Raw genomic sequence first — 115343 nt, 5'->3', positions numbered from 1 at the left:
AACTACGCGGCGGCCAACACCTTCCTCGACGCGCTGGCCGAGAAGCGGCGCCTGCGGGGCGAGGTCGCGACCTCACTGGCCTGGGGCGTCTGGGCCGGTGGCGGTATGGCCGAGGCCGACGCCACCGTGCGCAACCGGGTCAGCCGGGGCCCGCTGAAGGCGATGGAGCCGGAACCGGCGCTGCGGGTGATGGGCCAGATCCTGACCGAGGACCAGACCACCGCGGGCGACTTCGGGGTGATGGACGTCGACTGGATCCAGATCGCCCAGCAGCTGGGTGACCTGACCCAGGTGCCGATGATGCGCGAGCTGACCGACGTGCACGCCCTGGTCCCGGCCAGCGCCGGACCGGACACCAACGCCATCGCCGAGCTGCTGCAGCTGCTGTCCGAGCAGACCCCGCTGGAGCAGGAGCGGTTCCTCACCGACCGGGTGCGGGGCGAGGTCGCGGCGGTACTCGGCCACGAGTCACCGGACGCGGTGGAGGCCGGGGCCTCGTTCTCCGACCTCGGTTTCGACTCGCTGACCGCGGTCGAGCTGCGCAACCGGCTCTCGATCGCGCTGGCCCGGCAGCTTCCGGCCACGCTGGTCTTCGACTACCCCACGCCCCTGGCGGTGGCGAAGTACCTGCGCTCGGAACTGGTTCCGGACGCGGCCGAGGTGACCCCGCAGGACGCCGAGGAGGCCGAGGTGCGGGCCGTGCTGGCCAATGTGCCGATCGGCCTGCTGCGCAGTGCCGGGTTGCTGCAGTCCATCCTCGAGCTGGCCGAGCCGGCCGCCGAGCGGGCCGAGCCGCAGGAGGAGGCCGTGAGCATCGAGGAGATGGACGTGGCCGACCTGATCCGGATGGCCCGCGGCGTCGACGACCAGTTCTGACCGCCCCCAACACACTTCCGCAGCAGACGATCCATCCGGATCCCCGCGGCGAACGCACGGATATCAGGAGATCACGATGACCTCGTCCACCGAAGACCTCGTCGCCGCACTCAGGGGCTCGCTGCTGGACAACGAGCGCCTGCGCAAGCAGAACAAGCGCTTCATGGCCTCGCTCAGCGAGCCGATCGCGATCGTGGGTATGGGCTGCCGGTTCCCCGGCGGCGTGCGCAACCCCGAACAGCTGTGGGAGCTTCTGGACGCCGGGGTGGACACCGTTGCCGGTTTCCCCACCGACCGGGGCTGGGACACGGCCATGCTGGGCCAGCTCGGCCTGGATGCCAGCACCTCCGCCCAGGGTGGTTTCCTCTACGACGCGGCGGAGTTCGACCCGGCGTTCTTCGGGATCAGCCCGCGTGAGGCGCTGGCCATGGACCCGCAGCAGCGGCTGCTGCTGGAGACCTCGTGGGAAGCCCTGGAGCACGCCGGGATCGAGCCGAAGTCGTTGCGGGGCAGCAAGTCCGGCGTGTTCGTGGGCGGTGGGTTCCTGGGCTACGGCACCGGCCTGGAGGGCAGCGGCTCGGAGGGCTACCTGCTCACCGGCACGGCCTCCAGCGTGATCTCCGGCCGCGTCTCGTACACGCTGGGGCTGGAGGGCCCGGCCGTGACGGTGGACACGGCCTGCTCCTCCTCGCTGGTCGCGCTGCACCTGGCCGCCCAGGCGCTGCGCTCGGGGGAGGTCTCGCTGGCGCTGGCCGGTGGTGTGACGGTGATGGCCACGCCCGGTTCCTTCGCGGGCTTCGCGTTGCAGCAGGGCCTGGCCGGCGACGGGCGGTGCAAGTCGTTCGGGGCGGGCGCCGACGGCACCGGCTGGGGCGAGGGCGCGGCCGTCCTGGTGCTGGAAAGGCTGTCCGACGCGCGCAAGAACGGTCACGAGGTGCTGGCCGTGGTGCGGGGCAGCGCGGTCAACCAGGACGGTGCGTCCAACGGGCTCACCGCGCCCAACGGCCCCTCGCAGCAGCGGGTGATCCGGGCCGCCCTGTCCAGCGCCCGGCTGAGCACCGCGGACGTGGACGTGGTGGAGGCACACGGCACCGGCACGGTGCTGGGCGACCCGATCGAGGCCCAGGCGCTGCTGGCCACCTACGGCCAGGACCGGCCGGAGGACAAGCCGCTGTGGCTGGGCTCGGTGAAGTCCAACCTCGCACACACGCAGGCCTCGGCCGGTATCGCCGGCGTGATGAAGATGGTGCTCTCGATGCACCACGACCGCCTGCCCAAGACCCTGCACGCCGACGAGCCCACGCCGCACGTGGACTGGACGGCGGGCAACATCAGACTGCTCGCCTCGCCGGTCGACTGGACGAGGGCCGAGAACCCGCGCCGGGCGGGCGTTTCTGCTTTTGGGATCAGCGGCACCAACGCGCACGTGATCATCGAGGAAGCCCCGGCCGCGGTGGCCGAGGACAAGCCGGTCGAGCGGGGCCCGCAGGTCCTGACCGGGCAGGCTCCGGTGTGGCTGGTCTCCGGTCACACGCCCGAGGCTCTGGCCGCGCAGGCCGGCCGGCTGGTGGGGCGCCTGCGTTCCTGCCCCGACCTGGACCCGGCCGATGTCGCCTGGTCGCTGGCCACCAGCCGATCCACCTTCGAGCAGCGCGCGGTGGTCTTCGGTGACCTGCCCTCCGGTCTGGCCGGGCTTGCCGCGGGAACCACGGGCGCCGACGTGGTGGCCGGAGAGGTTCCGGCCGGGCGTCCCGCCCGGGTCGGGTTCGTCTTCGCCGGTCAGGGCGCTCAGCGGGCCGGGATGGGCCGTGAGCTGTACGCCGCCTCGCCGGTGTTCGCCGAGGCGTTCGACCGGGCCTGCGCCGTGCTGGAGGCCGAGCTCGGCGTGCCGGTGAAGGACGTGGTGCTCAGCCCGGCCGAGGACCCGCGGGCCGACCAGACGCTGTACGCCCAGACCGGCCTGTTCGCCGTCGAGGTGGGCCTGGTGGCGCTGCTGGCCGCAGCCGGGATCACCCCGGACGCGGTGGCGGGCCACTCGGTCGGCGAGATCGCGGCCGCCCACGCCGCCGGGGTGCTCAGCCTCGAAGGTGCCGCCCGGCTGGTGGCCAACCGGGCCCGGCTCATGCAGGCCCTGCCCGAGGGCGGGGCCATGGGCGCGGTCGGGGTGAGCGAGGATGCGATGCTCACCGCCCTCGGCGACGTCGAGGGCGTCTCGATCGCAGCCGTGAACGGCCCGGAGTCGGTGGTGGTCTCCGGCGATGCGCAGGCCGTGGACGGGCTGCTGGAGGACTTCCGCGCCCGCGGCAGCCGGGTGCGCCGGCTGCGGGTCTCGCACGCCTTCCACTCGGCCCGGATGGACGCGGCCCTGGAGCCGCTGACCGCCGTGGCCAACGGCCTGGAGCACAACCGGCCCAGCGTGCGCTGGATCGGCGCGCTCACCGGTGAGGCGGTCAACGAGCCCGACGCCACCTACTGGGCCTCTGCGGCCCGGCAGGCGGTGCGCTACGCCGACGCCGTGACGAGCATGGCCAAGCAGGGCATCTCGGTGTTCATCGAGATCGGCCCCGACGCAACCCTTTCGGGAATGGGTGCGCCGCTCGTGGAAGGTGCCCCGTTCGTCCCCTTGTTGAGCCCGAAACTGCCTGCTGGCGAAGCGGTTCTGCAGGCCCTGGCCGGGGCCCACGTGCGGGGCATCCGGGTGGAGTGGACGTCGGTGCTGGCCCCGGCGCGGCGCGTCGCCCTGCCGACCTACGCCTTCCAGCACGAGCGCTTCTGGCCGCAGGGTTCCGCGGCCTCGGCGGTGCCCACCAGCCGGGGCGCCTCGCAGGCCGAGAACGCCTTCTGGGCCGCGATCGAGGCCGGTGACCTGGCCAGCCTGTCCGGTGCCCTGCAAGTGGACGGCGAGCAGCCGTTCAGCCAGATCCTGCCGGTGCTGTCGGCCTGGCGTCAGAAGGACCGCGAGGAGTCGGCCGTGGCCGACTGGCGCTACCGGATCAGCTGGAGCCCGCTGTCCGAGAGCGAGGCGCCCGCGCTGAGCGGGACCTGGCTCGTGGTGCACACCGAGGCCGGTCGCGAACTGGCCGAGGCCGCCGTCGCCGCGCTGCCCACGGCCACCATCACGGTGAGCGCCGACGGGGCCCGCGAGGTCGTGGCCGCCCGGCTGCTGGAGGCCCTGGGCGGGCAGAAGCCCGTCGGCGTGCTGTCGTTCCTGGCGGCCGACGAGACTCCGCTGGCCGAGCACCCCGACGTTGCCGCCGGTGCCGCCGCAACCGTCGCGCTCATCCAGGGCCTGGCCGACGCCCGGATCGACGCGCCGCTGTGGGTCGTCACCCAGGGGGCAGTGTCCGCGCGTTCCGGCGAGAGCCTCTCCAACCCCGTGCAGGCCCAGGTCATCGGCCTGGCCCGGGTGGTCGCGGTCGAGCAGCCCGACCGTTACGGCGGCATCGTCGACCTGCCGCTCGAGGTCGACGCCCGCGCCTGGGAACGGGTCGGGACAGTCCTGGCCGGGCTCGGTGAGGACCAGGTGGCGATCCGCTCGGTGGGCATCCTCGGACGCCGCCTGACCCGGATGCGCCGGGGCATGCGCCCGGCCGGGGTCTCCGAGATGCCGGTGGCCGACAGCTTCCGCCACGGCAGCGTGCTGATCACCGGTGGTACCGGCGCGATCGGCAGCAACCTCGCCCTCTATCTGGCCTCTCGCGGCGCGGCCCGGGTGGTCCTGCAGAGCCGCTCCGGCGCCCGCGCCGGGCACGTCGCCCGGCTCGCCGCCCAGATCGCCTCGGAGGGCACCGCGGTCAGCGTGGTCGCCGCCGACGTGGCCGTGCGCGACCAGGTGGCCGGGCTGCTCGACTGGATCGGGGCCGACCTGACCGGGGTGATGCACACCGCCGGCGTGCTCGACGACGGCGTGCTCGACCGGATGACCGCAGCCCGGCTGGCCGGCGTGCTCTCACCCAAGGCGGGCGGTGCCCGTCACCTCGACGAGCTGACCGCCGACCGTGACCTGACCGCGTTCGTCCTCTTCTCCTCGGCCACCGCCACCTTCGGCGGCGGTGGGCAGGCCAACTACGCCGCCGCCAACGCCTACCTCGACGCCCTGGCCGAGAACCGTCGCTCGCGCGGTCTGGCCGGCACCTCGCTGGCCTGGGGTGTATGGGGTGGCGGCGGTATGGCTGCCTCGGGCGATGCCGTGCAGCAGCGCCTGGGTGGTGGCCCGTTCCGGCCGATGGCTCCCGACCTGGCCCTGCCGGTGCTCGGCCAGGCGATCGAGTCCGGCCAGCCCGCTGCGCTGACCGTGATGGACATGGACTGGGCGATGGCCGCCGCCGGAATGGGCGACCTGCGCCAGGTTCCGCTGCTGCGCGAGCTGCCCGACGCGGCCGAGACCGCCCCGATCGCCGCTGCCGTCGCCCCCGGCGCAGCAGCCGCTGGCGGGGTGGCCGCCCAGCTGTTCGGGCGCAGCTCCGCCGAGCAGGACGAGATCCTGGTCGAGCTGGTGCGTTCCGAGGCCGCGAACGTGCTGCACCACGCCTCGCCGGAGGCGATCGAGGCGGGACGGGCGTTCAGCGACCTCGGCTTCGACTCCTTGACCGCGGTCGAACTGCGCAATCGCCTGTCCGCGGTCAGCGGGCTCACCCTGCCCGCCACCCTGATCTTCGACTACCCCAACCCTTCGGTGCTCGCCGGATACCTGAAGGCCGAGCTGCTCGGGCAGGCCGACCCGGCCGAGACGGCGCTCGCCGTGCGCGCGGTCGACGACGACCCGATCGCCATCGTCGGCCTGGGCTGCCGCTACCCGGGTGGGGTGCGGAGCCCTGAAGATCTGTGGGAACTGCTGGTTTCGCAAACGGACGCGGTGGCTGGGTTCCCGGCCGACCGCGGCTGGGGAAACGGGGGCGTGGAGTCGGAGTCGGCCCAGCAGGGCGGGTTCCTCTACGACGCGGCCGAGTTCGACCCCGGGTTCTTCGGGATCAGCCCGCGTGAGGCGCTGGCGATGGACCCGCAGCAGCGCCTGCTGCTCGAGACCTCTTGGGAAGCGCTCGAGTACGCAGGCATTCTGCCCGGCACCCTGCGCGGCAGCCGCACCGGTGTGTTCTCCGGCGGCGCCGCCCTCGGCTACGGCGGCGGGCTGGAGGGCAGCGGCTCGGAAGGGTTCCTGCTCACCGGCACCGCCGGCGCCGTGCTGTCCGGTCGCGTCTCGTACGTGCTCGGCCTCGAGGGCCCGTCGGTCACCGTCGACACCGCCTGCTCGTCCTCGCTGGTCACGCTGCACCTGGCCGCCCAGGCCCTGCGCACCGGCGAGTGCGACCTGGCCCTGGCCAGCGGCGTCACCGTGATGGCGACGCCGGTCGCGTTCGCCGGGTTCGCCCTGCAGCAGGGCCTGGCCGGCGACGGGCGCTGCAAGTCCTTCTCGGCCGATGCGGACGGCACCGGCTGGGGTGAGGGCGCCGGCGTGATCGTGCTGGAGCGTCTGTCCGACGCCCGCCGCAACGGTCACCGGGTGCTGGCCGTTGTGGCCGGCTCGGCGGTCAACCAGGACGGCGCCTCCAACGGCCTGACCGCCCCCAACGGCCCCTCCCAGCAGCGGGTGATCCGGCAGGCCCTGGCCTCGGCCGGGCTCACCCCGGCCGACGTGGACGCGGTCGAGGCGCACGGCACCGGCACGGTGCTCGGCGACCCGATCGAGGCCCAGGCCCTCCTGGCCACCTACGGCCAGGGGCGATCCGAGGACCAGCCGCTGCGGCTGGGCTCGGTCAAGTCGAACCTGGCCCACACCCAGGCGGCGGCCGGTGCGGCCGGGGTGATGAAGATGGTCCTGGCCCTGCAGCACGGCCTGCTCCCGGCCTCGCTGCACGCCGGTGAGCCCTCGCCGCACGTGGACTGGAACGCCGGCCGGATCCGGCTGCTGGCCGAGCCCGAGCAGTGGCCCGCCGCGGTCGGCCGCCCCCGCCGGGCGGGCATCTCCGCCTTCGGCATCAGCGGCACCAACGCCCACGTCGTCATCCAGGAACCGCCCGCCCTGACCGAAAGCGAAGGCGAGCCGCCCGCTGCGTCGCCGCGAGCGTCCTCAAAGGTGTTGAAGGATGCCCCTCGCGTCTGGCTGGTCTCCGGCCGCACCCCCACCGGGCTCGCCGCCCAGGCCGGGCGTCTGCTGCACCACGTGGCCGCGCGTCCGGAACTGGACAAGCGCGACGTCGCCTGGTCGCTGGTGCACACCCGTTCCACCTACGAACACCGCGCCGCCGTGCTCGGCGGTTCCACCCCCGAACTGATGACCGGCCTGGAGGCGCTCTCCGACCTCAGGCCGGCCAAGCGCGTCATCACCGGCGCCGGTCGCAGCGGCCGGGTCGGATTCCTGTTCGCCGGCCAGGGCGCCCAGCGCGCCGGTATGGCCCGTGACCTGCACGCCGCCAGCCCGGTCTTCGCGGCCGCCTTCGACCACGCCGTCGACCTGCTGGAGATCGAGCTCGGCCTACCGGTGCGGGACGTGTTCCTGGGGGAGGTCGGCGACGAGCGTGCCGATGCGACCCTGTATGCCCAGACCGGGCTGTTCGCCGTCGAGATCGGCCTGCTGGCCCTGCTCGCGGCCGCCGGGGTGCGCCCGGACGTGGTGGCGGGGCACTCGGTCGGTGAGATCGCGGCCGCCCACGCGGCCGGGGTCCTGCGGCTCGAGGACGCCTGCCGTCTGGTGGCCGCGCGGGCCCGGCTGATGCAGGACCTGCCGGCCGGCGGGGCGATGGCGGCGATCGAGGCGACCGAGGACGAGATCACCCCGGCTCTGGGTGCCTCGCTCTCCCTGGCCGCGGTGAACGGGCCGAAGTCGGTCGTCGTCTCGGGTGATTCGGCGGCGGTCGAGGCGGTCGTCGAACAGTGGCGGGCCCGGGGACGCCGGGTGCGTCGCCTGCGGGTCTCGCACGCCTTCCACTCGGCCCGGATGGAGCCGGTTCTGGCCGAGCTGGCGGCCGTGGCCGAGGAGCTTCCGCACGCCGCGCCCACGGCTACCTGGGTGGGTGCGCTGAACGGGTCGGTGGTCTCGGCGCCGGAGCCGGCCTACTGGCCCGCCCAGGCCCGGGAAGCGGTGCGCTTCGCCGACTCGGTGAGCGAGATGGCCGGCCTGGGCGTGACGCTCTTCGTCGAGATCGGACCGGACGGCACGCTCACCGCGATGGGTGAGAACGCGCTGTCCGGTGAGGGACTGGGCTTCGTCACGCTGCTGAACCCGGTGCTGCCCACCCCCGAGTCGGTGTTGACCGCCCTGGCCCGGATGCACGTGCAGGGTGTGGACGTGGCCTGGCCCGCCGTGCTCGAGCCGGGCAGCCCGGTGGACCTGCCCACCTACGCCTTCCAGCGCCAGCGTTTCTGGCCCGAGGTGAACCTGTCCGGCTCTGCCGCTGTGGGTGGCGGCTCGGTGGGCACGGTGGGCACGGTGGCCGAGGAACAGTTCTGGTCGGCGGTGGAGTCCGGCGACCTGGCCGCGCTCGCCGGCGCCCTGGACCTGGACGGCGACCGGCCGCTCAGCGAGGTGCTGCCGCTGCTGGCCTCCTGGCGGGTCAAGGACCGCGCCGAGGCCGCGGTGGCCGGCTGGCGCTACCGGGTGACCTGGTCGCCGGTGGCCGAGCCAGAGGCCGCGCGCCTGTCCGGGACCTGGCTGCTGGTTGTCGGCGGTGCGCAGGAGATGGCCGAAGGAACCGCGAAGGCCCTCCGAACCGCTGGGGCCGACGTTGTGCTGGTCTCCGTCGCGGACCCCTCTCGTGAGGCCCTGGTAGCGCGGCTGGCCGAGGTGAGCCAGGCCCCGGTCTCCGGTGTGCTCAGCCTGCTGGCCCTGGAGGAGTCCCCGCTGCCCGGCCACGCCGAGGTCAGCACCGGTCTGGCCGCGTCACTGGCCCTGCTGCAGGCGCTGGGAGAGGCCCGGATCGGGGCGCCGGTGTGGCTGCTCACCCAGCAGGCGGTCGCGGCCACCCGGCACGACCTCGGCACCGAAGGACTGCCCCACGCGGTGCAGAGCCAGGTGTGGGGGCTCGGGCGCTCGGCGGCGATGGAGTACCCCGACCGCTGGGGCGGCCTGATCGACCTGCCCGCAGTGCTCGACGAGCGCGCGGGTGCGCGACTGGCCGCCCTCCTGACCGGCACCTGCGGCGAGGACCAGGCCGTCATCCGTCCCTCGGGCATCTTCGGCCGCCGCCTGGTGCGGGCCACCCGCCCGGCCGGCGCGCCCGAAGGTGGGGCCGCCACGGTCGAGGGCACAGCCCTGATCACCGGCGGCACCGGCGCCCTCGGCGGCCGTCTCGCCACCTGGCTGGCCGAGCGCGGAGCCACCCGGATCGTCCTGCTCAGCCGCTCCGGTGCCCGGGCCGCAGGCGTGGCCCGGACCGTGGCCGCCCTGGCCGAGGCCGGCGCCGGCGTGCAGGTCGTGGCGGCCGACGTCTCCCACCGCGAGCACCTGGCCACCGTGCTGGGCGGCATCCCCGACCTCACCACGGTGATCCACACCGCCGGTGTGCTGGACGACGGTGTGCTGGACCGGATGACGCCCGAGCGCCTGGACAACGTCCTGGCCGTGAAGGCGGGCGGGGCCCGGCTCCTGGACGAGCTGACGGCCGGGCTGGACCTGACCTCGTTCGTGCTGTTCTCCTCCGCCGCAGCGACCTTCGGCGGCGGAGGGCAGGGCAACTACGCCGCGGCCAACGCCTACCTCGACGCGCTGGCCGAGAACCGGCGCTCGCGGGGTCTGCCCGCGACCGCGCTGGCCTGGGGCCCGTGGGCGGGCGGCGGTATGGCCCAGTCCGACACCACGGTGCGCGAGCGCCTGGGCAGCGGCCCGTTCAAGGCGATGGACCCGGACCGGGCGCTGCAGGTGCTGGGGCAGTCGCTGAACGACGGTGACACCACGCTGACCGTCTCGGACGTGGACTGGGCGCAGATCGCTGCTGCGGTGGGCGACATCAGCCAGGCCCCCTTCCTGCGTGAGCTCACCGACGTGCACACGCTGATGCCGGTCTCGGCATCGGGCGCCGCCGAGGTCGTGGGCACCCAGGAACTGGCGCGACGCCTGAACGGGCGGCCCGCCGAGGAGCAGGACTCGATCCTGACCGACCTGGTCCGCGCCGAGGCCGCCGCGATCCTGCGGCACGACTCGGCCGACGCCGTCGAGGCCGAACGAGCCTTCAGCGAGATGGGTTTCGACTCGCTCACCGCGATCGAGCTGCGCAACCGGCTGTCCGAGCTGGCCGGCGTACCGCTGCCCTCCACCCTGATCTTCGACTACCCCACCCCGGCCGGTCTGGCCCGCTACCTGCGTGAGGAGCTGCTCGGCGCCGACGTCTCGGCCTCGACGGTCCAGCCGGTGCGGGTCTCCGCCGCCGTGGACGACGACCCGATCGCGATCGTCGGTCTGGGCTGCCGTTACCCCGGTGGTGTGCGTAGCCCCGAAGACCTGTGGGAGCTGCTGGTCACCGGGACCGACGCGGTCTCGGGCTTCCCCAGCGACCGCGGCTGGGGCGACCTGACCGCGGGCGGGGTGGACGCTCCGGCCCAGCAGGGCGGTTTCGTCCACGACGCCGGCTACTTCGACCCCGGCTTCTTCGGGATCAGCCCGCGTGAGGCGCTGGCGATGGACCCGCAGCAGCGCCTGCTGCTCGAGACGTCCTGGGAAGCACTGGAGCACGCGGGGATCCGCCCCGGCTCGCTGCGCGGCAGCCTGACCGGTGTGTACGCCGGCGGCGGCCCGACCGGTTACGGCGTCGGGCTCGAAGGCAGCGGTTCCGAGAGCTTCCTGATGACGGGTACTGCGGGCGCGGTCTTCTCCGGCCGGGTCTCGTACGTGCTCGGGCTGGAAGGCCCGTCGGTGACGGTGGACACGGCCTGCTCGTCCTCACTGGTGGCCATGCACCTGGCGGCCCAGGCCCTGCGCTCGGGGGAGTGCGACCTGGCGCTGGCCGGTGGTGTGACGGTGATGGCGACCCCGATGGGCTTCGCCGAGTTCTCCCGTCAGCAGGGTCTCGCCTCCGACGGCCGGTGCAAGTCGTTCGGCGCCGGTGCCGACGGCACGGGCTGGGCCGAGGGCGCGGGAATGATCGTGCTGGAGAGGCTTTCGGACGCTCGCCGCAACGGTCACGAGGTCCTCGCGGTGATGCGCGGCAGCGCGATCAACCAGGACGGCGCCTCCAACGGCCTGACCGCGCCCAACGGCCCCTCGCAGCAGCGGGTGATCCGGGCTGCTCTGGCCAACGCCCGGCTGACGGCCTCGGACATCGACGTGGTCGAGGCGCACGGCACGGGCACCGTGCTGGGCGACCCGATCGAGGCTCAGGCGCTGCTGGCCACCTATGGACAACCCGGTCAGGCGCCTCGAAGGAACGGCCCGGTGCGGCTGGGCTCGGTGAAGTCGAACATCGCCCACACCCAGGCGGCCGCGGGTGCGGCCGGCGTGATGAAGATGATCCTGGCGATGCGGCACGGCCTGCTGCCGCAGACGCTGCACGCCGAGGAACTGTCGCCGCACGTGGACTGGAACGCGGGCAACCTGGCCCTGCTGACCGAGGCCGAACCGTGGACCGGTGAGAACGGGCCGCGGCGGGCGGGTGTCTCGGCGTTCGGCATCAGCGGGACCAACGCGCACGTGATCATCGAAGAGGCTCCGAGGACGGAGACCACGGAGTCCGGGGAATGGAGCGAAGCGCTGCCGGGGGCCGAGGCCGGCCGAGTCGAGGCCGACACGGCCGACACGGCTGAGGTGGCTGACCTGGCTGACCTGGCTGACCTGGCGGGGGTGGATCGGACCGCCGTCGCTGAGAAGCCCTGCGTCTGGACGCTTTCCGGCCGTTCCTCCGAGGCCCTCGCGGCCCAGGCCGGCAAGTTGCTCGAGCACGTGAAGGCCCACCCCGAGCTGGACCCGGCCGATGTGGCCTGGTCGCTGGCCACCACCCGCACCACCTTCGACCACCGCGCAGCAGTGGTGGGCAGTGACGTCAACGCCCTGCTGGCCGGACTGAGCGCGGTGGTGGAGGGCCGGTCCGGCGCGGTGGCCACCTCTACTGGTTACGTCGCGTCCGGCAGTGTCCCCTCAGGCCGCCGGGCCCGGGTCGGCTTCCTCTTCGCCGGCCAGGGCGCCCAGCGCGCCGGGATGGGCCGTGACCTGTACGCCGCCAACCCCGCCTTCGCCGCTGCCTTCGACGAGGTGTGCGCGGTGGTCGAGGCCGAGCTGGGCCTGCCGATCCGTGAGGTCGTGCTGGCCGAGCCCGACAACGAGGACGAGCGAGCCGACCAGACTCTCTACGCCCAGACGGGGCTGTTCACGATCGAGGTCGCCCTGGTGCGGATGCTGGCCGCGGCCGGTGTGCGCCCGGAGGTGGTGGCCGGGCACTCGGTCGGTGAGATCGCGGCCGCGCACGTGGCCGGGGTGCTCAGTCTGGAGGACGCCGCCCGACTGGTCGCGGCGCGGGCGCGGCTGATGCAGGAGCTGCCCGCCGGCGGTGCGATGGCCGCGATCGCGGCGAGCGAGGCCGAGATCAGGAAGACCCTGCCTGAGGACGGCGGTGTCGGCGTCGCGGCGGTCAACGGGCCTTCGTCGGTGGTCGTCTCCGGCGACGAGCAGGCCGTGGACGCCCTGCTGGAACGGTGGCGCGAGCAGGGCCGGCGGGTGCGCCGGCTGCGGGTCAGCCACGCCTTCCACTCGGCCCGGATGGAGCCGGTCCTCGAAGAGCTGGGCCGGGTGGCGCAGGGACTGGACCACCAGGCGCCGAGGATCACCTGGGTCGGCGCCCTGAGCGGTGAAGTCGTGGCCGGCCCGCAGGCCCACTACTGGCCGGCCCAGGCCCGCGAGGCGGTGCGTTTCGCCGACGCGGTGACCACGATGGCCGGGCACGACGTGGATGTCTTCATCGAGATCGGCCCGGACGGAACTCTTGCCGGTCTCGCGGCCGGCGTGATCGACGAGGCCGTGTTCGCGTCGGTGCTCAACCCCGCCCTGCCGGCCGCCCAGGCCGTGCTGGCGGCGCTGGGCCAGGCCCACGTGGCCGGGGTCAACGTCGACTGGGCCAAGACGCTCCCGGCCGCCCGCACGGTGAAGCTGCCGACCTACGCCTTCCAGCGCCAGCTGTTCTGGCCGCAGGGACTCCCGGGCGGCGCCGTGGCCACCGCCAGTGCCTCGTCCGCCGAGGCCCTGTTCTGGTCGGCCGTCGAGCAGGGTGACCTGGCCGGCCTCACCGGGGCCCTGCAGCTGGACGGCGACCGGCCGCTCAGCGAGGTGCTTCCGGCGCTCGCCTCCTGGCGGGAACGGGACCGCGAGGAGTCTGCGGTGGCGGGCTGGCGTTACCGGATCAGCTGGACACCGGTGAACGACGCCGCAACCGTCTCCTTCGAGGGCAACTGGCTGATCCTGACCGGCCCCGCGGGCGCACAGGCCGCGGCCGCCATCACTGCGGGTCTGGCCGAGCGCGACGGCACGCCGATCCTGGTCGAGGCCGGGGCCGAGCACGTGGACCGTTTCGCCCTGGCCGCGCTGCTGAGCGAGGTGCGCTCGCCCAGCGGCGAACCCCTCTACTCGGCCGATGCACCGTCGCCCGCCCTGCGCGGCGTGATCTCGCTGCTGGCGCTGGAGGAGAGCCCGCTGCCGCACCTGGCGTCGGTGCCCACCGGTCTGGCCGCCACTCAGGGCCTGATCCAGGTTCTGGGTGACGCCGGGGTGGCCGCCCCGCTGTGGATCCTCACACGCAGCGCCGTGGCCGCCGGATCCGGTGAGAGCGTCGCCGGCCTGGCGCAGGCTGCGGTCTGGGGCCTGGGCCGGGTCGCTGTCCTCGAGCACCCCGAGCGGGTGGCCGGTCTGGTGGACCTCCCGGCAGAACTGACCGAGCGCGTCGTGACCCGCCTCCTCCCGGTCCTGGCCGGTGCCACCGGCGAGGACCAGGTGGCCGTGCGCGGATCCGGTGTCCTGGCGCGGCGGCTGGCCCGTGCGGGGCAGCCGGACCCGACCCGTCCGTGGGCCCCGGGTGGGACGGTTCTTCTCACCGGTGGCACGGGTTCCATCGGTGGACGGGTGGCGCGCTGGGTTTCCGGTCGTGGTGCCGAGCGGGTGGTCCTCACCAGCCGCTCGGGTGCGACGGCGGGCGGCGCCGCGCAGTTGGCGGCCGAGCTGGCCGAGGCGGGCACGGCGGTCGTCGTGGCCGCCTGCGACACGGCCGTGAAGAGCGAGGTGGCCGGGCTGCTGGCTGCCCTCCACGGGACCGGCCCTAGTTCGGCAAGGACTGTCAGGGGTCTCGCCGGTTCACCCATTACATCCGTCTTCCATGCCGCCGGGGCCGAGGTCGGCACCCCGCTGATCGCCGCCGACCCCGAGTCCCTCGAGGCGATGCTCGCGCCCAAGGCCGCCGGTGCCGCCCACCTCGACGAGCTGACCGGCGACCTGGACGCGTTCGTCCTCTTCTCCTCGATCGCCGCCACCTGGGGCAGCGGCAGCCAGTCGGCCTACGCCGCGGCCAACGCCTACCTCGACGCCCTGGCCGAGAACCGGCGGGCCCGGGGCCTGGCCGCGACCTCGATCGCCTGGGGCCTGTGGGGCGGAGGCGGTCTCGGTTCCCGGCAGCCGGAGTCCGGGGCCCAACTGGCCCGGATGGGCGTGCGCACGCTCGACCCGGACCGGGCGGTCAGCGCCCTGGCCGGTGCCCTCGACGGTGGCGACCGGGTGGTCACGGTGGCCGACATCGACTGGGACCGGTTCGCGCCGGTCTTCAACCTGCGCCGGCCCAGCCGGCTGATCGACGACCTGCCCGAGGTGCGCCGCGCCCTGAGCGCAGCCGCCGAGAACAGCACCACCGCCACCGACAGCGAGTTCGCCCGCGAACTGGGCAAGGCGGCACCGGCCGAGCAGGAGCGGATCCTGCTGCGCCTGGTGCAGTCCGAGGCCGCGGCAGTGCTGGGCTACGGCCCCGAGGAGGCCGCAGGCGTGGTGCAGCCCGGCCGGGCGTTCCGCGATCTGGGCTTCGACTCCCTGACGGCCGTCGAACTGCGCAGCCGCCTGGGTGCGGCCACCGGGCTCCGGTTGCCCGCCACGTTCGCCTTCGACCACCCGGCCCCGGTGGACGCGGTGCGCTACCTGCGCGCCGAACTGCTCGGGGCCGACGACGCAAACGCGACCAGCACCGCTGTGGCGACGCAGACGTCCTCTGATCCGATCGTCATCGTCGGTATGGGGTGCCGCTTCCCCGGCGGCGCGGGCAACCCCGACGAGTTCTGGGAACTGCTGGCCAACGGCACCGACGCGGTCGCCGGCTTCCCGGCCGACCGGGGCTGGGCGATCAGCGACGAGGCCCAGGCACAGGGCGGTTTCGTCTACGACGCGGCCGCCTTCGACCCGGACTTCTTCGGGATCAGCCCACGCGAGGCACTGGCCATGGACCCGCAGCAGCGGATGCTGCTGGAGGTCTCGTGGGAGGCCCTCGAGCACTCCGGCATCGACCCGACCTCGCTGCGCGGCAGCCGCACCGGCGTCTTCGCCGGCGGCAGCCACTCGGCCTACGGCATCGGCTCCAGCGATCCGTCGTCGCAGGGCTTCCAGCTCACCGGCAGCGCGATGAGCGTGATCTCCGGCCGCGTCTCGTACGTGCTCGGCCTCGAGGGCCCGGCCGTCACCGTGGACACGGCCTGCTCCTCCTCGCTGGTCGCGCTGCACCTGGCCACGGCCTCGCTGCGTACCGGCGAGAGCGACCTGGCTCTGGCCGGGGGAGTCACCGTGATGGCCACCTCAGGCGCTTTCGCGGAGTTCGCCGCCCAGCAGGGCCTGGCGGGCGACGGCCGTAGCAAGTCGTTCGGCGAGGGCGCGGACGGCACCGGCTGGGGCGAGGGCGCGGGTGTCATCGTGCTGGAAAGACTTTCGGACGCCCGCCGCAACGGTCACCGGGTGCTGGCCGTGGTCGCGGGCAGCGCGGTCAACCAGGACGGCGCCTCCAACGGCCTGACCGCGCCCAACGGTCCCTCGCAGCAGCGGGTGATCCGGGCCGCGCTGGCCTCGGCCGGACTGTTCACGGCCGACGTGGACGCGGTGGAGGCACACGGCACCGGCACGGTGCTGGGCGACCCGATCGAGGCCCAGGCGCTGCTGGCCACCTACGGCCAGGACCGGCCCGAAGACCGCCCACTGTGGCTGGGTTCGGTGAAGTCGAACATCGCCCACACCCAGGCCGCGGCCGGGGCCGCGGGCGTGATCAAGATGGTGCTGGCCCTGCGCCACCAGATGCTTCCGGTCTCGCTGCACTCGCAGACCCCCTCGCCGCACGTGGACTGGAGCGCGGGCCGGGTGAGCCTGCTCAACGCCGCTCGCGGGTGGGAGGCAGAGGCGGGCCGCACCCGCCGGGCCGGTGTCTCGGCCTTCGGCATCAGCGGCACCAACGCTCACGTGATCATCGAAGAGGCCCCGCAGGAAGACGGCTCCGGCGAAATGGCGCAGCCGACCGGGCCGAACCAGCCGGTGGAGCGGGGCCGAGGGGCCCTGGTCACCGGTGCACCGGTGACCTGGCAGCTCTCCGCCCGTACCCCAGCGGCCCTGGTGGCTCAGGCAACCCGCCTGGCCACCCACGTCCGCAAGCACGAGAACCTCGACCCCGCCGACGTGGCCCGCTCGCTGGCCGGGACCCGCACGTCCTTCACCCACCGGGCCGTCGTGCTCGGCGCCGGCCGCGAAGACCTGCTCACCGGGCTGACGTCTGTTTCCGACCAGAGGACGGGTGCGCGGACTTTCGCGGACGTGGTGCCCCCGGCCGGTGCGGGCCTGATCGGCTTCGTCTTCGCCGGGCAGGGCTCGCAGCGCGCCGGTATGGGCCGTGAGCTGCACGCCGCAAGCCCGGTGTTCGCCGAGGCCTTCGACCGGGCCTGCGCCCTGCTGGAGGCCGAACTCGGCCTGCCGGTGGCCGAAGTCGTACTGGGCGAGCCGGGCGACGAGCGGGCCGACCAGACGGTGTTCGCCCAGACCGGGCTGTTCGCCGTGCAGGTGGGTCTGCTGGCGCTGATGGACCACGCCGGGGTCGTTCCCGACGCGGTGGCCGGTCACTCGGTCGGAGAGATCGCAGCGGCGCACGCGGCCGGGGTGCTCACCCTGGCCGACGCCTGCACGCTGGTGGCCGCCCGGGCCCGCCTGATGCAGGAACTGCCCACCGGCGGGGCGATGGCCGCGATCGAGGCCACCGAGGCCGAGGTGACGGCCGACCTGCCCGAGGGCGCGGAGGTCGCGGCGATCAACGGGCCGACGTCCGTGGTGGTTTCCGGTGATGGCGAAGCGGTCGAGGCGGTCCTGGAGCACTGGCGCTCGGCCGGCCGGCGGGTGCGGCAGTTGCGCGTCAGCCACGCCTTCCACTCCGCCCGCATGGAGCCGATGCTCGAGCAGTTGCATCAGGTGGCCGCGGGCCTGACCTACTCGGCCCCGCTGATCAGCTGGGTGGGAGCGCTCACCGGGGCGGCGATCACCGACCCCTCGGCCGGCTACTGGGTCGAGCAGGCGCGCCAGGCGGTGCGGTTCGCCGACGCCGTCACCACCTTGGCCGACCTCGGCGTGCGCTCGTTCATCGAGATCGGACCGGACACAACGCTTTCGGCGCTCGGTTCGAACAGCGCGCCCGATGCCGCCTTCGTGCCGTTGCTGCGCACCGACCAGGCCGCCGCCGACACCGTCACCGCAGCACTGGCTCGCCTGTACGTGCGCGGTGTGGAGGTGGACTGGGCGCGGGTCCTGCCCGCGGGGAGGCACGTGGAACTGCCCACCTACCCCTTCCAGCATCGCAATTTCTGGCTCATTCCCGACCTGTTCGACGCGTCCTCAATGCTTTCCCTTCCAGGAAGCGCAGAGTCGCAGTTCTGGGCCGCGGTCGACCAGGAAGACGTGGCCGGGCTCACCGGCGCCCTCGGGGTGGACGCGGACTGCTCGTTCGGTGAGGTCCTGCCGGTGCTGGCCTCCTGGCGACGACGCGAACTGGAGGACGCGGTGGGGTCGGCCTGGCGCTACCGCGTCACCTGGGCTGCCGTGCCCGACCCGGAAGCCGCTGCGCTGAGCGGAACCTGGGTCGTGGTGGCGCCCTCCGCGCTGCTTGAGGACAGCCGCACCACCGGCGTCCTGGAAGCCCTGACGGCCGGGGGCGCCGAGGTCGAGATCGTCGGCCTCGGCGCGGACGAACTCGAGCGGGGAGCCGTGCTGGCCCGCGGGTCGGCCGCGCTGGCCGAGGTGGAGAAGCTGGCCGGCGTGGTCTCGCTGCTGGCCCTGGCCGACACCGCCCCGGGCGAGGTCGTCCCGGCCGGGGTGCTGGGCACCCTGGCCCTGGTGCAGGCCCTGGGCGACGCCGGGATCCAGGTCCCGGTCTGGGCGCTGACCCACAACGCAGTGCAGACCGCCGCCGACCAGCCCGGCGATCCGGCCCAGGCCGCGGTCTGGGGCCTGGGGCGCGTGGTCGCCCTGGAGCACCCCGAGCGCTGGGGCGGCCTGATCGACCTGCCGACCGTGCTGGACACCCGGGCCGCCACTCGTCTGGTGGCGGTGCTGGCCGGGGAGACCGGTGAAGACCAGGTGGCGATCCGGGGCGCGAGCATCCTGGGCCGGCGCCTGACCCGGGCGGCACGGGCCGAGACCACCAACCAGTGGACGCCCGCGGGCACGGTCCTGGTCACCGGCGGCACCGGGTCGATCGGCTCGCGGGTCGCCCGGCTCACGGCCGAGCGCGGGGCTCAGCGCGTCGTGCTGACCTCCCGCTCGGGCCCGGGAGCGGCGGCCACCCTGGCGGCCGAGCTCGCTACGGCCGGGACCACCGTCGAGGTGCTGGCGGTGGACAGCGCCGACCGCGATGCCCTGGCCGCCGTGCTCGAGCGGGTGGGTCCGCTGAGCTCGGTGTTCCACGCGGCCGGAACCTCCATGGACCGGCCGGTGCGCGACCTCACCGCGGGCGACCTGACCCGCCTGATGGCGGCCAAGGCGGCCGGTGCGGCACACCTGGACGAGCTGACCGCCGGGCACGACCTGGACGCGTTCGTGCTCTTCTCCTCCGGCTCCACGGTCTGGGGCAGTGCGATGCTGGCCGGGTACGCGGCCGCCAACGCCTACCTCGACGGCCTGGCCGAGAGCCGCCGGGCCCGCGGTCTGACGGTCACCTCGGTGGCCTGGGGGCAGTGGGGCGGTGAGACCGGCCTCGGCGCCGGTGCCGGAGCCGCCCAGCTGGAGCACCTGGGGCTGCGGGCGATGGAACCCGGCCGGGCCCTCGCCCAGCTGGCCGCCGCCCTGGACGCGGGGGAGACGCTGCTCACCGTCGCCGACATCGACTGGGACCGCTTCGCCCCGGTGTTCACCCTGCGCCGGCCCAGCCCCCTGATCGCGGCGCTGCCCGAGGTACGCCGGGCCCTAGAGGCGGCCCCGGCCCGCCCGGCCGAGACCAGCGACTCACTGGCTCAGCGGTTGAACGAGGCCGGTCCGGTTGAACAGAAAACGCTGTTGCTGGAGATCATCCGGGCCGAGGCGGCGGCCGTCCTCGGCCACGTCGACGGTGAATCCATCGACTCGGAAACGGGTTTCATCGAACAGGGCTTCCACTCGCTGACGGCCATCGAGTTCCGCGACCGGCTGGCCGCGCTGACCGGGTTGCGGCTGCCCGGATCGCTGGTGTTCGATCACGCCACACCCGCCCTCCTGGCCCAGCACCTTCGCGGTGAGCTGGTCACGACCGGCCGGGTGGACGGTGAAGGACGCACGGGCGAAACGGCTTCCGGAACCGGCGGCTCGTCGCTCAGCGGGCTGTACGTGGAGGCGACGAGGACAGGACGGTCGGCGGAGGCGGTGAAACTCATCTCGGGTCTGGCCGCGTTCCGGCCGCAGTTCCGCGGCGCCGAGGACTTCGGAGCCCGGCCCGAGCCGCTGCGCGTGGCGCGCGGCCCACAGCAGCCGCACCTGGTGTTCCTCACCTCGTTCTTCGGCCGCTCCGGAGTGCGCGAGTACGCCCGGATCGCCAGCCGCTTCCAGGGTGAGCGCGACGTCTCGGTGCTCGCCGAGCCCGGATTCCTCACCGGCGAGAAGCTTCCCGCCGACATCGGCGCGCTGGTCGCCCTCCAGGCGCAGAGCCTGCTGGCGACCGTCGACGACGAGTTCGTGCTGGTCGGCCACTCCACCGGCGGTCTGGTGGCGCACGCCCTGGCCGCCCACCTCGAGGAACTCGGCCGCACTCCCAAGGCCCTGGTCCTGCTGGACACCCCGACCGTCGGCGAAGAGGGCTTCTCCGGCGACTGGCCCGCCTTCCTGGACGCCACCCTGGCCCTGACCGCCGACTACTCCCAGGACGACACCTGGCTGACGGCAACTGTGCACTATCTGTCCCTCCCCTGGCAGAACGTCCGCGGTACAACCGTTCCGGTACTGCACCTGCGGGCCTCGGACACCTCCGGTGACCTGCCCGCGATCGCCCACGCCGACGGCCCCGCGCCCGGTTCCGGCCCGTTCACGGTGCTGGACGTGCCCGGCAACCACTTCTCGATGATGGGCGAGGCGGCGGACACCACCGCCCTCGCGATCGACCAGTGGCTCTCCGAACTGTGAAGGAAACCAGATGAGCAGCGAAGTTCCGCAGCCCCCGCTCGCGATCGTCGGGGCCGGCGTGATGGGCACCAACATCACCACGCTGGCCCTCGGCCACGGCGTCCCGGTGGTCCTGGTCGACGTCGACGAGGAAGTGCTGGCCGAGGCCCGCAGGACGATCGGGCTCAAGCTGCGCCACGGCCAGCTGATGGGCAAGTTCGACGCGCAGCGGGTACTGCACCCGAAGACCGCTCTCACCACCACCGTCTCGCTGGCCGGCGCGGCCGGCGCGTTCGCGGTGATCGAGGCGGTCACCGAGCTGGCCGAGACCAAGACCAAGGTGCTGTCGGAGATCTCGCAACTCCTCGCCCCCGGCACGCTGACCGTCTCCAACACCTCGTGCATCCCGATCGACGAGATGGCCGAGGCGGTGGCCCGGCCCGAGGACCTGGTCGGCGTCCACTTCATGAACCCGGCCTACATGATCGAGATGGTCGAGGTGATCCGCGGCCCGCGCTCCGCCGAGGCCACCATGACCGCGGTCACCGACCTGCTCACCGCCCTGGGCCGTAAGTGCCTGGTGGTGAACGACGGCCCGGGCTTCGTGATCAACAAGGTGCTGCACCCGATGATCAACACCGCGGCCCGCCTGGTGCAGGACGGCGTGGCGAGCGTGGAGGTGGTGGACGGCCTGATGGAGGGTTGCCTCGGCCACTCCACCGGCCCGCTGGCCACCGCCGACCTGATCGGCCTGGACAACCTGGTCGACTCGCTGAACGTGCTCTACGAGCGCACCGGCGACGAGAGCTGCCGGCCCTGCGACCTGATGCTGGAGCTGGTCCGCGCGGGCCACTACGGCCGCAAGAGCGGCCGCGGCTTCCACGACTACTCAGACCCCTCTGCCAGCAATTCCCCGAACAACGTAAAGGTGGCGTCATGACCCAGGTTTCCGGTCTGCAGGCGGACATCGTCGAGAAGGACCTGACCGCGTACCTGACCGCCAAGATCCGCACCGAGATCGCGCCGGACGACGACATCTTCGCCACCGGCCTGGTCTCCTCGATGTTCGCGATGGAACTGGTCGTGCACCTGGAGTCGACCTACGACATCGCGATCATCGGCCCGGAGCTGAAGCTGGACAACTTCCGCACCGCCAAGGTGATGACCGCCCTGGTGCTGCGTCTGGCCGAAGATGACTGAGCAGCTCGCCGCACTCAAGGCGTTCGCCGCGGGCCTGATCGGCGACCAGGCCGGCGCCTGGGACGTGGCCGGGCAGCTGCCCATCGGTGAGATGCGCAAGCTCGGCGAGCGCGGCCTGCTGTGCGCCGAGGTGCCCACCGCGATGGGCGGTCTGGGCCTGAGCAGCCTCGAGAACGGTGAGCTGACCTCGTACGTGGGCAGCCTGTGCAGCTCCACCCGCAGCATCATGACCTCGCACGGCATGGCCGCCTGGATGGTCTCCCGGTTCGGCGACAAGACCCAGCGCCGCGCCTACCTGGCCGAGCTCACCAGCGGCAAGCTCGCCGCGGTGGGCTTCAGCGAGCCCGGCGCCGGCAGCGACCTGGCCGCGCTGAGCACCGAACTGCGCACTGCCGGTGACGGCGGCGACGAGGTGGTGCTCAGCGGTCAGAAGATGTGGGTCACCGGCGCCCGGTACGCCGACTACATCATGGTTCTGGCCCGTTTCGGTGAGGCCGCGGCCGTGGTCGCGGTACCCACCGACGCCCCCGGCGTGGAACTGGAGCCGATCGACGTGGCCGTGCTCGGCTGCCGCGCGGCCGGCCACATCAACGTGCGCCTGGACGACGTGCGCCTGCCCGCCTCGGCCGTGCTCGGCGGCGGTGGCCAGGACCTCACCATGCTCTTCACGGTCGCGCTCTCCTACGGCCGGATCTCGGTGGCCTGGGGCTGCACCGGCATCGTCCGGGCCTGCCTGAAGGCTGCCGTCGAACACGCCCGCCGCCGGGAGCAGTCGGGCAAGAAGATCGGTGAGCACCAGCTGGTCGCCCGGCACCTGGCCGAGCTGTTCGCCGCCGAGCAGGTCAGCACCCGGGTCTGCGAGCAGGCCAGCGCTGCCTGGCAGGCCTACTCGCCCGACCTGGTCACCGCCACCGTGCTGGCCAAGCACGTGGCCGCCGGCCACGCCGCGCACGGCTCGAGCACCGCCGTGCAGGTGCTGGGCTCGGCCGGGGCGGTCGACGGGCACGTCGTGGCCCGCGCCTACCGCGACTCCAAGGTCATGGAAATCATCGAGGGCAGCAACGAGATCAGCCAGCTGATCCTCGCCCACCACGCGCTTTCCCAGACGTACTAGGAGATCTCACGTGCCCGAGAAGCCCGTTCTGGTCAAGTGCCTGGTCTGGGACCTGGACAACACCCTGTGGAAGGGCACCCTGCTGGAGGACGGCGAGGTGCACCTGCCCGAAGAGGTCCGCGCCGTGATCGCCGAGCTGGACCAGCGCGGCATCCTGCAGTCGGTGGCCAGCCGCAACGACCACGACCTGGCCTGGAAGCAGCTCGAGGCGCTCGGGGTGGCCGAGTACTTCCTGCACCCGCAGATCGGCTGGGGCAACAAGTCCGACTCGGTGCAGCGGATCGCCGACAAGCTGCAGTTCGCGCTGAAGACCATCGCCTTCGTCGACGACATGCCGAACGAGCGGGCCGAGGTCGAGTACCACCACCCCGAGGTGCGCACCTACACCGAGGCCGACGTCCTGGCCCTGCTGGACCGCCCCGAGTTCAGCCCCGAGGTGGTCACCGTCGACGCCCGTCGCCGCCGGGAGATGTACCGCGCCAACGCCGCCCGCGACGAGGAGAAGTCCTCGTTCGACGGCCCGGACGAGGCCTTCCTGAAGTCGCTCGAGCTGGTCATGCAGATCAAGCGGGCCGACGGCGAGGACCTCTCCCGGGTCGAGGAACTCACCCTGCGCACCAGCCAGATGAACGCTACCGGCGTGCACTACGGCGACGAGACGCTGCGCGGTCTGCTGTCCGACCCGCAGCACGAGGTCCTCACCATCACGCTGTCCGACCGGTTCGGCACCCACGGCGCGGTGGGCGTGCTGCTGCTGGAGCGTCACCCGCAGGTCTGGCACCTCAAGCTGCTGGCCACCTCCTGCCGCGTGGTCACCTTCGGCGCGGGCTCGGTGCTGCTGAACTGGCTGGTCGACCAGGCCGCCCGGGCCGGGGTGCACCTGGCCGCCGACTTCCGGGCCACCGACCGCAACCGGATGATGGAGATCGCCTACCGGTTCGCCGGTTTCACCTCCGACGAGTGCGAGTGCCTGAGCGCGGTGCCCCGGGCCGGCGGCGACATCCAGTGCCTGCACCTGGTCACCGAACGCCGTCCCGAGCCCACCACGATGCGGCTGATCTCACCCGACCTGACCGCGGCGAGCACCTTCTAGCCACCGTCCGGCCGGGTCCAGGTCTGAGCGTCACCCAGGGAGCACAGTCATGAGCGAGCCCGAGCAGCAGCAGTCCTCGGTCCCCCTTGCCGTCGTCGGCATGGCCTGCCGCTACCCCGGCGGCGTGCGGTCGCCCGAGGACCTGTGGCAGGTCGCGGTCACCGGGCGGGAGGTCATCTCCGACCTGCCCGGCGACCGCGGCTGGGACCTGGACTCCCTGTCCAGCGCGAGCTACCTCGACCGGGGCGGCTTCCTTGACGACGTGGCCGGTTTCGACCCGGCCTTCTTCGGCATCTCCCCGCGTGAGGCCCTGGCCATGGACCCGCAGCAGCGGGTGCTGATGGAGGTCGCCTGGGAGGCCCTGGAGCGCGCCGGGCTGGACCCGGCGGCGCTGCGCGGCAGCCGCACCGGCGTCTTCGTCGGCGCCGAGCCCCGCGAGTACGGCCCCTCGCTCTACAACGCCCCCGAGGCGATCGAGGCGCACCTGCTCACCGGCACCACCACCAGCGTGATGTCCGGCCGGATCGCCTACACCCTGGGCCTGAACGGGCCCGCCCTGACGGTCGACACCTCGGCCTCCAGTTCGCTGGTGGCCATCCACCTGGCCGCCCAGGCGCTGCGCCAGAGCGACACCTCGCTGGCGATCGCCGGTGGTGTGTCGGTGATGGCCACCCCGGGCAACTTCGTCGCGTTCAGCCGCCTGCGCGGCCTGGCCCCGGACGGCCGGGTCAAGGCCTTCTCGGCCGACGCCGACGGCACGGTCTGGTCCGAGGGCGCCGGTCTGCTGGTGCTGGAACGGCTGGAGGACGCGGTGCGCAACGGCCACCGCGTGCTCGCCGTGCTGCGCGGCACCGCGATCAACAACGACGGCGCGAGCACGGTGCTCACCGCGCCCAACGGCACCGCGCAGGAAGCCGTGATCCGCGACGCCCTGGCCGCCGCCGCACTGAGCGCCGCCGACATCGACGCGGTCGAGGCGCACGGCACCGGAACGCCTCTGGGCGACCGCACCGAGGCCCGCACGCTGCTGGCCACCTACGGCGCCGCCCGCCCGGCCGATCGTCCGGTGCACGTCGGTTCGGTGAAGTCGAACATCGGCCACACCCAGGCCGCCGCCGGGGTGGCCGGGGTGATCAAGACCGTGATGGCGCTGCGCCACGGGATGCTCCCCGCCTCGCTAAACATCAGCGACCCCACGCCGCACGTGGACTGGGCCGCCTCCGGGCTGAACCTGCTCACCCAGCCACAGGATTGGCCGCAGACCGGCCGCCCGCGCCGGGCCGGCGTGTCGTCGTTCGGTATCAGTGGCACCAACGCCCACGCGATCCTCGAAGAGGCCCCCACCCAGAGCGCGACCCCGAGCCAGATTGAAAACGTCGGTGGGCCTGGTTTGTTCGCAGGTGCGCCCGCCCCGGCCGCCTGGTTGCTCTCGGCCCGGTCGGAGGCCGCGCTGGCCGGCCAGGCCGCGCGACTGAGCGAGCACCTGGCCACGGCAGTGGCTCTCGAGCCGGCCTCGGTGGCCTGGTCGCTGGCCACCACCCGCACCGCCCACGAGCACCGCGCCGTCCTGATCACCAGCCGCCCGGACGCCTCGGTCACCACCGACCCCGCGGCCACGGCCGCCGTGGACACCGTCGAGGCCGTCGGGGCCACGAGCACGTCCTCCGGCTCGGGCAATCCGGACTCAGCGAACCTGCCGGGCGCAGCCGACCTGCTCGCCGACCTCGCGGCCGGTCGCCCCTCGCCCGCCATCGTGGCCGGCACCGCTCACTCCGCCACCGACCCCCGCGTCGTCTTCGTCTTCCCCGGCCAGGGCTCGCAGTGGCTCGGTATGGGGCGTGAGCTCGCCCAGTCGTCGCCCATTTTCGCGGCCAGGCTCACCGAGGCCGAACGTGCCCTCGCCCCCCACCTGGACTGGGACGGCGCCGCTCTCGATGACGTGCTGGCCGGTGCTGACAACGCGCCCAGCCTTGAGCGCGTCGACGTGGTCCAGCCCGCACTCTTCGCGGTCACCGTCGCCCTGGCTGCGCTCTGGCAGGAGTCCGGCGTCGCGCCCGCCGCGGTGGTCGGGCACAGCCAGGGCGAGATCGCCGCCGCCCACGTGGCCGGTCTGCTCACCCTGGAAGACGCGGCCCGCATCGTGGCCCGCCGCAGCCGAGTACTGCGGGCCCTGGCCGGGCGCGGAGGTATGCTCTCGATCGCCGAGTCGGCCGAGGCCGTCGCCGCCCGCATCGAGCCGTTCGCCGGGCAGGTCGCGATCGGCGTGATCAACAGCCCCGACGCCACCGTGGTCAGCGGTGACCCCGAGGCGCTGGCCCGGATCGCCGCCGGGTGCGAGCGCGACGAGGTCCGTCACCGCCTTCTACCGGTCGACTACGCCTCGCACAGCCCGCAGGTCGACGATGTGCGCCCGGAGCTGCTCGAGGAGCTTCGGGGGGTGCAGTCGCTGGGCGGCGGCACCACGATGGTCTCGTCGGTGACGGCCGAGCCGGTCGAGCTGCTGGACGCTGCCTACTGGGTCGAGAACCTGCGTCAGCCGGTGCGTTTCGCCGACGCGGTGGCCCGGCTGGAGAGCGACGGCTACGAGATCTTCGTCGAGATCTCCCCGCACCCGGTGCTGACCGGGCCGATCACCTCCACCATCGAGCACGCCCGGGCCGGCCGGGCCGCCCTGCGCCCGGCGCCCGTGGTCACCTCGACGCTGCGCCGCGAAGACGATGGCGCCGAGCGATTCCTGACCTCGCTGGCCGAGGCCCACGTGCGGGGCGTGCCGGTCGACTGGGCCCGGGTGCTGCCCGCTGCCGCCCCCGTCGACCTGCCCACCTACGCCTTCGAGCACCAGCGGTTCTGGCTCGACCCGGCGAACCGGGGCGCCGACGTGCCGACGGTGCAAGCGTTCGAGACCGCCACCGTCGGCGGCATCCGCGAGCGCATCACCGGCCGCGCGGCGGGGGAGCAGGCCCAGCTCGTGCTGGAGCTGATCCAGGCCCACGCGGCGGCTCTGCTCGGCCTCGCCACCCCCGACGCGATCGACCCCGGACGCACCTTCAAGGACAGCGGGTTCGACTCGCTGGCCGGGGTCGAGCTGCGCAGCCGGCTGAACACCGCCACCGGTCTGACGCTGCCCACCACGCTGGTGTTCGACTACCCCACCCCGGCCGTCCTGGCCGGGTTCCTGCGCGCCCAGCTGCTGGGTGCCACCGAGCTCGCGCAGTCGCGCCCCGTTTCCACTGTGGCGGCGGCGATCGACGAGCCGGTTGCCATCGTTGCCATGAGCTGCCGTCTGCCCGGCGGCGTCCGGGACCCCGAGGGACTCTGGCAGCTGGTCTCCCAGGGGGTGGACGCGATCGGCGAGGCACCGGCCGACCGCGGCTGGGAACTCGAGGGGCAGGCCGCTCAGCGCGGTGGTTACCTGCCCGATGTCGCCGACTTCGACGCGGCCTTCTTCGGGGTCAGCCCGCGCGAGGCGCTGGCGATGGACCCGCAGCAGCGCCTGATGCTCGAGACCGCCTGGGAGGCCCTGGAGCGGGCCGGGATCGACATCCCGGGCCTGCGCGGCTCGGCCACCGGGGTGTACATCGGCGCCGCCTCGTCCGGCTACGGCGACGACGGCCCGGCCGACCTTCAGGGGCATCTGCGCACCGGTAGCGCCACCAGCGTGCTGTCCGGGCGGGTGGCCTACACGTTCGGGTTCGAGGGCCCCGCGGTCACGGTGGACACGGCCTGCTCCTCGTCGCTCGTCGCCCTGCACCTGGCCGCCTCGGCCCTGCGCAGCGGTGAGTGCGACCTGGCGCTGGCCGGTGGCGTCACCGTGCACGCCACCCCCTCGTGGCTGACCTGGTTCACCCGCCAGCAGGGGCTTTCCTCCGACGGGCGCTGCAAGGCGTTCGGGGCGGGCGCCGACGGCATGGGAATGGCCGAGGGCGCCGGCGTGATCGTGCTGGAACGACTCTCGGACGCCCGCCGACTGGGCCATGATGTGCTGGCCGTGGTGGCCGGCTCCGCAGTGAACCAGGACGGCGCCTCGAACGGCCTGACCGCCCCGAACGGGCCCTCGCAGCAGCGCGTGATCCGTGCGGCGCTGGCCGGAGCGGGCCTGGACGCGGCCGACGTGGACGCGGTGGAGGCGCACGGCACCGGCACCGGCCTGGGCGATCCGATCGAGGCGCAGGCGCTGATCGCGACCTACGGCTCGGCCCGCGACGCGGGGCACCCGCTGCTGCTGGGCACGATCAAGTCGAACATCGGGCACACCCAGTGGGCGGCGGGCGCGGCCGGGATCATCAAGACGGTCCTGGCCCTGCAGCACGCCGAACTGCCCCGCACCCTGCACGCCGACGAGCCCACCACGCACGTGGACTGGTCGGCGGGCACGGTGAAGCTGCTCACCGAGGCGGCCGCCTGGCCCGATCGTGGCCGGCCGCGGCGGGCCGGTGTCTCGTCGTTCGGCATCAGCGGCACCAACGCACACGTGATCCTGGAACAGGCTCCCGACCCGGTCGCAACCACGGTTGCCGAGGCGCCCGACGAGGCCCGACCGGTCACGGCCGGTTCCGGTGACCCGGCCGCAGGCGTCGAGCAGGTCTCGGCCGGAGCGCCGAACGGCCGGGCGGCGGACCCTGCCGTACCCCTGATCATCTCGGCCCGCACCGCCGACGCCCTGCCGGCCCAGGCCCACCAGCTGGCTGAGTTCCTCGCGAACCGCCCTGCGGTCACCCCCGCCGACCTGGCCTGGTCGCTGGCCTCGGTGCGCACCGGTCTACCCGAGCGGGCCGTGGTCACCGGAGCCACCCGCGACGAGCTCATCAGTGGGCTCAGAGCTGTCGAACCCTCCGGCACCATCACCCAGGGCGCCGGGCTGCTCGGCTTCGTCTTCACCGGCCAGGGGGCTCAGCGCGTCGGCATGGCCCAGCAGCTGTACGCTGCCTTCCCGGTGTTCGCCGCCGCCTTCGACCAGGCCTGCGCCGCGCTGGACGAGCACCTGGCCCAGCCCGAGTCGCTGAAGAGCGTGCTCGACGGTCACGCCGGCCCGATCGACGACACCATGTGGGCCCAGACCGGACTGTTCGCCGTCGAAGTGGCGCTGTTCCGGCTGCTCGCCTCGTTCGGCGTCGAGCCGCAGGCCCTGGCCGGCCACTCGATCGGTGAACTGGCCGCCGCCCACGTGGCCGGCATCTGGAACCTGGACGACGCCGCGAAGGTGGTGGCCGCCCGCGGTCGGCTGATGCAGGCTCTGCCCCGCGGCGGGGCGATGCTGTCGGTGCGGGCGGGCGAGGCCGACGTGCTCGCCGCCATCGCCGACATCCCCGGCGTCGGTCTCGCGGCGGTCAACGCCGCCGAAGCGGTGGTGGTCTCGGGAACTGAGGACGCGGTGGCGTCGCTCGAGCGCGCACTCTCGGCCACCGATGTGCGAACCAGGCGGCTGCGGGTCTCGCACGCCTTCCACTCGGCCCTGATGGAGCCCATGCTCCAGGAGTTCGCGGCGGTGACGGCCTCCGTCTCCTACGCGCCCCCGCGCATCCCCATCGTCTCCACGCTCACCGGCGCACTGGCGTCCGAAGAACTGCTCGACCCGCTGTACTGGGTGCGGCAGGTGCGCGAGGCCGTCCGTTTCGCCGACGCCGTCACGGCCATGGAACGCATCGGCGTAAGGACTTTCGTCGAGATCGGTCCCGACGCCGTACTCACCTCCCTGGGCGCCGTTCACGGCGCGGGGGTGTGGATCCCGGCTCAGCGGCGCGACCGTGATCAGAGCGTCGCCGTCGTGGCGGCGATCGGCGCCCTGGGGGCTCGCGGCGTCGAGGTCGACTGGGCCGCCGTCCTCCCTGGGGCCCAGCGGGTTGCCCTGCCCACCTACGCCTTCACCCGGCAGCGGTTCTGGCTCTCGCCCCGCACCGGCGCCCGTCCCAAGGACAGTGGCCTGGGTGCCTCCGGTCACCCGTTGCTGGGCACCGTCGTGGAACTGCCCGCCAACGGCGGCCTGGTCCTGACCGGGCGCCTGTCCCGCAACGTGCCGCCCTGGCTGGCGGATCACGTCGTGGCCGGACGAGTCGTGGTGCCCGGGGCGGCGCTGGTCGAGATGGCGATCCGGGCCGGCGACGAGACCGGCTGCTCACGCCTGGCCGAGATGGTGATCCAGGCGCCGATGGTGGTGCCCGCCCGCGGCGGCATCCAGGTGCAGATCACCGTCGGGGAACCGGACGAGCGGGGCGAGCGGCCGCTGGCCATCCACTCCCGGCCCGAGGACGAGAGCGCGCCGTGGACCGAGCACGCCACCGGTGTGCTCGCCCAGGCCGAGAACGCTCAGACCGAAACCGCCCAGACCGAAACTGGCCGGATCGAAACCGCCCAGACTGAAACTGACCAGGCCGAAATCAGCATGGCGGTCTGGCCGCCGGCCGGTGCAGTGGCCCAGGACATCGGCGGACTCTACAAGCGGCTGGCCGGTCTGGGCCTGCCCTACGGCCCGTCGTTCCAGGGGGTCCGGGCGGCCTGGCGGCGCGACACCGAGCTCTTCGTGGAGGTGGCGCTCGGAGCCGGTACCGAGGTCGAGGGCTACGGCCTGCACCCGGCGCTGCTGGACTCGGCGCTGCACCTGATCGCCGGGGAGGAGACCGCCCACCTGCCGTTCGCCTGGAACGACGTGGTGGTGCAGGCCACCGGCGCCTCGATGGCCCGGGTGCGCATCGCACCGGTGGCCGACGGTTTCGGGCTGGCGCTGGCCGACGAGCAGGGTGCGACGATCGCCACGGTCGGTTCTCTGACGCTGCGGCCCCTGCCGGCCGGTGGACTGGCCGAGGACCCCCTGCTCGCCGAGGCGCTGCACCGGCTGACCTGGGTGCCCGTGCCCGACCGGGCCGAACCGACCGACGAGCAGGCCGTGCGCTTCGCCGTGCTGGGCGCCGACCGCAGCGCAGCCCCGTCCGATGCCCCCTCGTTCGTGGACGTGGCCGCAGTGGTGGCGGCCGTGGCCGACGGCGCCCCGGCGCCCGACGCGCTGATCTTCCGGGTCGCCGAAAGCCCACAACAGGCCGACGTTCCGGCGCGTGCACACGCCCTCACCGCGTCCGTGCTCAAGACTTTGCAGGACTTCCTGAAGGCCGAGGAGCTGGCCGCTACCCGGCTGCTGGTGCTCACCGAACGGGCCGTCGACGCCGGTGCGGTGGCGGTCTCGCCCGCGGTGGCCGGGGTGGTCGGCCTGGTCCGGGTGGCCCAGTCCGAACAGCCCGGACGGGTCGTCCTGGCCGACCTGGACGATGCGCCCCCGGCGGACCTTCTCGCACAGGTCATGGCCTGCGGTGAGGCGCAGATCGCGGCGCGCGGCGGCCGGCTGCTGGCTCCGCGGCTGGCCCGGGTCGAGACCGGTCTGGCGGTGCCGGCCGGGGAGCCGAGCTGGCGGCTGAACGTCACCGAGCGCGGCACGCTGGAGAACGTGGCGCTCAAGCCCACCGACACCGATGGACGTCCGCTGGCCCCTCGGGAGGTCCGGGTGGCGCTGCGGGCGGCTGGGGTGAACTTCCGGGACGTGCTGAACGTGCTCGGCATGTACCCGGGCGATCCCGGGCTGCTGGGTCTCGAAGGCGCCGGTGTGGTGCTCGAGACCGGCTCGGAGGTGACTTCGGTCGCGGCCGGAGATGCCGTGATGGGCCTCTTCGAGGCTGCTTTCGCGCCGATCGCGATTGCCGACGAGCGGCTGCTGGCGCCGGTTCCGGACGGCTGGACGATGGCCGAGGCCGCTTCCGCGCCGGTGGTCTACCTGACCGCCTGGCACGCGCTGGTCTCGGTGGCCGGGCTGCAGGCGGGCGAGTCGGTGCTCATCCACGCCGCCGCCGGTGGTGTCGGCTCGGCGGCCGTGCAGGTGGCCCGCCATTTGGGCGCCGAGGTGTTCGGCACGGCCAGCCCGGGCAAGTGGCCGATGCTGCACGCGGCGGGTCTGGACCCGGACCACGTGGCCAGTTCCCGCACCCTGGAGTTCGAGGACGCGTTCGGCCGGGTCGATGTCGTCCTGGACTCCCTGGCCGGGGATTTCGTCGACGCATCGCTGCGGCTGGCGGCCGGGCCCCAGGGCCGGTTCGTGGAGATCGGCAAGACCGACGTCCGGGATCCGGACGAGGTGGCCCGCGCGCACGACGGTCTGGCCTACTCGGCGTTCGACCTGCTCGAGCTCGACCCCGGTGCGATCGCCCCGATGTTCCAGGCGCTTTCGGCGCTCTTCGCCGACGGTTCGCTGCGGCCACTGCCGGTGGCGGCCTGGGACGTGCGGCAGGCGGTCGAGGCGTTCCGCTACCTGAGCCAGGCCCGCAACGTGGGCAAGGTCGTGCTCACGCTGCCCTCGCTCCGGCGTTCGGGAACCGTTCTGATCAGCGGAGTCTCCGGTGCGCTGGGCGGCCTGGTCGCCCGTCATCTGGTGGCTTCCGCCAGCGTCGGCAGTGTCGGACAACAGTACGTGCTGCTGTCACGCCGCGGCCCGGCTGCGCCCGGAACCGCCGCCCTGGTGGCCGATCTGGCCGCGCGCGGGGTGAATGTGCAGCTGCTCGCAGCCGACGTCGCCGACCGCAGCCAACTGGCGTCCGTTCTTGGTGATCTTCCTGCTGCGGCCCCGCTGCGGACCGTGGTGCACGCGGCGGGCGTGCTCGACGACGGCGTCATCGCCGCGCTGACCCCCGAGCGACTGCAGTCGGTTCTGCAGCCCAAGGTGGACGGCGCGTGGAACCTGCACGCCCTCACCCGGGGTGCGGATCTGGATCATTTCGTGCTGTTCTCGTCGGTCGCGGGGCTCTGGGGCAACGCCGGTCAGGCCGGCTATGCAGCGGCCAACACCTTCCTCGACGCCCTGGCCGCAGCCCGCCGGGCGGAAGGCCTTCCGGCCACGTCGCTGGCCTGGGGCCCCTGGCAGCTGGAAGCCGCTCAAGGCGGCGGCATGGCCGACGCGCTCACCGACGCCGACTGGCAGCGTTTCGCCCGCCAGGGCCTCGCGCCGCACACCGCCACCGAAGGGCTGGCACTACTCGACTCCGCCCTGGGCCTGCCGCACGCCCTGCTGGTTCCTGCTCGTCTGGCGCTGCGGTCGGTCCGTGGCTCCCTGCCTGCGCTGCTTTCCGGCCTCACGTCCGGGCAGACCACCGTCTCTCGTACCCGGCGCGTGGCCGGCGCGGCGAGCGCAGGTGGCACTGGGCTGACCGGGCGCCTGGCCTCGATGAGCGAGGCCGACCGTGACCGCACGGTGCTCGACCTGGTGCGGGCGCAGGCCGCCCTGGTACTGGGAATGTCCGGGGCCGAGGCGGTCTCGCCGTCCGCCGCGTTCCGCGACCTGGGCATCGACTCGCTCACCGCCGTCGAGCTGCGCAACCGGCTGGGCTCGGTCACCGACCTGCGGCTGCCGGCCGGGGTGGTGTTCGACTACCCCACGCCGACTCTGCTCACCGGCTTCCTGCGGGCCCGGCTGATCCCCGAGGACGTGGTCGCGTCCTCGGCCCGCGAACTGGTCCCCACAGTCGCTCGCACCGAGGAGGACCAGCTGGTCATCGTCGGCATCGGCTGCCGCTTCCCCGGGGGCGTCGGCTCTTCCGGCGAGTTCTGGCAGCTGCTGGCCGACGGCGTGGACACCGTCTCCACCTTCCCGGCCGACCGCGGCCCCACCTGGGACGGGGTGTTCGAGGGCGAGAGCCCGCACACCCGCACCGGTGCCTTCCTGCACGACGCGGGCGACTTCGACGCCCAGTTCTTCGGCATCAGCCCCCGCGAGGCGCTGGCCATGGACCCGCAGCAGCGGCTGCTGCTGGAGACCTCCTGGCAGGCGCTGGAAGATGCGGGGATCGACCCGGGCTCGCTGCACGGCAGCGCCACCGGGGTCTTCGCCGGCCTGATCTACCACGACTACGCGGTCGGCGGGGTGATGCCCGAGGAGGTCCAGGGCTACCTGACCACCGGTGGCTCGGGCGGGGTGGCCTCCGGTCGCGTCGCCTACGCCCTGGGTCTGGAGGGACCCGCGGTCACCGTGGACACGGCCTGCTCCTCCTCGTTGGTGGCCCTGCACCTGGCCGCCCAGGCCCTGCGCTCGGGGGAGTGCGACCTGGCCCTGGCCGGTGGCGTCACCGTTATGGCCACGCCCGGAACGTTCCTGGAGTTCGCCCGGCAGCGGGGGCTCTCGAGCGACGGCCGCTGCAAGGCCTACGCCCAGGCCGCCGACGGCACCGGGTGGGGCGAGGGCGTGGGCATGCTGGTGGTCGAGCGCCTGTCGGACGCCCGGCGCAAGGGGCACCGGGTGCTGGCGGTGCTCGCCGGTACGGCGGTCAACCAGGACGGCGCCTCCAACGGCCTGACCGCGCCCAACGGCCCCTCGCAGCAGCGGGTGATCCAGTCGGCCCTGGCCGCCGCCGGGCTCTCGGCGGCTGACGTGGACGTGGTGGAGGGGCACGGCACCGGCACCCGGCTGGGCGACCCGATCGAGGCCGAGGCGCTGATCGCGACCTACGGGCAGGCCCGCGACGACCGCAACCCGGTGCTGCTGGGCTCGGTGAAGTCGAACATCGGCCACACCCAGGCCGCGGCCGGGGTGGCCGGTGTGATCAAGATGATCGAGTCGATGGCGCATGGCACGGTCCCCGCCACCCTGCACGTGGACGAGCCGTCCGCACACGTGGAATGGGACGCCGGGGCGGTGCGTCTAGTCACCGAGACCACGCCGTGGCCGGATCGACAGGAAACCGGCCGCCCGCGCCGGGCCGCCGTCTCCAGCTTCGGCTTCTCCGGCACCAACGCCCACGTCATCCTCGAGCAGGCGCCGGCCGAGGACACCGCCCGCCGGGCCACCGTCGTCCCCACCGCCGACGGCTCCGCCGAGTCGGTCGTGGCGATGCCGGTGATCCCCTGGACGATCTCCGCCCGGGGCCGCGACAGCCTGGCCGCCCAGGCTCTCCGGCTGCGCGAGCACCTGCACGGACAGCCCGAACTCGACCCGCTGGACGTCGGCTGGTCGCTGGCCACCGCCCGGGCCCACCTGCCCGAGCGCGCGGTGCTCACCGGTAGCTCCCGCGACGAACTGCTCACCCGCCTGGACGAGCTGATCGCCGGCCCGGCCGGTGAGGGCGCCGTCGGCGGTGACCAGATCGCCTTCGTGTTCACCGGTCAGGGCGCGCAGCGGGCCGGCATGGGCCAGCAGCTGTACCAGGTGTACCCGGTGTACGCGAGGGCCTTCGACGAGGTCTGCGCGGCGCTGGAGGAGCACCTGGGCGGGCCGGGCTCGCTGCGGGACGTGCTCCTGGCCGGCGAGCAGATCGACCAGACGCAGTGGGCCCAGGCCGGGCTGTTCGCGCTCGAGGTGGCGCTGTTCCGGCTGCTGGAGTCCTGGGGCGTTCAGCCCTCGGCCGTGGCCGGCCACTCGATCGGTGAGCTGGCCGCCGCGCACGTGGCCGGGGTCTGGTCGCTGGCCGACGCGGCCGTGGTGGTCGCGGCCCGGGGCCGGCTGATGCAGGCACTGCCCTCCGGCGGCGCCATGCTCTCGGTGCGGGCCGGCGAGGACGACGTGCGGCTGCTGACCGCCGGTATCGACGCGCAGTTCGACGGGCTGAGCATCGCCGCGGTCAACGCCCCCGACGCGGTGGTGCTGTCCGGCCCGCAGGAGGCCGTCGCCGCCGCCGAGGAACACCTGAGCGCGCAGAACCTGCGGGTGCGCCGGCTGCGGGTCTCGCACGCCTTCCACTCGGCCCTGATGGAACCGATGCTGGCCGAGTTCGCGGCCGTCACCGCATCGGTCACCTACGCCGCGCCGCGCATCCCGCTGGTCTCCACCCTGACCGGGCTGCCCGCCGGGCCGGAACTGCTCGACCCGGCGTACTGGGTGCGCCAGGTGCGCGAGGCCGTGCGCTTCTCTGACGCCGTCACCGCCCTGCGCGACCTCGGGGTGCGCACCTTCGTCGAGATCGGCCCCGACGGCGTGCTCTCCGGCCTGGGTGCCGGGTTCGCCGCCGAGAACGAGGCCTGGATCCCGGCACTGCGCCGCGACCGCGACGAACCGAAGACCCTGGTCTCGGCCCTCGGCGCCGTGCACACGCGGGGCGGGCTCGTGGACTGGTCGGTGCTCTTCGCCGGCACCGGCGCCCGCCGGGTCACCCTGCCGCCCTACGCCTTCACCCGGCAGCGCTACTGGCTCGAGGCCGGAAGCGGCGCGGCCGACGCGGTCGGGCTGGGACAGGTCGGCGCCGCGCACCCGTTGCTGGGCGCGAGCACCACCATTGCCGCCGGCGGCGTGCTGCTGACCGGCCGCCTGTCGCTGCGCTCGCAACCCTGGCTGGGCGAGCACGTGGTGGCCGGGCAGGTGGTCGTGCCCGGCGCCGCGCTGGTCGAGATGGCCGTGCGGGCCGGGGACGAGACCGGCCAGACCCGGGTGGCGGAGCTGGTGGTCGAGACCCCGCTGATCCTGCCGCCGGACAACGTGATGGCCGGCACTCGCGTGCAGGTCACGGTCGAGCCTGCGGACGACAACGGCCGCAGCGCCCTGGCCATCCACTCCCAGCCCGAGGGACGCACCGGCGCCTGGACCCGTCACGCCACCGGTGTGCTCGCGGTGCCGGACGACGTTCCGGCCCCGGCCCGGCTCACCGAATGGCCTCCGGCCGGTGCGGCCGAGACCGACCTGGACAACTTCTACGCCGACCTCGCCACCACCGGCCTGAGCTACGGCTCCCTGTTCCAGGGAGTGCGGCGCGGCTGGCGGCGCGGTGACGAGCTGTTCGCCGAGGTGGCTCTGCCCGAGCAGGCCCAGCTCGACGGATTCGCCCTGCACCCGGCCCTGCTCGACGCCTCGCTGCACCTGCTCGGCACCTCCGGGCAGCCCGGCGAAGGCCCACTGCTGCCGTTCGCCTGGACCGACGTGATGGTCCACGCCACCGGTGCGGACACCGTGCGGGTGCGTCTGGCCCCAGCCGCAGAGGGCTTCTCGGTCACCCTGGCCGACGAGAACGGTGACATCGTCGCCTCGGTCGCCTCGCTCGTCCTGCGCGCCCTCCCGGCCGACGGCCTGACCGGCGACAAGGCCGGTCAGGACTCGCTGTACGAGGTGAGCTGGGTGCCCGTGCGGGCTGCCGCAGCCGTCGCCGAGCGCACCTGGGCCGTGGTGGGCACCGCCCTGCCGGGCTCGGAAGCGGTCCAGAGCTACGAGGGCCTGGCCCAGCTGGAGGCGGCCCTGGCCGCCGGCGCCCCGGCCCCCGACGTGGTCGTCGTAGCCGCCCACACCGCTGCTCACGCCACGGCCCAGGCCGGCGGCGAGAGCTCGGCCCACGCCGGCGGCGGGGCCGGGATCGAGGCCGTGGCCTCCGTCGGCATCCCGGTACGGCCCGAGGTCGCCGAGATCGCCCACGCCACGGCCGCCGAGCTGCTCTCCCGCCTCCAGACCTGGCTCAGCACCGAGGCCTTCGGCGAGTCGCAGCTGCTGATCCTCACCGACCACGCACTCGACGCCGGGCCGGGCGCCGTTCCCGACCCCGCCGCGTCCACTGTTGTGGGTCTGGTCCGGGTGGCCTCGGCCGAGAACCCGGGCCGCCTCGTCCTGGCCGACCTCGACGGCACGCCGGAAGTCTTCGGCCTGCTGCAGGCCGGGATCGATGCGGGCGAGCCCGAGTTCGCGGTTCGCCAAGGCGAGTTGCGCGTGCCGCGACTGACCCGCCCGACCCAGGCCCTCGCCGTCCCCAGTTCCGAAAACAAGAACTGGCGGCTGGACTTCACCGCCCGCGGCACCCTGGAGAACCTCACCCTCGCCCCGGTCGAGACCAGTAACGTCCTGGCCCCCGGCCAGGTCCGGGTCGGCCTGCGGGCAGCCGGCGTGAACTTCCGCGACGTGCTCAACGTGCTCGGCATGTACCCCGGCGACGCCGGGCAGCTCGGTCTCGAAGGGGCCGGCGTGGTGCTGGAGGTGGCGGACGGCGTCACCCGCCTGCAGCCCGGCGACCACGTGATGGGCCTCTTCACAGCCGCTTTCGGCCCCGAAGTGGTGACCGACGAACGTCTTCTGGTCGCCGTGCCCAACGGCTGGAGCCTGACCGAGGCGGCGGCCGCGCCCGTCGTCTATCTCACCGCCTACTACGCCTTGGTCGATCTGGCCGGGCTGGGCAGCGGCGAGCGCATCCTGATCCACGCCGCCGCCGGCGGGGTGGGCATCGCCGCCGTGCAGCTGGCCCGGCACCTGGGCGCGGAGGTGTTCGGCACCGCCAGCACCCCGAAATGGCAGACGCTGCGCGAGCTCGGCCTGCCCGCCACCCACATCGCCTCCTCCCGCACCCTGGAGTTCGAGGACGCGTTCCGGGCGGTCACCGGGGGAGCCGGGGTGGACGTGGTGCTCGACTCCCTGGCCGGTGAGTTCGTCGACGCCTCGGCCCGGCTGGCCGCGGGCGGGCGGTTCGTCGAGATGGGCAAGACCGACGTGCGCGACCCGGAGGTGATGGCCGCCGCGCACGACGGGCTGCAGTACTGCTCGTTCGACCTGCTCGACACCAGCCCGGACCGGATCGCGCAGATGTTCGCCGCGCTGTCCGAGCTGTTCGCGGCCGGCGTCCTCACTCCGCTGCCGGTGGCCACCTGGGACGTGCGCCGGGCCCCGGAAGCCTTCCGTCACCTGAGCCAGGCCCGCAACGTGGGCAAGGTCGTCCTGACCATCCCGGCCGTCACCTCCGCGCCGGGAACCGTCCTGATCACCGGTGCCTCCGGCGCTCTGGGCGGGATCCTGGCCCGCGATCTCGTGGCCCGCGACCAGGCTGACGGCCTGGTGCTGCTCTCGCGCCGTGGCCCCCTCGCGCCCGAGTTGTCGCGTCTGGCAGCAGAAATTGCTGGTGAGGGCAGGCCGGTGCGGGTGATCGCGGGCGACGTCGCCGACCGTGCCCACCTCGAACCCGTCCTGGCCTCGATCACCGACCTGCGGGGCGTGTTCCACGCGGCCGGTGTGCTGGACGACGGCGTGTTCGGCGCCCAGACTGCGCAGCGCCTGCATGCGGTGCTGCGGCCGAAGGTCGACGGCGCCTGGCACCTGCACGAGCTCACCCAGGACCGGGACCTGCGGCACTTCGTGCTGTTCTCCAGCATCGCCGGCCTGTGGGGCAACCCGGGGCAGGCCAACTACGCCGCCGCCAACACCTTCCTCGACGCCCTGGCCGTCCACCGTCGCTCCCGGGGCCTGGCCGCCCAGTCGCTGGCCTGGGGTCCGTGGCAGGCCGAGGGCACCGGCGGTATGACTTCCGCTCTGGCTCAGGCCGACTGGGAACGGCTCAGCCGCTCCGGCACCGTGCCGCTGGCCAATGAGGAGGGCCTGGCCCTGCTGGCTGCCGCCGACGCGGCGGCCTGGCCCGCGCTGGTACCGGTGCACCTGGACCCGGTGGCCCTGGAGGCCCAGGAGAGCATCGCCCCGCTGCTGTCGTCGGTGGTCCGCCGGGCGGCCCGCCGCAAGGTCGGCACCCCGGCCCGGGCCGGCGGCAACGCACTGGCCGACCTGCTCGCCGCGATGCCCGAGACCGAGCACGAACCGGCCCTGCTGGACCTGATCCACACCCAGACCGCGCTCGTCCTCGGGTTGCCCGGAGCCGACTCGATCCAGGCCGGGGACACCTTCAAGGACCTGGGTATCGACTCGCTGACCGCGCTGGAACTGCGCAACCGGGTCAACGACGTCACCGGCCTGCGACTGCCGGCCACCCTGGTCTTCGACTACCCCACACCCACCGTGCTGGCCTCGCACCTGCGCGCCGAGATCGTCGGCCGGGTGAAACCGGCTGCCGTCAGCGCCCGTTCGGAGGTAGCCGGGGACGAACTGGTCATCGTCGGTATCGGCTGCCGCTTCCCGGGCGGGGCCGGGTCGGCCAAGGAGTTCTGGAACCTGCTGGCCGAGGGGCAGGACGCGGTCGGCGGTTTCCCGGTCGACCGGGGCCCGCAGTGGGCCGGGGTGGTCGACCACGACCCGGACGCCGGTGGCAAGAGCTACGCCGCCGAGGGCGGATTCCTCTACGACGCCGGTGACTTCGACGCCCGCTTCTTCGGCATCAACGCCCGCGAGGCGCTGGCCATGGACCCGCAGCAGCGGCTGCTGCTGGAGACCTCCTGGGAGGCCCTGGAAGACGCCGGCATCGACCCCAGTGGGCTGCAGGGCAGCGACACCGGGGTCTTCGCCGGCCTGATCTACCACGACTACGGCGTGGGCGGCAGCACCCCGGACGAGGTCGAGGGCTACCTGAGCACCGGCACCTCCGGCGGTGTCGCCTCCGGCCGGGTGGCCTACGCGCTCGGGCTCGAGGGCCCCGCCGTCACGGTGGACACGGCCTGCTCGTCGTCGCTGGTCGCCCTGCACCTGGCGGCCCAGGCCCTGCAGGCCGGGGACTGCACGCTGGCCCTGGCCGGTGGGGTCACGGTGATGGCCACGCCCGGCACCTTCGTGGAGTTCTCCCGCCAGCGCGGCCTCGCGGCCGACGGCCGCTGCAAGGCCTACGCCGATGCCGCCGACGGCACCGGCTGGGGTGAAGGCGTGGGTGTCCTGGTGCTGGAGAAGCTTTCGGACGCCCGCCGCAACGGACATCGGATCCTCGCGGTTCTGCGGGGGTCGGCAATGAACCAGGACGGCGCCTCCAACGGCCTCACGGCACCCAACGGGCCCTCGCAGCAACGCGTCATCCGCGCCGCCCTGGCCTCGGCCGGGCTGGGTGTGGCAGACGTGGACGTGGTCGAGGGCCACGGCACCGGCACCCGGCTGGGCGACCCGATCGAGGCGCAGGCGCTGCTGGCCACCTACGGGCAACGCAGTCAGGAACCGCATGGGGCTGCTCCGCTGCTGCTGGGCTCGGTGAAGTCGAACATCGGCCACACCCAGGCCGCCGCGGGCGTCGCCGGGATCATCAAGATGATCCAGGCCATGCAGCACGGCATCGTCCCGGCCACCCTGCACGTGGACGCACCCAGCTCGCACGTGGACTGGGAGACCGGCGCCGTGCAGCTGGTCACCGAGCCGACCGCCTGGCCGGCCACCGGCCGTCCCCGCCGGGCCGGCATCTCGTCGTTCGGCTTCTCCGGCACCAACGCCCACGTGATCATCGAACAGGCGCCGCCGGTGCCCGAGCCGGAGGTGAAGCGCGCCCCGATGCCGGTCGTGCCCTGGCTCGTGTCCGGTCGTGGCCCGGCCGGTCTGGCCGCCCAGGCCGCCCGGCTGGCCGACGCCCTGCCCGAGAAGCTCACCCCCGAGCACGCCGTCGACCTGGGCTGGTCGCTGACCACCCAGCGCCCCGACCTGACCCACCGCGCGGTCGTGCTCGGCCGCACCCCCGGCGAACTCGCCGAGGCGCTGCGGGACCTGGACGGGAAGGCGATCACCGGCCTGGCCGGGACGGTGGGCAAGACCGGGTTCGTCTTCACCGGCCAGGGCGCCCAGCGTGTGGGCATGGGGCAGGAGCTGTACGCCGCCCACCCGGTGTTCGCCGACACCTTCGACGCGGTCTGCGCCGGGCTGGAGGAACACCTGGACGGCTCGGTCCGGACGGCGGTGCTGGACGCTGAGCGAATCGACCAGACGCAGTGGGCCCAGGCCGGTTTGTTCGCGGTCGAGGTGGCGCTGTTCCGGCTGCTGGAGTCGTGGGGTGTGAGTCCCTCGGTGATGGCCGGGCACTCGATCGGTGAGCTGGCCGCGGCGCACGTGGCCGGGGTCTGGTCGCTGGCCGACGCCTGCGCGGTGGTCGCCGCCCGGGGCCGGCTGATGCAGGCCCTGCCCTCCGGTGGCGCCATGCTGGCCGTGGCTCTGCCGGAAACCGCTGTGCTGAAACGTCTCGAAGCTTTCGACGGGGCCTTCGACGGGGTCGGTGTCGCCGCGGTCAACGGGCCGTCGGCGGTGGTCGTCTCCGGGGTCGCCGACCAGGTCGAGGCGCTCGCGGCCGAGCTGGAGAAGGACGAGGTGCGGATCCGCCGGCTGCGGGTCTCCCACGCCTTCCACTCAGCGCTGATGGAGCCGATGCTGGCCGAGTTCGAGAAGGTCACCCGTTCGGTGTCGTACGCGGTGCCGCGGGTCCCGCTGGTCTCCACGCTCACCGGTGAACCGGTGACCGGAGCCGTGCTGGAACCGGGCTACTGGGTGAGGCAGGTGCGCGGCGCCGTGCGTTTCGACGACGCGGTCAACGCCCTGCGGGCCTCAGGGGTGCGTACCTTCGTCGAGCTCGGCCCGGACGGGGTGCTCACCGGGCTGGGCTCGCAGACCGGGGCCGAGGGCGAACTCTGGGTGCCCACCCTGCGCCGCGAGCGTGATGAGGCCCTGACCCTGCTCACTGCACTGGCCCAGGTGCACGTGCGCAGCGGGAACGTGAACTGGGCCGAGATGTTCACCGGTACTGGCGCCCAGCGGGTGCCCCTGCCCACCCGCGCCTTCGTGCGGCAGACCTACTGGCTCACCCCTGACACCGGCCGGTTCGATCTCGGGGCCAAGGGCTTCGAGTCGTCGGACCACCCTCTGCTCGGTGCTGCGCTCGACCTGTCCAGCGGCGCCGGGGTGGTGATGACCGGGCGGCTCTCGCTGCGCACCCAGCCCTGGCTGGCCGAGCACGTCGTCGGCGGACGGGTGGTCGTGCCCGGCGCGGCCCTGGTCGAGATGGCGGTGCGGGCCGGCGACGAGGTGGGCTGCACGCGGATCGGTGAGCTGGTCGTCCAGGCGCCGCTGGTGCTCTCCGACAAGGACGCGGCCCGGGTGCAGGTCACGGTCGGCGCGGCCGGCCCGGACGGCGCCCGCGAGCTGACCATCCACTCCCGGCGCGAGGACGACCCGGGAGCCTGGACGCTGCACGCCTCCGGAGCGGTCCTGGCCGCCGAGGACCTCACCTCGGCCGACCTCACCTCGGCCGACCTGTCCGAGTGGCCTCCGACCGAAGCCGAGCCGTACGACCTGGCCGGCTTCTACCCGGAACTGGCTGACGGTGGTCTGGCCTACGGGCCGCAGTTCCAGGCGGTGCGGGCGGCCTGGCGCCGGGGCGAGGAACTGTTCGCCGAGGTGGAGCTGGGCGACGCTCTGCCGGTGTCCGGCTTCGCGCTGCACCCGGTGCTGCTGGACGCCTCGCTTCACCTGCTCGGGACCACCCGTCACGACGAGGCCGGTCCGCTCCTGCCGTTCGCCTGGACCGACGTGGACGTGCACACCGCCGGAGCCACAACGGCCCGGGTCCGGCTCGCACCCGCAGACGACGACGGCGTCTCGGTCACCCTGGCCGACGAGACCGGCGCGCCGATCGCCACCGTGGGATCGCTGGTGCTGCGGGCGCTCCCGGCCGGCGCAGTGATGGGCAGCGATCAGCTGGCCCGCGAAGCCCTTTACGAGCTCGACTGGATCCCGGCCCGCGGGGACGAGACCGCCGAGGACGAGATCGACGGGTGGGTCGTGCTGGGTGGCACTCTGGGGCTGCCCGGCGTCACCCGACACCCCGACGTGGCCGCACTGCTGGCCGACGAGGCGTCTCGCCCGCACACCGTGATCGTGCCGTGCATCCCCGAGGACGAACCCACCGACATCTCGGTCGAACTGCCCGGTGCCGCCCGCGACGCCGTCGCCGCGGTCCTCAGCACCCTGCAGGACTGGCTGGCCGCCGACGAGCTGGCCGACAGCCGGCTGGTGCTGGTCACCCGGCTGGCCGTGGACGCCGGGGCTGCCCCGGTCGACGTGACCGCGGCCGGTGTCTGGGGTCTGGCCCGGGTGGCGGCCGCCGAGAACCCCGGCCGGATCGTCCTGGTCGACCTGGAGACCCAGGACAACGCGATCGAGGCGCTCACCGGAGCCCTGGCCACGCACGAGGCCCAGGTGGCGGTGCGGGCCGGGCAGACCCTGATGCCGCGCCTGGTCCGCGCCGCGGCCGGGCTCACCGTGCCCGCCGTGGACACGCTGGACCCGAACGAGATCAGCGAGAGCGGGGGAGCGAGCCGGTCCCCGGCCTTCACCGGCGTAGCCTCCGCCGAGGTGGACGGCTCGGCGACTGTGAGCTGGCGACTGGAGTGCACCGGCCGGGGCACCCTGGAGAACCTGGCCCTGGTGCCCACCCGGGCCGGCACCCGTCCACTCGCCCCGAACGAGATCCGCGTGGCCCTGCGCGCCGCGGGCGTCAACTTCCGCGACGTGCTGAACGTGCTCGGCATGTACCCCGGTGAGGCGGGCCTGCTCGGCCTCGAAGGCGCCGGCGTGGTGCTCGAGGTCGGCGGCGACGTCACCTCGTTCCGGCCCGGCGACCGGGTGATGGGCCTGTTCGACGGCGCCTTCGCCCCGGTCGCGGTCACCGACTCGCGCCTGGTGGTGCCGGTGCCGGACGGCTGGAGCCTGGCCGAGGCGGCGGCCGCGCCGGTCGTCTACCTCACCGCCTGGTACGCCCTGGTGGTCCTGGCCGGGCTCGGCGAGGGCGAGCGGGTGCTGATCCACGCCGCCGCCGGCGGTGTCGGGATCGCGGCCGTGCAGCTGGCCCGGCACCTGGGCGCCGACGTCTTCGGCACCGCCAGCCCGGGGAAGTGGCCGGTGCTGCGCGCTCTGGGCCTGGACGAGACCCGGATCGCCTCCTCCCGCACCACCGGGTTCGAGGCCGCGTTCCGCGCCCAGACCGGCGCCGCGGGCATCGACGTGGTGCTGGACTCATTGGCCGGAGAGTTCGTCGACGCCTCGCTGCGCCTGGCCGCCGGGCCCGGCGGCCGTTTCGTCGAGATGGGCAAGACCGACGTCCGCGACCCGGACGAGGTCCTGGTCGAACACGACGGTCTCAGCTACCAGGCGTTCGACCTGCTCGACTGCACCCCCGAACTGATCGCGGAGATGTTCGCCGCGCTGTCGGGCCTGTTCGCCGCCGGGGTGCTCAAGCCGCTCCCGGTGGCCGCCTGGGACGTCCGTCGTACCCCCGAGGCGTTCCGGCACCTCAGTCAGGCCCGCAACGTGGGCAAGGTGGTGCTCACCTTGCCCAGCTTCTCCCGCCGCAGCGGCACGGTCCTGGTCACCGGCGCCTCGGGCGCTCTCGGGGGCCTGGTGGCGCGCCATCTGGCCCACCAGAACAGCGCCCAGGACGACGACCTTCTGCTCCTGTCCCGGCGCGGGCCCTCGGCTCCCGGCGCAGCCCTGCTGGCCGCCGATCTGGCCGAGACCGGCATCGGGGTAAGGATGGTCGCCGCCGACGCGGCGGATCGCGCTGCGCTCGCGAGTGTCCTGGCCGCCGTCCCTTCGCAACGCCCGCTGAGTGCGGTGTTCCACGCCGCCGGGGTGCTGCAGGACACGGTGATCGGCTCGCTCACCGCCGAGTCGCTGGAGGAGGTGATGCGGCCCAAGGTCGACGGCGCCTGGAACCTGCACGAACTCACCCGGCACGCGGATCTGGACCGGTTCGTGCTCTTCTCGTCGGTCGCGGGCACCTGGGGCAACCCCGGGCAGGGCAACTACGCCGCAGCGAACACGGTGCTCGACGCACTGGCCGGACACCGCCGCCGCGCCGGCCTGGCCGCCACCTCACTGGCCTGGGGCCCGTGGGACCTGGACCCGGCTCTGACCGGAACCACCGGCGGCATGGCCGGCACCCTCACCGAGGGCGACCGCAAACGCTTGGCCCGCCAGGGCTTCGTACCGGTCACCGCGGCCGACGGGCTGGCCCTGCTGGACGTGGCCGTCGACGCCGTCGAACTCGAGGGCCAGACCCCGGGCGCAGGGCGGGCCCTGCTGGTGGCCGCCCGCCTGGACCGGGTGGCCCTGCGCAACCGCGACGCGGCGGGGCTGCCCCCGGTCGCGGCGGGCCTGGTCGCCGGGCCTGTCCCGGCTGCCGCCGCCCGGCGCACGTCGACCACCCCGATCAGCGGCGACGTGCCCGACGTGGCCGGCGAGAAGGACGTGGCCGCCGGGCTTCTCACCCTGGGCGCGGACGAACGGCAGAAGGCCATCCGCGACCTGGTGGTGGCGCAGGCCGCCCACGTGCTCGGGCTTCCCGGGCCGGAGGCGGTCGAGGTCAGCCGCTCCTTCCGGGAACTGGGCTTCGACTCGCTCACCGCGGTCGAGCTACGCAACCGGCTGGGCACGGCCACCGGACTGCGCCTGGGCGCGGCCGTGGTGTTCGACCACCCCACGCCGGACGCGCTCACCGGTCACCTGCACCGCCAGCTCGGCGGCGAGGACAGCGGCGAGAACGAGGTGCTGGCGGCGTTCTCCGGCCTGGAGAAGGTCGAGTCGGCGCTGGCCACCCTGCTGGCCGACGAGTCTGCCCGTTCCCGGGTCACCGCCCGGGTGGAGGAGCTGCTGACCGCCCTGCGGCGCAACCGGGCCGAGGACGACCAGGACAGCCCGGAGGTGTCCGTCGCCGATCGCATCGAAGCGGCCGAGGACGACGACATCTTCGATTTCATCGACAAAGAGCTGGGAATTTAGCGCTTCGGCGCTACGGATTCGTGGCAAGTGGAGAGGGTCGCCGGATGGCCAACGAGGACAAGCTTCGCGACTATCTCAAGCGGGTCACCACCGACCTGGCGCAGACGCGGGAGCGACTGCGCCGGATCGAGGAGGACCGGTTCGAGCCGATGGCCGTGGTGGGGATGGCCTGCCGGTTCCCCGGCGGGGTGGCCTCGCCGGAGGAGTTCTGGGATCTGCTCACCGCCGGCCGGGACACGGTCGGCGAGTTCCCGCAGAACCGGGGCACGCAGTGGGGCGAGGTCTACGACGCCGACCCCGAGGCGTTCGGCAAGAGCTACTCGCGTGAGGGCGCGTTCCTGCCCGGGGCGGGCGACTTCGACGCGCAGTTCTTCGGGATCAGCCCGCGCGAGGCCCTGGCCATGGACCCGCAGCAACGACTCCTGCTCGAGACCTCCTGGGAGGCGCTGGAGAACGCCGGGATCGACCCGGCCGGCCTGCACGGCAGCCCGACCGGCGTCTTCGCCGGCCTGATCTACCACGACTACGCCGCCGACGGGATCGACGAGGTCGAGGGCTACGTCAGCACCGGCGCCTCGGGCGGGGTCGCCTCCGGCCGCGTCTCCTACGCCCTCGGCCTGGAGGGCCCGGCCCTCACCGTCGACACGGCCTGCTCGTCCTCGCTGGTCGCGATGCACCTGGCCGCCGCCGCGCTGCGCTCGGGGGAGTGCAACCTGGCCCTGGCCGGCGGGGTCACCGTGATGGCCCGGCCGGGCACCTTCGTGGAGTTCTCCCGCCAGCGCGGCCTGGCCGCCGACGGCCGCTGCAAGGCCTACGCCGACGCCGCCGACGGCACCGGCTGGGGCGAGGGCGTCGGCGTCCTCGTGCTCGAGAAGCTCTCCGACGCCAAGAAGAACGGCCACCGCGTACTGGCCGTGCTGCGCGGCAGCGCGATCAACCAGGACGGTGCCACCAACGGCCTGACCGCGCCGAACGGCCCCTCCCAGCAACGGGTGATCCAGGCCGCGCTGGCCGGCGCCGGGCTCTCGGCCGGTGAGGTCGACGTGATCGAGGGCCACGGCACCGGCACCCGGCTGGGCGACCCGATCGAGGCCGAGGCCCTGCTGGCCACCTACGGGCAGGCTCATGACGACGAGAACCCGGTGCTGCTGGGCTCGGTCAAGTCGAACATCGGTCACACCCAGGCCGCCGCCGGGGTGGCCGGGGTGATCAAGATGATCCAGGCGATGCGCCACGGCGTGGTCCCGGCCACCCTGCACGTGGACTCGCCCAGCTCGCACGTGGACTGGGCCGCGGGGGCGATCGAGCTGGTCACCGAGCCGGTCGCCTGGCCGCGCCGCGACCGGCCGCGCCGCGCGGGCATCTCGTCCTTCGGGTTCTCCGGCACCAACGCCCACGTCATCATCGAGGAGGCCCCCGAGGAAACCTCGACGCTGGGTGACGCGCCGGCCGCCGAGAACCCCACCACGGCAAGGGCCGTGCCCTGGCTGCTGTCGGCCCGCAGCGCCGAGGGCCTGGCCGAGCAGGCCCGCAGCCTGGCCGATTTCGTCCGTGAGCGCCCCTCCGGCGAAACCCTGCACGAATCCCCGCTGGGGCAGCGGATCGACCCGGCCGACGTCGGCTGGTCGCTGGCCACCGCCCGCGCCGGGCTCTCGCACCGCGCAGTGGTCGTGGGTTCGTCGGCCGCCGAGTTGGTCTCCGGGCTGTCCGATCTGGCTGATGCCCCAACAATGGACGTGGTGGCCGGCCCGGCGGGCCGGCTCGCGTTCGTCTTCACCGGACAGGGCGCACAGCGCCTCGCGATGGGTCAGCAGCTGCATGCCGCCTATCCGGTCTTCGCTCAGGCCTTCGACGCCGTCGGTGCCGAGCTGGACCAGCATCTCGACCGGACGCTGGCCGACGTGATCCGCGGGGACGACCAGGAACTGCTGAACCAGACCCAGTACGCCCAGGCCGGCCTGTTCGCGGTCGAGGTGGCGCTGTTCCGTCTGCTCGAGTCCTGGGGCGTCCGGCCCGACCTGATGGCCGGGCACTCGATCGGCGAGCTGGCCGCGGCCCACGTGGCCGGGGTCTGGTCGCTCGCCGACGCCTGCACGGTGGTCGCCGCCCGTGGCCGGCTGATGCAGGCCCTGCCCTCCGGCGGGGCGATGCTCGCGGTCCAGGCCGACGAGGCCACCGTGCGCGAGGTGATCGACAGCATCGAGGGCGTCGACCTCGGCGCCGTCAATGGCCCGGCCGCTGTGGTGGTCTCGGGCCAGGCTGAGGCGGTCGCCCGGGTGCGGGAGCACTTCGAGGCCCAGGACGTGCGGGTGCGCAGTCTGCGGGTCTCCCATGCCTTCCACTCGGCCCTGATGGAGCCGATGCTGGCCGAGTTCGCCCGGGTCACCGCTTCGGTGGCCTACGAGCGTCCGCAGATCGCGATCGTCTCGACCGTCACCGGGCTGCCGGTGACCGACGAGCTCACCGATCCGGCCTACTGGGTCCGGCAGGTGCGCGAGCCGGTGCGGCTTGCGGACGCGGTGAAGGTGCTGCGCGAGCGTGACGTGCGTACCTTCGTCGAGCTGGGCCCGGACGCTGTGCTCTCCGCCCTCGGCGCCGACGACGCTGCTCAAGCGGGTGAGGCCTGGCTGCCGGTGCTGCGCCGCGACCGGGACGAGGCCACCTGCCTGATCACCGCTCTGGGCAAGGTGCACACCCGGGGCCTGACGGTGGACTGGCCGGCCTTCTACACCGGCACCGGTGCCCGCCGGGTGGACCTGCCGACGTACTCCTTCACGCACGAGCACTACTGGGTCGTCCCGCGCACCGACAGTGCCGATCTGGCCGGCCTGGGGCAGTCGGTGGCCGGGCATCCGCTGCTCGGAGCCACCGTCAGCCTGGCCGCCAGCGGCGGGCTCATGCTCACCGGCCGGCTGGCTCTGCACACCCAGCCCTGGCTGGCCGACCACCGGGTGGCCGGGCAGGTGGTGGTACCCGGCACGGCCCTGGTCGAGATGGCCGTGCGGGCCGGTGACGAGATCGGCCTGGGACGGCTCTCCGAGCTGGTGATCGAGGCGCCGATGGTGCTTCCGGCCACCTCCGGACTGCGCGTGCAGGTGGTGCTGGGGTCTTCCGGCCAGGTCTCGATCCATTCCCAGGCCGAGCACGACGACGTCACCGGCACCTGGTTCCGGCACGCCGCCGGCCTGTTGGAGCCGGCAGGGCCGGACACCGTCACCCAGTCCGCAACCACGCAACCGGCCGCCTGGCCGCCCGCTGGCGCTGATGCGTCCATTGTTGATTATCAAGCTCTTTCGGACACTGGGCTGAGCTATGGCCCGGTGTTCCAGGGAGTGAAGGCCGTCTGGCGCCGCGGTGACGAGGTGTTCGCCGAGGTCGCCCTGCCCGAGACGGTGGACGTTTCGGGCTTCGGGCTGCACCCGGCATTGCTCGATGCTGCCCTGCACGGCATCTCCGTGGCCGCCGGGGCACAGGTGCGCGTTCCGTTTGCCTGGAACGACGTGGTGGTGCACGCCACCGGCGCCCGTGCGGCCCGGGTGCGCATTGCTCCGGTCGGCGACGCCTACAGCGTGGATCTCACGGACGACTCTGGTCAGCCGATCGCGACTGTGGGTTCCCTTTCACTACAGGCTTTCACGGCTAAGAGCCAGGATGCCGGGCTGCTGCGCGAAGCGCTCTTCGGCCTCGACTGGGTGCGTGCCGAGGCCACTGAGACGCCGGTCGACGACTGGGCGGTGATCGGTGGGACGGGCCTCGAAGGAGTGCGGCGCTTCGACGATCTGGGCGAGCTGGTTGGGGCTTACCCCGAGGACGCGCTGCCGAAGACCGTCGTCGTGTTCTGCCTTCCCAACACGTCGGCCGTGGTGGCTCTGCCTGAGGGCGCGGCGACCGCTGTCACCGATCTGCTCGGAATGCTTCAGAGCTGGCTCCGGGAAACGGCTCTCGCCTCGTCCCGGCTGTTGGTCGTTACCGAGCGCGCGGTGGATGCCGGGGGAGTGCGGCTGAACCTGAGGGCTTCGGCCCTGACCGGTCTGGTGCGCGCAGCCGCAGCGGAGAACCCGGGCCGGATCGCCTTGGCCGACGTCGATGAGCTGGCCGACCTGATGGGCCCGGCGGGCGACGGCGACCGCATGGCTGCTTTCAGTGCCCTGCTCTCGGGCGGGGCCTCCCTCAGTGAGCCCGAGTTCGCCGTTCGCCAGGGCAAGATCCTGGTTCCGCGCCTGGTCCGTCCCGCTCAGGCGCTCACCGTGCCGCAGGGCAGCTGGCGCCTGGACTTCACCGGCCGGGGCACCCTGCAGAACCTCGAGCTGGCCCCGATGGAACCGGCCGCCGAGCTGCAGCCCGGCCAGGTGCGCGTTCAGTTGCGCGCCGGTGGCCTGAACTTCCGCGACGTGCTCAACGTGCTCGGCATGTACCCGGGCGATCCGGGCAAGCTGGGCCTGGAAGGCGCCGGCGTGGTCGTCGAGACCGCCGCCGACGTCACCGCCCTGCAGCCCGGAGACCACGTGATGGGTCTGTTCCCGGGGGTGTTCGGCCCCGAGGCGGTGGCCGACCAGCGCATGCTCGCCCCGGTGCCGCCGGGCTGGACCCTGGCCGAGGGCGCCGCAGCTCCGGTTGTCTTCCTCACCGCCTACTACGCGCTGGTCGAACTGGCCGACCTCAAGCGCGACGAGAAGATCCTGATCCACGCCGCCGCCGGTGGCGTGGGCATCGCCGCCGTCCAGCTGGCCCAGCACCTGGGCGCGCACGTGTTCGGCACCGCCAGCACCCCGAAGTGGCCGGTGCTGCGCGAGCTCGGACTGACCGACGACCACATCGCCTCCTCCCGAACCCTGGACTTCGAGCCGGCCTTCCGCGCCGTCAGCGGTGGCGGGGTGGACGTGGTCCTGGACTCGCTCGCCGGTGACTTCGTGGATGCCTCGCTGCGGCTGGCTGCGGGTGAAGGCCACCGGTTCGTCGAGATGGGCAAGGCCGACATCCGCGAGGCCGCCGACGTGGCCTGTGAGCACGAGGGCCTCTGGTACCAGGCGTTCGACCTGCTGGAGCTCGGACCGGACGAGATCGGCCGGATGCTCTCGGCGCTGACCGGGCTCTTCGCCACCGGTGCCCTGCGGCCCCTGCCGGTCGCCGCCTGGGACGTGCGCCAGGCCCCGGAAGCCTTCCGCTACCTGCAGCAGGCCCGCAACGTGGGCAAGGTCGTGCTCACCTTCCCATCGGCCGACCTGAGCGGCACCATCCTGCTCACGGGTGCCTCCGGCGCCCTCGGCGCGCTCGTCGCCCGGCAACTGGCCCGCCAGCTCGCCGCCTCCGCTGTCCTGCCCACTGGCAACAACACCGCGGCCTCCCCGGCAGCCGCCGCATCGACTACGCCGGGCACCACGCCTGCCGCTACGCCTGCCGCCACGCCTGCCGCCACGCAGGGCAGCAAGCTGGCTGCCACGCCTGCCGCTACGCCCGCCAGCCCGCTGAGTGCCACGCCCGGCGTCGCTTCCCCGCCCGAACTGGTGTTGCTTTCCCGCCGCGGCCCCTCGGCCACCGGAACCGCCGCTCTCGCCGCTGAACTGGCCACCACCGGCGTCACCGTGCGGGTCCTGGCGGTGGACGCCGCCGACCGCGCACCCATGGCCGCCGTGATCGCCGGACTCAGGGGCCCTCTGAAGGGCGTCGTGCACGCAGCCGGTGTGATCGACGACGGACTGATCGGCGCCCTGACCCCCGAACGCCTGCGCCCTGTCCTGCGCGCCAAGATCGACGGCGCCTGGAACCTGCACGAGCTCACCCGTAGCACCGACCTCGACCTGTTCGCGGTCTTCTCCTCCGTCGCAGGCGTTCTCGGCAACCCCGGCCAGGCCAACTACGCCGCCGCCAACACCTTCCTCGACGCCCTCGCCGCCGCCCGCCGGGCCGAAGGCCTGCCCGGCGTCTCGCTGGCCTGGGGCCCTTGGCAGCTCACGACCGACAGCACCGCCGGAGGCATGACGGGGCACCTGACCGCGGCCGACTGGCAGCGCATGGCCGCGCAGGGCATGCAGCCGCTGAGCGAGTCCGACGGTCTCGCGCTGTTCGACGCGGTCAGCCGGACCACCCCCGCCCAGGCTCTCCTCGTACCCGCCCGCATCGACCGAGCCCGTCTGCGTCGCGCCACCGAGGTCCCGGCCCTGCTCTCCGGCCTGGCCCCGGCCCACTCGTCCCGGCGCGCTCTGAGCGCCACCACAACCACCACTGGGGAAGGCCTCGCCCAGCGCCTGGCCCCGCTCAGCCCCGCCGAGAGCGAAGAACTGGTACGCGACCTCGTCCTGAGCCAGGCCGCCACCGTGCTCGGCATGAACGGGCTCTCGGCCGTGGACACCGGCCGCTCGTTCCGAGAACTGGGCTTCGACTCGCTCACCGCGGTCGAACTGCGTAACCGCCTGGGCGCCGCAACCGGCCTGAAGCTCCCGGCCACTCTGGTGTTCGACTACCCGACCCCGACCGCGCTGGCCGCCTTCGTGATCCGCGAACTGGTGGACGACGTCCTTACGTCGGTCACCGTCCCGGCCCCGGAATCGGCCGCAGGGACGGCCGACGACCCAATCGTGATTGTCGGCATGGGCTGCCGATTCCCGGGCGGGGTCGGCTCGGCGGGCCAGTACTGGGACCTGCTCACCTCAGGCACCGACGCGATCACCGGCTTCCCCCGCGACCGCGGCCCGGCCTGGGAGGGCGTCGTCGACCCAGACCCGGCGGCCAGCGGCAAGACCTATTCGGGGGTCGGCGGATTCCTGCACGACGCCGGTGACTTCGACGCGCACTTCTTCGGCATCAGCCCCCGCGAGGCGCTGGCCATGGACCCGCAGCAGCGCCTGCTGCTCGAAACCTCCTGGGAGGCGCTGGAGAACGCCGGGATCAACCCCGAGTCGCTGACCGGCAGCGCGACCGGCGTGTTCACCGGCCTGATCTACCACGACTACAGCACGGGTGATGTACCCGTCGAAGAGGTGGAAGGCTACGTCAGCACCGGCAATTCGGGCGGTGTGGCCTCGGGTCGGGTGTCCTACGTGCTGGGCCTCGAAGGGCCCGCGGTCACCGTGGACACGGCCTGCTCCTCCTCGCTGGTCGCCCTGCACCTGGCCGTTCAGGCGCTGAGGTCGGGGGAGTGCGACCTCGCGCTCGCCGGCGGCGCTACCGTCATGGCCACCCCCGGCACGTTCGTCGAGTTCTCCCGCCAACGTGGGCTGGCCGTGAACGGCCGCTGCAAGGCCTACGCCGACGCCGCCGACGGCACCGGTTGGGGTGAGGGCGTCGGTGTCCTTGTGGTGGAGAAGCTTTCGGACGCTCGCCGCAACGGACATCGGATCCTCGCGGTGGTGCGGGGGTCGGCTATGAACCAGGACGGCGCGTCCAACGGCCTCACCGCCCCGAACGGACCGTCCCAGCAACGCGTCATCCGGGCCGCTCTGGCCGGCGCCGGACTGGAAGCGGGCGACGTGGACGTGGTCGAGGGCCACGGCACCGGCACCCGCCTTGGCGACCCGATCGAGGCCCAGGCTCTGCTCGCGACGTACGGCCAGGCTCACGACGACGAGAATCCGCTGCTGCTGGGCTCGGTGAAGTCGAACATCGGCCACACCCAGGCGGCCGCGGGCGTAGCCGGGATCATCAAGATGGTCGAGGCGATGCGGCACGGCGTGGTCCCGGCTACCCTGCACGTAGACGCGCCCAGCACCCAGGTCGACTGGAGCACCGGCGCCGTCCAGCTCGTCACGGCGGAAACGGCCTGGCCGCAGACCGGCCGTCCCCGCCGGGCCGCCGTGTCGAGCTTCGGCTTCAGCGGCACCAACGCCCACGTGATCCTGGAACAGGCCCCGGACGAGCTCGAGCCGAAGGCGACCCCCGCCTCCGCCCCGCCCACTGCCTCCGCGACCGCCACGGTCACCGCCTCGGCGCGGTCCGCTTCGGCCGCCACCTCCACCGAACCCATCTCCGTCCACCCGACCCCCGCCCCCGCGGCACCGGTGCTTCCCTGGCTGATCTCGGCCCGCAGCCGAGCCGGCCTCGCAGCCCAGGCTGCCCGCCTGGCCGCCGCCGTCCGCGAGGGCATCACCACCGGCACCGCCTCAGCCACTGGCACAGCCTCAGCCGCCGGCACAGCCTCGGCCGCCGACACTGCCTCGGCCACCGGCACTGCCTCGGCCGCCGACATTGCCTGGTCACTGGCCACCACCCGCGCCCAGATGGGCCACCGAGCGGTGGTCGTCGGTGCCTCCGAGGCCGAACTTCTCGACAACCTCCAGGCCCTCGCCGACGATCGGCCGGGCGAGCACGCCGTCGGGCACACCGGGGCCCTGGGCAAGGTGGCCTTCGTCTTCACCGGCCAGGGTGCCCAGCGGATCGGCATGGGGCAGCAGCTCCACGCCACCTACCCGGTCTTCGCCGAGGCCTTCGACGCGGTCTGCGCGGGCCTGGAAGAACACCTTGGTCAGCACCGCTCCGGACTCACGCTCAAGCAGGTCATCGCCGGGGAAGTCAGCGACAGTATCAACCAGACGGTGTGGGCCCAGGCCGGTCTGTTCGCCGTCGAGGTCGCCCTGTTCCGCCTGCTCGAGTCCTGGGGTGTGCGTCCGGCGCTGGTGGCCGGGCACTCAATCGGTGAGCTGGCGGCCGCGCACGTCGCCGGGGTCTGGTCATTGGCCGACGCCTGTGCCGTGGTCGCCGCCCGCGGTCGGCTGATGCAGGCTCTGCCCGAGGGTGGGGCCATGCTGTCGGTCGCGGCTCCGGAGGACGTGGTCCGGGAAGCCCTGAACAGTGGCGTGAGCATCGCCGCGGTCAACGGTCCCAACGCCGTGGTGGTCTCCGGCCCGGAAACCGACGTCGACCAGTTGGCCGAGCTCTTCACCCAGCGCGAGATCCGGGTGCGCAAGCTGCGCGTCTCGCACGCCTTCCACTCGGCCCTGATGGAACCCATGCTGGCCGAGTTCGGCCGGGTCACGGCCTCGGTCTCCTATGCCACGCCAAAGATCCCGCTGGTCTCCACGCTGACCGGCGCCCTGGCCGGCGACGAGCTGACCGACCCGCAGTACTGGGTACGTCAGGTGCGGGAAGCCGTGCGGTTCGCCGACGCGGTGAGCACGCTGCGGGAGAGCGGAGTCAGGACGTTCGTCGAGCTCGGACCGGACGGCGTGCTGTCCGGCCTGGGTGCGCAGAGCGCGGAAGAGGACGAGGCCTGGCTGCCGCTGCAGCGTCGTGACCGGGCCGAGGCCACCACCCTGGTCTCGGCCCTGGGCCGGTTCCACGTGCGGGGCGGCGGGGTGGACTGGCCACGGTTCTTCGCCGGTTCCGGCGCTCGCCGGGTCGACCTGCCCACCTACGCCTTCACCCGCCAGCGCTACTGGCTGAGCTCGGGCACCGGCCGCTCGGACGCCACCGGTCTCGGTCTCGGCTCCTCCGGCCACCCGCTGCTCGGCGCTGCCGTCAACCTCCCTGCCAGCGGTGGGCTGGTTCTTACCGGCCGGCTCTCTACCGTCGCTCAGCCCTGGCTGGCCCAGCACCAGGTGGCCGGCAGGATCGTCGTGCCCGGCGCCGCGCTGGTCGAGATGGCCGTCCGGGCCGGTGACGAGGCGGGCCGCTCGCAGCTGTCCGAGCTGATCATCGAGGCGCCCCTCGTGCTCGCGGAACAGGGCGGCGTGCGGGTGCAGGTGACGGTGGACGGCGACGACCTGGCCATCTACTCCCAGCCCGAACGGGAAGACCCGTCCAACGCCTGGACCCGACACGCTGTGGGCCGGCTCGGGGACATCGAAGACGGCGCATCTATCGGCGAGGCCGCGGTCTGGCCCCCGGTGACGGCCGAGCCTGAGAGCCTGGACGGCTTCTACGCAGGTCTGGCCGAGCAGGGCCTGAGCTATGGCGCCCTGTTCCAGGGGGTGCAGGCGGTCTGGCGTCGCGGGGACGAGCTGTTCGCCGAGATCCAGCTGCCCGAAGACACGCCCGTCAGCGGTTTCGGGATCCACCCCGCGCTCCTCGACGCCGCCCTGCACCCGATCGCGCTGGCCAGCGTCAGCGTCAACGACAGCAGCGGCAACGGCACTGGCAGCCGCCCCCGGTTGCCGTTCGCCTGGACCGACGTCACCGTGCACGCCACCGGCGCTCGCGCTGGTCGTGTGCACCTGACCCCGGCCGCTTCGGGAGACGGCACGGCGCTGACCCTGGCCGACGGCTCAGGCGTTCCGATCGTCACCATCGGCAACTTGGCGCTGCGTCCACTGGAAGCCCAGGTTGCCGAGACCGGCAGTGAAGCCCTCTTCACCGTGGAATGGGTCAACCCGCCGAGCGACTTCGCGACCGAAAAGCAGCACACCTCGTTGGGCAGTCTGGCCATCCTGCGACCCGCCAGCCCGGTGAAGGAGGCCCCCCTGGGCCTACCGGCTGCCACCCCGGTCCACTCCAGCGTCGCCCAACTCCTGGCCACCCTCGGCGACGAATCCGCAACCATGCCCGCCACCCTCGTCCTCAATCTGCCGGCCAACACCGACACGAACGCCGCAGCGCCGCTGCCAGAGCGAGTTCGGGCCACGGCCGCCCAAACCCTGCAGAGCGTCCAGGATTGGCTCTCGGAAACCCCTTTGGCCGGAACTCGCCTGGTCGTCGTCACTCACAACGGCATCGCCGCCGGCCCCGGCCAGCACGACCTCGACCTGGCCGCGGCCTCGGTCTGGGGCCTGATCCGGGTGGCGGCGAGCGAGAACCCCGGCCGGCTGGCCCTGATCGACCTCGACGGCAGCGAGACTCCGGAGCAGTTCCAGACCGCGCTCGCCTCTGCCGAACCCCAGATCGCCGTCCGGGCAGGCCAGTTCCTGGTTCCCCGCCTGGCCCGCGCCACGAAGAACACCGCGCTGAAGACCCCCGCCGTGGACAACTGGCGGCTGGACTTCACTGAGCGCGGCACCCTCGACAACCTGACGCTGGCCGAGACCGAACCGGTCCAGCGGCTGAGCCCCGGCCAGGTCCGGGTGGCGCTCAAGGCTGGCGGAGTGAACTTCCGCGACGTGCTGAACGTGCTCGGCATGTACCCGGGCGAAGCCGGTCAGCTGGGCCTGGAAGGCGCGGGCGTCGTGCTCGAAACCGCGCCCGACGTTGCTGAGTTCCGGCCCGGCGACCTCGTGATGGGCCTGTTCACGGCCGCGTTCGCCCCTGAGGTGGTCACCGACCAGCGACTGCTGGCCAAGGTGCCCCAGGGGTGGAGCATCGCCGAGGCGGCCGCGGCCCCGGTGGTCTTCCTCACCGCCTACCACGCCCTCGTCGAACTGGCTGATCTGCAGGCCGGTGAGTCGATCCTGATCCACGCCGCGGCGGGTGGCGTCGGCATCGCCGCCGTGCAGTTGGCCCAGCACCTCGGCGCCACCGTCTTCGGCACCGCCAGCCCGTCGAAGTGGTCGGTGCTGAAGGATCTCGGCCTTGCGCCCGAGCGCATCGCCTCCTCGCGAACCCTGGACTTCGAGCAGGCGTTCCGGGCCCAGAACGGCGGTGTGGACGTCGTTCTCGATTCGCTGGCCGGTGAGTTCGTGGATGCTTCGCTGCGGCTGGCGGCCGGCTCGCACAACCGGTTCGTGGAGATGGGCAAGGCTGACATCCGCAACGCCGTGGACGTGGCCCGTGACCACGACGGTCTGCAGTACCAGGCGTTCGACCTGCTCGAGCTGGACCCGTCCGAGATCGGCCGGATGTTCGCCGCGCTCACCGACCTGTTCGCAGCCGGCGCCCTGCGGCCCCTGCCGGTGGCGGCCTGGGACGTGCGGCGGGCCGTCGACGCCTTCCGCCACCTCAGCCAGGCCCGCAACATCGGCAAGGTCGTGCTCACCTTCCCCCAGCCGCGGCGAGCCGGAAGTGTCCTCATCACAGGTGCTTCCGGGGCTCTGGGTGGCCTGATCGCACGGCACTTCGCCGACACCGGTCAGGCTGAGCGCATCGTCCTGCTCTCGCGCCGGGGCAACACCACCGATTTGGCCGCCGAACTGGTCGAGCTCGGGGTTGCAGTGGACGTGGTGGCCGCCGATGTGGCCGACCGCGCCGCTCTGGAGCAGGTCATCGCGGGCACGCCCAACCTCCGGGCCGTGATCCACGCGGCCGGCGTTCTGGACGACGCAGTGCTGACCTCGCTCACCCCGCAGGCCCTGGAAGCAGCGCTGCGGCCGAAGGTGGACGGCGCCTGGCACCTGCACGAGCTCACCCGGCACCTGGATCTGGACGCGTTCGTGCTGTTCTCGAGCATCGCCGGCATCTGGGGCAACCCCGGGCAGGGCGGTTACGCGGCCGCCAACACCGTGCTCGACGCCCTGGCCGCCCACCGCCAGGCCGCCGGGCTGCCAGCGACCTCCCTGGCCTGGGGTCCGTGGCAGCTTGCTGAGCAAGCGGGTATGGCCGGGAACCTGGGCCAGGCCGACTGGCAGCGCATGGCCGCCCAGGGCCTCGAACCGCTCAGCGCCGCTGACGGACTCGCCCTGCTCGACACCGCCGCGACCGACGACCGGGCCCTGCTCGTTCCGGCCCGGCTCGACCCCAGCGTCTTCACCAGCAGCAATGTGCCGGCCCTGATGGCGGGCCTGGTCACCCGCAGTCGCAGCACCCGGCGGGCCGCCACCGGCTCGGCCCGCCGCTCAGACCTTTCCCAGCTCACCGAGGCCGAACTGAAGACGCTGGTGCTCTCCCGGGCGGCAGCAGTTCTCGGGCTGGCCGGGCCTGAGGCGGTCGACGCCGACCGCTCGTTCCGGGAACTCGGTTTCGACTCGCTCACCGCAGTGGAACTACGCAACCAGCTCGGCGAGGCGACCGGACTGCGGCTGCCCGCCACGCTCGTCTTCGATTACCCGACGCCCACCGCGCTGACCGCCTACGTCCTCGGCGAGCTGGGTGGAGGCGCCGACAAGACCCAAGAGACCACCGATGGACGAGTGGTGGCGGCGGACGACGACCCGATCGTCATCGTCGGGATGGGCTGCCGGTTCCCCGGCGATGCCGACGGTGAGGTCGCCTCGGCCGACGAGTTCTGGCAGATGCTGGCCGAGGGCAGGGACGCGGTCGGGGGGTTCCCACTCGACCGTGGCCCCGAATGGGCAACGGTTTTCGACGCCGACCCGGCCGCAGTAGGCAAGAGCTACGCGCGGGACGGGGCCTTCCTGCGGAACGCGGGCGACTTCGACGCCCAGTTCTTCGGGATCAGCCCTCGCGAGGCGCTGGCCATGGACCCGCAGCAGCGTCTGCTGATGGAAACGTCCTGGCAGGCCCTGGAAGACGCCGGCATCGACATCGCGGGCCTGCACGGCAGCGACACCGGCGTGTTCACCGGCCTGATCTACCACGACTACAGCAGCGGCGGCGCCGTCCCCGGCGATGTCGAAGGCTTTGTCGGAACGGGCATCTCGGGCGGTGTCGCATCGGGCCGGGTGGCCTACGCACTCGGCCTCGAGGGCCCGGCCGTCACCGTGGACACGGCCTGCTCGTCCTCACTCGTGGCCCTGCACCTGGCCGCCCAGGCCCTGCGCTCGGGGGAGTGCACGCTGGCCCTGGCCGGGGGTGTCACGGTGATGGCCACGCCCAGCATCTTCGTCGACTTCTCCCGCCAGCGCGGCCTCGCGGCCGATGGCCGCTGCAAGGCCTACGCCGACGCGGCCGACGGCACCGGTTGGGGTGAGGGCGTGGGTGTCCTTGTGGTCGAAAAGCTTTCGGACGCTCGACGCAACAATCATCGAATCCTCGCGGTGGTGCGGGGGTCGGCAATGAATCAGGACGGCGCGTCCAACGGTCTCACCGCGCCGAACGGGCCTTCACAGCAGCGGGTCATCCGGGCGGCCCTGGCCAACGCCGGGCTTCAGCCCGGTGACGTAGACGTGGTGGAGGGCCACGGCACCGGCACCCGGCTGGGCGACCCGATCGAGGCCCAGGCCCTGCTCGCGACGTACGGCCAGGCTCACGACGACGAGAATCCATTGCTGCTGGGCTCGGTCAAGTCGAACATCGGCCACACCCAGGCAGCGGCCGGCGTGGCCGGGATCATCAAGATGGTCCAGGCCATGCAGCACGGCGTGGTCCCGGCCACCCTGCACGTGGACGAGCCCAGCCACCAGGTCGACTGGGAGGCCGGCAGCATCCGGCTGACCACCGAACTCACCCCCTGGCCGGACCGGCCGGGCACCGGGCGCCCGCGCCGGGCCGGGATCTCCAGCTTCGGCTTCTCCGGCACCAACGCCCACGTGATCATCGAGCAGCCGCCTGCCCCGGAACCGGAGGAGAGCATGCACAACGCCCTGCCTGCGCACGGGAACACGCACGGGAACGGTGCAATCGCAGCACCCGTCCTGCCCTGGGTGATCTCGGCCCGCGGTGAGGACCGGCTCGCAGCCCAGGCCCAGCGCCTGCGCGAGTTCGTCGCCGCCCGCCCCGGCCTGCGCGAGCAGGACGTGGCCTGGTCCCTGGCCACCAACCGCACTGCGCTGACCCACCGGGCCGTGGTGGTCGGCAGCGGCCGCGACGAACTGCTCGAGGGTCTGGCCGGACGTCTGGTGCTCACCGGCGCCACCGGAGAACTGGGTCGCCTGGCCTACGTTTTCACCGGCCAGGGCGCGCAGCGGGTCGAGATGGGCGAGCAGCTCTACGCCGCCTATCCGGTGTTCGCGCAGGCCTTCGACGCGGTCTGCGCCGGGCTGGAGGAGCACCTCGACCAGCCGGGCCGCTACCTGCGGGCGATCATCGGCGGCGACGGCTCGGGCGACAACGTGCTCGACCGCACGGTGTGGGCGCAGGCCGGTCTGTTCGCGGTCGAGGTCGCGCTGTTCCGTCTGCTGGAGTCCTGGGGCATCCGCCCCGACCTGGTCGCCGGGCACTCGATCGGTGAGCTGGCGGCGGCGCACGTGGCCGGGGTCTGGTCGCTGTCCGACGCCTGCGCCGTGGTCGGCGCGCGCGGCCGGCTCATGCAGGCGCTGCCCGCCGGTGGCGCCATGCTCGCCGTCCAGGCCACCGAGGCCGAGGTGGCCGAAGTGCTCTCAACAATGGACGGGGTGGCCGTCGCAGCGGTGAACGGCCCCACTGCGGTGGTCGTCTCGGGCGACGAGAAGGCGGTCGCCGAGGTCCGGTCGGTCTTCCGGGAACGTGGCGTACGGGTCCGGGACCTCCGGGTCTCGCACGCCTTCCACTCGCCGCTGATGGAACCCATGCTGGCCGAGTACGCGCAGGTCACGGCCTCGGTCTCGTACTCGCGGCCGAGCATCCCGCTGGTCTCGACGGTCACCGGGAAGCCGGCCGACGAGGAACTGACCGACCCGCAGTACTGGGTGCAGCAGGTGCGGGAGCCGGTGCGGTTCGCCGACGCCGTGGCGGGCCTGCGGGATCAGGGAGCCCGGACGTTCGTCGAGATCGGCCCCGACGCCGTGCTCTCGGCCCTGGGCCCGCAGACCGCCGAGGAAACGAGCGCTGGGCGGGCCGAGGCCTGGGTGCCGATGCTGCGCCGTGACCAGGCCGAGCCTTTGACCGTGGTGACGGCGCTGGGGCAGCTGTTCGTGCGCGGCGCATCGGTGGAATGGACGGCCTTCTACGCCGGCTCCGGCGCCCAGCGGGTGGAGCTGCCCTACTACTCCTTCACCCGGGAACGCTTCTGGCTCAGCACCAACCGCGCCCCGGTCGACGCTTCAGAACTGGGCCAGTCGGCCGCCGGGCACCCCCTGCTGGGGGCAGCCGTGGACCTGCCGGGCACCGGGGGAGTAGCCCTCACCGGCCGTCTGTCCCTGGCCGCGCAGCCCTGGCTGGCCGAGTACGCGATCGGCGGCACGATCGTGGTGCCGGAAAGCGCCGTGGTTGAGATGGCGATGCGGGCCGGGGACGAGACCGGCCACCAGCACCTCGCCGAACTCACCATCCAGGCCCCGCTGACCCTCACCGCCAGCAGCACGCTGCAGGTGCAGGTGGTTGTCACCGCGCCGACCGCGCCCAACACGGACACCGCGTCGGTCACAGCAGCGACCGTGCCCACCGCACTGGCCGCAGCCGGCGACCGCCGCGAGGTCAAGCTCTTCGCCCGCCCGGAACAGGGCACCTGGACCGAGCACGCAACCGGGGTCCTCACGCTCCGAAGAGACGACCAGACGCCGGTAACGGCCAACGAGTGGCCCCCCGCCGGCGCCCAGCCCGACCCCTCGGCCACCTTCCGCAACGTGAACGCGGTCTGGCGCCGAGGCGAGGAGACCTGGGCCGAGGTCACCCTGGCCGGCTCCACCGACGTCACCGGTTTCACCCTGCACCCCGACCTCCTGGACTCCCTCAAGCCCCTGCTGTCGGGTGACTCGGGTACTCCCGTGCTCACCGCCGCGTGGAACGGCGTGACCGTGACGGCCACCGGGGCGACGACCGCCCGGGCCCACCTGGCGCCGGCGGAATCCGGGGGCACCGCGATCACCCTCACCGACACCCAAGGTGAGCTCGTGGCGTCCATCGGTGTGGTAGTTCCGCGGGCTCTGGAAGCCGGTGAAATCGTTGCCGAAAGCCAGGAATCGCCGTTCCAACTCACCTGGACCCCGATCGGGACCGGCGCCTCCGAGATCGAGGCGCGCGACCCGTCCATAATTCAGGTTCGCCCGATCGCAGCCGGCACCGTGCCCGAAAGCACCCGCGCGACCGTGCAGGCCGTGCTCGCCGAACTGCAGCAGTGGCTGGCTGCAGCCGAACCGGGCCGACTCGTGGTCGTGACCCGGGGTGCAACGGCCGACAGCTCACCGGATCTGGCGGCGGCCGCGGTCTGGGGCCTGATCCGGGTGGCTCAGTCGGAGCATCCGGACCGGATCGTCCTGCTCGACCTCGACAGCGAAACGCTCGACCCCGCTCAGATCCCGGCAGCACTGGCCACCGGCGAACCACAACTTGCCCTGCGCACCGGGCAGTTCCACGCACCGCGCCTGGCCCGAACCCAGCCCACCAACCCCGCCGAACGCACCGTCGCCCCGGGCACCCTCCTCCTCACCGGCGCCTCCGGCGCCCTGGGCAAACTCGTCGCCCTCCATGTCGCGACCACCGGCCAGGCCGAACGCGTCGAGCTGATCACCCGCCAGGGCCCCCAGGCCTCCGGCCTGGCGGCCCTCGCGGCCCAGGTGGCCCAGGCCGGCGCCACCGCCAGCATCACCGCCGCCGACGTCACCGACCGGCCGGGCCTGACCGCCGTCCTCAAGCGCATCCCCGCCCAGACTCCGCTTCGCTCCGTCATCCATGCCGCCGGCGTGCTCGACGACGGCATCATCGACTCCCTCACCCCCGACCGCGTCGACACCGTGCTGCGTCCCAAGGTCGACGGGGCCTGGAACCTGCACGAGCTCACCCTCACCGCCGACCTCGACCACTTCGTCCTCTTCTCCTCCATGGCCGGGCTCTGGGGCAACGCGGGCCAGGGCAACTACGCCGCCGCCAACACCTTCCTCGACGCCCTCGCCACCCACCGCCGCGCCCTCGGCCGACCCGCCGTGTCGCTGGCCTGGGGACCGTGGCAGCTCGAAGACAGCACGGGCATGGCCGAGCACCTGGAAGACGCCACCCGCCAGCGCCTTGCCCGCTCCGGCCTGCACCCGCTGACCAGCCAGGACGGCCTGTCCCGGCTCGACGCGGTGCTCAGCCACCAGCCCTCGTCGGCCGTGCTGGTCCAGGTGCCCCTCGACGAGGCCGCCCTCCGCCGCCACAACGGCGTCGGGCTGCCGCCCCTCCTGGCCAGCCTGATCGGCTCCCCCTCGGCGGGCAGCACTCGCCGGGTGGTGGGTGCGACCGCCGCAACGCAGGAATCCCTGGCCGACCGGCTCACAGCCCTACCCCCGAACGCCCGCGAGCGCGCAGTGCTCGACCTGGTGCGTACCCAGGCCGCCCAGGTGCTGGGTCTCAACCGCCCCGACGCCCTGGACACCGGCCGCTCCTTCCTGGAGCTCGGCTTTACCTCCCTGACCGCGCTGCAGCTACGTAACCAGCTCACCGCCGAGACCGGCCTGACCATGCCCGCCAGCGTCATCTTCGACTACCCCACGCCTTCGGCCCTGGCGGGATACCTACGCGCCGGGGTCGTGCCCGCCGAGGGAGACGCGGACGGCGCTGTCTTCGAGGGCATCGACCAACTGGAGACGCTTCTGGCCGGCGTGGGGCAGGACAGCCGCAAGCGCTCGGAGATCATCACCCGCCTGGAAGGCCTGATGCAGAACCTGCGCAGCCGCAGCAACGGGCAGGAGTCGGCCCTGGAAGAATTGACGATCGCCACCGACGACGAGATGTTCGACCTGATCGACCGGGAGCTGGGCATCTAGAGGTGAACGCCTAGGAGGCCCCAGGCGAGATACCGACGGGGGCTCCTAGGCAGGTAAAACAGCGATAGGAAGGTACCTCTGATCGGCTGGTTGTCACGCACGGCGTTCGCGTGTCACTCTGCGTATGGAACTGAGGTCGTACACGCGTCTCTACCGTTCCGCCGGGAGCTCATGGTGCGCACTCGAACGAGCTTGCTGTCGGCCGCCGCCGTGGCCGCGGTGCTGGTAGGTACGGTGGCGGCCGTGTCGCAGCCCGAGGAACCGGCCCAGCCCTCCACCCAACCTGCTGCGGTGCAGAGCCCGGCTCCTTCGAAGCCGGCCTCGGTGACCCCGGTTCGGAAGGAGAAGCACGGCTACAAGTCCATGATTGTCCAGGGCCGGGGCACCGGGGCACCCTTGGACGAATCCATGCTGCGGGACCTTGCTGAGCGGAGCGGCCGATCGCTCGACGAGGTGACCGCGACCCATTACGGCAGCCAGGAGTTCGGCTCTCTGGCCAGCGATCTCGAGGCCGACCCGAAGTCCGGATACGTGCAGTGTGCGTGGCACCGGAGCGTCTCGGTGTACCCATGGATCCGCTTCACCAAGAAGCCCGACGCAGCCATGCTGAAGCGCATCGGTGACGAGTCGGCCGTGGACGTCGAGGTGCAGTGGGGCGCCCCGCTCGCCGACAAGGACCTGGTGCGGATGTCCGAGACAATCTTCGGGGCCGTGGCCGACTACCCGGGCGTGGCGAACGCCGTCGGCGGACCCGAAAGTGACGGCAGCATCCAGGTCGCGTACCGGGTGGAGAAGGGTGCCACCGTCGACCCCGGCCGCCTGCGCAAGCGGGCCCTGAAGGCCGGGGCGAAGGTCAGCCCGACCGGGACCGTGCCGGTCAAGGTCCGGCTGGTGGAGTCACCGGGGCTCGAGACCAGGCTGGAGTGAGCGCACAGCGCCGGCGCCGGGCTCTGCCCGCCGCCGGCGCCGATGCAGCTACACCCGCTCGAGCGCCCCCACCTCCCGGGCCACGTCGGAAACGTTCGCCAGCGTCGGCCGCGCCACGATTTCGCCCAGCCGCCCCATGAACTCGTCTTCAGCCGCTGCGGGCAGCACCTCCCGGCACACGCCGGCCAGCATGTTCAGCAGGGCCACCGAGTCACCCCCGAGGTGATGGAAGTCCGCATCCGAAGCGATCCGGTCGGCCTCCACCCCCAGCACCTTCGACCACACGCTCGCGACCCCCAGTTCCACCTGGTCGCCACCCCGGTCGACCGGCGCCTCCACCGAAGAGGCCAGCGGATCGGGCAGAGCTCGGGCATCCACCTTGCCGCTGATGCTGTACGGAATGGCCGGAACCTGAATCACCGCAGCGGGAACCATGTATGCGGGCAGCCGCTCACCGGCGAAGGCCAGCAACTCGTCGGCCGAGACCTCGGAGTCGCTGAGCACATAGCCGTACAGCACCTTGCCGGTGGGCCCGGAGCGGGGCACGACCACCGCCCGCGAGACCTGCGGGTGCTCCTCCAGCACCGAGGCGATCTCGGCCGGTTCGACCCGGTGCCCGCGGATCTTCACCTGGTCGTCGATCCGGCCGAGGAACTCCAGCCCGCCCGAGGGCAGCCAGCGGGCCAGGTCACCGGTGCGGTACAGCCGGGTGCCGTCGACCAGGGTGGGGAAGCGCTCGGCGTTGAGGTCGGGCCGGCCCAGGTAGCCCCGGGCCAGCTGGGCACCGGCCAGGTACATCTCGCCGACCTCGCCGGTGGGCACGAAACGTCCACTGGGGTCGAGCAGATGCACCTGCGTGTTGGGCGCCGGAACCCCGATCGGCACCGTGCTGCGTTCAGCGTCCAGCACCGGGTCGAACACGTGCGAGGTGATGCCGATGGTGGCCTCGGTCGGGCCGTACTCGTTGATGATCCGGCACTCGGCGCCGAACATCTCCTGCGCCCGCGCGGCCACCTCGAGCCGTAGCGCCTCGCCGACCACCACGATGCTGCGGAACCCGGGCGGGGCGATGTCGAGGCGGCCGATGAGTTCCAGGTGTGAGGGGGTCAGGTTGAGCATGGTCGATCCGGTGGTGGTGAGCAGCTTGCGCAGCGACAGGTGATTGGGCTGCTCGCGCATCAGCACCACCGTGCCGCCGCTGATCAGGGGCAGGAACACCGAGGTGCCGGTGACGTCGAACGACAGCGAGGTGAGCAGCGGGAGCCGGGTGTCGGCGGTGACCCCGAACTCCGAAAGACCCCAGTGCAGGTAGTTCATCAGGGCGCCGTGCTCGATCTGCACGCCCTTGGGCTTGCCGGTCGAGCCGGAGGTGTAGATCACGTACGCCAGGTCGTTCTCGCGCAGTTCCACGTCCTCGAAGACCGCCGTCGCCGGCAGTTCGTCGAGGTCGACCATCTGGCAGTCGTCGGGGAAGCACTTGCGGTCGCCGAACGGTTTCTGGGCCAGGCAGATGCGGGCGGACGTGTCTTCCAGCAGGTCCCGCAGCCGGGCGTCCGGGTTCTGCACGTCGAGCGGCAGGTACGCCGCCCCGGCGCGCAGAACGCCCAGCATGGCGGCGATGGCGGCAGGGGTGCGCTCGGTGAGCACACCCACCACGTCGCCCTGGCCCACGCCCTGGCCCTGCAGGTGCGTGGCCACTGCATCGGCCCGTTCGCTCAGTTCCTGGTATGTGACGTCGGCGCCGTCCATCTCGGAGAGAGCGACCGCCGTTGGTGTTGAAAGAGCCTGTTTGCGGACGCTTTCCACGACGTTCGGGTGGAACGGCCAGTCAGCGGTGCGTTGGTTGGCGGGCTGTTGCCGGTCGGCGGCCGGTGAGAGCGCCTCGACCAGTACGTCGAGAAGCTCCTCGAGCTTCTCACCCGCGCCCGGCACGTCGCGCCAGGTCACAATCAGCTCAGTGCGCCCGGCGGTCTCGACCACGTCGACGCTCGGGGGAGCGGCCCAGACCAGCGAGCCGAGGGTGTACATGGCGGTGGCCCGGAAGCCCTCGGCCGTGTACTCCTCCAAGGGCACGTGGCCCAGACTGGTGACGATGGCGGTGGCCAGGTAGCGGTGCTTCTTGGTGGCACCGGCCTCGAGGGTGTTGTGCAGCGAACGGACCACCGGCAGCGGCAGCAGCCGCATGGTGGCGGCGGTGCGCGAGGGTACCTCCCGGTTCTCGGCCAGGGCCCGCAACAGGTCGGAGTGCACCTCTTCCCAGCCGGCGCCGGGTGCGACGGTGAGCGGCAGAACCTGCGAGAGCCAGGCGGTGGAGCGCAGTTCCGGCCGGTGACGGCGCAGGTCGACCGAGATCATGAACTCGGACGGCGCGTTCGGCTCACAAAGTGCGGACAGGGCGGCCATGACCCGGGCGGTGGGCGCCGAGCAGATGCCGTCGATGCTGCGCCGGCGCCAGACCAGGCCGTGCCGCGGCCCGGAGCGGGAGGGCACGGCGGCCATCGTGGTGGGATAGCGCGGCGTATCGGGCAGTTTGCCGATCGGCGGCAGGTCGGCGCCGAACACCGAGGTCAGGAACTCGTCGCTGTTCAGTGACGAACGCGCGCCGAGCGGTGCCTCGCCGCGCAGCACCCGGAAGATGTCGGCGGCCCACAGCAGCAGGCCGCGCGCGTCGGTGACCCCGTGAAAAGCACGGAACACCAGGCGGAACGGTGCGCCCGGCACGAGCAGCACCTCACCGGTCGGCCCGCCCTCCATCAGGGTGGTCTGCAGGTCCGGGTGCTCCAGCAGTTCTTCACCCTCGGCCAGCTCGAGCACCCGCACCGGCCAGGGCTCACCGGAGTCGGCCCAGCGACGGCCCTTGCGTACCAGGCGCATACCCGGCGACGCCTGCGAGGCCACGGCGACGGCCTCGGTGAACGAGGCCACCTCGAGCTCACCGGTTCCCTCGAAGACGTGCTGGATGACGTTCGACCCCATGCCCAGGTAGAGCCACTCGATCGGGGTCATCACCCGGCCGTACGACAGGCCCGAAGTGTTCACCGCAAGTCTCCTTGTGCTTCGAAAGGGCGTTTAACTGCGGGGAATGCGCAGTTGAACGCGTTCGGACGGCGTGAGAAGGCTCGTTACCATCGCCGTGATCCGCAGTGAATCGAACGGTTTCGTGCTGCCCGTCGTCGGGTGGTCGCCGCGCACCGGTGACCCGTACTCAGATCATGCACTGCCCGGGCACTTCCCGGATACATCCCGGATTGAGGTTGGAATGACGAAACGTGAGAAGGCCCGGGTCAGGCTCGGCCTGCTGGCCGGTGCGCTGGTGGGCGTGCTGGCGCTGGTGGCCTGCGGCTCGGACACGGGCTCGGAGGAGCTGGAGGCCGCGGTGGCCGGCAGCACGCCCTCCGCCTCGAGCGTAGACAGCACCAACAGCACCAGCAGCGCGAGTGCCCACGGTCACCCCGGCATCCCCGCCCCCGAGGTCGCGCTGCGCAACGGTGAGCGCTTCCTGGAGATCGGGATGGAGGAGGCCTACGCGCCCAAGGCGGTAAACGGCGGCACCGACGACTACCGCTGCTTCCTGGTCGATCCCGGCCTGGCCAAGCCGGAGTTCCTGATCGGGGCCCAGTTCGCGCCGTCCAACAAGGACATCGTGCACCACGCCAACGTCTACCTGGTCGACCCGGCCAACGTGGCGGCCGCCCGGCAGAAGGACGCCGACGACGAGGGCCAGGGCTGGCAGTGCTTCGGCACCGACGGCGTGCGCGGCCAGGCCGGGGAGTCGGCCTGGGTGGACACCTGGACCCCGAACGGCAAGGAGTCGCTGCTCACCCAGGACGTCGGTTTCCAGATGCAGCCGGGCAGCCTGCTGGTGCTCCAGGTGCACTACAACCTGCTGGCCACCGGGGGCAAGGAGGGTGCGGAGGACCGCTCCGGCATCCGGCTGCGGCTGTCCGACGGCACGTCCGAGACCAAGCCGCTGTACAACGTGCCGCTGATGGCACCGATCGAGCTGCCCTGCACCAAGGAGGAGTCCGGGCCGCTGTGCGACCGGGAGGCCTCCCTGAAGGACGTCTCCGAGCGCTTCGGGGCCGAGCTGGCGGCGATCGAGCCGGGTCTGGTGGCCCAGTGCGCCGGCGGCGAGGTGAAACCGGGCAACACCCAGTCCTGCGACACCCAGGTGCCGATGGAGATGACGGTCTACGCCGGCCGGGGCCACATGCACCTGCTCGGCGCCGCGCTGAAGGTCGAGCTGAACCCGGGCACGCCGAAGGCCCAGACCCTGCTCGACGTGCCGGTGTTCGACTTCGACAACCAGCAGCGGGTGGCGCTGCCCGAGCCGGTCAAGGTCGGCCCGGGCGACACCGTGCGGGTCACCTGCACGCACGACGCCTCACTGCGCTCGAAACTGCCCCAGCTGAAGATGCTTCCGCCGCGCTACGTGGTCTACGGCGACGGCAGCAGCGACGAGATGTGCATCGGCCTGATGTCGGTCACCATCCCGTAGGTTCAGAACAAAGGACGAGTGTCCCCGCACCTTGCGCTCAAGGTGCGGGGACACTCGTCCTTTGTTGGAAATCTCTGGCGGTTCAGGGGCGGTCGCAGACCACCACGGCGTTGCGCAGTTCGTAGCTGAGCAGTTCGGCGGTCCAGTCCAGGTCGGGCCGGCGCTGCAGCCGGATCCCGGGAACCCGCAGGAGCCGGTCGAGGAAGACCCGGGTCTCGTTCAGGGCGATCTGGGCGCCCGGGCAGCGGTGGGCGCCGTCGCCGAAACTCAGGTAGGAGTTGATCTTCCGGCGCTTGGCCCGGTCCGGGTCGAGCATGTGCGGGCACTCGCCCACCATCGCCTGGTCCACGTTGGCCTCGCGCAGGTTCAGCACCAGCAGCTCACCCTGCTCGACCGAACCGTCGGCCAGGTCGGCGTCGGAGGTGGTGCGGCGGGCGATCACGTTGACCACCGGGTCGATCCGCATGATCTCTTCCAGGATCGCGATCTGCTCGGCCTCACCGGCCTGCAGGAACCGCTCGCGCAGTGGGTCGTTCTCGAACAGGTGCCAGGCCGCCATCACGATGAACTCGCGGGTGGTGACCATGCCGGCCACCGCGTAGGTCAGGCACTCGATCAGGATGCCCTGCTCGGAGTAGCCCTCCTCGATCAGCTGGGAGATCACGTCGATCCGGGGCTCGGCCCGGCGCGCCTTCACCGCCGGCCCGACGTCCAAGATCTGGAACCGCAGACCGTGGGCGAGCGTCAGGACCCGGCCGAAAGGTTTCTGCCACCAGGCCATCTGGGGCAGGCGCACGCCGACCAGGGTGGCCTGGATGCGCTTGGCCATGGCGCTCTGGTCGCTCTCGGTCAGCCCGACGATCTGGGCGGCCACGGTGACCGCGAGCTCGAAGCTCATCTCGTCGAGCCGGCCGCGGCCCTTGGCCTGCAGCCGGCCCAGGAGCTGGTCGCTGGTCTCCTCCATCACCACCCGGTAGCGGGTGCTGATCGCCTTGGGCGTGAAGAACTGGGAGATGGCCTGGCGTTTGCGCTTGTGCGCGTCGCCGTCCAGGAAGAAGACCGAGGTGTAGGTCGGGTCGGGCACCACCTCACCGTCGGCCCCGACCCCGGCCTGGCGGGTCAGGTTGCTGCGCAGCAGCTCCCGCACCAGGCCGAAACCGCCGATCACCCGCGCCTCCGGACCGACCACCAGCTTCCGGGAGACCAGCTCGGCGGACTTGCGGTCGTCGCGCTCGGGCGGCCGGGCCCCGTCTTCGGGGGAGTAGGGGCATGTCGCGGTCATGACTTACCACCATTCGTGAAATACGGCAGCTGGGGCCGCCGGGTGTCCGGCGACCCCAGCTGCTGATGCTGGAAAACGGGTTTCGGTCAGTTCACGTTGGGCGCGAAGCCGGGCACCGCGCCGGTGCCGGCGGTGCCGCCGCCGGGGGCGGGCAGGTCGTTGGCCGGGCAGACCACGTCGGTCTGGTCGCCCTCGACCCGGTCGGGCAGCGTGCCCACCTTGAGGTAGTTGACCAGGGCGCCGCCCACGCAGGTGGTGGAGGTGCCGTCGGCCGGGACCGAGCCGCTGCTCTCCACCAGGACCGCCTTGGGGAAGTCCTTGCGGACCTCCAGCGCGCTGGAGTACTCGGTGTTCGCGTCGATCGTGGTGTCGATCAGCATCAGCGTCGGCGGGGCCTTCGAACCGTCCACGTCGAACGCCTGGTCGGCCTTGACCGGCCAGGACTGGCAGGGGGCGAAGTACCAGGTGTTCACCCAGGTGGCGAAGGGCGCGGTCTTCTGGCTCTTCTCCGACTCCTCCAGCCAGGTGTCCCAGTCGGCCGGCCAGGGGGCGTCCGAGCAGGAGATCGCCGACTGCATGGCCAGCAGGTTGTCGCTGGTGGTGGGGTAGTTGGCGTCGAAGATCTCCTTCAGCCGGGTGGTGTCCTGGTCGTTGACGTAGGTGGAGAACGCCATCGCCAGGGTGTTCCAGTTACCCGTGTTGTACGACAGGAGGAAGATCTCGTTCCAGGTGGCCGAGCCGTACTTGCCCTCGGCCGGCTTCTTCTTCAGCGCCGCCAGGGTGGTGTCGTACTTCTTGCGCACCTCGGCGGCGGTACCGCCCAGCCGGTAGACGCTGTCGTACTTCGCCACCCACTCGCTGAACGCGGTGAGGTTCTGCTCCAGCGGCTCGTTCTGCCCGAAGTTGAAGCCCCACCAGGCGTTCTCCTCGGAGATCGCGCTGTCCAGGACCATCCGCCGTACCCGGTTGGGGTACAGGGTGCTGTACACCTGGCCGAGGTAGGCGCCGTACCAGTAGCCGTAGTAGTTCAGCTGCGGGCGGCCGATCGCCTTGCGCAGGCTGTCCAGGTCCTTGGCGATGTCGGTGGTGTGCACGTGCTCCAGCAGCGGGCTGCCGGAGTCGGCGCAGGCCTTCGCGTAGTCCTCGGACAGCTTGATGTTGGCCTTGATCTCCTTCTGGTTCGCCGGGATGTACGAGGGCCGGTCGTAGGCGTTGACGTTCGGGTCGCAGCTGAGCGCCGGCTGGCTGGTGCCCACGCCGCGCGCGTCGAAGCCGTACCAGTCGTAGTCGGCGCGGGTGTTCTCGGGAAGCAGCTGCCCCCAGGCCGACTGGCCCACACCGGAGGCCCCGGCCGAGGTGAGGTTGGCCACCATCGCGCCCTGGTAGGAGTCCTTGGGGGCGGTCGCCTTCACCCGGGACACCGAGATCTTGATCTTCTCGCCGTCCTTGTCGGCGTAGTCCAGCGGCACGGTCAGGAATCCGCACTCGGCGCCCAGGCTGACCAGCGTCGGCAGGACGTCGGTGCAGGCACCCCACTGGATCGGCGGCGGGACGTAGTCCACCTCGGGCCCGGCCGACAGCTCGGCCAGCGCGTTCTCGCTGTCGGAGTCCGCGGAGGCGGGCGAGAGGTAGAAGGCCCCGGCCGCCAGGCCCGCGCTCGCGGCGACCGCGACCAGGGCGATCACAGTCTTCTTCATGGCTTTCCCATCGTTCGTCTGATCGGGCGGACGAGCTGCTCAGCCGCGCAGCTGCTGCTCCAGCAGGCGCATCACGGCGGCGGTCTGGTCGGTCAGGAAGAAGTGGCCGCCGGGGAAGACCTGCAGGTCGAAGTCGCCGGTGGTGTGGTCGGCCCAGGCCTTGGCGTCGTCGAGGGAGGTCTTGGGGTCGGCGTCACCGGTGAGCACGGTGACCGGTGCCTTGATCGTGGCGCCGGGCTCGCCCTGGTAGAGCTCGGCGGCCTGGTAGTCGGCGCGCAGCGCGGGAAGTGCGGCCCGCATCAGTTCGTCGTCGTTCAGCACGAGCGCGGAGGTGCCGTCCAGGCTGCGGATCTCGGCCAGGAGGCCGTTGTCGTCGAGCTGGTGCACCCGCTCCTCGCGGTAGACGGAGGGGGCGCGGCGGCCGGAGGCGAACACCCGGGCCGGGCCGGGGTGGCCGGAAGCCTCGAGCAGGCGGGCCACCTCGAACGCCAGCGAGGCGCCCATGCTGTGGCCGAACAGGAACAGCGGCAGGTCGGTCATCGGGCTGAGCAGCCGGTGCACGTGCTGGGCCAGCACCGCGATGTCGGGGATCGGGCGCTCCGCGCGCCGGTCCTGGCGTCCGGGGTACTGCACGGCCACCACGTCGGTGTGCGGGCTCAGCGAGGCCGCCACCGGGACGAAGAACGAGGCCGACCCGCCGGCGTGGGGCAGGCACACCAGCCGGGCGGCCGCCGTACTGCTGGGACGGTAACGGCGGAGCCACATCTCGGGGGCGCCGGAGGGCTGGGAGGACATGCCCACTCCAGATCAGGTCAGAGGGAAGTCGATGCGTAAAGAGGGGTGAAGCGCGGGATAAGGCGATGCTAGGGGGAGTGTTCAACTGCCCCGTGGCCGGTTGAACGTGTGGGGTTCACCACGTCGGCCGGTTCCCCGATTCCGGCAGCTTGCGCATCAGGTCCGGATGTGGTTCAGGATCCGCTGCCGATTCCGGGGGTGTATTCCATTCCACTTCTTCTGCGCCGCAATTCCTCGGCGAATTCGATCCATTCCTGACCGGCCTTGTCGGCGACCGTGCTGAGGGCGCCGAGCCAATGCGGCGGAACGGTTTCCACGAAGTCCCGCCATTCCCCGGAATTGATCACGTGCATGACCATCCAGCTCATGAAGGCGCGGCCGTTGTCGGTGTACTTCAGGGCCGGGTCGTTGGCCAGCTTCGGCGAGAGCGCAGGCCAGCTGGGCTGACGCCCGGCCCGCAGGCCCGCCGGGGCGCCGGGAGCGGCCGGCATCGCCGGGGTCATCGAGGGAGCGGGGCGACGGCCGGGCAGACCGGGGCGGCCGGGCCGGCCGGTGGTCGGGTTGACACCGTTGCCTTCGGCCGCGCGCTCGGCCGCGGCGGCGCGCCCGGTGGCGATCGGGTCCACCCCACGGCGGATCCGGGCGCGTACGTCCTGGGCGGTGGCGGGGGCCACGTCGGCCTCCCGGGCGATCTCGCGCAGGGAGGCATCGGGGCGCGCGAGGATGTACTCGGCGGCCCGGCGGCGGCCCTCGGCGGCGGTCAGCGGGCGCCGTTTCCCGTCCCGGCCCAGGCGCTTTCCCTCCTGCGGGGTGGAGCTGTCGCACATCCGGCGGCGAATCCCGGCGATGGTCTTGGCGCTCAGGCCGGTGGCCACCCCGATCGAGCGGTCCGACCAGTCCGGGTGCCAGGTGACGATCTGCCGGGCCCCGGCCATCCGGTCGGTGCGGCTGAGCGGCAGGCCGTGCCAGGTGTTGGCGCGCACCGCGAGGATGAACGCCTCTTCGTCGGAGCAGTCGACCACGCGCACCCGGATCTCCGCCTGACCACGCAGCCGGGCCGCGGCGTAGCGGTGCATGCCGTCGACGATCCGCGAGCCGTTGCGCTGCACCAGCAGGGGCGGCAGCTCGGTGCCGCCGGCCACCTCGGCCAGCAGCTGCACGTGGGCCTGGTCGGTGCCGATCCCGCGCACCGGCCGGCCGGGCTCCAGGCGGGAGAGCGGGAAGGTCTGGACCGGAAGCCTCTCGATCGCCTCGGCGGAGTCGAAGACCGGATTACCCAGCCCGGAATCGGCGACGGAAATATCGGTCGATGCGACGTTCAGGGGCATCGAGACTTCCTTTCCCGGGCTGGAGGGAACCCGTTTCGATCGAATAGCTGTGACCCGCGGCACACAGGCTGCGTCGGCTTCAGGACACGTTCAGGAGGCGACGACCGCAATGGAACGGGACATTAACCGGGCGAAATGACACCAAGCAATGTTACGCCCCCATCATTCGGTTGTCCGTTAACTTTCATTCATCTCGGGCGGGGACGCACGGGGACCGCGTGTTTCCCATACTTCTTTCGATACCTCCGGCCGTCCGGAATCGATACGACTATGCATCCGAATGTCCTCACGGCACACTGCCCGGTGGTCCCGCAGCGGCTCGCGAGGTCAGGGGTGCAGGGGTGCGCGTCGATGTCGTAAGAATGTTGATTGCTGCTCACCGGCAGGACGGCCCGGCTTGAGGCCGGGCTGGTTGTCTGTCGGGGGCCCGGCCGCCGAGCAGCGCAGGCCGGAAACACCTGTTCCACAACCTGGTTCGTCCCGCACGGGCCTGAGCACCGAATGAACGGAAGTAAGAGCACTCCGATGCGCTCCACCGCACCACGCACCAGTGTGCTGATCGTCGGCCGCTACGCCCTGCTCAGGGACGGGCTGCGAGCGATCCTGACCGGGCACGACGACCTGCGGGTGGTCGCCGACGCCGCCGACTGCGAGGCGGCGCTCGACCTGGCCGGGCGCTGCCACCCCGACGTGATCCTGCTCGACGTCGAGCCCCCCGCCGACGAGGCCGAGAAGGACGTGCTGCGCCTGCGCGCGGCCGCCCCCTCGGCCGACGTGATCGTCCTCGCCCCGAACGAGGACCCGACCCTGATCCGGGCTCAGCTGGCCTCCGGGGCAAGGGGTTTCCTGCTCAAGAGCATCCAGCGGCACGACCTGCTGGCGGCGATCCGGGCGGTCCGCGAGGACCGGCAGCTGCTGGTCCTCGGGGTCTCCGAGGACAGCGTGCGCCGGATCGACGTGAACCCGCCGCTGCGGTTCGAGGCCGCCGCCCGGCCCCGGCCCACCACCGAGCGGGTGGCCGGCCTGTCCGCCCGTGAGCTGGAGGTGCTGGCCCTGGTCGGCCAGGCCCTCAGCAACGGCCAGATCGCCTCCCGGCTGGCCCTCACCGAGGCCACGGTCAAACGGCACCTGCGCAACATCTTCGCCAAGCTCGGCGCGGTCTCCCGTCTCGACGCGGTGAACAAGCTGGCCGGTGCCCAGCCCGAGACACCCGAGACGCCGGAGAGCCGGGAGGGGCAGGGCATGCTCTGGCTCGGGCGCTGGTACCGCTCCTGAAAGTCCGCCGCCGCGCGTGTTCAACTGCAACGCGGCAGTCGAACACGCATCGTTGTCGCGGCGGCGGGCCTGCGGCTAGGGTCCAGCTCGCCCGGTGAAAAGCGTTCACCGGCCTTGATTGTCGTCGGCACCCGGACCGCGCGTCGGCGCGGCGGCGTGCCGGCCAGTCAGCCGATCAGCATCTGACATCCAGAACCCAGACATGAAGGGGTGATGAGCGGTGGGACACGTTTTCTCGCTGGTTCTCAACCGGGAGATCACTGACGACGAGGCCGCGGCGCTGCGCGAGGCCGGCTGCCAGGAGGCCGTTCTCGGCACCGACCAGCTGCCGACCGACGCCGAGGTCACGGTGACCAAGCTCGACTTCGACGACACGGTCTCGCCCTCGCTGGCCGAGGCCATCGAGAACGCGCTCGCCGCGGTCAGGACGGTCGAGGACCTCAGCGTCCCCGGCCTGACCGTGCCGGCCGTGAAGAAGAAGGACGACGTCCTCGAGGGCGAGATCGTCGAGACGGCCCCGGCCGCCCAGTAGGCACCAGCAAGACCCAGCAAGAACCGGCAAGACCCGGCAAGACCCGGCAAGGAACTGCCCGGCCGCCCGACCGCCTGCTCCGCGACGAACACGCGACGAACACAGGACGAAGACACCTGATGGTCAGTCTGCTCCGTACCTACATGCGCCCGTACGCCTGGCTGCTCGTCGCCGTCGTCGTCCTGCAGGCGATCGAGGCGGCCGGGAACCTCTACCTGCCCAACCTGAACGCGGACATCATCGACGACGGTGTGGTCCAGAGCGACAACGACTTCATCTGGAAGATGGGCCTGCGCATGCTCATCGTCTCGATCGTGCTCAGCGTGGTGGCGGTGATCTGCACCTACGTCTCCTCCTACGTGGCGGCGGGCACGGCCGACCGGATCCGCACCGCGATCTACCGCCGCGTGCAGTCGTTCTCGGCGGCCGAGATGAGCCGGTTCGAGGTCTCCTCGCTGACCACCCGCAGCGTCAACGACGTCCAGCAGATCCAGCTGTTCGTCCAGCTCGCCCTCAGCATGCTGCTGATCGCCCTGTTCACCAGCGGCGGGGCGATCGTGATGGCGGTGCGCGAGGCGCCCCGGCTGAGCCCGGTGCTGATCGCCACCATCGCGGTGCTGCTGGTGCTGACCGTGATCGTGGTGCTGCGGCTGCTGCCGATGGGCCGCGAGGTCCAGGAGCGCACCGACCGGATCAACCAGGTGATGCGCGAGCAGATCTCCGGCGTCCGGGTCACCCGGGCGTTCCTGCGCACCCCGCACGAGCGCGAGCGCTTCGAGGTCTCCAACGCCGAGGTCACCGACGTCTCGATCCGCTCCGGCCGGCTCTTCGCGGTGGTCCTGTCGGTCGCCACCGGCGTGACCAACCTGGCCAGCGTGGGCGTGATCTGGTTCGGCGGCAAGCAGATCGCCGACGGCAGCCTGGAGATCGGCAACCTCACCGCGTTCATCCTGTACCTGCTGGCGATCCTGATCTACACGGTGATCGCGGTGGCGGTGCTGGCGATGGTGCCGCGCGCGGCGGCCAGCGCCGACCGCATCCTGCAGGTGCTGAACACGGTCCCGGCGATCGGTGACCCGCCCTCTCCCCAGCTGCCGCAGCCCGACTCCGCCGAGACCGGCCTGGTCGAGCTGCGCAACGTCGACTTCGGCTACGCCGGCAGCGAGCGCCCGGTCCTGCACGACATCGACCTCACCTTCCACCCGGGCCGCACCACGGCGATCATCGGCGGCACCGGCAGCGGCAAGAGCACGCTGCTGCGGCTGATACCCCGGCTGCTCGACGCCACCGGCGGCTCGGTCCGGGTCAACGGCCTGGAGGTGGGCGCCCAGCCGGTCGCCGACCTGCGCGCCGGCATCGGCCTGGTGCCGCAGACCGCGTTCCTGTTCGCCGGCACGATCGCCGGCAACCTGCGGCTGGGCCGGCCCGAGGCCGGTGACGACGAGCTCTGGCAGGCCCTGGAGATCGCCCAGGCCCACGACTTCGTCTCTGCCCTGCGCGACGGCCTGGACTCCCGGGTCGAGCGTGGCGGCGTGAACTTCTCCGGTGGCCAGCGCCAGCGCCTGGCCATCGCCCGGGCCCTGGTCCGGCGTCCCCGCCTGTACCTCTTCGACGACTGCTTCTCGGCCCTGGACGCGGCGACCGACGCCCGGCTGCGGGCCGCCCTGCGAGCAGGAACGACCGACGCGACGGTGGTCATCGTGGCTCAGCGAGCCAGCACGATCATGCAGGCCGACCAGATCATCGTCCTGGACAACGGGCGGGTCGACGGGATCGGCACCCACGACGAGCTCCTGGCCTCCTGCCTCACGTACCAGGAGATCGTGGCGTCCCAGCTCGGGGCGGGGGCGGCGGCGTGAGCGACACCGTGCAGACCCCGCCCGAGTCACCCGCTCCGCTGCTGCCGCCCCCACCCGCGGCGGTGAAGTCGCAGCGCGGAACCGTCTGGCGGGTGGCCGGTCTGCTCGCCCCCGAGCGTCCCCAGGTCATCGCCATCACCCTGCTCACCACCCTCTCGGTGGCGCTGCTGGTGGCCGGTCCCTGGCTGCTCGGCAAGGCCACCGACACGATCTTCGAGGGCTTCGTCGGCGCCCAGGCCCCGGCCGGGATGAGCAAGGACGAGGTCCTCGGCCTGCTGCGCCTGGGCGGCAACGAGCAGCTCGCCAAGATGATCTCCGGCGTCGACTTCATAGCCGGCGTCGGTATCGACTTCGGCGAGCTGGGCCGGATCCTGGCCTGGACCGGCGCCGCCTACGGCCTCAGCGCGGTGGCCAACTGGGTGCAGGCGCACATCCTGATCGGCGTGGTCCAGCGCACCGTGTACCGGCTGCGCGAGGAGGCCGAGGAGAAGCTCGGCCGGCTGCCGCTGAAGTACTTCGACACCCACCCGCACGGTGACATCCTCAGCCGGGTCACCAACGACATCGACAACTTCACCACCAGCCTCCAGGACGTCCTCAGCGGACTGCTGACCAACGTCCTCACCGTGGTCGGGGTGACGGCGGTGATGTTCTGGATCTCGCCGCCGCTGGCCCTGGTCGCCCTGTTCACCCTGCCGATCGTGATCGTCGTGGCGGCGTTCATCGCGATCCAGGCCAAGCCGCACTTCGTCGAGAACTGGGACCGCACCGGCGAACTCACCGGCCAGGTCGAGGAGACCTACGCCGGGCACGAGCTGCTGGCCGCCTACGGCCGGCAGGAGTCGGTGGTCGAGGACTTCACCGAGCGCAGCGGCAAGCTGCGCGACGCGGGCTTCCGGGCGCAGTGGCTGTCCGGGGTGATCCTGCCGGTGACCATGTTCATCGGGAACGTCAACTACGTGGCGGTCGCGGCGTTCGGCGGCTTCCAGGTGGCCTCCGGGGCGATCACGATCGGCGCGGTACAGACCTTCATCCAGTACTCCAAGCGGTTCACCACCCCGATCGCCCAGGTCGCCTCGCAGATCAACATGCTGCAGTCCGGGATCGCCTCGGCCGACCGGGTCTTCGAGTACCTGGACACCCCCGAGCAGCCCGAGCTGGCCGCCGATCAGGAGCTTCGGAACCAGAGGACGCCGGTGGGCACCGAGGCCCGCAGCATCCGGTTCGAGAACGTGGGCTTCCGGTACGACCCCGACGTCCCCCTGATCGAGGACCTGGACCTGGAGGCGAAGCCGGGGCAGACCGTGGCCATCGTCGGCCCGACCGGGGCCGGCAAGACCACCGTGGTCAACCTGCTCATCCGCTTCTACGAGATCGACAGCGGCACGATCCGGCTGGACGGCGTGGACTACCGCGAGCTGTCCCGCGACCAGGTGCGCTCGGCCTTCGGGATGGTGCTGCAGGACACCTGGCTGTTCCACGGCACGATCCGGGAGAACATCGCCTACGGGCGCGAGAACGCCTCCGACGAGGACGTGGCCGCCGCGGCCAAGGCGGCCTACGTGGACGACTTCGTCTCCACCCTGCCCGACGGCTACGACACCGTGCTGGACAGCGACGCCACCAACATCTCGGCCGGGCAGAAGCAGCTGCTCACCATCGCCCGGGCCTTCCTGGCCGATCCCGGGGTGCTGATCCTCGACGAGGCCACCAGCAGCGTGGACACCCGCACCGAGGTGCTGATCCAGGAGGCGATGGCCCGCCTGCAGGCCGGCCGCACGAGTTTCGTGATCGCGCACCGGCTCTCGACGATCCGCAGCGCCGACACGATCGTGGTGATGCAGGCCGGCCGGGTGGTCGAGCAGGGCTCGCACGAGGAGCTGATCCGGCGCAAGGGCCTGTACCACAACCTTTACCAGAGCCAGTGGACCCAGGGAGCGGATCCGGACGATGGCAGTCACTGACACTCTTCCCGCAGGTGATCTCCGTGACCCGTTCCGGCGTCTCGGGCAGCTCTTCGACGAGGGGCGCTTCGAACCGCTGAACCCCTCGGCGGCCGACGCGGCTGCTGGGGCGGCCGGGCACGTCGAGGTGCAGGTGGTGCGCGGTGAGATCGACGGTGTGAAGGTGATCGCCTTCTGCACCGACGCCACCCGGATGGGCGGCGCCCTCGGGCAGGCCGGTTCCGACCGGATCGTCGAGGCCACCGACACCGCCGTGGCCGAGAACTGCCCGGTGGTCGGGGTCTGGCACTCCGGCGGCGCCAAGCTGGCCGACGGCGTGGAGTCGATGAACGGCGTGGGCGAGATGTTCGCGGCGATGACCCGGGCCTCGGGCAAGGTCCCGCAGATCTCGGTGATCGTCGGCCCGGCGGCCGGCGCCGCCGCCTACGGCCCGGCCCTGACCGACGTGGTGATCATGGCCCCGGCCGCCCGGATGTTCATCACCGGCCCCGACGTGGTGCGCAGCGTCACCGGCCAGCAGATCGACATGGACGGCCTGGGCGGGCCCGAGGCGCACGGCCGGCGCTCGGGCGTCTCGCACGTCAGCGCCCACGACGAGGCCGACGCCTACCTGCGCACCCGTGACCTGGTGGCGCTGCTGGGCCGGCCCGGCCACTTCACCCCCGAGCCCGGGATGCCCGGCGAGGACCTGGGCGCCCTGCTGCCCGACTCGCCCCGCCGCGCCTACGACGTGCACCCGATCATCAACGCCGTGCTCGACCCGGCCGAGCACACCCGTGAGGCCGGCTCGGGCTTCTTCGAGCTGCAGGCGAAGTGGGCCCCCAACGTGGTCACCGGCCTGGGCCGGCTCGGCGGCGGCACGGTCGGCGTGGTCGCCACCAACCCGATCCGCAAGGGCGGCTGCCTGGACTCGATCAGCGCCGAGAAGGCCTCGCGCTTCGTGCGGATGTGCGACGCGCTCGGCATCCCGCTGCTGGTCCTGGTCGATGTGCCCGGCTACCTGCCCGGCGTGGGCGAGGAGTGGAACGGCGTGGTCCGCCGCGGCGCCAAGCTGCTGCACGCCTTCGCCGAGGCCTCGGTCCCGCGGGTCACCCTGGTCACCCGCAAGGCCTACGGCGGCGCGTACATCGCGATGAACTCCCGCTCGCTGGGGGCCACCGCCTACTTCGCCTGGCCGAACGCCGAGATCGCGGTGATGGGGGCGCAGGCCGCGGTCGAGGTGCTGCACCGCAAGAAGCTCGCCGCCGTCGCGCCCGAGGGCCGCGAGGCCCTGCTCGCCGAGCTGGTCGAGCAGCAGGAGCGGGAGGCCGGCGGCGTGAACCGGGCCCTCGCCCTGGGGGTGCTGGACGAGGTGGTCGAGCCGCACGACACCCGCCGCAAGCTGATCGAGACGTTCGGCGCACACCCCGCCACCCGCGGCCAGCACAAGAACATCCCGCTGTAGGCAACCGGCTCAAGATCCCGCCTCCGCCTGCCGACAACCAGCGACGGCGGCGGAAGGGGGACGGATGCGCACGGTGCGCGGGGCGTTCGCCTGCGTTCTGGCCGTCTCGGGGTTCTACACGCTGATGGTGGCGCTGCACTCGGCCGGCCTGGTCGACCTCTCGGCCGCCGTGATCGTCGGCTTCACCGTGGTCCTGATCAGCGGTTACGCCGTGGTCTGCTGGCTGCGGGCCGCCCTGGTGCCGGGAGACCGGGTGCCGTGGACGCTGATCGGCTGCGGGCTGGCCTCCTACGCCGCCGGATCGGTGCTGTGGCAGGCCGTCCTGACCCGCCGCGACCCGCCGCCCTACCCCTCCGTGTCCGACCTGCTCTGGCTGGCCATGGCGCCGTTGGTGGTGACCGGCATCTGGCTGATGGTCCGGGCCCGGGTCGGCCATCGCAACAGCTCCCTGCTCGACGGCCTGGTCGCCGGGCTGGGCGTGGCCTCGGTGGCCGCCCTGCTGTGGCTGCCGGGACTGACCGAGGAGGCCGGCGCCTCGTGGTGGACCAACGTGGTCAACTTCGCCTACCCCCTGGTCGACCTGGCCCTGGCCGCCTCGGCGATCGGCGCCATGGCCGCGGTCGGGGCCTGGCGGCGTCCGGCCTGGCTGCTGCTGAGCTCCGGGTTCCTGGTGTTCACGGCGGCCGACATCTGGTACCTGGTCCTGGTTCTGGAGGGCACTTTCCACGAGGGGGAGTGGAACGACTGGAGCTACCTGCTGGCGATCGGCCTGATCGCCTCGGCCGCGTTGGTCCCGCCGGAGCGGCCCCCGCCGGAGCAGGCGGCCGCCCCGCGCCGGTACGAGTTCCTCGTCCCGGTGGTGTTCGGTCTGCTGCCGATCGGGGTGCTGGTCGCGGGCTCGCTCACCGACACCCAGGCGTCCCCGGTCGCCGTCGGCCTGGCCGTGGCCGCCCTGGTCGCGGTGGCGGTGCGCACCGCCCTGGCGATCCGGGAGGTGGTTGCCCTCTCCGACCAGCGCCGCCTGGCCCGCACCGACAGCCTGACCGGCCTGCCCAACCGCCGGGCCCTCTACGACCTGCTGGAACAGCACCAGGCCGGGCCCGGGGCGGTGATGATCATCGACCTGGACCGGTTCAAGGAGATCAACGACGCGCTCGGCCACCAGGTCGGTGACGAGCTGCTGCGCCAGGTCTCGGCCCGGTTCACCGCCGCGCTCGCCACCCCGGCCCTCCCGCCCGGCTCACCGGGGCCCCCGGGCACGATCGCCCGGCTGGGCGGCGACGAGTTCGCCGTGCTGCTGCCGCACGCCCCGCGCGAGCAGGCGGCCGGTACCGCCGCGGCCCTGCTGCACGCCCTGAACGAGCCGTTCGTGATCACCGACACCCTGCTGCACGTGGGCGCCAGCATCGGGATCACCTCGCTGCGGCCGGGCCGCACGCTGGGCCGGGCGCTGGCCGAGGCCGACCTGGCGATGTACCGGGCCAAGACCGCCCGCACCGGGTTCGAGGTGTACGACGACAGCCAGGACAACACCGCCTGGGACCGGCTGGCCCTGGTCGAGGCGCTGCGGCTGGCCCTGGACCGGCAGCAGCTCTCGCTCGCCTTCCAGCCGATCGTCCAGGCCCGCACCGGCCGGGCCCGCTCGGTGGAGGCCCTGGCCCGCTGGAACGACCCGGAACGGGGCACCGTGCCGCCGGACGTCTTCCTGCCGCTGGCCGAGCACGCCGGGCTGATGCCCGCCCTCACCCGCAACGTCCTCGACCTGGCCTTCGACGAGGCCGCCGAGCTGCGCCGGCGCGGGCACGAGGTGGCGGTGTCGGTGAACCTGTCGGCCAGCGACCTGCTCGACGGCCGGCTGGAGCACGACATCGCCCGGCGGCTGCACGAGCGCGACCTGCCCGCCGCGGCGGTGAAGATCGAGATCACCGAGTCGCTGCTGGTCGACAGCGGCGGCCGGGCCGGGCAGTTCCTGCTGGCGATGCGCGAGCTGGGGATCGAGCTGCTGGTCGACGACTTCGGCACCGGCTACTCCAGCATGGCCTACCTGCACGACCTGCCGGTCTCCACGCTGAAGATCGACCGGGCCTTCACCAGCCGGCTGGCCACCGACCGGCGCACCGGGGTGATCGTCGCCTCGACCATCGAGATGGCCCACCGGCTGGGCCTGGACGTGGTCGCCGAGGGGGTCGAGACCGAGCAGGAACTGGCCTGGCTGCAGGCCGGTGACTGCGACCTGATCCAGGGTTACCTGACCTCCCGGCCGCTGTCCGCCGACGACCTGCACGCCTGGCTGGAGCGTGAGCCGGCCCTGCCGGTGGGGGCCGCGACCGTACCGGTCGCGGCCCCTCCGGATCAGTGAGGGATCACTCGCCGGCCTCGTAGTCGGAGTCCATCGCCGCGAACATCTCCTTGCCGGTGCTCTGCCCGCTGAAGATCTCCTGCAGCCCGCTGAGCATGGTCTGCTGCACCTTCGGGTTCGGCCACAGCTGGTCCATGAACGGCACGGTCCGGTCGTCGTTGATGTACGTGGCCACGTCCTGCAGCGTCGGGTCGACCTCGGCGCCGCTGTCCGGCAGGGCCGGGATGCCGCCCTGCGCCTCGACGAACAGCTTCATCCCCTCGGGCGACATCACGAAGCTGACGAACTTCAGCGCCAGGTCCTTGTTCTTGGTCTTGGCGTTGATCCCGTAGCCGGCCCCGGCGGCCGCCGGGATCAGCGTCTTCGCCTCGTCGTCGAGGGCCGGCAGCGGCTTGAAGGTGAACGAGGCGTCCGGGTTCTTCTCCTTCAGCAGCGACACGATCCAGTTGCCCTGCACCACGCCCAGCGTCCGGCCGTCCGCGGCCAGCGCCTGGGAGGCCTCGTAGCTGGTGCCCAGCGGGTCCTTCTGGAAGCAGCCGGCGTCGAACATCTCCTGGTACTTGGCCAGGGCCTGCTCCCAGGCCGAACCGGTGAAGGTGGCCTGCCCGTCGGCCATCCGGGTGTCGAAGTCCGGGTCGTCGGGGTAGAGCGTGCTGGCCACCAGGGAGTACAGGACGAGCTGGGTCACCCAGTTGTCCTGGATCCCCAGAGCGAAGGCCGGGGTCTTCTTCTCGGCCGCGGCCTGGCAGAAGGGGATCACGTCGGACCAGGTGGCGGGCGCCTCCAGCCCGGACTTCTCCAGGGCCTCGACGTTGTAGATCGCGCCGATCGCGTTCAGCCCGTACACCGCGTTGTACGTCTTGCCCTCGTACTGGGTGACGGTCTTCAGTGCGTCCGGGTACTTCCCGGCCCAGGGCTGGTCGGAAAGGTCCATCAGGTAGCCCGGTTTGGCCAGCACGTAGGTGGCCCCCGGGTTGCCGTTGCCCGGCCAGACACTCATCACGTCGGGGGCCGTGCCGGAGGCCAGCTGGGTGCGGATCTGCTGCTGGTACTGGTCGGCGGCGCTGGTGGTGAACTCGACCTTCACCCCCGGGTTGGCCTTCTCGAAGGCCTGGACCACGGGCTCGATCGAACCCTGGTCGACCGAGGCCAGGGTCAGGGTCTTCGAGCCCCCGTCACCGTCCTCGGAGTCGGAGGCGGCCTGGGTGCCCCCGGCACAGGCGGCGAGCAGGGCGGCGGCAGCGCCCACGGCGACGAACTTCGGCAGCGTGCGATTCATGTCTCTCTCCTGCTGGACGACATTGTTGCAGCGGGAATTCGCGGAAACTTCAGTGACGCAGAGCGGTGGAACGGGCAGTGAACTCGTACGTTCCGGCGGCGAGCCGGAAGTGGGCGTTGCCCAGGGCCTCGACCCCTGGGCGGGTGGCGGCGGGGTCGCCGCCCTCGGTGACGCTCGACGGGTCGTCGGTGGGCATCTGCAGCACGGCCGTGCTGCCGGGCGGCACGCTCGCCGTCACGGTGACCGTGCCGGCCTGGTCCAGCGACCAGCCGCAGGCGACCCGGCCACGGGCCGTCTCCTGCGACCCCTTCGCCCAGGTCAGCCGGCCGCCGGGGGTGGGGCGCAGGAGCAGTTCGGAATAAGCCGTGGAGGCGGGGGTCTGGTCGATCCCGGCCACCCGCCCGAACAGCCAGTCCCCGATGCTGCCCAGGCTGTAGTGGTTGAACGAGTTCATCGAGGCCGACTGGAACCCGGCGTGCTCGGTCCAGCCGTCCCAGCGTTCCCAGATCGTGGTGGCGCCGTTGCGGATCGAGTAGCCCCACGAGGGGTACTCGTCCTGGTGCAGCAGCGCGTAGGCGACGTCGGCGTGACCGTGCTCGGTGAGCACCGGGCAGAGCAGGTTCACCCCCACGAAGCCGGTGGTCAGCCGGTTGCCGCGGGCCTTCAGGTCGGCCACCAGGTGCCCCGCGGCGGCCGCCACCAGGTGCTCGGGCAGCAGGCCGAAGCCCAGGGCCAGCAGGTAGGCGGTCTGGGTGTCGCCGTGCACGGTGCCGTCCGGCCCGACGAACGCCTCGATGAACGCCTCGCGGATCCCGGCGTGCAGCTGCCGGTACTTCTGCGCGGTCTCCGGGTCGCCCAGCACCTCGGCGGCCTCGGCCACGGTCTCGGTGCTCTTGGCGAACCAGGCGGTGGAGAGCACCGCCCGCGGCGTCCACGCATCCACCTGCAGCCAGTCGCCGTAGGAGTTTCCGGTGCGCTTACGCCACAGCAGGTCGGGGTTGTTCCGATGGATGAAGTCCACCCAGGCGCGCATACCCCCAAAGGCGCGTTCCAGCGTCCTTTGGTCGCCGTAGGCCCGCCAGAGGTGCCACGGGATGACAACCCCGCCGTCCCCCCAGACCGGGGCCGCCTGACGGTTGATCGACATCACCGGGGCGATGTCCCGGAACGCGCCCTCGTCGTCCTGACCGTCGAGCACGTCCAGTACCCAGCGGGCGAAGAAGGCCGACACGTCGGCGTTCCGGCTGGCGGTGGCCGCGAAGATCTGGGCGTCGGCCAGCCAGCCCAGGCGCTCGTCGCGCTGGGGGCAGTCGGTGGGCACCGACACCCAGTTCCCGCGCTGCCCCCACTCGATGTTCGACTGCAACTGGTTCACCGTGCTGTCCGAGCACTCGAACGACCCCGTCCAGGGGGTGTCGCTGTGCAGCACCTGAGCCTGCACGTCCCCCGCGTCCAGCTCGTACGGAAGCCCAGTGACTTCCGCGAAGCGGAACCCGTGGAAGGTGAACTGCGGCTCGAACACCTCTTCGGCCTCGCCGCGGGCCACATAGGTGTCGATGGCCTCGGCCCGACGCAGGTTGGCCACGTACAGCTCGCCCTGGTCGAGAATCTCGGCGTGCCGCAGGCGGATCCGGGTGCCCGCCGCAACGCCGCGTACAGTCAGCCGAACTCGTCCCACCAGGTTCTGGCCGAAGTCGACAATGCTCTTCTCGGTTGCGTTCTCGACCGAGACGGCGCCCACCGTCCGCGTCACCCGCACCGGCTCGTCCGGTTCGGCGACCAGCGGACCGGGCGTCTCGTCGACCACCGCGACCGCACGGAATCCGCTCCGGCGTCCACCCCAGCCACCGGGGTTGCCCTCCGAGGCCTCGGGGGAGTCGTCCTCGGTCACGTCCACGAAGCCCGGCGCGTCCCAGCCCGGCACCTGCGCCTGGGCGTCCACGTACTCGCCCATCAGCATGTCCGAGAACTGGATCGGGCCCGGCCCTTCCATCCACTCGCCGTCGGTGGTCACCGAACGCTGTGAGCCGTCTTCGAACCAGAGGACGAGGCGGGCCAGGAACGCGGGAGCGTCACCGTAGTGGGCGGCGGGTTTGCGGGGATCGAAACCCACGTACCCCGCCCACCAGCCGTCTGCCACCACCGCGCCGAGCACGTTCTCGCCCACCTGCAGGGAGGCCGTCACGTCGTGGGTCTGGTACTGCAGCCGATGCCGGTACTCCGTCCACCCCGGCGCCAGTTCGCTGTCCCCGACCCGGGAACCGTTGAGGCGGGCCTGGTAGATGCCGTGGGCGGTGGAGTACAGCCGGGCGCGCACGGGCTGACGCTCCAGCACGAACGATCGGCGCAGATACAGCGGCGGGGGCAGCGCGTGCGTGGCCACCGTACGGTCGTGGTCGGTGGGGGGATCCATCGGCGGATGGTTCACCGAGTCCCGCCCGATCCACACAGCCCTGCCCGCAGCCTGCCAGGCCTCAGGCCGCAGCAGACCGGTCTCGAACAAGGAATCGGCCGGTGTCGCCGGTTCTCCGGCCTGGTCCCAGACCAGCACCCGCCAGTGGTACCGGGTGGAGGGAGCCAGTTCCGGCCCGTCCCACTCGATCAGCAGCCCGGAAGACGACTCGACCTTCCCGGAGTCCCACAGCCGCCGCTCCGGCACGTCCAGGTCGCCGGCCTGGGCCGCGGCCACGATCTGGTAGGCGCTCTGGGCGGCGCCGCGCTCCTCGGAGCGCAGCTTCCACGACAGGCGGGGCCGGGCGACGTCCAGACCGAGCGGGGTGGTGCGCTGCTCGGTGGTCAGTGCGTAGGGCGTCATCCTTTGAGTCCTCCGGCGAATCCGTTGATGATGCTGCGCTGCAGCGCGAAATAGACCACCAGGATCGGGATCACGCTGATCAGCAGGGCGGCGAAGATGAGGTTCCACTCGGACACGTACTGCCCGACGAACCCGGCCACGGCCACCGGCATGGTCTGCTGGCCGCTGCCGCTCAGGTACAGCAGCGGGGTGAAGAAGTCGTTCCAGACGAACACGGCGTTGAGCACCAGCGCGGTCACCGTGATCGGGCGGAGCATGGGGAAGACCACGAAGCGGAAGGCCTGCCAGTAGCCGCAGCCGTCGATCAGGGCGGCGTCCTCGAAGTCGCGCGGCAGGCCGCGGATGAAGCCGACGTACAGGAACGTGGTGAAGGGCACCTGCAGGCCGGCGTAGAACAGGATCAGGGCCCAGGCCTGGCCGAGCAGGCCCAGGTCGCGCATGGTCTGGTACAGCGGCAGGGTGGCCAGCTGGAAGGGCAGGACCAGGCCGAGCATGATCAGCGCGAACGTGCCCCGTGACCAGTTCTTCTTCACCCGGGCCAGGGGGTAGGCGGCCAGGGCGGAGGCGGCCAGCACGATCAGCACGCTCACGGTGGTGACCAGCAGGCTGTTGCCCAGGGCCCCGCCGAGGGCGCCGTCGCGCCAGGCGTCGCTGAAGTTGGAGAGCGTGGGCGAGGTGGTCGGGCGCAGCGGGGAGGAGGTGTCCGACGGCGCTCGCACGGCCAGGTTGATCAGCACGTAGACCGGGAAGGCGATCACCAGGGCGACCGCGATCATGCCCAGTTCGAGGGCGAAGGTGGAACGGCGGTAACGGTTCACGAGAGATCGGCCTCCCGGCGCGAGAGGAACGCGTACTGCCCGGCCGAGATCACCGCGACGATGACGGTGAGGACCACGGCCAGCGCGATGCTGTAGCCGAACTCGCCGAGGGTGAAGGCGTCCTTGTAGATCAGGGTGGAGAGGGTGTCGGTGGCGTGCCCGGGGCCACCGCCGGTGAGGGCCCAGACCTGGTCGAACAGCTTGATGCCGCCGATGATCGAGAGCATCAGGTTGATCGTGATCGCCGGGGCCAGCAGCGGGCGGGTGACGTACCAGAAACGCCGCACCGAGCCGGCGCCGTCGATCGCCGCGGCCTCCTGCACCTCCCGCGGGATCGACTGCAGGCCGGCCACGAAGATGACCATCGAGTACCCGGCGAACTGCCAGACGATCACCGCGACCACCGACCACAGCGCCAGGTCGGGATCGCCCAGCCAGTTCTTCTGCAGCGACTCCAGCCCGAGCGCGCCGAACAGGGCGTTCACCGCACCCTCGGGGCCGAGCAGGTTGCGCCACAGGTAGGCGGTGACGATCGGGGTGATCACGGCGGGGGCGAACAGCAGCACCCGCAGCACGTTGCGCGACTTGATCGCCGAGTTGACCCCCAGCGCCAGCAGCAGCCCCAGGCCGTTCTGGATCACCGTGATGGCGACGGCGATGATCAGCGTGTGCCGGATCGAGGCCAGCGCGTCCGGGTCGTCGAGCATGTCGCCGAAGTTGCCGAGGCCGACCCAGGCGAAGTCGGGGGACAGGCCGTCCCAGTCGGTGAAGGCGTAGTACACGCCACGGGCGCTGGGAATGAGCACGACGAAGGCGAAGAGCAGCAGGGCCGGCGCGGCGAACCACCACGGAGGAGCGGACTGGGAGCGCCGCCCGCGCCGGGCGCCGGGTGGGGCGGCGGGGCCGGTTCCGGGTGGACGCGCCGGGGGATGCCCGGGCGAGGTGACCGTCATCAGGTGCCCTTTCCTCTCTGAAAGGTTTCAGACCCGTGCCGCACAGCACCGGCTCGATCAGCTTTGTGGGTAACGTTTTCCAACCGGTGCGCCGAACGTAGGTAGCTGGTGCGCGAACGGTCAAGAGGCGTCGATCGAGCGCGAGCGGGACGTGCGACGAACGGTCATCGGCAGTTGCCTGCCGCGCGCCGGGCGTGTTAAACGTTGCCCACTCAATGAGGAGGGGCATGGATCCGGGAACCGGTCTGCGGCGGGTGACGATCGTCGACGTCGCAGCGCATGCGCAGGTGTCCACCACGGCCGTCTCCAAGGTGATGCGCAACGCCTACGGGGTCAGCCCGGCCATGCGCGAGAAGGTGAACGCGGCGATCGCGGAGCTCGGCTACCGGCCTCGGGCCGCGGCCCGGGGGATGCGTGGGCGCACGTACACGATCGGCGTGCTGCTGCCCGACATCCGTAACCCGTTCTTCCCCGAGATCGTCGACGGCATCACCGACCGCCTGCACGACACCGAGTACCAGGTGATGCTGGGCACCGGCAGCCGGATCCGGACGCCGGGGCTCAGTGCCTCCGACGCCGCCGCCGAGCTGCGGCTGATCGAGTCGATGGTCGACCGCGGGATGGACGGCATGGTGCTGGTGGCGCCGGCTTCCGGGCAGAAGCAGGTGGACGAGGTGGCGGCCGGGGTGCCGCTGGTGGTGATCGGGCGGCACATGCGCTCGGCCCAGCACGACACGGTGGTGGACGACGACGCCCGCGGGGCCGCGCTGGTGGTGGACCACTTGGCCGGGCTCGGGCACCGCCGGATCGCCCACGTCGACCAGCGCGAACCGGACAACGGCCGGTCCGCGACGATGCCGAACACGGTGCGTACCCGGGGTTATCGCGACGCGATGAGCGCGCGGGGCCTGGGGGCGCAGATCGAGGTCGTCTCCACCGGCTACACCGAGGAGGGCGGCTACGCGGGCGCCCAGCAGCTGCTGGGGCGGGCCGTGCGGCCCACGGCGATCTTCGCCGGCGCCGACATCGTGGCCATGGGCGTGCTCACCGCGGTGGCCGAGGCCGGCCTGCGGGTGCCCGAGGACATCTCGGTGGCCGGGTACGACAACACCAGCTTCGCCGCGCTCGGGCCGATCGGGCTGACCAGTGTCGACCAGGCCGGGCACCAGATCGGCGCCGACGCGGCCCGGCTGCTGCTGGAGCGGATGGCGGACCGCGATCGTCCCTCGACGTTCATCACCACCTCGCCCACCCTGGTGGTGCGCCGCACCACCGCCGCCCCACCCGACTGACGTGCCCCGACCGGGCTGACCTGGCAAAGTTCCCGGCGGAGCGGGTGATGTTCATCGCGGCCCGAAACCGGCCGGAATCCGGCTGGTGACGGCCGGGCCTGCGGGATGCTGTGCGATCGGCGGCAGCGCGACCTCACCCGGCTGCCGCACGCGCACTGGAGCGGGCCGGTGGTTTCCGCAAGCATGGGTCACGCTCGTGTCAACCGACAGTACACACAGTTAAGGGAGTTCGATGGCAGGCGGTCTGGCGGCACTACTGGACGACATTGCCGTGCTGGCCAAGGCGGCGGCCGCGTCCGTGGACGACGTCGCCGCGGCGGCCGGGCGGGCCAGCACGAAGGCGGCGGGCGTGGTGATCGACGACACCGCGGTCACGCCTCGCTACGTGCACGGTTTCACCCCCGACCGGGAACTGCCCATCGTCTGGAAGATCGCGGTGGGCTCCCTGCGCAACAAGGTGCTCTTCATCCTCCCGGCGGCGTTGCTGCTCAGCCAGTTCCTGGACTGGCTGCTCACGCCGATCCTGATGTGCGGTGGTGTCTACCTCGCCTACGAGGGCGCCGAGAAGATCTACGAGCTGATCGCGCACCGCGACCACAAGAAGGAGGAGACGGCCGCCGAGCGCGGGCCGGAGGACGAGAAGGCGATGGTGCGCGGCGCCATCACCACCGACTTCATCCTCTCCGCGGAGATCATGGTGATCTCGCTGAACGAGGTCACCGACGAGCCGTTCGTGACCCGGGCGCTGATCCTGCTGGTGGTCGCGTTCCTGGTCACCGTGCTGGTGTACGGCCTGGTCGGGCTGATCGTGAAGGTCGACGACATCGGCCTGAAGCTGATCGAGACCAAGCAGGGCCTGATGTCCTCGGTGGGCCGGTTCCTGGTCGCGGCCATGCCCAGGGTGCTCTCGGTGCTGTCCACCGTCGGTATCGCCGCCATGCTCTGGGTGGGTGGCCACATCCTCCTGGTCGGCGTCGACGAGCTGGGCTGGCACTGGCCGTACGAGACGGTGCACCACTGGGAAGAGGCCGTGCACGGCGGCGCCCTGGGCTGGATCGTGAACACCTTCTCCTCGGCCGTGATCGGCCTCGTGGTCGGCGCCGTGGTGGTGCTGATCATGCACTTCATCCCGCGCAAGAAGAAGGATGGGGCGGCCGCCGAGGCGCACTGATCGAACAGTTCGCAACCACAAACTGAAGGACGCGTGCCCCGACTGCCGGGGCACGCGTCCTTCAGTTCGTGGGTTGCCTTCTACCCCACCGGCTCGCGTTCGCGTTCCCGGCGGGCCTGAACGGCCCGGATGCCCGGGAGCAGGGCGACGATGATGAAGGCGAGCAGCAGCACCCCGGAGATCGGGCGGGTGAGGAAGCCGGTGGGGTCGCCGTCGAACAGCAGCAGCGAGCGGCGCAGCGACTCCTCCAGCAGGGCGCCGAGCACGAAGGCCAGGACCAGCGGGCCGGGGTCGAAGCCGGTCTTCTTCATCAGGTAGCCCAGCGCCCCGAAGGCGATCACCAACACGATGTCGAAGACGCTGTTGTTCACCGTGTAGGCGCCGATCAGGGTGATCAGCACGGTGATCGGGGCCAGGACGGCCGGGCGCACCCGCAGGATCCGGACGAACAGGCCGACCAGCGGGATGCTCATGATCAGCAGCAGCACGTTGCCCAGGTACATGGAGTTGACCACGCCCCAGAACAGTTCGGGGTCCTCCTCCAGCAGTTGCGGGCCCGGCCGCACGCCCTGGATCAGCAGCGCCCCGAAGATCACGGCCATCGTGGCGTTGGCCGGGATGCCCAGGGTCAGGAGCGGGATGAACGACGAGGTGGCGGCCGCGTTGTTGGCGCTCTCGGGGGCGGCCACGCCCTCCACCGCGCCCTGGCCGAAGCGCTCGGGGTGCTTGGAGCGGCGCTTCTCCACCGCGTACGCCGCCAGGGAGGCCATGACGGCCCCGCCGCCGGGCAGGATGCCGAGCACGAAGCCGAGCACCGAGCCGCGCCCGATCGCGCCGCTGGACTGTTTCAGGTCGGTGCGTGAGGGCCACACGTTGTGCACCTCGGTGGGGGCGTGCACGGCGGCCCCGGCGGTGCGCCGCTGTTCCAGACTGTGCAGGATCTCGCCCAGGCCGAACAGGCCCATCGCGATCGGCACGAAGTCCAGGCCGTCAGCCAGCTCGAGACTGCCGAAGGTGAAGCGCTCGCTGCCGGTGAAGGCGTCGCGGCCGACCACGGCCAGCAGCAGGCCCAGGGCGGCGGCGGTCAGGGCCTTGAGCCGGCTGCCGCTGGAGATGGTGGCCACCAGCAGGATGCCCAGCAGGGCCAGGGCGGTGTACTCGGGCGGGCCGAAGTCGAGGGCGAACCCGGCCACCAGCGGCGCCAGCAGCGAAAGAGCGACCACCGAGACGGTTCCGCCGACGAACGAGCCGATCGCGGCGATGCCCAGGGCGGTGCCGGCCCGGCCCTGGCGGGCCAGCGCGTGCCCGTCGAACACGGTGACCACCGAGGAGGCCTCACCGGGCAGGCGCAGCAGCACCGAGGTGATGGTGCCGCCGTACTGGGCGCCGTAGAAGATGCCGGCCAGCATGATCACCGCCCCGACCGCCTCGATCTCGAAGGTGATCGGCAGCAGGATGGCGATGGTGGCGGCCGGGCCGAGGCCCGGCAGCACCCCCACCAGCATCCCGATCACGACGCCGATCAGGCAGTAGAGCAGGTTCGCGGGCTCCAGCACCACGCCGAAACCGTCGATCACCGGGGCGAAATCCACGACGGTCCTTCCAAAGACCCAGAAAACTCAGAACAGGTGGGGGATCGGCACGGCCAGCGCCGCCACGAAGATCAGGTAGAACGCCACCACCGCGGCCAGGCTGGTCACCGCGGTGCTGCGCCAGCTCTCGTGGCCGAAGAAGCGCAGCCAGATCACCATCAGGGCGAGTGAGGGCAGTTCGAAGCCGATCGTCTCGATCAGGGCGACGAAGCCGATCATGGTGGCCAGCCCGGCGGGGACCACCGCCGAGGCCCGGGTGAAGACCTCGGTGTCCTGGTCGCGACGAGAACGCAGGGCCAGGGCCCCACCCAGGACGACCAGCGCGAGACCGACGATCAGCGGCCAGGTTCCGGAGCCCGGCCGCTCGGGGCTGCCCACCCCGAGCCGCCAGGCCCCGACGAGGGCGGCGGCGCCCAGCGCGATCACTGTGAAGGCGACCACCGCATTGGTGAGCGGGCCCGCCGATGGCGCGCGCCCCTCGTCCTCAATTTCGGGTTGGTCTGCCCGGAGCCCGGCCTGCTGAGGGGGGAGAGGCTCGGGCATCACTCGCCGCCCAGGTCGATCTGGTGCTTCTCGGTCACCGCCCGGTAGCTGGCCAGGTTGTCGGTCCACTGCTTGCGCAGGGCCTCGCCGTCGATCTCGTTGGGGGTGAGCTGGTTGTCGGTGTTGAACTTCTGGTAGTTCTCGGCCTGGAAGGCGGTGCCGAAAGCCCCGGCCAGGGTGTCGATCACGTCGGCCGGAGTGCCCTTGGGGGCGAAGACGGCACGCGACTGCTGCACCGGGACGTCGTAGCCGGCCTCGACCGCGGTGGGGGTGTCGGACAGGTAGCTGACCCGTTCGGCGGCGAAGGTGACGATCGGGTTGAGGTCGCCGGACTCGATCTGCTCGACCGCCTCGCCCAGCTGGATCGAGCCGACGTCGACCTGGCCGCCGAGAACCGCGGTGAGGGTGGGGGATCCGCCGTCGAAGGGCACTGCGGTGGCCTCGATGCCGGACTGCGCGAACAGCAGCTCCTGGGACAGCTGGCTGCCGGTCCCCACGCCGGTGGTGCCGAACTTGACCGGCCGGCCCAGCTTCTCGAGGTCCTCGACGGTCTTCAGGTCCGAGTCGGCCGCGGAGACCAGCACGTAGTCGTCCTGGCTGATGCCGGTGACGATCTCGTAGTCGGCGATGTCGGGGGCCTCGCCCTCGGGCACGGCCAGCGGGGTGATGTAGGCCAGGGAGCCGTTGTAGACCATCAGGGTGTGGCCGTCGGCCTTCTTCCCGGCCAGCTCCTGGGCGGCCAGGGCGCCGTTGGCGCCGGGCTTGTTCTCCACCGTGACGGCGACGTCGAGCTCGTTCTTGACCTCTTCGGCCAGGGCGCGGGCGATCAGGTCGGTGCTGCCGCCCGGATCCTGGCCCACGTAGATGATGATCGGGTCACCGCCGGGGAACTCGGCCGCCTCGTCCGAGGAGCCGCTGTCCAGATTGCCGCCGCAGGCGGAGACCAGCAGGCCGAGGGTCAGGACGGAGCCGATCAGGGCCAGTCCGTGACGAGGGCGATGGGTGCGGGTCATGTCGTTCTCCCCTTCGAGAAGACCATGCCGAATCATCCCAATCGGGATTTGAGGGAGCCTAAGTACCTGCGGTCATGCGTGTCCAACTCCGTTCGGGCATGGCTGAATACCTTTTGCGCATCGGCTTGGGCAGTGGGCCGGAGGTCAGCGCAGGACCCAGATCGAGACGCGGGACAGGTGGGTGGCCACGGGCGTGGTGGCCGAGGTCTGGGTGGGTGAGGTGATGGTGGCGTTGTCCGAGCCCAGCCCGAGCTTGCCTCGCCAGTTGTGTCCCCAGCACCACAGGCCGCCGTCGGAACGGGTGGCGCAGGTGCTGTTGCCGCCAGCGGTCACCGAGGTCCAGGTGGTGCCGCTCGCGGGGGCTGCGGCGATGACGGGGGTGGCGGAGTCGGCGGTGTTGGCCGGGGTACCGAACTGCCGGTCGTTGTTGCGGCCCCAGCACCACAGCGTCCCCGCCGCATCGACGCCGCAGCTGTGGTCGTGGCCGACGGCGTAGCTCTTCCAGGCGCCGGTCACTGCGGCGGGCCGGGTGATCGCTCGGGGGGTAGGCACATTGCCGCCCGAGGTACCGGTGCCGGCCTGACCGTTGGCGTTGTTGCCCCAGCAGTAGAGCGCGGTGTCGTTGCGTTTCGTGGCGCAGGCGTGTTCGTTGCTGCTCACCTGTACCGACATCCAGTCGTTGCCTCCGCCGCTGACCTGGGTGGGCCGGTTGAGCGAGACGTTGGGGGTGCCGTTCCCGAGTACCCCGGACGACTGGGCGCCCCAGCACCACAGGCTGTGGTCGGAGCGGATGCCGCAGGTCGCGTTCTGGCCGGTGTCGAGGGAGAGCCAGCGGTCTCCGGTCACGCCGGTCACCACGACTGCGCCGGGGGTGTTCTGGGCGCCTGCGTTGGCGGTGCCCAGGCTGGCGCCGGAGAGATTGCGGCCCCAGCACCAGGCTGCGCCGGTGGTGGCGATGGCGCAGGTGTGGTCGGAGCCGACGCTCACCTCCTCCCAGGAGCCGCTGACCTGTTGAGGGGTGCCGTGGCTGACGTAGTCGCCCTGGCCGAGCTGCCCGGTGGTGTTCTTACCCCAGCAGAACAGGTCCAGGCCGCGGAGGGCGCAGGCGTGGTTCTCCTCGCTGTCCAGGGAGCTCCAGCGGCCCGCACCGGTGTTGGTGTTGCGCAGGGTGTTGCGGAACCAGGCGAGTCCGGTGCCGGGCTGACCGAATTCGGCCGACCCCCAGCAGAAGACCGCGCCGGCGGTGCTCAGGGCGCAGGAGTGGGAACGGGCTACCGATACCTGGGACCAGGTGGTGCCGGTGCTGTTGCCGACTGCGCCCCAGGCCGTGCGATAGAGGATGGTGCCGTCGCCGGCCAGCCCCTGCACGTTGCCGCCCCGGCAGGACAGCGCGCCGCCCTCGATGCCGCAGAACGTGGTGGTGCCGTCGCCCCCGGCGTCGATCGCGCTCCAGCCGGTTGAGGTGCCTGCCTGCTGGGGTGCGCTGGTGTTGGCCCCGCCGTCGCCGAGCTGACCCCAGCACCACAGCTGGCCGCCGGGCTTGGTGGCGTCGCCCGTGGCCGCGGTGATGCCACAGGTGGAGCGGCTGCCGGAGGCCAGAGAAGCCCAATTACGGACGCCGGTGCTCCCGGCGGCGAGGACCGGTGCCATGGTCGTCTGGCTGGCTGCGGTGCTACCGGTGCCCAGTTGCAGGTAGTCGTTCTTGCCCCAGCAGTAGGCCTGCCCCGGCTGTACGGCCGCGCCCTGCACGGTGCCCCCGGCCGCGACCGCGCAGGTGTGCAGCTGGCCGGAGGCCACGGACGAGAACGTGGCGCCGCTCTCGATGCGGGTAGGGGTGGAGCGGCTGGCAGTGGTGCCGTCACCGACCTCGCCGTCGACGTTGCGCCCCCAGCACCACAGGCCGCCGTCCTGGGCGATCGCACAGTTGCGGTCGCCGTCGCCGCTGAGCGACTGCCAAGTACCCGGTACCCCTCCGGTGGAGACGATCCGCGCGGGCACGGTCTGCTGCAGTGGGCTGCCGCCGTTGCCGAGCTGACCCAGCCCACCCCAGCCCCAGCACCAGATGCTGCCGTCGGTGGGACTGCTCTGCAGTGCGCAGGTGGTCTCGCTGCCGCCGGTCAGGGCCTTCCAGGTGGTGCCGCTGGGAGTGATCTCGCGTGGGGTGGCCTGCAGGGTGAAGGTGCTGCCGCGGCCGAGCTGGCCGCCGCTGTTGCGCCCCCAGCAGACCAGCGTGCCCGGCGGCTGGCCGGAGACCGTGGAGGAGCGGATGGCGCAGCTGTGGTGGTAGCCGGTGGCGAGGGCGGAGAAGGTGCCCGGGTCGTCGACCGCGTTCGCCGAGCGCCCGGCCACGCTGTCGCCGACGATGCCGGTCTCCCCGGCCGAGCCCGACTGGTTGTCGCCGGCCCAGGACACGCTGGAGACCGGGATCCAGTAGGCCGAGCCGAACGCGGCCGAGGCCGGGGTGCTGCCGGTGAACCCGGCTTCGACCCGGCCGGGCAGGAGGGCGGCGAACGTGAGCAGCACGAGGCACGTGACGGTGATGACGGCCCACCGTCGCGCCGCGACCTGGGGCCCACGCATGAGTTCCTCCTCGCGCGACCTCCTCGGCCGCTGCGGCCAGAACCTGAGGCTTCTGTGGTGGGAAGGGCCCGTTCAGCGCTGGATCAACGCTGGATCAGAGTGGTCTCGAAGCTGTAGAGGCTGGGCCGGTAGCCGTGCCGGCCGAGTTCGACCGGGCGCCCGCTGTGGTCCAGGACCGTCCGGCTCATGGTCAGCAGGGGTGCGCCGCGCGGTTCCCCGAGCAGGCCGGCCTCGGTGCGGCCGGCCCGGCGGGCGCCGATGCGCTGGTGGGCCACGGCCAGGGTGACGCCGGCCCGGCGCAGCGACGCGTACAGGCCCTGGTGTTCCAGGTCGAACGTGGACAGGTCGGCCACCGAGGCCGGCAGGTGGTTGCGCATCACGGCCAGCGGCTCCCCGCCCACGTGCCGCAGTCGTTCCAGCGCCCAGACCTGGGTGCCCGGCTCGACCTGCAGCTGGCCTGCGGTCTCGGCGTCGGCGGGGGCCAGATCCAGGCTGAGCACCCGGGTGCGGGGGTCCTGCCCGCCGCGGGCCAGGTCGTCGTGCAGGCTGGTCAGCTCCAGGGCCCGGCGCACCTGGGCGTGCACCACCTGGGTGCCGGCACCGCGCTTGCGCACCAGCAGGCCCTGGTCGACCAGCAGCTGGATGGCCTGGCGCACGGTGGGGCGGGACAGACCCAGCTCGGCGGCCAGGGCCACCTCGGTTTCGAGCCGGTCGCCGGGCACCAGGTCGCCGCCGGCCACCGCCTGCTCCAGCTGCCGGGCGATCTGCCGGTACAGCGGCACCGGGCTGGAGCGGTCGATCCGGATCACCGGTCCTCCGGGCATGGTGCCAGGCTACCGGTCGCGGCCGGGGACACGCTGCACTTTGTCTGAACAAACCTTGACACCCTCGGGAGTCGCGTCGCAGGATCGAGACCGCGCGCACCGTGAGCCGGACCTGCCCGCGACCGCCGAAAGGCTCGATGATGAGTGAAGTTTCGCTGTCCGTGCCGATCCGGATCGCCGGTGCCCCGATCTCGTGGGGGGTGTGCGAGGTGCCGGGCTGGGGCTTCCAGATGCCGGCCGAGCGGGTGCTGGGCGAGATGCGCTCGCTGGGCCTGACCGCCACCGAGTTCGGGCCCGAGGGATTTCTGCCCGACGATCCCACTCAGAAGGCGTTGCTGCTGAACGAGTTCGGGCTACGGGCGGTGGGCGGCTTCCTGCCGGTGGTCCTGCACGAGGCGGAGCACGACCCGCTGCCCGAGGTCGACCGGTTCGCCGACGCCTGCCAGGCCGCCGGCGCCGGGGTGGTGGTGCTGGCCGCGGTCACCGGTGGTGACGGCTACGACGTGCGGCCGGAACTCGTTGATTCGCAGTGGAAGACGCTGCTGACCAATCTCGACGCCCTGTCGGCGCACCTGGCCGGGCGGGGTCTGCTGGCCGTGGTGCACCCGCACATGGGCACGCTGATCGAGAGCGACGCTGACGTGCGCCGGGTGCTCGAGGGCTCGCAGATCGCCCTGTGCATCGACACCGGACACCTGGTGGCGGCCGGGGCCGACCCGGTGGCGATCACCCGGGCGGCGCCGCAGCGGGTGGGGCACGTGCACCTGAAAGACGTTGACGCAGCTCAGGCGGCCCGGGTGGTGGCCGGTGAGATCTCGTTCTCGCAGGCTGTGGCCGAGGGGCTGTGGACGGTGCTCGGGCAGGGTTCGGTCGACCTGGGGGCGATGGTCGAAGCCCTGGAGGGGGCCGGCTACCAGGGCTGGTACGTGCTGGAGCAGGACGTGATGCTGAGCCAGGGCCCGCCCGCCGGTGAGGGCCCGGCCGCCGACGTCCGGCGCTGCCTGCAGTGGCTTCAGGACGAACTGGGGGCCCGGGCGTGACTTTCGACCTGATCACGATGGGCCGGGTCAGCGTCGACCTGTATCCCCAGCAGTCCGGCGTGCCGCTCGACGAGGTGAGCACCTTCGCCAGGTTCCTCGGCGGCAGCGCCACCAACGTCGCGGTGGCCGCGGCCCGGCTGGGCCGCCGCAGCGCCGTGGTCACCGGCGTCGGGGCCGACCCGTTCGGCCGTTTCGTACGCCGGGCCCTGCGCGGCTTCGGTGTGGACGACCGGTTCGTGCGCGAGGTGGCGCACCTGCCCACGCCGGTGGTGTTCTGCGAGATCTTCCCGCCCGACGACTTCCCGCTCTACTTCTACCGTTTCCCCAAGGCCCCCGACCTGGAGATCGGCCCGGACGAGGTGGATCTGGACCGGGTCCGCGCCGCCCGGGTGTTCTGGGTGACCGGCACCGGCCTGTCCCGCTCACCCAGCCGGGAGGCCACGCTGGCCGCGCTGCAGGCCCGCCCACCGGGCGCCATCACCGTGCTCGACCTCGACTTCCGGCGCTCGTTCTGGTCGTCGGAGGGGGCCGCGGCCCGGCAGATCGCCGCCGTCCTTCCCTACGTCACGGTGGCGGTGGGCAACCAGGAGGAGTGCCGGGTGGCGGTGGGGGAGTCGGCGCCCGAGGCCGCGGCGAAGGCCCTGCACGACGCCGGCGTCGAGCTGGCCGTGGTGAAGCAGGGCCCGGCGGGTGTGCTGGGCAGCCGCCGCTCCACCGGCGAACGCGTGGTCGTGCCCCCGCACCCGGTACAGGTGGTCAACGGCCTGGGCGCGGGCGACGCCTTCGGCGGGGCGCTCGTGCACGGCCTGCTCGACGGCAATGACCTGCGCAGCACCCTGGTCCTGGCGAACGCCGCCGGTTCCTACGTGGCCGGGCAGCTGGCCTGCGCCGACGCCATGCCCGACCTGCAGCAGCTGCAGGCGTACGCGGCGGCGAGCCGATGAGCCGCCGATCGGTCACCTCAGAGGATCTGGCCCGGATCGTGCGGGTGCGGGCCGAGGACCCCGGGCGCATCTCCCGCGCGGCCCAGGATCGGGTTCGGCCGGACGGGCTGCGCGGGCAGACCGGGCGGCTGCTGCTGATCGCGGCCGACCATCCGGCCCGGGGAAGCCTGCGGGCCGGGGCCGATCCGCTGGCGATGGGAGACCGGGCGGCGCTGCTGGACCGGATCGTGCGGGCGCTGGCCCGGCCCGGGGTCGACGGGGTGCTCGGCACCGCCGACGTGGTCGAGGAGCTGCTGCTGCTCGGTGCGCTGGAGGGCAAGGTCGTGCTGGGCTCGATGAACCGTGGTGGTCTGGCCGGCACCGTGTTCGAGATCGACGACCGGTTCACCGGCTACGACGCGGCCCGGATCGCCGCGGCCGGGCTGCAGGGCGGCAAGATGCTGCTGCGGATCGACCCGGACGACCCGGCCACCTCACCCACGCTGCAGGCGTGCGCGCAGGCGGTGCAGGAGCTCGCCGAGCGCGAACTCGTGGCCCTGGTAGAGCCGTTCGTGGCGGCCCGGGGCGGCGACGGGCGGGTGCGCAACGACCTGTCCACCGAGGCCGTGGTGCGCGCGGCCACGGTAGCCGCCGGTCTGGGGTCCACCTCGGCCTACACCTGGCTGAAACTACCCGTGGTGCAGGACATGGAGGCGGTCGCCGCGGCCACGTCCCTGCCGGTGCTGCTGCTCGGGGGTGAGGTCGCCGACGACCAGCCCGCCCAGCTCGCCGCCTGGTCCAAGGCGCTGGCCAGCGCCTCGGTGCGGGGCATGGTGGTCGGGCGCTCGCTGCTGTTCCCGCCCGACGGCGACGTGGAGGCGGCCGTGGATGCGACGGTGAGTCTGCTGTGAGCCTTTCTGACAGAGAACGTTACGTGCTGCGCGGGGGCGAGGAGCCGCTGCAGATCACGCCCGAATCGGCGGGGTGGCAGCGTTCCGGGCTACGGATCCTCGAGCTCGCCCCGGGCACGTCGGGCCGGGTGGTGTGCGGGGTTGCCGAGGTGGTCATCCTGTCCTTGGGCGGTTCGGCCACGATCACGATTGACGACGAGGTGAGTCTCGATCTCCTCGGACGTCCCGGTGTGTTCGCAGGGCCGAGCGATGTGATCTACGCCCCACGTGATTCCACGCTGACGGTGAACTCCTCTGAGGGAGGACGTTTTGCGATCTGCTCGGCGGTGTGCGAGCGGCGCCTCGCCCCGGTTCGTCTGGCCGCCGAGCAGGTTCCGGTGGAGCTGCGTGGGGCTGGGGTGGCCAGCCGGCAGGTGCACAACTTCGCGGTGCCCGGGGTGCTGGAGGCCGATCGGATCATTGCCTGTGAGGTGATCACCCCGGGCGGCAACTGGTCGTCGTGGCCGCCGCACAAGCACGACGAGGAGCGGCCGGGAGAGACGCGGCTGGAGGAGATCTACTACTACGAGATCGCCGAAGGTCCCGGTGGGGCGGCGGGTCTGGCGTATCAGCGGGTCTACGGGCCGGGGATCGACGTGCTGGCGGAGGTGCGCTCGGGGGATGCGGTGCTGATCCCGCACGGCTGGCACGGGCCCTCGATCGCGGCGCCCGGTCACGATCTCTACTACCTGAACGTGATGGCCGGTCCGGGCCCGCAGCGGGCCTGGCTGATCAGTGACGACCCCGAGCACGCCTGGGTGCGCCGGTCCTGGGCGCAGCAGCCGGTAGACCCTCGGCTACCGATCGCGGGAGGCCGGCGATGAGTGTGCGGCTGACGGTGGCGCAGGCGGCGCTGCGCTTCCTGGAGGTGCAGCAGGTCGAGCGCGACGGTGAACGTCATCCGTTCTTCACCGCCTGCTGGGGCATCTTCGGGCACGGCAATGTGGCCGGGGTCGGGCAGGCTCTGCTGGAACGGGCCCGCTCGGGCGAGCCGGGCGTCCTCAAGTATCGGCAGGGGCGCAACGAGCAGGCGATGGTGCACGCGGCCGTCGGGTACGCCCGTCACCGCGACCGGCTGGCCACGCACGTGGTCACCTCCTCGATCGGGCCGGGGGCCACCAACATGGTCACCGGGGCGGCCCTGGCCACGATCAACCGGCTGCCGGTGCTGCTGCTGCCGGGCGACACGTTCGCCACCCGGACGGCCGAGCCGGTACTGCAGCAACTGGAGAGCGACAGTCAGGGCGACATCTCCGTCAACGACGCGTTCCGCCCGGTCAGCGCCTACTTCGACCGGGTGCACCGCCCGGAGCAGCTGCCGGCGGCCCTGCTGCAGGCTCTGCGGGTGCTCACCGACCCGGCCCGCACCGGGGCCGTCACCCTGGCCCTGCCCCAGGACGTGCAGGCCGAGGCCCACGACTGGCCCGAGGAACTGTTCGCCCCGCGGGTCTGGCCGGTGCCCCGGCCGGTACCCGAGCCCTCCGCGCTCAAGCGGGCCACCGACGTCCTCAAATCTGCCCGAAAACCGTTGGTCATTGCTGGCGGTGGGGTCATCTACAGCCGGGCCGAGGCCGCCCTGCGGGCTTTCGCCGAGGCCACCGGCGTGCCGGTGGCCGAGACCCAGGCGGGCAAGGGCGCCCTGCCCTACGACCACCCGCTCTCGGTGGGGGCGGTGGGGGCCACCGGCACCACCGCGGCCAACCAGCTCGCGGCCGAGGCCGACCTGATCATCGGCGTCGGTACCCGCTACAGCGACTTCACTACCGCCTCCCGCACCGCATTCGCGTTCCCTGGAGTGCGTTTCGTCAATCTGAACGTGTCCGGGTTCGATACCGCGAAGCTCTCGGCGGTGTCGCTGGTGGCTGATGCCCGGGAAGGGCTGCTGGCTCTGAGTGCAACTGTGGGCGAATGGACGGCCGACGCGGCCTGGCCGGGCCGCGCCACTGAGCTGGCGGGCGAGTGGGATGCAGTGGTGGGCCGGGCGTACGCGCACGAAAGTGCCCCGCTGCTGAGCCAGTCCGCGGTGATCGGCGCGGTGAACGAGCTCTCCGCGCCGCACGACGTGGTGGTGTGCGCGGCCGGGTCGATGCCCGGAGACCTGCACAAGCTGTGGCGCACCCGAGACCGCAAGGGCTACCACGTCGAGTACGGCTATTCCTGCATGGGTTACGAGATCGCCGGGGGCCTGGGCGTGAAGCTGGCCGCACTCGAGGAGGCCGCTGACGGGCGGGGGCCCGACCGGGACGTGTACGTGCTGGTCGGCGACGGCAGCTATCTGATGATGTCCAGTGAACTGGTCACCGCCGTGGCCGAGGGGGTGAAGCTGATCGTGGTCCTGGTGCAGAACCACGGCTTCGCCTCGATCGGCGCCCTCTCGGAATCGGTGGGTGGGCAACGGTTCGGCACCAGCTACCGGTACCGCTCCGGGCTGAGCGGTGAACTGGACGGTGAGCGGCTGCCGGTCGATCTGGCTGCCAATGCGGCCAGTCTGGGAGCCGACGTGATCGCCGTGGCCGACCGGGCCGGGCTGCACGAGGCGCTGCGGGCCGCTCAGAAGTCTACCCGCACAACGGTGATCCACGTCGAGACCGACCCGCTGCAGCCCGGCCCGGACAGCGGTTCCTGGTGGGACGTGCCGGTGGCCGAGGTCTCGGCGCTGGAGTCCACCCGTTCCGCCCGCGAGGTGTACGAGCGCGGCCGGGCCCGGCAGCGCACCCACCTGGAGGCGCCGTGAACCCGGTACTGCGCGTCGGGGTGATCGGCGCCGGGGCGATGGGCGCCGATCACGTGCGCACGATCACCAGCAGCGTGCCGGCCGCCCGGGTCACCGCGGTCTTCGACCCGGACGCCGAGCGGGCGGCGGCTGCCGCGCAACCGGCCGGGGCCCGGGTGGCCGGGGCCGCCGACGAGCTCATCGGTGACGTGGACGCGGTGGTGATCGCCTCGCCCGACTTCACCCACGCCGGGCTGACCGTGGCCTGCCTGGGGGCGGGAAGGCCGGTGCTGTGCGAGAAGCCCCTGGCGGTGAGCGCGGCCGACGCCTGGCAGGTGGTGGAGGCCGAGCAGCGGGTGGGGCGGCGTCTGGTGCAGGTCGGGTTCATGCGCCGCTACGACCCGGGCTTCGCCGACCTGCGCCGGGCCGTCGGGGAGGGGTCGGTGGGGCAGGTGCGGCTGATCCACGCCGTGCACCGCAACGCCTCCAACGCCACCAGCACCGACGACGCGGGCCTGATCACCGGCTCGATGGTGCACGAGCTGGACATCCTTCCCTGGCTGGTGCAGTCGCCGATCGCGGCGATCCGGGTGGAGTCGCCGGTGCGCCAGGGCTTCCGTGACCCCCAGCTGGCCACGGTCTGGCTGCGCAACGGGGTGATGGCCAGCGTCGAGGTGTTCGTGAACGCCGGCTACGGGTACGACGTGCGGTGTGAGGCGGTGGGCACGCTCGGCACCCTGTCGCTGGCCGCCTCCTCGCCGGTGTCGTCGCGGATCGCGGGCATCGAGGGGCGGGTGGTGCGCAGCGACTTCGTGGCCCACTTCGCCGACGCCTACCGGGCCGAGCTGGGCGCCTGGGCGCTGGCCGCGGCCGCCGGCACCGCCACCGGGCCCAGCGCCTGGGACGGCTACGTGGCGCAGGCCGCGGCCGAGGCGGGGGTGCGCTCGCTGACCTACGGCGGTGTGGTGGAGGTGGACCCGGGGCCGCGGCCGGCGCTCTACGGCGCGTGAGGTGCTGCGGTTACTTGGTGCGGATCATGCACAGGCGCGGCCAGCGGTCCAGGCCGAGTTCGGCCTCCCGGCGGCGGATCCGGCGTAGTTCCGGGCCGGGCTCGGCGAAGTCGGTGAAGCCCAGACGCCGGTAGTAGGGGGCGTTCCAGGGCACGTCGGCGAAGGTGGTCAGGGTCAGCGCGGTGCCTGCAGCCTCTCTGGCGAGGTGCTCGATCAGGGCGGCGCCGACACCCCGGCGGGCGGCCCGCGGGTGCACCGTCACCTGCTCGATGTGCCATCGCTCGTCCACCACGTCCATCAGCAGGTAAGCCACCGCCGCGACGGAATCGGTGCCCACCGACGTCCTCAAATCTGCTGGGTGGTCCCACTCGGCCACCCACGCCCGGCCGTGCTCCTGGTAGGCCGCCAGTTCCTCCAGGCTCAGGGGCTCGTCGTCGGCGATCTGCGGCATGCCGATTGCCCGGAACGACTCCCCGGCGGCGCGTTCCACGTCGGGGAGCAGCGGCAGGTCATCGGGGCGGGCCAGACGGATGTGCATGCCGCGCAGTCTCCGGGGCGCGCGGTCCTTGTGTCCCCTGAATTTCTGTCATTCCTGGCGGGCATCCCCAGGTTGACCTGCGCTGATCAGATCCGGAAGGGTGACCGGGTGCCTTCCCTGAACTCGAAGGCGAGCAAGCCGCTCGCCGCCCTTGTCGCACTGGCGGCCGCGCTGAGCGCTGTCGCCTACGTCGTTGTCGGTAGCCAGGACGCCGGCGCCGCGCCGAAACCGGTCGCTGCTGCCGCCGCCCCTGCCGCCGCCCCTGCCGCCGCCACTGCCAAGAAGAAGATCCAGCTCCCGCCGGTCAACGGCAAGGCCGACTACCAGCTGGGCGGCGCCTACAAGCCGCCGGCCGGGGTCACCGTGCTCACCCGTGACCGTGAGGCCAAACCGGTCAAGGGTAAGTACAACATCTGCTACGTCAACGGTTTCCAGGCCCAGCCCCAGGAAGCCGGCTGGTGGAAGAAGAACCACCCCGAGCTGCTGCTGAAGGACGCGGACGGTGATTACGTGGTGGACGGCGCGTGGGACGAGCTCATCCTCGACATCTCGACCAAGAGCAAGCGCAAGAAGCTGGCCGGGATCGTGGGCAAGTGGTTCGACGGGTGCGCGGCCAAGGGCTTCCAGGCCGTCGAGCCCGACAACCTGGACTCGTACACCCGCTCGCAGGACCTGCTGACCAAGGCCCAGGCGGTGGCGTTCGGCAAGCTGCTGGCCACCCGCGCGCACAAGGCGGGCCTGGCGATCGGGCAGAAGAACACGGTCGAGCTCGGTAAGCAGGGCAAGAAGGCCGGGTTCGACTTCGCCGTGACCGAGGAGTGCGGCCGCTACGACGAGTGCGGTGCCTACACCAAGGTCTACGGCCGCCACGTCATCGTGATCGAGTACACCAAGAAGGCCTTCGCCAAGACCTGCGAGGAGTTCGGCTCCAAGCTGTCCGTGGTCCGGCGTGACCTGAACCTGGTGCCCAAGGGCCAGAAGGCGTACGTGTACAAGGCCTGCTGAGCCTGCTTCCTTCTGCCTCCTGCTGTGACGCGCTCGTCCCCCGTGGGGCGGGCGCGTCCGGCGTTTTGCTGATGAGGGTGACAGGGGCGTCCGGGTCGGCATCCGCTGGTAATGGGTCTGCAACAATGCTCGGGTTCACTGACTGGAAACAGCGGTTCCTCTCGGTGGATCAGTGGAGCGGAGAATGCGATGACCTCAGAGCCCGGGAGCCTGGCCGAGCAGTGTGAGCGCAGCGGCACGACGTTCGTCCTGGCCCTGTTCGTGGACCTGAACGGCAAGCCGTGCGCCAAGCTGGTGCCGGTCCGGTCGGTGGCCCAGCTGGAGAAGGAGGGCGTGGGCTTCGCCGGTTACGCGGTCGGGGCGATCGGCCAGCAGCCGCGCGACCCGGATCTGATCGCCGTTCCCGACCCGGCCTCGTTCACTCCGGTGCCGTTCGTGCGGGAGGGGCTGGCGATCGTCCACTGTGATCCGCACGTGAACGGCCGGCCCTGGCCCTTCGCGCCCCGGGTGATCCTGAAGTCGCTGGTCCAGCGGGCCGCCGACGCCGGGTTCGAGCCCCACGTGGGCGCCGAGGTCGAGTACTTCCTGCTGCGCAGAGACGCATCCGGGCTGGTGCCGGCCGACCCGCACGACACCGCGGCGCAGCCCTGCTACGACGCGCGGGGCGTGACCCGGATGTACGAGCACCTGACCACGATCAGCGCCGCGATGAACGCGCTGGGCTGGGGCAACTACGCCAACGACCACGAGGACGGCAACGGCCAGTTCGAGCAGAACTTCGACTACGCCGATGCGCTGACCACGGCCGACCGGGTGATCACCCTGCGGTACCTGCTGTCGGTGCTGGCGGCCGAGAAGGGCATGATCGCCACGTTCATGCCCAAGCCCTTCGCCGACAAGACCGGCACCGGGCTGCACCTGCATCTCTCGCTGACCAGCGGGGGCAGCACGGTCTTCCCGGCGGGTGAGGGCGTGGACGACGCGAACGGGCTGGGTCTCTCACCCACCGCGTACGCGTTCGTGGCCGGCATCCTGGAGCATGCCTGCGCACTGCAGGCGGTGATCGCGCCGACGGTCAACTCCTACAAGCGCACGCGGGCCACCGCCACCGCGTCCGGAGCTTCGTGGGCCCCCAGCCGTCCTACGTACGGCGGCAATGACCGCACCCACTACGTGCGCGTGCCGGACGAGCAGCGCATCGAACTGCGGGGTGCGGACGGGTCGGCCAACCCCTATCTCGCCGTGGCCGCTGCCCTCGCGGCCGGGCTGGACGGGATCAAGCGCAACCTCACGCTCGGCGCCGTAGGCACAGGGCCCGACTCGGCGGCGCTACCGCTGACGCTGCTGCACGCGGTGGACGAGTTCCGCGCCGATCCGGTGATCACCGGTGCGCTGGACAGCGTGGGTGAGGGGGTGGCCGAGTACTTCGCCGAACTGAAGACCAGCGAGTTCTTCGAATGGCACTCCGCGGTGGGTGCGTGGGAGCACGAGCGTTACCTGACGGCGTTCTGAAAGTGGTTGCAAGGAGGTTGATCTGATGTGCGGAATCGTAGGTCTTCACCTGCGGGACGAAACGCTCTACCCCCGGCTCGGGGAGCTGCTCACCGGCATGCTCTGCGAGATGGAAGACAGGGGGCAGGATTCGGCGGGGGTAGCGGTCTACGGCGACCCGGTCTGGTCACCTGAGGGGCACAGTTGCGTTTCCCTGCTGTCTGAGGACGAGTCAGGGCTGGCTGAGGCGGTCACGGCGCGGCTCGGATCTGTGGTCCCGTTGGTCTCGGTCGAGCGGTTGGGTGACACCACGCTGCTGACGGCACCGGTCGCCTCGGAGGAGCTCCTGGCGGCAGTGCGGGCGGTGCGCCCGGACGCTCTGGTCGCGGGGTTCGGTTCCGATCTGACCGTGCTGAAGGGGGTGGGGCACCCGCGTGCGCTCGCGGCCACCTGGCAGCTGGAGAAGGCTCAGGGCTGGCAGGGCGTGGGGCACACCCGGATGGCCACCGAGTCGGCCGTCACCCCCTCCGGCGCCCACCCCTACGCGGTCGGCCCGGAACAGTGCCTGGTGCACAACGGCTCGTTCTCCAACCACGCCACGATCCGCCGTGAGCTGCGGGCCGCCGGGGTGCGTTTCGACAGCGAGAACGACACCGAGGTGGGCGCCCGGTTCGTGGCCCACCAGCTGGAGCAGGGCCGTGACGTGCAGAGCGCGCTGAAGGAGCTGTGTGCCACCTTCGACGGCTTCTACACGCTGCTGGTCTCCAACTCCGACAGCTTCGCGGTGGTGCGCGACGCCATCGCCTGCAAGCCCGCGGTGATCGCCGAGACCGAGGCCTGGGTGGCGATGGCCAGCGAGTACCGGGCCCTGTCGGGTCTGCCGGGGGTCGCCGACGCCCGGATCTGGGAGCCCGAGCCCGAGGTGGTGTACGCGTGGACCCGCTGACCTTCGACCTGGCCCGCACGCCACTGCGGGAGGTCAACGCCGCGCTGCACACGCCCGGCCTGTCCGGCGATTTTCTCGTGGAAAATCCGGCCGGGGCACACAACCTGGCCGTGGGTCTGACGTGTTCAGTGAATGTGACGATCCGAGGGCACGTGGGCTACTACGCCGCCGGCATGAACCAGCGGGCGAGCGTGGTCATCGAGGGCAACGCCGGCACCGGCGTGGCCGAGAACATGATGAGCGGCACGGTGGTGGTCAGGGGCAACGCCTCGCAGTCGGCCGGAGCCACCGCGCACGGCGGCCTGCTGGTCGTGGAGGGCGATGCGGCCGCGCGCTGCGGCATCTCGATGAAGGGGGCCGACATCGTGGTGGGCGGCAACGTGGGGCACGGCAGCGCATTCATGGCCCAGGCGGGGCGGCTGGTGGTCCGGGGGGACGCGGGAGACGGCCTGGGCGACTCGATCTACGAGGCCCGCCTGTACGTGCGGGGTTCCGTGGCCTCGCTGGGGGCCGACTGCGTGGCCAAGGAGATGCGGGCCGAGCACGTCGAAGAGCTCGCGGGGCTGCTGAAGGCGGCCGGGTTCGAGGGGGACGACCCGGCCGGCTACACCCGCTACGGCTCCGCCCGCGGGCTGTACCACTTCCAGGCCGCCAACTCGGCCAGTTACTGAGAAGGGCTCTCCGTAATGACTTTCAGCAACGACGACCGGGCCCGGCTGGGGCTGCGCGAGTCCGCCACGTTCGACCGGGCCACCATCGCCGGCATCCAGCGGGCGGCCGAGACCGGGGTGTACGACATCCGCGGCTGGGGGGCCAAACGGGCCCTGCCGCACTTCGACGACCTGCTCTTCCTGGGCGCCAGCATGTCCCGCTACCCGCTGGAGGGCTACCGCGAGCGCTGCGGCACCGACGTGGTGCTCGGCGGGCGCAACGCCAAGTACCCGCTGCACCTGGACATCCCGGTGACCATCGCGGGCATGTCGTTCGGGGCGCTGTCCGGGCGGGCCAAGGAGGCGCTGGGGCGGGGGGCCTCCGAGGTCGGCACCTCCACCACCACCGGTGACGGCGGGATGACGCCGGAGGAGCGGGGCCAGTCGAAACACCTGGTCTACCAGTACCTGCCCAGCCGCTACGGGATGAATCCCGACGACCTGCGCAAGGCCGACGCGATCGAGATCGTGCTCGGGCAGGGGGCCAAGCCCGGCGGGGGCGGCATGCTGCTGGGGCAGAAGATCTCCGAGCGGGTGGCCGGTATGCGCACCCTGCCGCAGGGCATCGACCAGCGCAGCGCCAGCCGGCACCCGGACTGGACCGGGCCCGACGACCTGACCATCAAGATCCTCGAGCTGCGGGAGATCACCGACTGGGAGAAACCGGTCTACGTCAAGGTCGGTGCCAGTCGCACCTACTACGACGTGAAGCTGGCGGTGCACGCGGGCGCCGACGTGGTGGTGGTGGACGGCATGCAGGGTGGCACCGCCGCCACGCAGGACGTGTTCATCGAGCACGTGGGCATCCCCACGTTGGCCGCCGTTCCGCAGGCGGTGCAGGCGCTGCAGGAGCTGGGGGTGCACCGCAGAGCTGATGGGGTGCAGCTGATCGTCTCGGGCGGCATCCGCACCGGCGCCGACGTGGCCAAGGCCCTGGCGCTGGGGGCCGACGCGGTGGCGATCGGCACGGCCGCGCTGGTGGCCCTGGGCGACAATCACCCGCGCTGGGCCGCCGAGTACGAGAAGCTCGGCAGTGCGGCCGGTTTCTACGACGACTACCAGGACGGGCGCGACCCGGCCGGGATCAGCACGCAGGACCCGCAGCTGGAGCAGCGGCTCGACCCGGTGGAGGGCGGCCGGCGGCTGGCCAACTACCTGCGGGTGCTGACCCTGGAGGCGCAGACCATCGCCCGGGCCTGCGGCAAGGCGCACGTGCGGCACCTGGAACCCGAAGACCTGGTGGCGGTCACCATCGAGGCCGCGGCGATGGCGCGGGTTCCGCTGGCCGGTACGGAATGGATCCCGGGGCGCGCGTTCTGAGCGTTTTGGTCCGGGCCGGCGCCGGTGGTGGCGCCCTGAGGGTGGGCGGGCCGGCGTCGTGGGAGGGTGGCTGTCGTGTCTGATGTACCGCTGACCCGCACCGGGCTGCCCTCTGCTGAGCCGGCGCCTGCTGCGCTGATCCGTAACGAGTCCGGGATCGCCCGTGACCGGGATCCTTCGGAGCCGCCGGAGGAGCTGGAGCTGGAGGCCGCGATCGCCCGCAACGTGCGCCGGCTGCGGCAGCAGATGGGGCTGACGGTGGCCGACATGGCGGTGCGGGTGGGCATCTCGAAAGCGATGATGTCGAAGATCGAGAACGCCCAGACCTCGTGCAGCCTGAGCACCCTGGCCATGCTGGCCCGGGGGCTGGACGTGCCGGTGACCTCGCTGCTGCGCGGGGCCGAGACCGAGCGCCCGGCCTCGTACGTGCAGGCCGGGCAGGGCACCCCGATCGTGCGGCACGGCTCACGGGCCGGGCACGAGTACCACCAGCTGGGGGCGCTACGGGGCGAGCACAAGCGGCTGGAGTGTCTGCACGTGACGCTGACCAGCAAGAGCCAGGAGTACCCGCTGTTCCAGCACCCGGGCACCGAGTTCCTGTACATGCTCGAGGGCGAGATGGACTACGCGCACAGCCGGGCGGTCTACCGGCTGCGCCCGGGCGACTCGCTGGTCATCGACGGTGAGGGGGCACACGGGCCGGTCGATCTGGTCGAGGTGCCGATCCGGTTCCTGTCGGTCATCGCGTTTCCCGACGCCTCGGTCTGACCCTCGCCTGCTCACCGGTGCGGCGGTGCGGCGGTGCGGGACTGGGGCGGCTGGGCTGCGGTCGGTTGGGCACTGCGGTCGGTTGGGCACTGCGGTCGACTTGTCGGCCTTCGGTACGGTTGCCCGCATGTCCGCCCCCACCGGCCCGCGTCCGCTGGAGTACGAGCGTGTGGCCGGGGAACTGCGCCGGATGATCGTGGACGGGCACCTGCGGCCCGGCGACCGGCTGCCCGCCGAGGGGGAGCTGACTGCACGGATGGGGGTCAGCCGGGGAACTCTGCGCGAGGCCCTGCGGGTGCTCTCCGCCCAGAAGCTGCTGACCTCGGCGCGGGGCGTGAACGGCGGCACCTTCGTGGCCGAACCCTCGCCCGACGACGTGGTCGGCCACCTGGAGACCTCGCTGACCCTGCTCTCACGGGGCCGGGTCAGCGCCGGGCACCTGCTGGAGATGCGCTCGCAGCTGGAGGTTCCCGCGGCCGAACTGGCCGCGCGGCGGCGCACCGAGGACGACCTGCAGCAGTTGCAGCTCAGCGTCACCGGCCTGGCCGAGGCGAAGGACCCGCAGCGCCTGCACATGAACAGCAGCTTCCACCTGTTGCTGCTGCGGGCCTCGGGCAATCCGCTGCTGGAGATGATGGCCCGGCCGGTCTTCACCGTGCTGCGTGAGCGTTTCCACCGCGACGAGCCGGGCCCGGACTTCTGGGGCCGGGTGGCCTGCGAGCACGAGGAGATCCTGCAGCAGGTGCGCGAGGGCAACAGCCGGGGTGCCCGCCGGGCGATGCGTTCGCACCTGAGCGGACTGCGCGAGACGTACATCCGGATCGACGTGAACCGGCTGGGTGACTGACGGGTGCTGAGTCGCCGGTCGAGGCCGGGCCAGTATTGTTGAGAAAGCAACCAAACGCCCGCCGGTGACCTGGGGGGCCGTCGGTGGCCACCGGCGTCCTCAAGGTCGTTGTCCGGCCCGTTCTCGAACAGGGAGTCCTGGAGTGACCGACTTTTCCCCCGTCCACGCCGAGCTCGTCGACCGCGTGCCGCTGGGACCGGACTCGCGGATCGAGGAGGAGGTGGTCAACTACGACCACGACGGCGCGCCGCTCGAGGGGTTCCTCGTGCACGACGCCGCCGTCCCCGGCCCGAAGCCCACGATCGTCCTCGTGCACGACTGGCACGGCCTCGGCGACTACCCCAAGGCCCGCGCCCACATGCTGGCCCGGCTCGGCTACCTGGTGTTCTGCGCCGACGTGTACGGCAAGGGCCGCCGGTTCGAGAAGCAGGAGGACTGCGAGGCCGAGGCGGGCAAGTACTACGGGGACCTGCCGCTGCTGCGCGCCCGGGTGGGCGCGGCGTACGACTGGGTGGTGCTGGACCCCCGCACCGACAACGCCCGTATCGCGGTGATCGGTTACTGCTTCGGGGGTAGCGCTGCTCTGGAGTTCGCCCGTACGGGAGCCCCGCTCGCGGCCACGGTCTCGTTCCACGGTGGGCTCATCTCGCACGAGCCGGCCGACGTCGACAAGATCACCGGCCCGTTGCTGATCCTGACCGGCGGTGCTGACCCGGTGGTGCCCGACGAGGCGGTGGTGAAGTTCCAGGAGGAGATGCGTACCCGCGAGGACCTGGACTGGACCATCACCACGTATGCCGGTGCGCCGCACGCCTTCACGCTGCCGGGGCTGCCGGTGTACCGGGAGAAGGCGGACCGGCGTAGCTGGCGGGCGATGCTCGACCTGTTCGGTGAGACGCTTGGCGGGTGATCTCAGCCCGCTTCCACGAGCTCGACGGCCGTAGCGCCTACCAGGTGCTGGGTGTGTTCGAGACGGCTGGGCCGGAGGAGGTCAACAAGGCCTACCGCCGGCGCATGCGCGAACTGCATCCGGACCTGGGCGGTGGCCAGGGCGACCCGCAGGAGGCGCAGCACGTCTCCATCGCCCATCGCTGGCTCACCCGCCATCGCAGCGAGTACGAGCGGTTCGTGTTCGACCGGCGCCGGGACGATCCGCAGTGGGGTCGGGTCCTGGCGCCGGTCGTGCCCGATTCTCCGCCCCGTACTTCTCCGGGGACGGGGTCGTTCCGGACGGTTGCCCAGGAACGGATGGCCGAGCGGGCGGCGGAGTGGGCTGAACGGCAGCAGCGGGACGGCCGGGGTAGCCGGGCTGGTTGGCGGGCGCCGCGGGTTGCGGCTCCGTGGGGTGAAACCGCCGAACCTACAGACGATCGGCGCGGCGACAGTGCGCGTTGGGCTGGGGGTCAGGCGCGTCAGCAGTGGGAGCGTGACGGTGAGGGGCGTCGCGACTGGGCGTCGGGGCCGCCTACTGCGGAACAGACTCTCCTGGAGGTCAGCCGAGCTGAGGTAGCGCGGCGGCGAGAACAGCGATTGCAGGCCGATGCCGCGCGGCGGGCTACTTCGGCGGCCGGCTCGGCGGGCTCGGAAGAGGTCTCTTCGCCTCCTGGGGCCGCGTCTGGATCAGCTGCTGCGCCTCCGGCGTCTGCATCTGCGGGCGATGGGGGTGGGGCTTCTTCGGCAGGCGGCGCCCGGGCGACCTTTGCTTCGGGCAGCGCGGCGGGGGCTTCTGCTTCGGGCAGCGCGGCGGGGGCCTC

47 protein-coding genes and 1 pseudogene (1 of these 48 running past the window's edge) are annotated in these 115343 nt (G+C 72.1%); 33 read left to right on the top strand and 15 right to left on the bottom strand.

All coding sequences use genetic code 11. The annotated features are described in order from the left end of the window. The 9 genes and pseudogenes from LWF15_RS18595 to LWF15_RS18530 form a co-directional block, all read left to right on the top strand. On the top strand, positions 1–876 hold the 3' portion of the coding sequence (locus LWF15_RS18595; protein ID WP_232812111.1) for a type I polyketide synthase. It extends 20391 nt beyond the left edge of the window; the window shows 876 of its 21267 coding nt (coding positions 20392–21267); its start codon lies beyond the left edge, outside the window; its stop codon occupies positions 874–876. Between the two features lie 76 nt (positions 877–952). Continuing rightward, on the top strand, positions 953–20428 hold the full coding sequence (locus tag LWF15_RS18590) for a type I polyketide synthase (RefSeq protein WP_269810423.1): 19476 nt from the start codon (positions 953–955) through the stop codon (positions 20426–20428). A gap of 10 nt (positions 20429–20438) precedes the next feature. Continuing rightward, positions 20439–21347 carry a 3-hydroxyacyl-CoA dehydrogenase family protein gene (locus LWF15_RS18570; protein WP_232812110.1) on the top strand — a complete coding sequence of 303 codons (909 nt, stop codon included), beginning with the start codon at positions 20439–20441 and terminating at the stop codon, positions 21345–21347. Beyond that, positions 21344–21607 (top strand): hypothetical protein, encoded by a 264-nt coding sequence (locus LWF15_RS18565; RefSeq protein ID WP_232812109.1) that lies wholly within the window; start codon positions 21344–21346, stop codon positions 21605–21607. The genes LWF15_RS18570 and LWF15_RS18565 overlap by 4 nt, the downstream gene beginning before the upstream one ends. Next, a complete protein-coding gene (locus tag LWF15_RS18560) occupies positions 21600–22721 on the top strand; it encodes an acyl-CoA dehydrogenase family protein (protein ID WP_232812108.1) in 1122 nt (373 codons plus the stop codon). The genes LWF15_RS18565 and LWF15_RS18560 overlap by 8 nt, the downstream gene beginning before the upstream one ends. Before the next feature lie 10 nt (positions 22722–22731). After that, positions 22732–23814, top strand: a complete 1083-nt coding sequence (locus LWF15_RS18555; RefSeq protein ID WP_232812107.1) for an HAD-IIIC family phosphatase — start codon at positions 22732–22734, stop codon at positions 23812–23814. 67 nt (positions 23815–23881) lie between these two features. Continuing rightward, positions 23882–46192, top strand: a pseudogene (locus LWF15_RS18550) (SDR family NAD(P)-dependent oxidoreductase); the annotation flags it as partial. A 44-nt stretch (positions 46193–46236) separates the two neighbouring features. Beyond that, positions 46237–64488 carry a type I polyketide synthase gene (locus tag LWF15_RS36550; protein ID WP_269810422.1) on the top strand — a complete coding sequence of 6084 codons (18252 nt, stop codon included), beginning with the start codon at positions 46237–46239 and terminating at the stop codon, positions 64486–64488. A 174-nt stretch (positions 64489–64662) separates the two neighbouring features. Then, positions 64663–65415: a hypothetical protein gene (locus LWF15_RS18530; RefSeq protein WP_232812105.1), complete on the top strand. Its 753-nt coding sequence runs from the start codon at positions 64663–64665 to the stop codon at positions 65413–65415. A 48-nt stretch (positions 65416–65463) separates the two neighbouring features. Here the strand turns inward: LWF15_RS18530 and LWF15_RS18525 are convergent, their stop codons facing one another. Next, positions 65464–68454 carry a non-ribosomal peptide synthetase gene (locus tag LWF15_RS18525; protein WP_232812104.1) on the bottom strand — a complete coding sequence of 997 codons (2991 nt, stop codon included), beginning with the start codon at positions 68452–68454 and terminating at the stop codon, positions 65464–65466. A 220-nt stretch (positions 68455–68674) separates the two neighbouring features. Between LWF15_RS18525 and LWF15_RS18520 the strand changes: the two genes are divergently transcribed. Continuing rightward, positions 68675–69913 (top strand): monooxygenase, encoded by a 1239-nt coding sequence (locus tag LWF15_RS18520; RefSeq protein WP_232812103.1) that lies wholly within the window; start codon positions 68675–68677, stop codon positions 69911–69913. Between the two features lie 82 nt (positions 69914–69995). On the opposite strand, the gene LWF15_RS18515 is transcribed toward LWF15_RS18520, so the two are convergent. From LWF15_RS18515 to LWF15_RS18500, 4 genes are all read right to left on the bottom strand, one after another. After that, a complete protein-coding gene (locus tag LWF15_RS18515) occupies positions 69996–71195 on the bottom strand; it encodes a cytochrome P450 (protein WP_232812102.1) in 1200 nt (399 codons plus the stop codon). 86 nt (positions 71196–71281) lie between these two features. Continuing rightward, positions 71282–72892 carry an alpha/beta fold hydrolase gene (locus LWF15_RS18510; RefSeq protein WP_232812101.1) on the bottom strand — a complete coding sequence of 537 codons (1611 nt, stop codon included), beginning with the start codon at positions 72890–72892 and terminating at the stop codon, positions 71282–71284. A gap of 39 nt (positions 72893–72931) precedes the next feature. Further along, positions 72932–73687 carry a thioesterase II family protein gene (locus LWF15_RS18505; RefSeq protein ID WP_232812100.1) on the bottom strand — a complete coding sequence of 252 codons (756 nt, stop codon included), beginning with the start codon at positions 73685–73687 and terminating at the stop codon, positions 72932–72934. Between the two features lie 173 nt (positions 73688–73860). Continuing rightward, positions 73861–75015, bottom strand: a complete 1155-nt coding sequence (locus LWF15_RS18500) for a ParB/RepB/Spo0J family partition protein (protein WP_232812099.1) — start codon at positions 75013–75015, stop codon at positions 73861–73863. A gap of 501 nt (positions 75016–75516) precedes the next feature. On the opposite strand from LWF15_RS18500, the gene LWF15_RS18495 reads away from it, so the two are divergent. From LWF15_RS18495 to LWF15_RS18470, 6 genes are all read left to right on the top strand, one after another. After that, on the top strand, positions 75517–76290 hold the full coding sequence (locus tag LWF15_RS18495) for a LuxR C-terminal-related transcriptional regulator (RefSeq protein ID WP_232812098.1): 774 nt from the start codon (positions 75517–75519) through the stop codon (positions 76288–76290). 220 nt (positions 76291–76510) lie between these two features. Beyond that, the gene (locus LWF15_RS18490; RefSeq protein ID WP_232812097.1) at positions 76511–76822 is read left to right on the top strand and encodes a hypothetical protein; all 312 of its coding nucleotides are present in this window, start codon (positions 76511–76513) and stop codon (positions 76820–76822) included. Positions 76823–76938: 116 nt separating this feature from the next. Next, positions 76939–78681, top strand: a complete 1743-nt coding sequence (locus LWF15_RS18485) for an ABC transporter ATP-binding protein (protein ID WP_408623529.1) — start codon at positions 76939–76941, stop codon at positions 78679–78681. Continuing rightward, positions 78678–80645: an ABC transporter ATP-binding protein gene (locus LWF15_RS18480; protein ID WP_232812095.1), complete on the top strand. Its 1968-nt coding sequence runs from the start codon at positions 78678–78680 to the stop codon at positions 80643–80645. The genes LWF15_RS18485 and LWF15_RS18480 overlap by 4 nt, the downstream gene beginning before the upstream one ends. Then, positions 80632–82089 carry an acyl-CoA carboxylase subunit beta gene (locus LWF15_RS18475; RefSeq protein WP_232812094.1) on the top strand — a complete coding sequence of 486 codons (1458 nt, stop codon included), beginning with the start codon at positions 80632–80634 and terminating at the stop codon, positions 82087–82089. Before LWF15_RS18480 ends, LWF15_RS18475 begins: the two co-directional genes overlap by 14 nt. A gap of 64 nt (positions 82090–82153) precedes the next feature. After that, a complete protein-coding gene (locus LWF15_RS18470) occupies positions 82154–84448 on the top strand; it encodes a putative bifunctional diguanylate cyclase/phosphodiesterase (protein WP_232812093.1) in 2295 nt (764 codons plus the stop codon). 4 nt (positions 84449–84452) lie between these two features. Here LWF15_RS18470 and LWF15_RS18465 read toward each other — a convergent pair whose 3' ends face one another. Genes LWF15_RS18465 through LWF15_RS18450 form a run of 4 tightly spaced genes read right to left on the bottom strand, consistent with a single transcriptional unit; the run spans position 84453 to position 90313 of the window. Next, positions 84453–85727 (bottom strand): ABC transporter substrate-binding protein, encoded by a 1275-nt coding sequence (locus tag LWF15_RS18465; protein WP_232812092.1) that lies wholly within the window; start codon positions 85725–85727, stop codon positions 84453–84455. Between the two features lie 49 nt (positions 85728–85776). Further along, entirely contained in the window at positions 85777–88542 is a 2766-nt protein-coding gene (locus LWF15_RS18460) for an alpha-L-rhamnosidase (protein WP_232812091.1), read from the bottom strand. Further along, positions 88539–89360 (bottom strand): carbohydrate ABC transporter permease, encoded by an 822-nt coding sequence (locus LWF15_RS18455; protein WP_232812090.1) that lies wholly within the window; start codon positions 89358–89360, stop codon positions 88539–88541. Before LWF15_RS18455 ends, LWF15_RS18460 begins: the two co-directional genes overlap by 4 nt. Further along, positions 89357–90313 carry a carbohydrate ABC transporter permease gene (locus tag LWF15_RS18450; RefSeq protein ID WP_232812089.1) on the bottom strand — a complete coding sequence of 319 codons (957 nt, stop codon included), beginning with the start codon at positions 90311–90313 and terminating at the stop codon, positions 89357–89359. The genes LWF15_RS18455 and LWF15_RS18450 overlap by 4 nt, the downstream gene beginning before the upstream one ends. 227 nt (positions 90314–90540) lie before the next feature. Between LWF15_RS18450 and LWF15_RS18445 the strand changes: the two genes are divergently transcribed. Together LWF15_RS18445 and LWF15_RS18440 are read left to right on the top strand one after the other, a co-directional pair. After that, positions 90541–91605 carry a LacI family DNA-binding transcriptional regulator gene (locus LWF15_RS18445; protein ID WP_232812088.1) on the top strand — a complete coding sequence of 355 codons (1065 nt, stop codon included), beginning with the start codon at positions 90541–90543 and terminating at the stop codon, positions 91603–91605. Positions 91606–91837: 232 nt separating this feature from the next. Then, the gene (locus LWF15_RS18440) at positions 91838–92776 is read left to right on the top strand and encodes a DUF808 domain-containing protein (protein ID WP_232812087.1); all 939 of its coding nucleotides are present in this window, start codon (positions 91838–91840) and stop codon (positions 92774–92776) included. Between the two features lie 80 nt (positions 92777–92856). Here LWF15_RS18440 and LWF15_RS18435 read toward each other — a convergent pair whose 3' ends face one another. The 5 genes from LWF15_RS18435 to LWF15_RS18415 form a co-directional block, all read right to left on the bottom strand. Further along, a complete protein-coding gene (locus tag LWF15_RS18435) occupies positions 92857–94368 on the bottom strand; it encodes a tripartite tricarboxylate transporter permease (protein WP_232812086.1) in 1512 nt (503 codons plus the stop codon). A gap of 27 nt (positions 94369–94395) precedes the next feature. Then, on the bottom strand, positions 94396–94911 hold the full coding sequence (locus LWF15_RS18430) for a tripartite tricarboxylate transporter TctB family protein (protein WP_232812085.1): 516 nt from the start codon (positions 94909–94911) through the stop codon (positions 94396–94398). After that, positions 94911–95924 carry a tripartite tricarboxylate transporter substrate binding protein gene (locus LWF15_RS18425; protein WP_232812084.1) on the bottom strand — a complete coding sequence of 338 codons (1014 nt, stop codon included), beginning with the start codon at positions 95922–95924 and terminating at the stop codon, positions 94911–94913. The genes LWF15_RS18430 and LWF15_RS18425 overlap by 1 nt, the downstream gene beginning before the upstream one ends. A gap of 144 nt (positions 95925–96068) precedes the next feature. Continuing rightward, entirely contained in the window at positions 96069–98504 is a 2436-nt protein-coding gene (locus LWF15_RS18420) for an RCC1 domain-containing protein (RefSeq protein ID WP_232812083.1), read from the bottom strand. A gap of 83 nt (positions 98505–98587) precedes the next feature. After that, entirely contained in the window at positions 98588–99328 is a 741-nt protein-coding gene (locus LWF15_RS18415) for a GntR family transcriptional regulator (protein ID WP_232812082.1), read from the bottom strand. Between the two features lie 140 nt (positions 99329–99468). Between LWF15_RS18415 and LWF15_RS18410 the strand changes: the two genes are divergently transcribed. The 6 genes from LWF15_RS18410 to LWF15_RS18385 are packed head-to-tail and all read left to right on the top strand — an operon-like array spanning position 99469 to position 105964. Further along, complete coding sequence (locus LWF15_RS18410; protein ID WP_232812081.1) at positions 99469–100368, top strand: TIM barrel protein; 900 nt, start codon at positions 99469–99471, stop codon at positions 100366–100368. Positions 100369–100385: 17 nt separating this feature from the next. After that, complete coding sequence (iolC, locus tag LWF15_RS18405) at positions 100386–101312, top strand: 5-dehydro-2-deoxygluconokinase (protein WP_352396582.1); 927 nt, start codon at positions 100386–100388, stop codon at positions 101310–101312. Continuing rightward, the gene (locus tag LWF15_RS18400; RefSeq protein WP_232812079.1) at positions 101309–102202 is read left to right on the top strand and encodes a Cgl0159 family (beta/alpha)8-fold protein; all 894 of its coding nucleotides are present in this window, start codon (positions 101309–101311) and stop codon (positions 102200–102202) included. The genes iolC and LWF15_RS18400 overlap by 4 nt, the downstream gene beginning before the upstream one ends. Beyond that, positions 102199–103065: a 5-deoxy-glucuronate isomerase gene (gene iolB, locus LWF15_RS18395; RefSeq protein ID WP_232812078.1), complete on the top strand. Its 867-nt coding sequence runs from the start codon at positions 102199–102201 to the stop codon at positions 103063–103065. Before LWF15_RS18400 ends, iolB begins: the two co-directional genes overlap by 4 nt. Next, entirely contained in the window at positions 103062–104975 is a 1914-nt protein-coding gene (gene iolD / locus LWF15_RS18390; RefSeq protein ID WP_232812077.1) for a 3D-(3,5/4)-trihydroxycyclohexane-1,2-dione acylhydrolase (decyclizing), read from the top strand. Before iolB ends, iolD begins: the two co-directional genes overlap by 4 nt. Next, on the top strand, positions 104972–105964 hold the full coding sequence (locus tag LWF15_RS18385; RefSeq protein WP_232812076.1) for a Gfo/Idh/MocA family protein: 993 nt from the start codon (positions 104972–104974) through the stop codon (positions 105962–105964). The genes iolD and LWF15_RS18385 overlap by 4 nt, the downstream gene beginning before the upstream one ends. Positions 105965–105974: 10 nt before the next feature. Here LWF15_RS18385 and LWF15_RS18380 read toward each other — a convergent pair whose 3' ends face one another. Next, positions 105975–106502: a GNAT family N-acetyltransferase gene (locus tag LWF15_RS18380; protein WP_232812075.1), complete on the bottom strand. Its 528-nt coding sequence runs from the start codon at positions 106500–106502 to the stop codon at positions 105975–105977. Between the two features lie 117 nt (positions 106503–106619). On the opposite strand from LWF15_RS18380, the gene LWF15_RS18375 reads away from it, so the two are divergent. The 9 genes from LWF15_RS18375 to LWF15_RS18335 all read left to right on the top strand — a co-directional run. After that, positions 106620–107507, top strand: a complete 888-nt coding sequence (locus tag LWF15_RS18375) for an endo alpha-1,4 polygalactosaminidase (RefSeq protein ID WP_269810428.1) — start codon at positions 106620–106622, stop codon at positions 107505–107507. Positions 107508–107696: 189 nt separating this feature from the next. Beyond that, positions 107697–109019, top strand: coding sequence for a type III glutamate--ammonia ligase (gene glnT / locus LWF15_RS18370; protein WP_232812073.1), 1323 nt, complete (start codon positions 107697–107699; stop codon positions 109017–109019). Positions 109020–109044: 25 nt separating this feature from the next. Further along, the gene (locus LWF15_RS18365; protein WP_232812072.1) at positions 109045–109944 is read left to right on the top strand and encodes a class II glutamine amidotransferase domain-containing protein; all 900 of its coding nucleotides are present in this window, start codon (positions 109045–109047) and stop codon (positions 109942–109944) included. Further along, positions 109932–110615 (top strand): hypothetical protein, encoded by a 684-nt coding sequence (locus LWF15_RS18360; protein WP_232812071.1) that lies wholly within the window; start codon positions 109932–109934, stop codon positions 110613–110615. The genes LWF15_RS18365 and LWF15_RS18360 overlap by 13 nt, the downstream gene beginning before the upstream one ends. Positions 110616–110630: 15 nt before the next feature. Continuing rightward, the gene (locus LWF15_RS18355; protein WP_232812070.1) at positions 110631–111974 is read left to right on the top strand and encodes an FMN-binding glutamate synthase family protein; all 1344 of its coding nucleotides are present in this window, start codon (positions 110631–110633) and stop codon (positions 111972–111974) included. 75 nt (positions 111975–112049) lie between these two features. Next, entirely contained in the window at positions 112050–112742 is a 693-nt protein-coding gene (locus LWF15_RS18350) for a helix-turn-helix domain-containing protein (protein WP_232812069.1), read from the top strand. Positions 112743–112869: 127 nt separating this feature from the next. Next, positions 112870–113589: a FadR/GntR family transcriptional regulator gene (locus LWF15_RS18345; protein ID WP_232812068.1), complete on the top strand. Its 720-nt coding sequence runs from the start codon at positions 112870–112872 to the stop codon at positions 113587–113589. Between the two features lie 142 nt (positions 113590–113731). Beyond that, positions 113732–114499: a dienelactone hydrolase family protein gene (locus LWF15_RS18340; RefSeq protein WP_232812067.1), complete on the top strand. Its 768-nt coding sequence runs from the start codon at positions 113732–113734 to the stop codon at positions 114497–114499. Next, positions 114496–115343: J domain-containing protein (locus LWF15_RS18335; protein WP_232812066.1), on the top strand; the 848-nt coding region annotated here is incomplete at its 3' end. The genes LWF15_RS18340 and LWF15_RS18335, both read left to right, overlap by 4 nt.

The organism is Kineosporia rhizophila (assembly GCF_021277265.1).
In the GTDB taxonomy this organism is placed as follows: domain Bacteria; phylum Actinomycetota; class Actinomycetes; order Actinomycetales; family Kineosporiaceae; genus Kineosporia; species Kineosporia rhizophila.
The sequence above is the reverse complement of the archived record's forward strand: the minus strand, read 5'-3'. Positions and strand labels throughout refer to the sequence as shown.

Bases quoted from the DNA above. Each gene is read 5' to 3' on its own strand.
- LWF15_RS18450 (WP_232812089.1), bottom strand. From the start codon at position 90,313: ATGACGGTCACCTCGCCCGGGCATCCCCCGGCGCGTCCACCCGGAACC.
- LWF15_RS18400 (WP_232812079.1), top strand. From the start codon at position 101,309: ATGAGCCGCCGATCGGTCACCTCAGAGGATCTGGCCCGGATCGTGCGG.
- LWF15_RS18365 (WP_232812072.1), top strand. From the start codon at position 109,045: ATGTGCGGAATCGTAGGTCTTCACCTGCGGGACGAAACGCTCTACCCC.
- LWF15_RS18380 (WP_232812075.1), bottom strand. From the start codon at position 106,502: ATGCACATCCGTCTGGCCCGCCCCGATGACCTGCCGCTGCTCCCCGAC.
- LWF15_RS18425 (WP_232812084.1), bottom strand. From the start codon at position 95,924: ATGACCCGCACCCATCGCCCTCGTCACGGACTGGCCCTGATCGGCTCC.
- LWF15_RS18445 (WP_232812088.1), top strand. From the start codon at position 90,541: ATGGATCCGGGAACCGGTCTGCGGCGGGTGACGATCGTCGACGTCGCA.
- glnT (WP_232812073.1), top strand. From the start codon at position 107,697: ATGACCTCAGAGCCCGGGAGCCTGGCCGAGCAGTGTGAGCGCAGCGGC.
- LWF15_RS18420 (WP_232812083.1), bottom strand. From the start codon at position 98,504: ATGCGTGGGCCCCAGGTCGCGGCGCGACGGTGGGCCGTCATCACCGTC.
- LWF15_RS18515 (WP_232812102.1), bottom strand. From the start codon at position 71,195: ATGACCGCGACATGCCCCTACTCCCCCGAAGACGGGGCCCGGCCGCCC.
- LWF15_RS18475 (WP_232812094.1), top strand. From the start codon at position 80,632: ATGGCAGTCACTGACACTCTTCCCGCAGGTGATCTCCGTGACCCGTTC.
- LWF15_RS18500 (WP_232812099.1), bottom strand. From the start codon at position 75,015: ATGCCCCTGAACGTCGCATCGACCGATATTTCCGTCGCCGATTCCGGG.
- LWF15_RS36550 (WP_269810422.1), top strand. From the start codon at position 46,237: ATGGCCAACGAGGACAAGCTTCGCGACTATCTCAAGCGGGTCACCACC.
- LWF15_RS18520 (WP_232812103.1), top strand. From the start codon at position 68,675: ATGACGAAACGTGAGAAGGCCCGGGTCAGGCTCGGCCTGCTGGCCGGT.
- LWF15_RS18495 (WP_232812098.1), top strand. From the start codon at position 75,517: ATGAACGGAAGTAAGAGCACTCCGATGCGCTCCACCGCACCACGCACC.
- LWF15_RS18460 (WP_232812091.1), bottom strand. From the start codon at position 88,542: ATGACGCCCTACGCACTGACCACCGAGCAGCGCACCACCCCGCTCGGT.
- LWF15_RS18440 (WP_232812087.1), top strand. From the start codon at position 91,838: ATGGCAGGCGGTCTGGCGGCACTACTGGACGACATTGCCGTGCTGGCC.
- LWF15_RS18430 (WP_232812085.1), bottom strand. From the start codon at position 94,911: ATGCCCGAGCCTCTCCCCCCTCAGCAGGCCGGGCTCCGGGCAGACCAA.
- LWF15_RS18560 (WP_232812108.1), top strand. From the start codon at position 21,600: ATGACTGAGCAGCTCGCCGCACTCAAGGCGTTCGCCGCGGGCCTGATC.
- LWF15_RS18510 (WP_232812101.1), bottom strand. From the start codon at position 72,892: ATGAAGAAGACTGTGATCGCCCTGGTCGCGGTCGCCGCGAGCGCGGGC.
- LWF15_RS18355 (WP_232812070.1), top strand. From the start codon at position 110,631: ATGACTTTCAGCAACGACGACCGGGCCCGGCTGGGGCTGCGCGAGTCC.
- LWF15_RS18570 (WP_232812110.1), top strand. From the start codon at position 20,439: ATGAGCAGCGAAGTTCCGCAGCCCCCGCTCGCGATCGTCGGGGCCGGC.
- iolC (WP_352396582.1), top strand. From the start codon at position 100,386: ATGGGCCGGGTCAGCGTCGACCTGTATCCCCAGCAGTCCGGCGTGCCG.
- LWF15_RS18565 (WP_232812109.1), top strand. From the start codon at position 21,344: ATGACCCAGGTTTCCGGTCTGCAGGCGGACATCGTCGAGAAGGACCTG.
- LWF15_RS18505 (WP_232812100.1), bottom strand. From the start codon at position 73,687: ATGTCCTCCCAGCCCTCCGGCGCCCCCGAGATGTGGCTCCGCCGTTAC.
- LWF15_RS18410 (WP_232812081.1), top strand. From the start codon at position 99,469: ATGAGTGAAGTTTCGCTGTCCGTGCCGATCCGGATCGCCGGTGCCCCG.
- LWF15_RS18590 (WP_269810423.1), top strand. From the start codon at position 953: ATGACCTCGTCCACCGAAGACCTCGTCGCCGCACTCAGGGGCTCGCTG.
- LWF15_RS18470 (WP_232812093.1), top strand. From the start codon at position 82,154: ATGCGCACGGTGCGCGGGGCGTTCGCCTGCGTTCTGGCCGTCTCGGGG.
- iolD (WP_232812077.1), top strand. From the start codon at position 103,062: ATGAGTGTGCGGCTGACGGTGGCGCAGGCGGCGCTGCGCTTCCTGGAG.
- LWF15_RS18465 (WP_232812092.1), bottom strand. From the start codon at position 85,727: ATGAATCGCACGCTGCCGAAGTTCGTCGCCGTGGGCGCTGCCGCCGCC.
- LWF15_RS18345 (WP_232812068.1), top strand. From the start codon at position 112,870: ATGTCCGCCCCCACCGGCCCGCGTCCGCTGGAGTACGAGCGTGTGGCC.
- LWF15_RS18415 (WP_232812082.1), bottom strand. From the start codon at position 99,328: ATGCCCGGAGGACCGGTGATCCGGATCGACCGCTCCAGCCCGGTGCCG.